This window comes from Ferruginibacter yonginensis (assembly GCF_042651465.1).
Classification (GTDB): domain Bacteria; phylum Bacteroidota; class Bacteroidia; order Chitinophagales; family Chitinophagaceae; genus Ferruginibacter; species Ferruginibacter yonginensis.
Map to the genome: position 1 here is coordinate 1 of NZ_JBHSCZ010000001.1, position 115,343 is coordinate 115,343.

102 protein-coding genes (1 of these 102 running past the window's edge) are annotated in these 115,343 nt (G+C 36.3%); 70 read left to right on the forward strand and 32 right to left on the reverse strand.

Translation table 11 applies throughout. From position 1 onward, the window contains the following. The 44 genes from ACFOWM_RS00005 to ACFOWM_RS00220 all read left to right on the forward strand — a co-directional run. The coding region (locus ACFOWM_RS00005; protein ID WP_379705225.1) for a T9SS type A sorting domain-containing protein at window positions 1-304 on the forward strand (304 nt) is incomplete at its 5' end. A 256-nt stretch (window positions 305-560) separates the two neighbouring features. After that, window positions 561-3,773, forward strand: coding sequence for a T9SS type A sorting domain-containing protein (locus tag ACFOWM_RS00010; RefSeq protein WP_379705228.1), 3,213 nt, complete (start codon window positions 561-563; stop codon window positions 3,771-3,773). 9 nt (window positions 3,774-3,782) lie between these two features. Beyond that, window positions 3,783-4,079, forward strand: coding sequence for a hypothetical protein (locus ACFOWM_RS00015; RefSeq protein ID WP_379705231.1), 297 nt, complete (start codon window positions 3,783-3,785; stop codon window positions 4,077-4,079). Between the two features lie 325 nt (window positions 4,080-4,404). After that, the gene (locus ACFOWM_RS00020; protein ID WP_379705233.1) at window positions 4,405-10,458 is read left to right on the forward strand and encodes a T9SS type A sorting domain-containing protein; all 6,054 of its coding nucleotides are present in this window, start codon (window positions 4,405-4,407) and stop codon (window positions 10,456-10,458) included. Window positions 10,459-12,548: 2,090 nt separating this feature from the next. Beyond that, window positions 12,549-15,665, forward strand: coding sequence for a beta strand repeat-containing protein (locus ACFOWM_RS00025; RefSeq protein WP_379705235.1), 3,117 nt, complete (start codon window positions 12,549-12,551; stop codon window positions 15,663-15,665). 227 nt (window positions 15,666-15,892) lie between these two features. Continuing rightward, a complete protein-coding gene (locus tag ACFOWM_RS00030) occupies window positions 15,893-16,105 on the forward strand; it encodes a hypothetical protein (protein ID WP_379705238.1) in 213 nt (70 codons plus the stop codon). A gap of 124 nt (window positions 16,106-16,229) precedes the next feature. Further along, complete coding sequence (locus tag ACFOWM_RS00035; RefSeq protein WP_379705241.1) at window positions 16,230-17,045, forward strand: polysaccharide biosynthesis/export family protein; 816 nt, start codon at window positions 16,230-16,232, stop codon at window positions 17,043-17,045. 5 nt (window positions 17,046-17,050) lie between these two features. Then, a complete protein-coding gene (locus ACFOWM_RS00040; RefSeq protein ID WP_379705244.1) occupies window positions 17,051-19,489 on the forward strand; it encodes a polysaccharide biosynthesis tyrosine autokinase in 2,439 nt (812 codons plus the stop codon). 235 nt (window positions 19,490-19,724) lie between these two features. Next, window positions 19,725-20,249: a transcription termination/antitermination protein NusG gene (nusG, locus tag ACFOWM_RS00045; RefSeq protein ID WP_379705247.1), complete on the forward strand. Its 525-nt coding sequence runs from the start codon at window positions 19,725-19,727 to the stop codon at window positions 20,247-20,249. 6 nt (window positions 20,250-20,255) lie between these two features. Next, window positions 20,256-21,224, forward strand: a complete 969-nt coding sequence (locus ACFOWM_RS00050; RefSeq protein WP_379705250.1) for a GDP-L-fucose synthase family protein — start codon at window positions 20,256-20,258, stop codon at window positions 21,222-21,224. Window positions 21,225-21,230: 6 nt separating this feature from the next. Then, window positions 21,231-23,021 (forward strand): asparagine synthase (glutamine-hydrolyzing), encoded by a 1,791-nt coding sequence (asnB, locus tag ACFOWM_RS00055; RefSeq protein ID WP_379705253.1) that lies wholly within the window; start codon window positions 21,231-21,233, stop codon window positions 23,019-23,021. Between the two features lie 58 nt (window positions 23,022-23,079). Further along, entirely contained in the window at window positions 23,080-24,201 is a 1,122-nt protein-coding gene (locus ACFOWM_RS00060; protein WP_379705256.1) for a glycosyltransferase family 4 protein, read from the forward strand. A gap of 170 nt (window positions 24,202-24,371) precedes the next feature. Then, window positions 24,372-24,605 (forward strand): hypothetical protein, encoded by a 234-nt coding sequence (locus tag ACFOWM_RS00065; protein ID WP_379705259.1) that lies wholly within the window; start codon window positions 24,372-24,374, stop codon window positions 24,603-24,605. Continuing rightward, complete coding sequence (locus tag ACFOWM_RS00070) at window positions 24,602-24,784, forward strand: hypothetical protein (RefSeq protein WP_379705262.1); 183 nt, start codon at window positions 24,602-24,604, stop codon at window positions 24,782-24,784. Before ACFOWM_RS00065 ends, ACFOWM_RS00070 begins: the two co-directional genes overlap by 4 nt. Before the next feature lie 117 nt (window positions 24,785-24,901). Then, window positions 24,902-25,774, forward strand: coding sequence for an ABC transporter permease (locus tag ACFOWM_RS00075; protein ID WP_379705265.1), 873 nt, complete (start codon window positions 24,902-24,904; stop codon window positions 25,772-25,774). A 264-nt stretch (window positions 25,775-26,038) separates the two neighbouring features. Next, a complete protein-coding gene (locus tag ACFOWM_RS00080; protein ID WP_379705268.1) occupies window positions 26,039-26,392 on the forward strand; it encodes a four helix bundle protein in 354 nt (117 codons plus the stop codon). 210 nt (window positions 26,393-26,602) lie between these two features. Further along, on the forward strand, window positions 26,603-27,184 hold the full coding sequence (locus ACFOWM_RS00085) for an acyltransferase (RefSeq protein ID WP_379705271.1): 582 nt from the start codon (window positions 26,603-26,605) through the stop codon (window positions 27,182-27,184). Window positions 27,185-27,354: 170 nt separating this feature from the next. Then, on the forward strand, window positions 27,355-28,656 hold the full coding sequence (locus ACFOWM_RS00090; protein WP_379705274.1) for an ABC transporter ATP-binding protein: 1,302 nt from the start codon (window positions 27,355-27,357) through the stop codon (window positions 28,654-28,656). Window positions 28,657-28,659: 3 nt separating this feature from the next. After that, window positions 28,660-29,412 (forward strand): class I SAM-dependent methyltransferase, encoded by a 753-nt coding sequence (locus ACFOWM_RS00095; RefSeq protein WP_379705277.1) that lies wholly within the window; start codon window positions 28,660-28,662, stop codon window positions 29,410-29,412. A gap of 4 nt (window positions 29,413-29,416) precedes the next feature. After that, window positions 29,417-30,478 carry a glycosyltransferase family 2 protein gene (locus ACFOWM_RS00100; protein ID WP_379705280.1) on the forward strand — a complete coding sequence of 354 codons (1,062 nt, stop codon included), beginning with the start codon at window positions 29,417-29,419 and terminating at the stop codon, window positions 30,476-30,478. Window positions 30,479-30,481: 3 nt separating this feature from the next. Beyond that, window positions 30,482-31,666: a glycosyltransferase family 4 protein gene (locus ACFOWM_RS00105; protein ID WP_379705283.1), complete on the forward strand. Its 1,185-nt coding sequence runs from the start codon at window positions 30,482-30,484 to the stop codon at window positions 31,664-31,666. Then, window positions 31,659-32,618, forward strand: coding sequence for a hypothetical protein (locus ACFOWM_RS00110; RefSeq protein ID WP_379705286.1), 960 nt, complete (start codon window positions 31,659-31,661; stop codon window positions 32,616-32,618). Before ACFOWM_RS00105 ends, ACFOWM_RS00110 begins: the two co-directional genes overlap by 8 nt. A gap of 50 nt (window positions 32,619-32,668) precedes the next feature. Beyond that, on the forward strand, window positions 32,669-33,265 hold the full coding sequence (locus ACFOWM_RS00115; protein WP_379708251.1) for an acyltransferase: 597 nt from the start codon (window positions 32,669-32,671) through the stop codon (window positions 33,263-33,265). Then, the gene (locus ACFOWM_RS00120; protein WP_379705289.1) at window positions 33,262-34,152 is read left to right on the forward strand and encodes an NAD-dependent epimerase/dehydratase family protein; all 891 of its coding nucleotides are present in this window, start codon (window positions 33,262-33,264) and stop codon (window positions 34,150-34,152) included. Before ACFOWM_RS00115 ends, ACFOWM_RS00120 begins: the two co-directional genes overlap by 4 nt. Continuing rightward, a complete protein-coding gene (locus tag ACFOWM_RS00125; protein ID WP_379705292.1) occupies window positions 34,131-35,300 on the forward strand; it encodes a glycosyltransferase in 1,170 nt (389 codons plus the stop codon). Before ACFOWM_RS00120 ends, ACFOWM_RS00125 begins: the two co-directional genes overlap by 22 nt. Before the next feature lie 30 nt (window positions 35,301-35,330). Then, window positions 35,331-36,284, forward strand: coding sequence for a glycosyltransferase family 2 protein (locus tag ACFOWM_RS00130; protein WP_379705295.1), 954 nt, complete (start codon window positions 35,331-35,333; stop codon window positions 36,282-36,284). Window positions 36,285-36,327: 43 nt separating this feature from the next. After that, on the forward strand, window positions 36,328-37,194 hold the full coding sequence (locus ACFOWM_RS00135; RefSeq protein ID WP_379705298.1) for a glycosyltransferase family 2 protein: 867 nt from the start codon (window positions 36,328-36,330) through the stop codon (window positions 37,192-37,194). Window positions 37,195-37,233: 39 nt separating this feature from the next. Continuing rightward, on the forward strand, window positions 37,234-38,181 hold the full coding sequence (locus ACFOWM_RS00140; RefSeq protein WP_379705301.1) for a glycosyltransferase family 2 protein: 948 nt from the start codon (window positions 37,234-37,236) through the stop codon (window positions 38,179-38,181). Beyond that, the gene (locus ACFOWM_RS00145) at window positions 38,178-39,044 is read left to right on the forward strand and encodes a glycosyltransferase (RefSeq protein WP_379705303.1); all 867 of its coding nucleotides are present in this window, start codon (window positions 38,178-38,180) and stop codon (window positions 39,042-39,044) included. Before ACFOWM_RS00140 ends, ACFOWM_RS00145 begins: the two co-directional genes overlap by 4 nt. 4 nt (window positions 39,045-39,048) lie before the next feature. Then, on the forward strand, window positions 39,049-40,185 hold the full coding sequence (locus tag ACFOWM_RS00150; protein WP_379705307.1) for a glycosyltransferase family 4 protein: 1,137 nt from the start codon (window positions 39,049-39,051) through the stop codon (window positions 40,183-40,185). Between the two features lie 3 nt (window positions 40,186-40,188). Then, entirely contained in the window at window positions 40,189-41,097 is a 909-nt protein-coding gene (locus ACFOWM_RS00155) for a glycosyltransferase family 2 protein (protein WP_379705310.1), read from the forward strand. Between the two features lie 90 nt (window positions 41,098-41,187). Then, window positions 41,188-42,504 carry a glycosyltransferase gene (locus ACFOWM_RS00160; RefSeq protein WP_379705313.1) on the forward strand — a complete coding sequence of 439 codons (1,317 nt, stop codon included), beginning with the start codon at window positions 41,188-41,190 and terminating at the stop codon, window positions 42,502-42,504. After that, window positions 42,501-43,541: a glycosyltransferase gene (locus ACFOWM_RS00165; RefSeq protein ID WP_379705316.1), complete on the forward strand. Its 1,041-nt coding sequence runs from the start codon at window positions 42,501-42,503 to the stop codon at window positions 43,539-43,541. Before ACFOWM_RS00160 ends, ACFOWM_RS00165 begins: the two co-directional genes overlap by 4 nt. Before the next feature lie 39 nt (window positions 43,542-43,580). Further along, on the forward strand, window positions 43,581-44,858 hold the full coding sequence (locus ACFOWM_RS00170; protein WP_379705319.1) for a hypothetical protein: 1,278 nt from the start codon (window positions 43,581-43,583) through the stop codon (window positions 44,856-44,858). Further along, entirely contained in the window at window positions 44,855-45,754 is a 900-nt protein-coding gene (locus ACFOWM_RS00175) for a hypothetical protein (protein ID WP_379705321.1), read from the forward strand. Before ACFOWM_RS00170 ends, ACFOWM_RS00175 begins: the two co-directional genes overlap by 4 nt. Window positions 45,755-45,785: 31 nt before the next feature. Beyond that, window positions 45,786-47,087: a hypothetical protein gene (locus tag ACFOWM_RS00180; RefSeq protein WP_379705324.1), complete on the forward strand. Its 1,302-nt coding sequence runs from the start codon at window positions 45,786-45,788 to the stop codon at window positions 47,085-47,087. Then, window positions 47,087-48,172, forward strand: coding sequence for an acyltransferase family protein (locus ACFOWM_RS00185; RefSeq protein ID WP_379705327.1), 1,086 nt, complete (start codon window positions 47,087-47,089; stop codon window positions 48,170-48,172). Before ACFOWM_RS00180 ends, ACFOWM_RS00185 begins: the two co-directional genes overlap by 1 nt. Before the next feature lie 15 nt (window positions 48,173-48,187). Continuing rightward, window positions 48,188-49,363, forward strand: coding sequence for a glycosyltransferase family 4 protein (locus ACFOWM_RS00190; RefSeq protein ID WP_379708253.1), 1,176 nt, complete (start codon window positions 48,188-48,190; stop codon window positions 49,361-49,363). 74 nt (window positions 49,364-49,437) lie between these two features. After that, entirely contained in the window at window positions 49,438-50,853 is a 1,416-nt protein-coding gene (locus ACFOWM_RS00195; RefSeq protein ID WP_379705330.1) for a hypothetical protein, read from the forward strand. Continuing rightward, a complete protein-coding gene (locus ACFOWM_RS00200) occupies window positions 50,850-51,971 on the forward strand; it encodes a glycosyltransferase (RefSeq protein WP_379705333.1) in 1,122 nt (373 codons plus the stop codon). The genes ACFOWM_RS00195 and ACFOWM_RS00200 overlap by 4 nt, the downstream gene beginning before the upstream one ends. Continuing rightward, complete coding sequence (locus ACFOWM_RS00205; RefSeq protein ID WP_379705336.1) at window positions 51,943-52,527, forward strand: exosortase/archaeosortase family protein; 585 nt, start codon at window positions 51,943-51,945, stop codon at window positions 52,525-52,527. Before ACFOWM_RS00200 ends, ACFOWM_RS00205 begins: the two co-directional genes overlap by 29 nt. After that, on the forward strand, window positions 52,514-53,062 hold the full coding sequence (locus tag ACFOWM_RS00210) for a WcaF family extracellular polysaccharide biosynthesis acetyltransferase (protein WP_379705339.1): 549 nt from the start codon (window positions 52,514-52,516) through the stop codon (window positions 53,060-53,062). Before ACFOWM_RS00205 ends, ACFOWM_RS00210 begins: the two co-directional genes overlap by 14 nt. 256 nt (window positions 53,063-53,318) lie before the next feature. Further along, window positions 53,319-54,077 (forward strand): glycosyltransferase family 2 protein, encoded by a 759-nt coding sequence (locus ACFOWM_RS00215; RefSeq protein WP_379705342.1) that lies wholly within the window; start codon window positions 53,319-53,321, stop codon window positions 54,075-54,077. Between the two features lie 12 nt (window positions 54,078-54,089). Continuing rightward, window positions 54,090-54,833 carry a tyrosine-protein phosphatase gene (locus ACFOWM_RS00220; protein WP_379705345.1) on the forward strand — a complete coding sequence of 248 codons (744 nt, stop codon included), beginning with the start codon at window positions 54,090-54,092 and terminating at the stop codon, window positions 54,831-54,833. An 88-nt stretch (window positions 54,834-54,921) separates the two neighbouring features. Here ACFOWM_RS00220 and ACFOWM_RS00225 read toward each other — a convergent pair whose 3' ends face one another. Further along, window positions 54,922-55,119 carry a hypothetical protein gene (locus ACFOWM_RS00225; protein ID WP_379705348.1) on the reverse strand — a complete coding sequence of 66 codons (198 nt, stop codon included), beginning with the start codon at window positions 55,117-55,119 and terminating at the stop codon, window positions 54,922-54,924. A 275-nt stretch (window positions 55,120-55,394) separates the two neighbouring features. Between ACFOWM_RS00225 and ACFOWM_RS00230 the strand changes: the two genes are divergently transcribed. The 3 genes from ACFOWM_RS00230 to ACFOWM_RS00240 are packed head-to-tail and all read left to right on the forward strand — an operon-like array spanning window position 55,395 to window position 58,554. After that, on the forward strand, window positions 55,395-57,218 hold the full coding sequence (locus tag ACFOWM_RS00230) for a hypothetical protein (RefSeq protein ID WP_379705351.1): 1,824 nt from the start codon (window positions 55,395-55,397) through the stop codon (window positions 57,216-57,218). 8 nt (window positions 57,219-57,226) lie between these two features. After that, entirely contained in the window at window positions 57,227-57,685 is a 459-nt protein-coding gene (locus ACFOWM_RS00235; RefSeq protein WP_379705354.1) for a DUF4268 domain-containing protein, read from the forward strand. Window positions 57,686-57,705: 20 nt separating this feature from the next. Further along, on the forward strand, window positions 57,706-58,554 hold the full coding sequence (locus ACFOWM_RS00240; RefSeq protein ID WP_379705357.1) for a dienelactone hydrolase family protein: 849 nt from the start codon (window positions 57,706-57,708) through the stop codon (window positions 58,552-58,554). 50 nt (window positions 58,555-58,604) lie between these two features. On the opposite strand, the gene ACFOWM_RS00245 is transcribed toward ACFOWM_RS00240, so the two are convergent. The 10 genes from ACFOWM_RS00245 to ACFOWM_RS00290 form a co-directional block, all read right to left on the reverse strand. Next, window positions 58,605-59,006, reverse strand: coding sequence for a hypothetical protein (locus ACFOWM_RS00245; RefSeq protein WP_379705360.1), 402 nt, complete (start codon window positions 59,004-59,006; stop codon window positions 58,605-58,607). Between the two features lie 326 nt (window positions 59,007-59,332). Then, window positions 59,333-59,926, reverse strand: coding sequence for a bifunctional phosphoribosyl-AMP cyclohydrolase/phosphoribosyl-ATP diphosphatase HisIE (gene hisIE / locus ACFOWM_RS00250; protein ID WP_379705363.1), 594 nt, complete (start codon window positions 59,924-59,926; stop codon window positions 59,333-59,335). Next, on the reverse strand, window positions 59,923-60,675 hold the full coding sequence (hisF, locus tag ACFOWM_RS00255; RefSeq protein WP_379705365.1) for an imidazole glycerol phosphate synthase subunit HisF: 753 nt from the start codon (window positions 60,673-60,675) through the stop codon (window positions 59,923-59,925). The genes hisIE and hisF overlap by 4 nt, the downstream gene beginning before the upstream one ends. Beyond that, the gene (gene hisA, locus ACFOWM_RS00260; RefSeq protein ID WP_379705368.1) at window positions 60,669-61,382 is read right to left on the reverse strand and encodes a 1-(5-phosphoribosyl)-5-[(5-phosphoribosylamino)methylideneamino]imidazole-4-carboxamide isomerase; all 714 of its coding nucleotides are present in this window, start codon (window positions 61,380-61,382) and stop codon (window positions 60,669-60,671) included. The genes hisF and hisA overlap by 7 nt, the downstream gene beginning before the upstream one ends. A 10-nt stretch (window positions 61,383-61,392) precedes the next feature. Next, window positions 61,393-61,968, reverse strand: a complete 576-nt coding sequence (gene hisH / locus ACFOWM_RS00265; protein WP_379705370.1) for an imidazole glycerol phosphate synthase subunit HisH — start codon at window positions 61,966-61,968, stop codon at window positions 61,393-61,395. After that, window positions 61,965-63,056 carry a bifunctional histidinol-phosphatase/imidazoleglycerol-phosphate dehydratase HisB gene (hisB, locus tag ACFOWM_RS00270; protein WP_379705373.1) on the reverse strand — a complete coding sequence of 364 codons (1,092 nt, stop codon included), beginning with the start codon at window positions 63,054-63,056 and terminating at the stop codon, window positions 61,965-61,967. Before hisB ends, hisH begins: the two co-directional genes overlap by 4 nt. Window positions 63,057-63,060: 4 nt before the next feature. Beyond that, window positions 63,061-64,095 carry a histidinol-phosphate transaminase gene (hisC, locus tag ACFOWM_RS00275; protein ID WP_379705376.1) on the reverse strand — a complete coding sequence of 345 codons (1,035 nt, stop codon included), beginning with the start codon at window positions 64,093-64,095 and terminating at the stop codon, window positions 63,061-63,063. Further along, window positions 64,095-65,378, reverse strand: a complete 1,284-nt coding sequence (gene hisD, locus ACFOWM_RS00280) for a histidinol dehydrogenase (protein ID WP_379705379.1) — start codon at window positions 65,376-65,378, stop codon at window positions 64,095-64,097. The genes hisC and hisD overlap by 1 nt, the downstream gene beginning before the upstream one ends. Window position 65,379: 1 nt before the next feature. After that, on the reverse strand, window positions 65,380-66,237 hold the full coding sequence (gene hisG / locus ACFOWM_RS00285; protein WP_379705381.1) for an ATP phosphoribosyltransferase: 858 nt from the start codon (window positions 66,235-66,237) through the stop codon (window positions 65,380-65,382). Window positions 66,238-66,448: 211 nt separating this feature from the next. After that, entirely contained in the window at window positions 66,449-67,207 is a 759-nt protein-coding gene (locus ACFOWM_RS00290) for an HNH endonuclease (protein WP_379705384.1), read from the reverse strand. Window positions 67,208-67,714: 507 nt separating this feature from the next. Here ACFOWM_RS00290 and prfB point away from each other — a divergent pair. From prfB to ACFOWM_RS00345, 11 genes are all read left to right on the forward strand, one after another. Continuing rightward, window positions 67,715-68,807, forward strand: a protein-coding gene (prfB, locus tag ACFOWM_RS00295) for a peptide chain release factor 2 (RefSeq protein ID WP_379705387.1) whose coding sequence is annotated in 2 segments (ribosomal slippage) — window positions 67,715-67,774 and window positions 67,776-68,807 — 1,092 coding nt in all. Because the reading frame shifts where the segments join, the coding sequence is not laid out codon by codon here. Window positions 68,808-68,845: 38 nt separating this feature from the next. Continuing rightward, entirely contained in the window at window positions 68,846-70,480 is a 1,635-nt protein-coding gene (pruA, locus tag ACFOWM_RS00300; protein WP_379705390.1) for an L-glutamate gamma-semialdehyde dehydrogenase, read from the forward strand. A gap of 63 nt (window positions 70,481-70,543) precedes the next feature. Continuing rightward, a complete protein-coding gene (locus ACFOWM_RS00305) occupies window positions 70,544-71,152 on the forward strand; it encodes a hypothetical protein (protein WP_379705393.1) in 609 nt (202 codons plus the stop codon). Window positions 71,153-71,185: 33 nt separating this feature from the next. Then, window positions 71,186-71,830 carry a hypothetical protein gene (locus ACFOWM_RS00310; protein WP_379705396.1) on the forward strand — a complete coding sequence of 215 codons (645 nt, stop codon included), beginning with the start codon at window positions 71,186-71,188 and terminating at the stop codon, window positions 71,828-71,830. Further along, window positions 71,823-72,131 carry a hypothetical protein gene (locus ACFOWM_RS00315; protein ID WP_379705399.1) on the forward strand — a complete coding sequence of 103 codons (309 nt, stop codon included), beginning with the start codon at window positions 71,823-71,825 and terminating at the stop codon, window positions 72,129-72,131. Before ACFOWM_RS00310 ends, ACFOWM_RS00315 begins: the two co-directional genes overlap by 8 nt. 185 nt (window positions 72,132-72,316) lie before the next feature. Next, on the forward strand, window positions 72,317-72,622 hold the full coding sequence (locus ACFOWM_RS00320) for a helix-turn-helix domain-containing protein (protein ID WP_379705402.1): 306 nt from the start codon (window positions 72,317-72,319) through the stop codon (window positions 72,620-72,622). Between the two features lie 3 nt (window positions 72,623-72,625). Next, a complete protein-coding gene (locus ACFOWM_RS00325; RefSeq protein WP_379705405.1) occupies window positions 72,626-73,930 on the forward strand; it encodes a type II toxin-antitoxin system HipA family toxin in 1,305 nt (434 codons plus the stop codon). A gap of 56 nt (window positions 73,931-73,986) precedes the next feature. Further along, window positions 73,987-74,496 carry a bifunctional pyr operon transcriptional regulator/uracil phosphoribosyltransferase PyrR gene (pyrR, locus tag ACFOWM_RS00330; RefSeq protein ID WP_379705408.1) on the forward strand — a complete coding sequence of 170 codons (510 nt, stop codon included), beginning with the start codon at window positions 73,987-73,989 and terminating at the stop codon, window positions 74,494-74,496. Between the two features lie 68 nt (window positions 74,497-74,564). Then, window positions 74,565-75,491 (forward strand): aspartate carbamoyltransferase catalytic subunit, encoded by a 927-nt coding sequence (locus ACFOWM_RS00335; RefSeq protein WP_379705411.1) that lies wholly within the window; start codon window positions 74,565-74,567, stop codon window positions 75,489-75,491. Between the two features lie 2 nt (window positions 75,492-75,493). Further along, entirely contained in the window at window positions 75,494-76,000 is a 507-nt protein-coding gene (coaD, locus tag ACFOWM_RS00340) for a pantetheine-phosphate adenylyltransferase (RefSeq protein ID WP_379705414.1), read from the forward strand. Next, complete coding sequence (locus ACFOWM_RS00345) at window positions 75,990-76,433, forward strand: hotdog fold thioesterase (protein ID WP_379705417.1); 444 nt, start codon at window positions 75,990-75,992, stop codon at window positions 76,431-76,433. The genes coaD and ACFOWM_RS00345 overlap by 11 nt, the downstream gene beginning before the upstream one ends. A gap of 3 nt (window positions 76,434-76,436) precedes the next feature. Here the strand turns inward: ACFOWM_RS00345 and ACFOWM_RS00350 are convergent, their stop codons facing one another. Then, entirely contained in the window at window positions 76,437-77,066 is a 630-nt protein-coding gene (locus ACFOWM_RS00350) for an NUDIX hydrolase (protein WP_379705420.1), read from the reverse strand. 86 nt (window positions 77,067-77,152) lie between these two features. Between ACFOWM_RS00350 and pyrE the strand changes: the two genes are divergently transcribed. Further along, the gene (gene pyrE, locus ACFOWM_RS00355) at window positions 77,153-77,785 is read left to right on the forward strand and encodes an orotate phosphoribosyltransferase (protein WP_379705423.1); all 633 of its coding nucleotides are present in this window, start codon (window positions 77,153-77,155) and stop codon (window positions 77,783-77,785) included. Window positions 77,786-77,829: 44 nt separating this feature from the next. Then, entirely contained in the window at window positions 77,830-78,192 is a 363-nt protein-coding gene (locus ACFOWM_RS00360) for a heavy-metal-associated domain-containing protein (protein ID WP_379705427.1), read from the forward strand. Between the two features lie 69 nt (window positions 78,193-78,261). Here ACFOWM_RS00360 and ACFOWM_RS00365 read toward each other — a convergent pair whose 3' ends face one another. Together ACFOWM_RS00365 and ACFOWM_RS00370 are read right to left on the reverse strand one after the other, a co-directional pair. Then, a complete protein-coding gene (locus tag ACFOWM_RS00365; protein ID WP_379705430.1) occupies window positions 78,262-78,789 on the reverse strand; it encodes a hypothetical protein in 528 nt (175 codons plus the stop codon). A 225-nt stretch (window positions 78,790-79,014) separates the two neighbouring features. Next, complete coding sequence (locus ACFOWM_RS00370; protein ID WP_379705433.1) at window positions 79,015-79,479, reverse strand: LEA type 2 family protein; 465 nt, start codon at window positions 79,477-79,479, stop codon at window positions 79,015-79,017. Between the two features lie 733 nt (window positions 79,480-80,212). Between ACFOWM_RS00370 and ACFOWM_RS00375 the strand changes: the two genes are divergently transcribed. From ACFOWM_RS00375 to ACFOWM_RS00390, 4 genes are all read left to right on the forward strand, one after another. Continuing rightward, window positions 80,213-86,008, forward strand: coding sequence for a PKD domain-containing protein (locus ACFOWM_RS00375; protein WP_379705434.1), 5,796 nt, complete (start codon window positions 80,213-80,215; stop codon window positions 86,006-86,008). Between the two features lie 61 nt (window positions 86,009-86,069). Beyond that, complete coding sequence (locus ACFOWM_RS00380) at window positions 86,070-87,104, forward strand: PorP/SprF family type IX secretion system membrane protein (protein ID WP_379705436.1); 1,035 nt, start codon at window positions 86,070-86,072, stop codon at window positions 87,102-87,104. Window positions 87,105-87,266: 162 nt separating this feature from the next. Next, window positions 87,267-87,728, forward strand: coding sequence for a hypothetical protein (locus ACFOWM_RS00385; protein ID WP_379705439.1), 462 nt, complete (start codon window positions 87,267-87,269; stop codon window positions 87,726-87,728). Continuing rightward, window positions 87,718-87,918, forward strand: a complete 201-nt coding sequence (locus tag ACFOWM_RS00390; RefSeq protein ID WP_379705442.1) for a helix-turn-helix transcriptional regulator — start codon at window positions 87,718-87,720, stop codon at window positions 87,916-87,918. Before ACFOWM_RS00385 ends, ACFOWM_RS00390 begins: the two co-directional genes overlap by 11 nt. A 95-nt stretch (window positions 87,919-88,013) precedes the next feature. Here ACFOWM_RS00390 and ACFOWM_RS00395 read toward each other — a convergent pair whose 3' ends face one another. The 9 genes from ACFOWM_RS00395 to ACFOWM_RS00435 all read right to left on the reverse strand — a co-directional run bounded on the left by ACFOWM_RS00395 (window position 88,014) and on the right by ACFOWM_RS00435 (window position 97,726). Further along, on the reverse strand, window positions 88,014-89,555 hold the full coding sequence (locus ACFOWM_RS00395; RefSeq protein WP_379705446.1) for a DUF4394 domain-containing protein: 1,542 nt from the start codon (window positions 89,553-89,555) through the stop codon (window positions 88,014-88,016). Between the two features lie 121 nt (window positions 89,556-89,676). After that, window positions 89,677-90,792 carry an FAD-binding domain-containing protein gene (locus ACFOWM_RS00400; RefSeq protein WP_379705449.1) on the reverse strand — a complete coding sequence of 372 codons (1,116 nt, stop codon included), beginning with the start codon at window positions 90,790-90,792 and terminating at the stop codon, window positions 89,677-89,679. After that, complete coding sequence (locus ACFOWM_RS00405) at window positions 90,789-91,091, reverse strand: TIGR03643 family protein (RefSeq protein WP_379705451.1); 303 nt, start codon at window positions 91,089-91,091, stop codon at window positions 90,789-90,791. Before ACFOWM_RS00405 ends, ACFOWM_RS00400 begins: the two co-directional genes overlap by 4 nt. Next, entirely contained in the window at window positions 91,066-91,557 is a 492-nt protein-coding gene (locus ACFOWM_RS00410; protein WP_379705454.1) for a flavin reductase family protein, read from the reverse strand. The genes ACFOWM_RS00405 and ACFOWM_RS00410 overlap by 26 nt, the downstream gene beginning before the upstream one ends. A 96-nt stretch (window positions 91,558-91,653) precedes the next feature. Continuing rightward, on the reverse strand, window positions 91,654-93,036 hold the full coding sequence (locus ACFOWM_RS00415) for a M56 family metallopeptidase (protein WP_379705457.1): 1,383 nt from the start codon (window positions 93,034-93,036) through the stop codon (window positions 91,654-91,656). Between the two features lie 7 nt (window positions 93,037-93,043). Beyond that, on the reverse strand, window positions 93,044-93,430 hold the full coding sequence (locus ACFOWM_RS00420) for a BlaI/MecI/CopY family transcriptional regulator (protein WP_379705460.1): 387 nt from the start codon (window positions 93,428-93,430) through the stop codon (window positions 93,044-93,046). Between the two features lie 96 nt (window positions 93,431-93,526). After that, window positions 93,527-94,507 carry an ABC transporter ATP-binding protein gene (locus tag ACFOWM_RS00425; protein WP_379705463.1) on the reverse strand — a complete coding sequence of 327 codons (981 nt, stop codon included), beginning with the start codon at window positions 94,505-94,507 and terminating at the stop codon, window positions 93,527-93,529. A gap of 91 nt (window positions 94,508-94,598) precedes the next feature. Next, a complete protein-coding gene (locus ACFOWM_RS00430; protein ID WP_379705466.1) occupies window positions 94,599-95,420 on the reverse strand; it encodes a hypothetical protein in 822 nt (273 codons plus the stop codon). A gap of 74 nt (window positions 95,421-95,494) precedes the next feature. Next, window positions 95,495-97,726 carry a sodium-translocating pyrophosphatase gene (locus ACFOWM_RS00435; RefSeq protein WP_379705469.1) on the reverse strand — a complete coding sequence of 744 codons (2,232 nt, stop codon included), beginning with the start codon at window positions 97,724-97,726 and terminating at the stop codon, window positions 95,495-95,497. A gap of 711 nt (window positions 97,727-98,437) precedes the next feature. On the opposite strand from ACFOWM_RS00435, the gene ACFOWM_RS00440 reads away from it, so the two are divergent. Then, the gene (locus ACFOWM_RS00440) at window positions 98,438-99,142 is read left to right on the forward strand and encodes a hypothetical protein (RefSeq protein ID WP_379705471.1); all 705 of its coding nucleotides are present in this window, start codon (window positions 98,438-98,440) and stop codon (window positions 99,140-99,142) included. Window positions 99,143-99,293: 151 nt separating this feature from the next. After that, the gene (locus ACFOWM_RS00445; protein WP_379705474.1) at window positions 99,294-99,887 is read left to right on the forward strand and encodes a hypothetical protein; all 594 of its coding nucleotides are present in this window, start codon (window positions 99,294-99,296) and stop codon (window positions 99,885-99,887) included. A 177-nt stretch (window positions 99,888-100,064) separates the two neighbouring features. Here the strand turns inward: ACFOWM_RS00445 and ACFOWM_RS00450 are convergent, their stop codons facing one another. Continuing rightward, window positions 100,065-100,835 (reverse strand): CDP-alcohol phosphatidyltransferase family protein, encoded by a 771-nt coding sequence (locus tag ACFOWM_RS00450; RefSeq protein WP_379705477.1) that lies wholly within the window; start codon window positions 100,833-100,835, stop codon window positions 100,065-100,067. Window positions 100,836-100,986: 151 nt separating this feature from the next. On the opposite strand from ACFOWM_RS00450, the gene ACFOWM_RS00455 reads away from it, so the two are divergent. Both ACFOWM_RS00455 and ACFOWM_RS00460 read left to right on the forward strand, forming a co-directional pair. Continuing rightward, on the forward strand, window positions 100,987-102,003 hold the full coding sequence (locus ACFOWM_RS00455; protein ID WP_379705480.1) for a proline iminopeptidase-family hydrolase: 1,017 nt from the start codon (window positions 100,987-100,989) through the stop codon (window positions 102,001-102,003). Between the two features lie 24 nt (window positions 102,004-102,027). After that, complete coding sequence (locus ACFOWM_RS00460) at window positions 102,028-102,951, forward strand: AraC family transcriptional regulator (RefSeq protein ID WP_379705483.1); 924 nt, start codon at window positions 102,028-102,030, stop codon at window positions 102,949-102,951. Here the strand turns inward: ACFOWM_RS00460 and ACFOWM_RS00465 are convergent. Beyond that, window positions 102,948-103,322, reverse strand: coding sequence for a DUF779 domain-containing protein (locus ACFOWM_RS00465; protein WP_379705485.1), 375 nt, complete (start codon window positions 103,320-103,322; stop codon window positions 102,948-102,950). The two genes, ACFOWM_RS00460 and ACFOWM_RS00465, sit on opposite strands and share 4 nt — an antisense overlap. 71 nt (window positions 103,323-103,393) lie before the next feature. Then, on the reverse strand, window positions 103,394-104,899 hold the full coding sequence (locus ACFOWM_RS00470; protein WP_379705489.1) for an aldehyde dehydrogenase family protein: 1,506 nt from the start codon (window positions 104,897-104,899) through the stop codon (window positions 103,394-103,396). A 374-nt stretch (window positions 104,900-105,273) separates the two neighbouring features. On the opposite strand from ACFOWM_RS00470, the gene ACFOWM_RS00475 reads away from it, so the two are divergent. Continuing rightward, a complete protein-coding gene (locus tag ACFOWM_RS00475; RefSeq protein ID WP_379705492.1) occupies window positions 105,274-107,418 on the forward strand; it encodes a carboxy terminal-processing peptidase in 2,145 nt (714 codons plus the stop codon). 66 nt (window positions 107,419-107,484) lie between these two features. On the opposite strand, the gene ACFOWM_RS00480 is transcribed toward ACFOWM_RS00475, so the two are convergent. The 6 genes from ACFOWM_RS00480 to ACFOWM_RS00505 form a co-directional block, all read right to left on the reverse strand. Next, a complete protein-coding gene (locus tag ACFOWM_RS00480; RefSeq protein WP_379705495.1) occupies window positions 107,485-107,973 on the reverse strand; it encodes a DinB family protein in 489 nt (162 codons plus the stop codon). Window positions 107,974-108,093: 120 nt separating this feature from the next. Beyond that, entirely contained in the window at window positions 108,094-109,758 is a 1,665-nt protein-coding gene (locus ACFOWM_RS00485) for a S8 family peptidase (protein ID WP_379705498.1), read from the reverse strand. Window positions 109,759-109,860: 102 nt separating this feature from the next. Continuing rightward, the gene (amaB, locus tag ACFOWM_RS00490; protein WP_379705501.1) at window positions 109,861-111,384 is read right to left on the reverse strand and encodes an L-piperidine-6-carboxylate dehydrogenase; all 1,524 of its coding nucleotides are present in this window, start codon (window positions 111,382-111,384) and stop codon (window positions 109,861-109,863) included. A 98-nt stretch (window positions 111,385-111,482) separates the two neighbouring features. Then, the gene (locus ACFOWM_RS00495; protein ID WP_379705505.1) at window positions 111,483-113,090 is read right to left on the reverse strand and encodes an OstA-like protein; all 1,608 of its coding nucleotides are present in this window, start codon (window positions 113,088-113,090) and stop codon (window positions 111,483-111,485) included. 57 nt (window positions 113,091-113,147) lie between these two features. Next, complete coding sequence (locus ACFOWM_RS00500; RefSeq protein ID WP_379705508.1) at window positions 113,148-114,173, reverse strand: MlaD family protein; 1,026 nt, start codon at window positions 114,171-114,173, stop codon at window positions 113,148-113,150. Window positions 114,174-114,255: 82 nt separating this feature from the next. Further along, window positions 114,256-115,239: an N-acetylmuramoyl-L-alanine amidase family protein gene (locus ACFOWM_RS00505; protein ID WP_379705510.1), complete on the reverse strand. Its 984-nt coding sequence runs from the start codon at window positions 115,237-115,239 to the stop codon at window positions 114,256-114,258. A 90-nt stretch (window positions 115,240-115,329) separates the two neighbouring features. Here ACFOWM_RS00505 and ACFOWM_RS00510 point away from each other — a divergent pair, with 90 nt between their 5' ends. Beyond that, window positions 115,330-115,343: the 5' portion of a putative LPS assembly protein LptD gene (locus ACFOWM_RS00510; RefSeq protein ID WP_379705513.1), read on the forward strand. 2,713 nt of this gene lie beyond the right edge of the window; 14 of the gene's 2,727 nt are visible here — the first part of the coding sequence; it begins with the start codon at window positions 115,330-115,332; its stop codon lies off the right edge, out of view.

The following is a 115,343-nucleotide window of genomic DNA, read 5'->3' on the forward strand; positions in this document are numbered from 1 at the left end:
CAATATCAACAGTGCTACTGTAAAGGTGGCGGCGGTGGTTACAGCAACAAAACAAGGCGTAAGTATATACCCTAACCCTGTTGTAGGTGACAACATCAATGTTCACTTTAACGGGCAACCATTAGGTGAATATCAAATAAGTATTTACAATGCGGTAGGGCAAATGTTACATCAACAAACTTTAAAAATAAATAACAACCAACAGCTCACAACCATCACTATACCTCATTTGGCTACTGGATCATACGAATTAAAATGGGTAGGGGCTGATGCTAAAATAAACACCGTACCATTTATGAAATAAATAAAATTCAATGTAGGTGTATGAAACGAATACTGTTTAGTGTTCGTTTTTTTTTTATGGGTTTTATCTTAAAAAAAATGTAATCAGCAAGTGACGCAAACTATTCTGTAAATGTATTATTACTTAATTAAGGTATTTACACAATATAACAAACAACATAGCGTTAGTATTAATACGATAGTGTGTAATCGTATTTTAACCTTCGTGAAAATGAAGGTGATTGTAGTGGTCTGTCAATTATTAAAAATAAAACTCCATGAGAAAAATTTTAATAATCGCCGCTCTAGTAAGTTTCCAACAAACAAATGTATGGGCACAGTTGCCTATTGCCTACTATGATTTTGAAAACAATAGTACCCGTACTACGATGGATCTTAATGCAGAATTAGCAGTGAATAGTGCAACGAGCATTACATCTCCCACAACAATTACACAAACAGCCGGTGCTGGTACTTACTATGGTGGTAGTGCCAATGGCAGTGCATCTAATATCAGCAATTTAATTACGTTGCTCACAGGTGACCCTGGTGCTGCGGCTGCAACATCTTACCAACAATTTGATGTAAATACCAGCGGCTTTCAACAAATTAGTCTTTCGTTTAGCTACAAGCAAGGGGGTATTGCCGCCTTATCAAACCCATTTGTTTCAGCAGGCTACAGTGTTGATGGTGGTAGTACATGGACGAGCTTGAACCTTGCATTAAGTTATAGCACCAGCTGGAATGTACTGAGCAATGCTGCATTGGGTAGCAACGCTAATAATACTACGGTCACTATTCGCATTTACCAATATGTGAGTGGGTTGGTATCACTCACCCCTAATTTTTCAATTGATAATATTATTGTTGGTGCAGGTGCAACGCATACAGGTAAAACATTTGTATCGCTTAGTGAAACGGCTATTTATACTGGGTTTACATCGGGCAGTACAGGTAGTATTTTTAATAGGGGTTCATTTAATGTATCAGGTGCAGGTGCTGCATTAACATTGGGTAGCAATATGGCTTTTGGTTCGGGTAGTACTTTAACAGTTGAAACAGGTACTTCACTCATCACCAATAACGGTTCAGTTGTTAATGCGGTAACTGGTGCAGGTAATGTAACATTACAAGCAGGTGCTTATTTGTATATCAGTAGTACAGCAGGTTTATCAACCACCGCAAGTACGGGCAATATACAAGTCACCGGTAGCCGTATTTTAGCAGCAGGCGCTCATTATGTATACAACAACCCTTTAAGTGCAGCACAGGCTACGGGTAATAACTTACCAGTTAGTATTAGCGGCAGTGTAATCATTAACAACAGCAATGGGGTAACGTTAACAAATGTTACCACTATAGCCAACGGTGGTTTGTTACATTTATTAGATGGCGCTTTTACCAATACCGTTGGTTTAACTATTGCGGCTGGTGCAACCATTAACAGGGCCAACGGAAGTTTAACGGCTTACCCAACATTTGGTAATGGCATGTATTTAACATACAGCGGTGCTAATGCCGTTAATACAGGTTTTGAGGCACCCAATGTAACGACGGCTTTGGCAGATGTAACCCTTCAAAAAACGAATGCTACTGATATAGTAACTGTAACCAATCCCATATGGATCAATGATAATCTTTACCTCAACAAGGGTGTATTGAGGGTGCAAAATACTACTGTAACCTTGCGTTCTACCGCCACAAATACTGCAAGGGTAGCGCCAATTGTAGCTACTGATGCTAGTATTGGTTATGTAGGAACAGGGCAGTTCGCTATTGAACGTTATTTGTTTGCCAAAAAAGCATGGCGTTTTATTGCCACACCTATACAGGCCGCTGATGCGACCACTATTTACGCAGCTTGGCAAGAAAATGGTTCGATGGCTTCCACCGGTTATGGTACCCAAATTACAGGTCCGGTTACAGCGATAGGGGTTGATCAAATTACGCCAAGGTCATCTATTAAATATTTTGATGGGGCTACTAATAATTTTATTGATGTATTAAATACTGGCAATCCAATTTATAACAGTCGTGGTTATTTTGTATTTGTAAGGGGTGATCGTAGTATCAATACAAGTGGCACTACAGGCGCTACTACATTGCGTTTGCAGGGTAAATTATTTACAGGTACACAATCTTACAGCATACCTGCTAACCAATTTTTATCAGTGGGTAATCCCTATGCATCGAGGCTCAACATCAAACAAGCTTTTGAAAATACGGGTAGTGGTGGTTTGGTCAATGCCTTTACAGTTTGGAACCCCAACAATGCTGGCTCATACAATGTAGGGGCATATGAAACTTATATTAGGGATATAAGTACTGGCAACTATTTGCTCAATGGTAGTGGTGCTATGAAAAATGATATTGAAAGCGGACAAGCATTTATGGTACAAGCCACTGGTAGCACGGGTAATTTTAGTGTAGCTGAAGTAGATAAAAATAGTGGCAGTGCATTGGTTAGTAAAGGCGTTATGGCCCGTACAGATGTTGTTGTACCAGCATTGGCTATTCAATTATTAACCAATGATGTTGCTGGCACAAGTTATATCGCCGATGGGGTATTGCTGAACTTTGATGCTGGTTTTAGCACAGCTATTGATGCAATGGATGTGCGTAAAATATTTAACAGTGCCGATAATATTGCTATTAAAAACGGTACTAACAATTTAGTAGTGGAGCGAAGGCCTCATATAACCGTAAACGACACTATACAATTAATGGTTTCGGGCTTAAGAGTAGCGCATTATCAACTTAACATTGCTCCAACTGCATTACCATATCCGGGTTTACAAGCAATATTAAAAGATAAGTTTACGGGTATTGATCACATTGTTAGTGTTACCAACATTACCGATATTGGGTTTGATGTAACCAGCAACCCACAAAGCTACGCAAGTGATCGTTTTATGATGGTGTTTAGGTTGTTACCACCCACTCAAATTACGAGCATAACGGCAGAGCGTTTTGGTAATGAAACAGTACAAGTGGTTTGGCAAACCATCAACGAAAATAATATGGATTATTATGAGCTACAACGCAGTACTGATAGCATCAACTTTACCAGTATTGGTTCCCAAATAGCATCTGCCAATAACATGGGTACACCTTATTATATCATTAACGATGCCACTGCCAGTAGGGGTGATAATTGGTACCGAGTGGTGGGACATTTATTAATAAGCAATACTATTAACAGCACAACAGTAAAAGTTGCAGCAGCAGCACCAATTGCCCAAAGTATGGGTGTGTACCCTAACCCGGTGGTAGGAGATAATATTCATGTACGTTTTAACAGACAAGCTATGGGTGATTATCAAATTAATATTTACAATGCTGTGGGGCAGCTTATTCACCATCAGGCACTCAGCATTAGCAACGTACAACAAGCCACTACTATAACAATTCCTCAACTAGCTAAAGGTAAATATGAGTTGATATTGGTTGGTAATGATGGTAAAAAGCAGAACGTCCAATTCATTAAATAGCGCTGCTTTTTGAACGCTCATTTCAGTCATGTATATGATGTTTTCGATACTGTAAAAGACGATTTCGCTACTGTAAATGATGTTTTCGGTAATGTAAATGATGTTTTCGATGCTGTAAATGATGCTTTCGATGCTGTAAATGATGCTTTCGATACTGTAAAAGACGATTTCGCTACTGTAAATGATGTTTTCGGTAATGTAAATGATGTTTTCGATGCTGTAAATGACGTTTTCGGTGCTCCAAATGATGATTTAAGTACTATAAACATTGATTTCTTAGCTGCAAATGATGTTTTCGGGGCTTAAATATTCATTACATATCGTATGTTACCATTGTTCTGCCTTGTGAAAATCCCTCCAATAACCACTGTTTCGCTATTTGCAATCAACTGCATTTCGGCTGTTGCAAACGTATACGTTAATAAATATGCTGTTTTTTGTGCATAATTAATGATTCCTTCATATGGTAAAAAGTAGTTGTACTAAGTAAAAAAGCTACATTTGTACACCCGATACCTATAAAAATTCAATTCCTTCTTAATCCTTTATTTGTTTTGATGTACTAACTGTAGGTTAAGCCTATGGAGCGTTGTATTGTTTTGGAGAACCGTTCAATTTAATTATTCATATTATGAAGGTATTTTTTACAAAAAAAACAAGTATTGTTTTAATTTTTGTGTTGGGTTTGTTGGGAAGTAGTTGGGGACAAGTGACAATAGCCTCACAAGATTTTGAGACTACACCTGCTACACCTACACTTACTTTTACTAACACTAATGGTGCAAATTCAACTGGAACAAATGGTGCAGGAAGACCGGCTAACTCTAGTTTGTTTGTGAGTGGCTCAAGAGGGTGGCAAGTGTTAAACGCAACTTCTACATTAACTTTTGCAAATCAATCTTTAGCTGGTTATACTAACTGTTTTGTTGATTTTAGATTAGCAGGTATGAATGCTAATACAACTGTAAATGGTATAGATGGGGCAGATTTAATTACAGTTTTTATTAGTGTAGATGGTGGAACTACATATTCAAGCGAACTAACAATTGGGGGTTCTGCAGCTAATCAATTTTGGGATTTTACTTCAACTGGAAGTACATCTATAACATATGATGGAAATAATACTCCAACTGCTGTAACTGTTACAACTGGAGCAACCGCAATTACTACCGCAACAATCAATATTCCAAATGTAAACTCTCAGGTAAGGGTAAGAATTTCTATGTTAAACAATTCTGCCGATGAACGTTGGGTAATTGACGATGTTAGAATTAGAGGTACAGTTGCCAATGCAGCACCCACAGCAAGTGCTGTTGCAATAACAGGTACAACTGTGGTTGGTCAAACTTTAACGGGTAGTTATACTTATGCAGATGCTGAAGGCAATACTGAGGGTACTTCAACATTTAAATGGTACAGGGCTAATGATGTAGCTGGTACTGGTGAGGTAGCTATTGCAGGTGCAACTGCTACTACCTATACACTTACAGGTGCTGATTTGAATAAATTTATACGTTTCAGTGTTGTACCTGTAGCTACTACTGGTACGCTCACAGGTGTTGAAACATTTAGTGGTAGGGTAGGTCCTGTAACCTCCAATAACAACAGTACCGCTACTATTACAGTAGCAAGTGGTTTTACTGCAACGCCCAATGTACCTTATATAAATTTTGTAGGTACGAATGTATTGCCTACTAGTCATGAGTTAGCCCGTTTTAGTTTAAATGATGTTGCTGGTGCTACAGATGACGGTTTGACAACCACTTTAACGGCATTGACCCTGAGTTTGAGCAACAGTGCACAAATTGAAAGGGTAGCTCTATATGATGATGCTAATACTGAAATTCAAGAAATAGCTGCTGCCGCTACCTTAAATTTTACCGGTCTAAATATTGTTGCACCATCTGGTAGTAATATTAATTTTAGCGTAAGGGTTACGTATAAAGCAGCTGTTACTGATAATGTACAAAACCAAGTGGTTATAACAAGTGCTACTGCAAATACTGCAGGTACTGTTTTTGCCGCAGCTGATGCTGGTGGTGCAGCATCATCTATTGCTGTTGATGATAATAGAATTGAAGTATTAGCAACTCAGTTAAGTTTTGTAACAAACACTTCCAACGTAAATGTGAATGTGGCAATGGCACCGTCTCCAAGTATAAGGGCTATTGATGCACAGTCAAATATCGATTTAGATTTTGTAAATGCCATCAGTGTAACACAATCTGGAAGTAGTTTTGCTGCAGGGGCCACTACAAGTGTAAATGCGGTTAGTGGTGTGGCTACATTTAGTAATTTGATATTTAATATTCCAGCTACTGGTGTTATAATCAATGGTACGGCCATTGGCTTAACTACAACCCCTAATAGCAACCCTTTTAATGTTAGTTTGGTAACGTTGGCTACTGATTTTTTTAGAAGTAATTCTAATAATACTGGCAATGGTGGGGCATGGTCAACGGCTAGTAATTGGCAATCCTCTAGTGATAATGTAACATGGATAACTGCTACTGCAACTCCAACCAGTACTGCTAATTCTATTACAATAAGAAGTGGTCATAATATTGATATAACAGCAACTGTAAACGCTGATCAATTAATAATAGAATCGGGTGCAAGTTTACGTTTTAGTGGAGGTAATTTTACTTTAGCTGATGGTACGGGTACAGATATGGTAGTTAATGGAACTTTTAACAGAACTACTGCTAATACATTTATTGTTTCTGGTACCATTACAGTTAATTCAGGTGCAACTTATATACATGCAACTAATGGTTCAAGTATACCCACAGCTACTTGGGATGTAGGTAGTAATTTGAACATTACTGGTATGACAACTACTGCGCCAACAGGTTTTGGTCAAGTTTTTGGAAATGTAAATTGGAATTGTAGTGGACAAACCAATTTTGCTATTATTGGCAATAATGGGGCTTTTAATCCAAAAGGTCTGATGACAGTATCTAATACTGGAACAAGAGTAATTGAATTAGAAAGTGATGGTTTAGGAAGTACTTACAACTTTGATGGCGGTTTAACTATCAATGGTGGAACTTTTGTAGTAAGTTATGGTAGTTCTGGATTTGCAGTGCAAGAAGCATTGTTAAATATAAATGGTAATTTAATCGTAAGTGGTACAGGTAAATTTGATATTGCTCAAGGTCCTGGTAATATAGCTACTTTTGGATATGGTGCTAGTGTAAAAATAACTGGCGATATAACAATTACAAGTTCAGCAACAGAGGCTATAACAGCAACTGCAACAAATAATTATGGATACATTTATTTTGATGGTGGAACTTTTAATCACAATTATGTTAGAACGAGTACTGTAGCATCAAGTTATGTTGATTATGAGGTATCAACTGGTAACACATTGGTACTACAAAATAATATGCAGTTGTTTTCTGCTTCTACAACGCTTTATGATAATCTTTTTGTTTACGGTACATTAAATACACTTACCAATGCGGTGGTACAATCATCGGGTACAGCTTCTAGATTTGCCGTGTTTAGTGGTGGTACTATCATCACTGCTAACACAGGTGGTTTGGTTGGAGCCGTTGCTGTTGGTGGTGCAAAAACGTACACAGCAGGTGCTAATTATGTATTTAATGGTAATACCACCACACCATTTCCTCCTACGGCATCAGCATTTGGTAGTCCGGCTAGTTTGGTATTTAATGCTTTGGTTACTTCTAACCGTGCAACTAGTATTACTGTTTCAGGTAATATCGATATATCTACTAATGCATCATTCACATTAAGCCCAACAAGTAATAATATTTCATTAGGAGGAATAATGACTATTGCTTCTGGAGGCACATTTGATAACAATGGTGAAAACCAAATCACTAATGGTGGCGGTAGTATCATTGTTAACGGAAGGTTTATAACAAGAGATGTACAAGGTTTTACTGGTACAAATACTGCTGTACCAACAGTACCCGTTACATTAAATGTTGGTAGTACTGTTGAATATGCGTTTAATGGTAACCAAGCTGTTACTACTAGATCTGATTATCAAAACATTGATATTACAAACGGAGGTAGTAAAACTACCAATAATGCTATTACGCCTATTGCTGGAACTGTGAAAGTGAATGCTGGTGCTACTTTAGATGTAGGTACCAATACCTTTGGGGGTGGAAGTACTAACTTAACATTGGTTACTACGGGTAAATTTATTAATGGGGGCAGTGGTGTTAAGCCCGATATAGGGGGAAACTATAATTTAGGTATTGGCAGTACTGTTGAATTTATGGGTACATCTGCTACACAAGTAAGGGTGGCCCCTTCATATTATAATATGATTGTTAGTGGCAGCAATGTTTCAACAAGTACTGCAACCGCTACATTGATGTTTCAATCAGGGGGAAGTTTTACTGTAACAAATACAGGTAATTTTAAAGTACGTAATACAGATGGTTTTAGTGGTAGTACTAATACCGCTGTAAACAGCAATAACAGTCCTTCGATTGTTTTAGCAACGGGTAGTACAATAGAGTACGTGGAAAATAGCAATCAAGCTATCACCAATGCCCTTCCATATCAAAATATTATATTGAGTGGTGCAGGTACTAAAACTGCACCGGCTGGCACTTTAACAGTGTTGGGTAATTTTACTAAAAATAATGCGGCTTCGGTATTCAATGCAAATGGTGGTACAGTGGCTTTTAATGGAACGGGTGCACAAGTATTTGCAAGTACCAATACACCATCAACCATTAAAACAGCTACAACCTTTTATGATGTAAATATTGGTAATACTGTAGGCGGTTTACGTATTGATGCTGATAGTATGAATATAGAAAATAGTCTTACCCTTGGTGCTGCTGCTAAACTTGATTTGGGTACCGGGTATGTTATTTTAAAATCAACGGCAGCTAAAACAGCCTTTGTAGCCCCTGTGTTAGGTGGTGCTACTATCAGTTACTCAGGTGTGGGTCGTTTTGAAATAGAGCGTTATTTATTCGCCAAAAAATCATGGCGTTCATTAGCAACACCTATTGATCCAACAGACCCTACTACGGTTACACAGGCTTGGAGGGAAAATGCAAGTGCATTGACTTCAACGGGGTATGGAACTCAAATATCTGGTCCGGCTACTTATGTTGGTACAGATCAAACTACTGTAAGGGGTTCATTAAAAAGTTTTGATATGAACTTGGGTGATTTTGTTGAAGTTACTAATATGGATGCAACACCTATTTACAATCGTTCGGGTTATTTTGTGTTTGTACGTGGCGATAGGGCTGTAAGTACTACAGGTACAACTGGTGCTACTACTTTACGTATGAAAGGTAAGTTATTAGTAGGTACGCAAACTTACACAGTGGCTGGCGATAAGTTTTTATCAGTTGGTAACCCATTTGCGGCACGTATTGATATGAAACAAGCGATTGCCAATACCAGAACCGGCGGTATGGTAGAAGCATTTACGGTGTGGAACCCTAATAGTCCGGGTAGCTATAATGTAGGTGCTTATCAGACTTATATTAAAGATTTGAGCACAGGCGATTATAAATTAAATGGCATTGGTGCGGTGAATAATTTTGTAGAAAGTGGACAGGCTGTATTTATACAAGCAATTGGTGCCACAGGAAGTTTTGCCATTGGTGAGGGTGATAAAGTAAGCGGCAGTAGTTTGGTAAGTAGGGGTGAAGTTGCATCAAGAACGGGTGTAACGGTACCTACTTTAGATATTGCTTTGAACACCAACGATGTAAACGGAAGCTCGTTTACTGCAGATGCTACCTTGGTGAACTTTGGCAATTTTAATGATGGTATAGATGTAATGGATGTTAAGAAAACATTCAATACCGCTGATAATATTGCTATTAAAGCCAATAATCAATATTTGGTAGCAGAACGTAAAACCATGCCGCAAGCCAATGATACCATCTTTTTACACATAGCCAGTTTACGTACCACTAATTATAGTTTTGAAATCAATCCTTCTTTATTAGGTGGTTTAGGATTAGAGGCTTTGTTGATTGATCGCTTCTTAGGTACTAGTACGCCTGTTAGTCTAACTGATGTAAGTACCATCAATTTTACCACCACAGCCGATGCCGCTAGTAAAGCTAATAATCGTTTTGCCATTGTATTTAAACCAGCAGCGGTATTGCCAGTAACTTTCACAACCATTACAGCAGAAAGGGATGGTGGAAGCAAACAAATAGCCGTTAAGTGGCATGTTTCAACAGAATTAAATATCAATCGTTATGAAGTAGAACGTAGTGCAACTGGTACTAACTTCATTACGCTAGGCAATACAAATCCTACTAATAATACAGGTAGTGCAGCCACTTATGTTTATCATGATGCGGCACCTTTGGCAGCTACTAATTATTATAGAGTAAAAGCGATTAGTAATAACGGTGCAGTGCAATACAGTGCGGTTGTGAAAGTAGCAGCTTTACCAATAGCTAATGGTTTTGTGGTGTACCCTAACCCAGTGGTAGGTAACACTATTAACTTACAAGCGAACCAAGTAACAAAGGGTGCTTATAGTGTACAATTGGTAAATGCAACCGGACAAATTGTTTACAAAGGGGCCATCAATATTAATAGCGATCAACAATCGACGAGTATTGCTTTGGACGCAGCAACAGCTCCGGGTAAATATACGTTGGTGTTGGTAGGTGCGGATGGGAAAGTGAGTGTGGGAGTAGTGGTGCGATAATTAGTATTTACATATTAATAAGGCGTTCATTTTAAATGAGCGCCTTTTTTTGTATAAGCTGATAGCGTACTATATTTTATGCTGTTGCATTGTAATGTTCTTTTTGCTTCTCCAAAAAGGAACCAAAAAAGGAGCCCCGTATTCGATGACGGCCCGAATACTGTTTGGTTCCTTGATGTGGCTATTGTGGTACTGTAAACTGGGCAGTGGAAAGTGCTTCATCGCTTTATGTTGGTTGTAGTATTTGTTATAGCGTACTATATTTTATGCTATTGCATTGTAATGTTCTTTTTTGCTTCTCCAAAAAAGAACCAAAAAAGGAGCCCCGTATTCGATTACATCCCGAATACGGGCTGGTTCCTTGATGTGGCTTTTGTGCTACTGTAAACTGAACAGCGTTTTTTAAATCATCGCTTTATGCTGGTTGATGTACTCTTTTTTGTTTGTATATGTTAGGAGTTTCTGTTTTGATAGCTTCCATTTTTTTATGCCGTTGCATTATGATGTTCTTTTTTGATTCTCCAAAAAAGCACCAAAAAAAGAGTCCCGTATTCGATGACGGCCCGAATACGGGTTGGTTCCTTGATGTGGCTTTTGTGCTACTGTAAACTGAACAGCGTTTTTTTATCAGCGCTATATGTTACTGGGCGTATTATTAACTCAATTGTATTGAATGGTTACTCGTATTATCTTGGGTACATCCATCTGACCTTATAAAAATAAGGCGTTAAAAAATTTGAAAAAGTGGAGCGTAAAAAAGAAAATGATAAGAAAAGTTTCAAAGGTTCATCAGGGCAATGGATGAATTGTTAACCGATGCTGCTACATAGCTTTTTTCTTTTTAGCGAAACGGTTCAAATTTTAGCCGTTTTTTATACAGTCTTGATTTTTTTTGTTACTTTTTTATATCAAGACAAAAAAGTAAATAAGCTGTTTTAGGAATGATAAAATGGTGTTATGTAATGATATAGTTTTAGGCATTTAATGAATATGGACGTCTTTTTTTGTATGACTTGATAGCTTACTTTATTATTTGCTATTGCATTATAATGTTCTTTTTTGCTTCTCCAAAAAAGGAGCCCTGTATTCGATGACGGCCCGAATACGGGTTGGTACCTTGATGGGGCTTATGTGCTACTGTAAACTGGGCAGTGGGAAGTGCTTCATCGTTTTATATTTGTTGTAGTATTTGTTATAGCGTACTATATTTTATGCTATTGCATTGTAATGTTCTTTTTTGCTTCTTCAAAAAAGTACCAAAAAAGGAGTCCCATATTCGATGACGGCCCGAATACGGGTTGGTTCCTTGATGTGGCTTTTGTGCTACTGTAAACTGGGCGTAGGTTTTTCAATCATCGCTTTATTTTAGTTGGGATTACTTTATTGATTGAATTTTTTGTTGGTTGTCGTTTTGATAGTTTACTTTATTATTTGCTGTTGCTTTAAGATGTTCTTTTTTGCTTCTCCAAATAAGTACCAAAAAAAGTACCCCGTATTCGATGACGGCCCGAATACGGGTTGATTCCTTGTTGGTGGTTTGTGCTATTGTAAACTGGGCAGTGGCAATTGCTTCATCACTTTATTTTAGTTGGGATTACTTTAGTGGTTGAATTTTTTGTGGTTGTTGTTTTGATAGCTTTTGTACAGCTTTCGTATAGCTGTTACATAACTGTTATAAAGCTGTTGGTACGGAGTAAGTGGGCTATGGTAAGCTTTTTGGAAAGCTTTTGCTGAACTTTTGAAAGAAAGTTGGGATATTTTTTTACATATATTAAAAAAATAATAACATAGTGTTGGTCTATATTTCAGTAGGTTTTAATGACATAAACATGTGAGACTTACTATTTTTTTAATTTTTTTGTAACTTATTAAAACAAGTTTTGCGATAATTACGTAATTTTACTAAACAAAACCAAATATCTAACAAGTACAAACCCTAATTTGTATTTCATTAATCTGTTTTGTTTTCCTCCAACCATCCTTCTTAAAGCTAGTATTTAAACTCAATCTCTCTTACTCATCACTTTTTTGAGTGCATTGCTTTGCATTGCCGTTTTATGTTTTGTATTTAATTTTTTAATTATATGTTTATGAGAAGAGTTTTACTAGTATTCACAATTCTTGTTTTTGTTTTACAAGCTAGCGCAGCAACACGTACTTGGAGAGGTAGAGGATATACGGGTGGGGGAGCAACAGGTGGAACTGATTTGAATGCTGCTGCAAACTGGAACGGTGGGACAGCATTGTTGACAACAGATGATTATGTAATCAATCTTAATAACAACAATACCAATACAGCATTAACGCTTTCAGCAAATTTTGTTTGTAATTCTTTAACAATAAATGCAAACTTGACCGATTTAACGAATGCTAGTGGTAACACTTTCTCTCTAACGCTTGGCTCATTTGATTTATCAATTGCAGGTAATTTTGCAGTTACAAACAGTGCTGCTGATGCAAACGATAATGGTTTAAGGCCATATGTGATGACATTCACTATACCGGCTAATAGGACAATAACAATAGGAGGTAATTTTTCTTTAAGTAATAGTGATATTTCTCTTTCTGATAATTCCATAACATTCGAAAATAATGGTACAGTTTCAGTTACAGGTACTACTACTCTTACCTCTAACAACACTGGTACGTCTAGCTTGAATGCTTTATTAGTTGGTAATGCTCCTGCCAATTTTGTTTTAAATGGTGCTGTTTCATTTGGAGGTGTTGGAACAAATGACGTAAATAATCGTAACAGATTTGGTTGTTTGGTAGCTGCCAATACGGGTAGTTTTACTTTTAGAAATAATGTGACTTTTGGAGCAAATTCTTCAGTTAATACAATTTTTACTGATGGAACTGTTGTTTTTGACGGTACTGCTAATCAAACACTTACTTATAATAACACAGCTGTATATATCAGATTGCCCAATGTAATTATCGGTTCAACCAACAATCCAACATTGGTTTTGGCAGGATCTGTAACCCCAGATAATATTCTTCAAAATCTTACTATTAATGGTAGTGCGACTTTGGATTTAAATTCTCGTCAATGGAATAGACATACGAATGGAGGTGCATTTAATTTAAAAAATACAGCTACTTTACTATTAGGAGCGAATACAAGTTCAAATGCTACAACAGTTGGTACAGCTACTTTAATCGCTGGCAGTAATTTTCCATCAGGTTTTACAACTTATACTTTAGATTCTACGAGTACGGTTCATTTTAATTTAGCAGGCGCTCAAACAGTACCCGGTACTACACAAGGTATTACCAGCTATGGTAACCTTACTTTAACCGGTAATACAAAAACACTGGGTGCTGATATTGCAATTTTCAGAAATTTGAATATTGCTGCCAATACAACATTTGCGTTAGGTAATTTCAATACCACTTTACGATCAAATAGTCAAACTACGGCTAATATAACATCAATACCAACTACAGCCAATATCACTTATGGTACTGGTAGGTTTAATATTGAGCGTTACTTGTTCGCTAAAAAATCATGGCGTTCGTTAGCTACACCTATTGACCCTACCGATGCTACTACAATAACCCAAGCTTGGAGAGAAAACGGTAGTGCATTAACTTCTACTGGTTTTGGTACACAAATAAGTGGCCCAGCAAGTTACATAGGCATGGATCAAACCACTGTAAGGGGATCTATGAAAAGTTTCAATATGGCACTAGGTGATTTTGTTGAAGTTACCAATACTGGTAATGCTATTTACAACGCATCAGGTTATTTTGTTTTTGTGAGGGGCGATAGGGCTGTAAATACAACAGGTACTACGGGTGCTACCACCCTTCGTATGAGTGGTAGAATCGTTAGAAATGATCAAGCTTACAATATTACCGCCAATAAGTTTATATCAATCGGTAACCCTTATGCATCAAGGGTAGATGTTCGTAACTTAACCTTTGGTGGAGGTGCGGTACAATCATTTTATGTGTGGAACCCTAACGCTCCAGGCAGTTATAATGTAGGAGGTTACCAAGTATATGTGAAAGAAATTGCTGGTACTAACTACCGTTTGAATGGTTTACCATTGGGTGCTATCAATAATTTTATAGAAAGTGGTCAGGCGGTATTTTTCCAAGCCAACGGATCAGCTGGTACAGTCACTTTTACGGAAGCTAGTAAAGCAAGTGGCAGTAGTTTGGTGAGCAGAATGGGTTCAATGGAACGTCCGGGTGCAACTACACCTAGTTTAGCCATTAATTTAAAAACTACTGATGTTGATGGTACTCAATTTGATGCTGATGGCATTGTGGTAGATTTTGATGCCAATTTTACAAATACTATTGATGAAAACGATGTACGTAAAGTGAGTAATACCGTTGATAACTTATCAATGCGTAGCAACGGTGTGTTATTAACGGCTGATAGAAGAGTTTTGTTGCGCAACAATGACACCATCTTCTTAAATATTGCAGGTTTACGTACTGCTAATTATAGTTTTTCTATTGACCCATCATTGATAGATGGGTTAGGTTTAGAAGCGTTTTTGGTAGATGCTTTTTTAGGTACGCAAACACCGGTTAGCTTAACTGATGTTACTACTATTAATTTTGCTACCACCACTGATGCTGCAAGTAAGGCTAATACTCGTTTTATGTTGGTATTTAAACCAGCAGCTGTATTGCCAGTAACTTTCACAACTATTACGGCGGTAAGAGACGCTATTAACAAGCAAGTAGCAGTACGTTGGAATGTTGCTACGGAAATTAACATCACTCGTTATGAGGTAGAACGTAGTGCTACCGGTACTGGTTTTGCTCCGATTGCTACTGTTAATCCTATCAGTAATAATGGCGTTGCGGTGAGCTACAGCATTAACGATGCAGCGGCATTAGCTACCACTAATTTCTACAGGGTAAAAGCAATTAGCAACAATGGTACGGTACAATACAGTGCGGTGGTAAAAGTAGCGGCTTTACCAACTGCTAGTGGTTTTGTGGTGTACCCTAACCCAGTAGTAGGCAACACTATTAACTTGCAAGCCAACCAAGTAACCAAGGGTGCGTACAACGTACAATTGGTAAACCAAGCTGGTCAAATTGTTTACAAAGGTTTATTGAACATCAATAGTGACAACCAATCAACTTCGTTAGTGTTGGATGCTGCTACTGCTGCAGGAGTGTATACGTTGGTGTTAGATAATGACCAACAAAAAGTATCACTACAAGTATTGGTTCGATAAATGATACATTTTTTAAAAAGGGCGAATTTCTTCATGTTCGCCCTTTTTTCATACCTGCGTATTTATTCTTTCAGCAGGCCTACCATCTTACACTATTTAATTGTAGCAATAAAACAGCACTATTTACGTTAACAATACATTGTTCACATTATCGTAATTGTGCTATTTTGTTTACATAGAATTCATAAACAAAGCTTATTTTTGACAATTATAATCATACATTACTGATGAAGTATATCAAATCATTTTTAGTTATCGTGTTGGTTGCATTACTGCCAATATTGGGTTGGGCACAGCCAGCGGATCCATGTACTGACCCTGCAGATCCTTGTCCGGTTGACAATGGCACTATTTTTTTTATAGCGATTGTTTTTTCATTGATTGCGTATAAAGTTTACCGTGTTCGTTTTAGTGCTTCATCAGCTGCGCCATTATCTTAATTAATACCCTTATGCAAATTAATAGGCTGTTATTTAGCTAATAGTTTTATTATATTTGTTTTTTAACTGCATCGTATTTTTTAAAGATATAAGGGTGGCGTTTTATAACGCCCAACGTCATACAATGATTTCATATTACATCCAATTATTGCATACATCCTATCGCTCTGCCAGCTTAATTTTAGGCTTTTTAGCTGTCATTTTTTTGGGTACTTCTTGTAGTACCACTAAGCCTTCTGCTTACTTTACCACTATACCAAAAGATACCACTATACAGCAATTTGTAACTAATAATTACGAATCAAAAATTGTTGCAGGCGATGTATTGTCTGTTTTGGTAAGTAGTTTGAGTACAGAGGAAGATGCGATATTTAATAAACCTATTACTGCTTTGGCTGCTGCTGGTAGTAACCCTACCACCGCAGGTTATTTGGTACAGCCTGATGGCAGTATTTTTTTACATCGTTTAGGGAAAATCACCGCTGCTGGTACAACACGTAAAGTATTGGCATTACAGATTGCAGAGCAGCTGCGCCCTTTTATGAAAGAACCCATTGTTCAAGTAAATTATGTAAACCATAAAGTAACCATTTTAGGTGAAGTTGGTAAAGCACAAGTGTTACAATTGCCAGAAGAGCAAATTTCAATTATTGATGCGTTGGTGTTAAGTGGCGATATTAATGCCAGTGGTAATAGAAAAGATGTGATGGTTATTAGAGAAGAAGGTAATACCAAAAGCGTAAAGCATTTGAATTTAGAAGATGCTGCTATTTTTACATCGCCTTGGTATTATGTAAAACCAAATGATATCGTTTTAGTGAGTGCAGATAATAGTAAGTTTCGAAAAGAAGAGAACCGACGCAATTTGCAAACCAATATCACTTTGGTAGCAACAGGTTTATCTTTATTAATTATCATCATTGATAGGGTTATTAAATAATTGTCATGAGCCAAAGTGAAGATTCATTTTTCAGTGATAAACCACAAACCAATCTATTAGCACAGATTGTACATCGTTATTTACCTTTTTGGCCTATGTTGGCCATTTTTATAACCGTAGCTGTTAGTATTTCTTATGTGTATTTGCGTTCGCAAAACAAAGTTTATGTAGCAGCTGCTAAGGTATTGCTGAAAGATCCTCAAAAAGGTACTGGTGATAGCAAAGTGTTAGATGCCTTAAATATTTTTAGCGAAAAAAAAATTGTAGAGAATGAGATTTTGGTATTGCGTTCTACCAGTATTGTACAAGAAGTAGTGAAGCAATTAGATTTGTATACCACTATTTACAATGAAGGCAAGGTTCAAACAGAAGAATTGTATGGCAGCAATGCACCTTTATATTTTGAGGCGGTGTATAAAGACAGTGCCATTAATGGTGGCGGTAAAATGTCGTTAGATATTGATTGGAAAAATAATCAATACACATTAGACAAAGCTACACATCGTTTTACTGATATTATTACAGTTGCTGGTACCGCATACAGGGTTAAGGTAAATGATGGTTATAATAAGGCTGCTATTGGTAAAAATTATTTTGTAATTTTTAATGATTTAGGTTCAGCTGCTGGCGGTATAATTGGCTCATTAAGGGCCGCACCCATTTCATTTTCATCAACTGTAATTGATGTTAGTTTAGAAACAGCCGTACCAGAAAAAGGTATTAAAATTCTGAACAAATTATTTGAAGTTTACAACATTGCTGGCGTTGCCGATAAAAACCAAATAGCTAACAGAACATTGCGGTTTATTGAAGATCGATTAGCTGAAGTAACGGCACAGTTAGATAGTGTAGAAAGAAGTGAAGAAGGCTTGCGTTCAAGAGAAGGAATTACTGATATTTCTGCACAAGGCACTCAATATGCCACCACACTGCAAGAGTTAGATCGTCAAAAAACAGCCAACGATTTACAGTTGGAAGTGTTGAATAATGTACAAAGCTACATCAACAGTAAAGGTAGAAAGCCTGGTACGGTGCCATCGCAACAAGTGGTTTCAGATGCAACCTTAACAAGTTTGTTGTCACAATTGTATAATGCTGAGTTTGATTTAGATAAGCTCCGTACCACTGCCGGTGAGCAAAGTGAGAGTGTACAATTAGCGGAGCAGCGCATTGTTCGTTTAAAAAATGACATTAAAGAAAACATCAATAATATAAGAACGACCTATCAAATAGAGCGTAATAATATTATGGCCAATATCAATTTAAACAATGGATTGTTGGCTCGATTACCCGGTAAAGAAAGGGCTTTATTAGCTATTAGTAGGCAACAAGCCATTAAGAACAATATTTATACTTTGTTGTTGAATAAACGTGAAGAAGCTGCTATTTCATCTGCATCTACCACTCCCGATTTAAGGGTTTTGGAAAATGGTTACTCATACGGACCTATAAGACCTATCCCTAAAAACTATTATTTAACAGGGTTATTGTGTGGCTTATTGGCATTTTTACTTTTTGTACAATTGAATGAACCGTTGAGTTCGAAAGTATTGTTTAGGGCAGAGATAGAAGATAAAACCAAAGTGCCTGTAATTGGTGAAATTATACAAACCAACGATAAAAATAATATTGCTATTACTGATGGTAAACGCACTGTTGTAGCTGAACAAATACGTTCGCTACGTACCAATTTGAATTATATAGGCTTGAATGAAACCAATAAAGTATTGTTGGTTACTTCCAGTATTTCGGGTGAGGGTAAAAGTTTTGTGGCAACTAACTTGGCATTGAGTTTTACCTTAACGGGTAAAAAAGTGGCTTTGTTAGAAATGGATTTGCGTAAGCCCAAATTGAGTAAAGCATTGGGTGTAAAACGTGACCCTGGTATTTCAAGTTATTTAATAGGTAAGAGCAGTTTAGATGAAATAATAAAACCTACCATGTACCAAAACTTGTTTTTGGTAACGGCTGGTCCTATTCCACCTAACCCCACTGAATTGATAGGTAAGCCAAGTTTTGGAGAGATGATGGAAGCTTTGAAAGAGCGTTTTGATTATGTAATTATTGACTCTGCACCTATTGCCCCTGTAACCGATTCTCAATTATTGAAACCTTATGTACATACAACCATTTTTGTGGTAAGGCATGATGTTACACCTTCGGTATTTTTAAAAATGATTGATGGGTTGAAGAGAGATGGCAAGTTTAATAATATGTGTGTGGTGTTTAATGGGGTAAAACCAAGGGGAACATCTTTCCTTAATTATGGTATGGGTGGTTATGGCAATGGTTATGGTTACGGTTACGGATACGGCTATGGTTATGGTTACGGATATGGTAGTGAAGCAAGCAGTTATTATATAGCCGATGGTGATTCGCCTGGTTTTAAAAACTTGTTTGGTTTTATGGGCTTTATAAAAAAGTTATTTAAAAAGCGTCGATAAAATCCCTGTTAAAAACAGTGATGTCACTTTTAATTTTGATACCCGTTGTATGAAAATTTATGACCATTTTTTGTTTGTTCTTCAGTACGGTTAAGTATAACATGTGACTGAGGAACAGCGAAGCTTTGTGCCAACTGTAAGCAACAACGTCTTTTAAACATTTCATTATACCAATGGTTTCACTTTTAAAAGTGCCCATTATTTTAATTTGAATGAACCCTAAAAATAAACAACCATGGAGGCATCTGGTAACTGGTATGTGGTGTACACTCGACCAAGATGGGAAAAAAAAGTTGCAGCCACTTTATTGCATGAAGGTATTGAACATTATTGTCCGCTTAACAAGGTAACCAAGCAGTGGAGTGATCGCAAAAAAATAGTGATGGAACCCTTGTTTAAAGGCTATGTATTTGTAAGGCCTGTGCAAGTAAATAAGTGGGATTTGAAAAAGATTGATGGCATCATCAATTTTGTGTATTGGGATAAAAAATTAGCTCAAATAAAAGAGCAAGAAATAGACACTATAAAACGTTTTTTACACCAGTTTAAAGAAGTAACTGTGGTAACTACCCATGCAGCATTGGCCGATGAAGTGTTGGTGAACCAAGGCTTGTTTATGGATTTAAAAGGTTTGGTGATCGAAACATTTGGCAACAAAGCCAAAGTAAAAATTGATAGCATGGGCGTTAGTTTAATTGCCACATTTGATATAAAAAATTTAACACCAATACGAAAAGCACCACCAAAGGGTGATCAATAAATCAATATGAAATACAACGATAGGATATATGTTGCAGGGCACAATGGATTGGTAGGAAGTGCATTGGTACGATTGTTACAAAAAGAAGGTTACCAAAACATTATTACCGCAAGTTCATCGGAACTTGATTTGAGAGATCAGCAAGCCGTAAGGGCATTTTTTGCCCAAGTACAACCGCAGTATGTATTTTTAGCAGCTGCAAAAGTGGGCGGCATTTTAGCCAACAAAACGTATGGTGGCGATTTTATTTATGATAATTTGGCGGTGCAAAATAATGTGATACATGAATCATATAAAAGCGGTGTCACAAAATTATTGTTTTTAGGAAGTAGTTGCATCTACCCAAAATTATCACCTCAACCCATTAAAGAAGCTTATTTAATGACGGGGCCTTTGGAGCCTACCAATTCACCCTATGCCATGGCTAAGTTGGCAGGTATTGAAATGTGTAAAGCATACAACTTGCAATATGGCTGTAAGTTTATTAGTGTGATGCCAACTAATTTGTATGGCCCGGGTGATAATTATGATTTAGCCAATGCGCATGTTTTACCTGCTTTAATACGCAAATTTCATGAGGCAACGGTCAACAAAGCGCCAAATGTTACTATTTGGGGAACGGGTACGCCACGTAGGGAGTTTTTGCATGTAGATGATATGGCTAGTGCTTGCTATTTTTTAATGCAGCATTATGATGATGCTCAAAATATTGTGAATGTTGGTTGTGGTGAAGATCATTCCATTAAAGATATGGCCTTGGCCATTAAATCAATCACTGCTTACGAAGGTGACTTACTATTTGATACCAGTAAGCCCGATGGTACTATGCAGAAATTGTTAGATGTACAAAAATTGCAACAATTAGGCTGGAGTTACGCCATTGATTTGTTGAGTGGGTTAAAAGCTACTTACAAAGATTTTAAAAATAACTACGATTATTACATTAACAAACAACATAAAAATACCGTACACTAATTAGGCATGTGTAGAATAGCCGGTATTTATAATAACAGTTGGACTAACGAGCAATTGCAAGCCAGCGTACAACAAATGTGCGATGTATTGCAACATGGTGGGCCTGATGATGGTGGTATATATAATGCCACCAATGCTGCATTGGTATTGGGTAATAGGCGTTTGGCTTTGCTTGATTTAACCAGTGCTGGTCACCAACCCATGCACTATCAACAACGGTACACCATCACTTACAATGGTGAGTTGTACAATTTTACCACATTAAAAAATGAATTGATTGGGCTAGGGCATACCTTTAGCAACCATACTGATACTGAAGTTATTTTAGCTGCATTTGCACAATGGCATACTGCCGCATTTGCTAAGTTTAATGGCATGTTCGCTTTTGCCTTGTGGGATGCCGTAACCCAAGAATTATTTTTGGTAAGAGATAAAATGGGTATTAAACCGCTCTACTACGCTCTTGAAAATGAAGCCTTGTATTTTGCATCGGAGGTAAGGGCTTTTGCATCTTTATCATTTTTACAAGCACCATTTACCAATGCCCCTATTTATCAGATGGCTTATGGTTTTATACCTGAACCTTTTACTACCAAAGCCGCTGTAAAAATGTTGCCCAAAGGTTGTTATTTAAAAATGGCCATTGCAAGTGGTACACATTCTATTCAAAATTATTATTTTCTGCCATTTGGTAATGGACTTACCCAAAGCGCTATTGCTGAACAAGAAATAAAAAATAGTGTAACAAACGCTGTTGCACGGCAACAAATTGCTGATGCACCATTAGGGGTATTTTTAAGCGGTGGTATTGATTCGTCTATTTTAGCTTTATTAGCTGCTAACAACCGTACGCAACCCTTACATACCTTATCTATTTATTTTGATGATGCTCAGTACTCCGAACAACCGTTTCAGCAACTGATTGCTGATACTATTAAGAGCGAACATCATCCTATATTATTAAAGGAAGCTGATTTTCATGCTTATTTTGAAACGGTACTACATGCAATGGATATGCCGAGCTGCGATGGTATCAATACTTGGTTCATTAGCAAGTTTGCAAAAGAGCAGGGTTTAAAAGCCGTGTTATCTGGTATTGGGGCCGATGAATTGTTTGGTGGTTATCCATCGTTTCATCGTATACAAAAAGCCATGCATTTGCAAAGTTTACCCGCTGGCGTATTAAAAAATGTAGGGAAGTTTGCAGGCCAAAAATACAATCGTATAGGTTACCTAAAAATCAAAGACATACGAGGGTTGTATTTGTTTTTGAGGGGGCATTTTGCGCCAGACGAAATAGCAGCGCATTTAGGTGCCTATGAGGCAGATGTATGGAAAGTGTTGGAACAATATAGTGTAATGCCTCAGTTAGAAAACATGGATTCAAAAAATGTGGCAAGTTGGCTAGAGTTGACTATTTACATGAAAAACCAATTGTTGAGAGATGCGGATGTGATGAGCATGGCCAATAGTATTGAAATTAGGGTGCCATTTTTAGATGATGCAGTGGTAAATACTGCTTTACAAATTGAAGCTTCTGTAAAATATGCTGGTACAAAACCTAAGCAAATATTAATTAATAGTTTTAATGATATACTACCAACTGCCATTTGGGATAGGCCTAAAATGGGTTTTAGTTTCCCTTTTCAGCAATGGTTACAAAACAGTCCGTTTATAAAAGAATTAGCACATCACCACAATAATGCTACTAAAAATGCGTATAATGCATTCAAGTCTGGTTCATTACATTGGAGCAAAGTGTTGTCGTTGTTACATATCAAAAAACATTTCAGTTAAAATATACCGTCAATTTTAAAAGATGGTATTTATTATTAATGAAAATGATTAGGTAACTATGCGAAACGAATTGTTGTTTTTAACCCTTAAAGTATTTTCTGCCACAGGTGGTATTGAAAAAGTATGCAGGGTAGCTGGCAAGGCTTTTTACGAATATGGCATTGAGCAATTGTGTTCGGTTCGCATATTTAGTATGCATGATGCTGATAGCGATGCCATTGACAATCATTATTTTCCAACAACGCATTTCAAAGGGTTTCAAGCTAATAAAATAGCATTTGTATTGGCTGCTATTAAAGCAGGTTGCAACAGCAACATAGTGGTGTTGAGTCATTTTAATTTGCTTTCAGTTGGTTGGCTTATTAAAAAATTATCGCCGCACACAAAAGTTTGTTTAATAGCGCATGGTATTGAGTTGTGGTATCCTTTGCCTAAGCATAAACGTAAAATGTTACAGGGAATAGATGGTATTTTTTCTGTGAGTCATTTTACCCAACAAACCATTATTCAACAACATGGTATCAATGCCCAAAAATGCAATGTATTGCATAATTGTTTGGATCCTTTTTTAGTAACATCCGACCAAGCTATTGATACAGATGGATTACGACAACGGTACGGTATTGCTGCAAATGATGCGGTAGTATTTACATTAACTCGGTTGAGTAAAGTAGATCGTTATAAGGGCTATGTTACGGTTATTGATGCCATGGTTACTTTAACGCATCACAACCAGTCGATCAAATATGTTATAGCTGGAAAATATACTAAGGATGAAAAGCAATTTTTAGATCAATACATTAATGATAGGGGCCTTAGCCAACATGTTATATTAACGGGGTACATACCCGATGACGCCTTGGCAGCTCATTTTAAAATGGCCGATGTATATACAATGCCGAGTGTAAAAGAGGGCTTTGGTATTGTATTTATTGAAGCTATGTTTTTTGGCTTGCCTGTTATTGCAGCTAATGTTGATGGCTCTGTAGATGCGTTGGCCAATGGTAGTTTAGGGCAACTTGTAACGCCTCATGCACCCCATTTGATAGCCACTGCCGTACAAAATGTACTGCATCATAAAGCTGCTTACCAACCTAACCATGCTTTGCTTATGAAAGCATTTAGTTACGAAACGTATAAAAGAAATTGGTACCAAATCTTGCAATCCAATAAAAATTAATTAAATTAGTAAATAGTTTAATTTATTTGTAATGCTTGGAGCACTGTTTAAAAATAAAGAGAAAAGAAAACGTTTTGCACATATTGGTGCCGGCGTAGTGATATTGATACATGCATATGAAAAGTATGAAGCTGGTCACCATTCCTATCAACTATTTTTAATAGCAGGTATTGTTTTTTTATGCATTGCTATTTTTTCATACCATTATTGAGCAAAAACTACCTTGGGTTGATGGTGTTTTTTTTGTTATTGAGGGTATTTTATCGTTGGTTGTTGCGTATGAATATTTTAGTGTGGGTAAAAAAGCCTTACCAATTACTTACTTACTGTTGAGTGTATTTCAGTTTTTTATGGCTTTTAAAAAAAGTAAACAAGGTATTACCCATCATAAATTAAATACATGAAAAACAGAAGGACCACCATTTTAGCTGTATTACTATTATTAGCTGTACTCAACTTTAGTAGACTTGCAAACAATGATTCCATTAGACCTATTCAATTTTTATCCATTTTTGTAATAGGTGCCTTAAGCGCCTTATTATTGAATGAATTTTTTGTATTGTTCAAAGCAAAGCGCTCCTAATAATTTTCTATTTAAATCGTTTCAATTGCTTATTACAAAACCGTCATTCGTTTTGTAGCACACCATTGGTATAGCTAATGGTTACTTTGCTTACAAGCATAATTATATTTATTTTACATGCATACTATTGAAAAAGATATCCCCGTTGTTACGCAATGGGATGAAGTGATTGTACCTTCCGCCTCCTTGTTTGATTTGCGGTTGAAGGAGGTTTGGCGTTACCGAGATTTATTACTCTTGTTTGTAAAAAGAGATTTTACTGCTCAATATAAACAAACCGTTTTAGGGCCACTTTGGCATTTTATACAACCTATTTTTACCACGGTTGTTTTTTTATTGGTGTTTCATAGTATCGCCAATATACCTACTGATGGTATTGAAGTGATCCCGTTTTATATGAGTGGTATTGCTATTTGGAATTATTTTTCGAGTTGCTTAACAGGTACCTCCAGTACGTTTGTAGCCAATGCTCATATTTTTGGTAAAGTGTATTTTCCTCGTATGGTTATTCCACTCAGTAATGTGATGAGTAATGTGGTAAAATTTGGTATTCAGTTTATTTTATTGTTGGCCGTAATGGTTTGGTTTGGATTTAAAACAGGTCATTTTTATATCAGTTTCACTTGGCTATTGTTACCTGTGTTGGTATTGATGATGGCTGGTATGGGACTAGGTTTGGGTATCATTATATCATCACTCACTACCAAGTACAGGGACTTTACCGTGTTGATTGGCTTTGCTGTTCAGTTGTTGATGTATGCTACGCCGGTGGTGTACCCATTATCATACCTTCAAAACAAAAGCTATCAATGGGTTATAGCAGCAAATCCATTAACACCTATTGTAGAAGCTTTTCGGTATGCGTTGTTTGGTAAAGGTAGTTTTGATGGTTTGCATTTAATGTATAGCGGTATTTTTATAATTGTTACATTGTTTATTGGAACCATGATTTTTAATAAAGTGGAGAGAGGATTTATGGATACGGTGTAGGATTGGGAATGAGGAATGATGAATGCAGAATGATGAATTATGAATGGTGAAAGATGAATGGTGAATGATGAATGATGAATTATGAATGGTGAAAGATGAATGGTGAATGATGAATGATGAATGCAGAATTATTAATTATGAATGTAGAATTATTAATTATAAATGGTGAATGATGAATGGTGATTGATATTCTTTGGTGGATTTTGAAGGATGCGTTTTAAATAATATATTAGAATTCATTTTTAATCAAAATAATGTACCGCCATGAAAAAGAATATGGTTCTTGAAAAAAGTTTTTCATTTTCCATTAACATCATCCACTTGTATAAATATTTGATTGAAGAACATAAAGAATACGTATTAGCAAAACAAGTGTTGCGAAGTGGTACATCTGTTGGTGCTAATATTCGTGAATCTCAAAATGCTGAAAGTAAAAAAGATTTTATTCATAAACTTGCCATCTCACAAAAAGAATGTGACGAGTCGATCTACTGGTTAGAACTGTTAGTTGCTACAAATTATATTTCTACAGAAAAGTTTAATACCTTATTTAATGAAGCTAGTCAATTGCATAAATTATTGAAGAGTATTATTTTGAGTGCGAAGAAGGGATTATGAATGATGAATGATGAATGATGAATGATGAATGATGAATGATGAATGATGAATGATGAATGATGAATGATGAATGCAATTTTTTATTAACTGAAAAAAGGTTACAACTACAAGTATAAAAAATTCATAATTATGCATTCATCATTCATAATTAAAGCAATATAAAAAATTCTTAATTATGCATTCATCATTCATCATTAATTAAAATAAAAAATGGGTTATAAAGCACACGAAACGGCAGTTATTGATGATGGGGCTGTAATAGGCGATAGTACTATAATTTGGCATTTTAGTCACGTTATGGGAGGAAGTGTAATTGGTAGTAATTGCTCGTTAGGACAAAACGTTGTGGTATTGCCGCAGGTGGTGATTGGTAATGGGGTTAAAATTCAAAACAATGTTTCCTTATATACTGGTGTTATTTGTGAAGATGAAGTGTTTGTTGGTCCGTCTGTAGTGTTTACCAATGTGATTAATCCACGTAGTGCTATTGTACGCAAACACGAATATAAAACTACCCTCGTACGCAAAGGAGCTAGCATTGGGGCCAACGCTACTATTGTTTGTGGTAATGAAATTGGTCGCTATGCTATGATAGGTGCCGGCGCTGTTATTACAAAACCTGTATTGCCTTATGCTTTGGTTGTAGGTAATCCGGCACAACAAATTGGTTGGGTGAGTGCTTACGGACATCGATTGCATTTTAATGAACATGGAGTGGCGGTTTGTGAGGAGAGTGGGGAAAGATATGCGTTGGTTAATGGGGAATGTAGGATGAGGAATGAGGAATTATGAATGATGAATTATGAATGGGGAATGATGAATGAGGAATAATGAATGATGAATGCAGAATTACGGTTTGGGGTAATGAGGAATGAGGAATGATGTATAATGAATGTTATATGAATAGTTCGTTTTTACTTTTACCTTTTAGTTATTAAGAATTTACACTTACAAAATAATACATGAGTACTGTTATACAGGTAGATAATATTTCAAAAATGTACCGCTTGGGTGAGGTGGGTACGGGTGCGTTGGCGCATGATGTAAACCGCTGGTGGCACAAAATTCGGGGTAAGGAAGATCCGTATTTAAAAATTGGTGAAACCAACGATCGTACAGCTAAAGGTAGCAGCGATTATGTATGGGCGTTGAAAGATATTAACTTTAATGTGCAGCAAGGCGAAGTGTTGGGTATTATTGGTCGTAATGGCGCTGGTAAAAGTACCTTGTTAAAAATATTGAGTAAAACCACCACACCTACTACCGGTACTATCAAAATAAAAGGTCGTATTGCAAGCTTACTAGAAGTGGGTACCGGCTTTCACCCTGAGTTGAGCGGCCGTGATAATATTTTTTTAAATGGCGCCATATTGGGCATGTCAAAAAATGAAATTCGTAGCAAGTTCGACGAAATTGTAGATTTTGCTGGGGTTGAACGTTACATTGATACACCTGTAAAGCGCTACAGTAGCGGTATGTACGTTCGTTTGGCTTTTGGGGTGGCTGCACATTTAGAACCCGAAATTTTGATTGTAGATGAAGTATTGGCCGTAGGCGATGCTGATTTCCAGAAAAAAGCCTTGGGCAAAATGAAGGAAGTGAGCCATCAATCGGGTAGAACGGTGTTGTTTGTGAGCCATAATATGGAAGCCATACAAAATTTATGTAAACGATCTATATTAATGGCGCAGGGCAGCATCGTTGAAGATGGTACTACTGCTAGTATTATCAATAGTTATTTATTAAAAAGCGATGGTGCCATTTCAAATTTTGAAGCTAGTACTGGTGTGTTTGATTTGAACCATAACGAGAGCAAAGTATATGATCGTGACTATGGTTTACTTGCTGCTCGTTTGTATGTAAATGGGGTTTCATCTATCCATTTTTATTCGGGAGCGTCTTGTTCAGTTGAAATTGATTTTGCAGTACCTAATGCCGTATCTGATTTGGTGATTGGTTTGGTAATTAAAGATAAGTTCAACAAACCCATCATGGCGGTTAATAACAAGCATTATGCTAAAAAATTATTTACACAACCAGTGAGTAAGGGTACTTTTCAAATAAACTTTCAGCAGTTGCCTGTTTACGGACAAGGTCGTTATCATTGCGATTTGTATTTGGGTACACAGGAGTATGATTACGACATTATTTACAATGCTTTTTATTTTGATTTAAATTCATCTGATCCATTATTATCGGGCTATTTACTCGATGATCAGTTGAATCAATTTTATTTTGACACGATTACATTTTCTGAAAAATAATATATGTATATCCACGAAACATCGGTACATAATACGCAAGCGGCTGAAGTAGTTGTTCCAATTATGATGCAACTTTTTCAACCACAATCTGTTTTAGATGTGGGCTGTGGTATTGGTACTTGGCTTAAAGTGTTTAAACACCATGGCGTTGATCATATCACCGGTATTGATGGTGATTATGTAAACCGTACACAGTTGTTTGAAAATATTACGACTGATACTTTTATTGCGGCTGATTTAACCCAACCCTTTGCAATTGGTAAGCAATTTGATCTGGCTATTTGCTTAGAAGTAGCTGAGCATTTACCGCCAGCAGCAGCGGCAGATTTTGTAAAGAGCATCTGTGCACATGCCGATACCGTTGTGTTTGGTGCGGCAGTACCCGGTCAGTGGGGACAACATCATTTAAACGAACAATGGCCAGCATATTGGATGTCGTTATTTGCTGCAGAAGGATTTGCTGCGTATGATTTGTTGCGTTCCTCCATATGGCACCACCCTCAAGTAGAGTGGTGGTACCAACAAAATATGTTGGTGTTTTCAAAAAAAGTATGGTCTGTGCCGGCGGTACCAGTAGCTTACGATGCTATTATTCACCCTGCGCATTTCAACCAAAAGCTACAGTATATTGCTCAATTAGCACAGCAACATCATGAAGCACAGCATGAGCTGGCTTTGTGGCAACAGGGTAAAAAAGGCGTTCGCCAACATTTTAAAAGTTTCAGCAAAGCCCTTGCTTCCAAATTTTTTAAATAACCAAATGGTACAATTCACTATAGTAATTGGATATCGCAATAGGGCCATTGATCGGGTACAACGGGCATTTGATGCTTTGGCAGCACAAACCTATACGCATTTTAAAGTGTTGTTGGTTGATTATGGTAGCGATGCTCCCCAAGCCACCGCTGTACAAACATTGCTTGCAAATTACCCTTTTGCTAATTATATATACAGTGATACCCGTGGTTGGTTTTGGAACCGGGCACATGCATTGAATACCGGTATTCAGCAAGCCGATGGCGATGTTGTATTGTTGTACGATATTGATTTATTGGTTGGTCCTGCATATTTAGCCGCTATAAGTCAGTTAAACTATACCCAACAATTTTATACGTTCAGTTGTTTTTATTTGCCTGAGCATTATGATGTAACCGCTGGTGATTGGGTTACCACTGGTGTTCATTACGAGCAAAATTATGTAGGACTTTGTGCTGTAGCCACTGCTGCGTTGCAAACTATACAAGGGTTTGATGAATATTATATGGTATGGGGTGCTGAGGATGATGATTTGTACCAACGTTTAACCCAACATGGGTTTTATAGAAATACGATGGGCGCTGCTGATTATTTAGTATTTCACCAATGGCATCCGGTTGAGTCGCCTCAAAAGCCGAGTTTATGGTACTTAACAATGGTGCAACATTTATATAATCATACAGCTGCTACCCGTACAGGGCCTTGGGGTGTAAAGGTACCTACTAGCGCAAGGATTTGTTTACCTGAATTACAAACAGCCACAGCAGCTGTTACTTATACGCCGCCTACTAATATATTTTTAACGTTCAATACATTTATTGCTGATTTTTTTGCGGCACCCAATGGGGTAGTACAAAAAGTAGTTTTTAACATATCAGGTTCTGCTACTGCCATGCCACAACGTAAGTGGTGGCAACGTAACACCATAACTTCTGCCCCAACAATCAATATGGTTGATGTGGTGCAGTTTGTGCAGTATTTTGTAGGGCTACATCGTACAGCATTGGCTGATTATTATGTGCAACAACAAGACGGTTCTTTAACTTTTATCTATCAAAAAAAATAGTAGATGTTGGTTGCAGCCTTGCTAAAATTATGGTGGCGTATACGTGGGTTGCGACAGCAAAAGGGAAGCCCTCATCAATTATTATTGGTGGCGGAGTTTGGCGAAAAAGGTGGTACCCGTACTTACTTATTTTCGCTGATACCATTTTTACAGCAGCAGGGGTATCATATTACTTTATTGGTAAGTGGCAATGGTATCGATGCTACTATGGCTGCTTGGCTTACCCAACAAGGTGTACCTTTGTTACATGCTCCTTTTGATTTTTGGTGTGTGCAATGGCATACTATACCCAAGGGTTTACATCGCCGGCATTTGTTGCGTTACCAAATAAAAGAGCTGCATTATTGGTGCGATTTAATTAGTACGCATCGCTTTGGTAGCCTATTGTTTAGTGTTGGCTACCCTGAGCAATATTTGTACAGTTTTTTACTACCACTCCCTATTACCTATGTATTGCATACGGCTACCCAACAGCCGCTTGATGGTATTAAATATAGGGTAGTGCAATATGGGTTGCGTAAGCAACAACAAATTATTACCGTATCACATGCAGCGCAACAACAGTTGTGGCAACATTGGTGCAAAGGGCAACCGCATAATGGTATACATGCAGTGTATAATAGTTATACACCTATACCATTATCGCCTGCTGTAGGTAAAGCCAAGCCTTTAATGGTGTTGACTATCGGCTCTTTGGAGCCTTATAAAAATCCACAGTTTTTTATAGCCGTTGCACAACAAGTGATGGCACAATTACCCGATGTACAGTTTGTTTGGGCTGGCGATGGTAGCTTAATGAACAGCAGTACCCAAGCCGTAGCCGGCAACAAAGGCATTCGTTTTATTGGTAATGTAGATGATGTGGTACATTGGTACCAACAAGCAACGGTGTATTTTCAACCAAGTTTATTGGAAAGTCATGGTATTGCAGTAGTTGGTGCCATGTGTCATGCTTTGCCATGTGTAGTAGCTAACCATGGTGGCTTACCTGAATCAGTGCTGCATCAAAAAACAGGCTATGTAGTACCTGTACAAGATACTGCTGCTGCCGTAGCCGCCTTGCTGCAATTGTTACAGCAACCTGCATTGTGTATGCAAATGGGTATGGCAGGGCAACAACGTTACCAACAATTATTTACTCCAATGCAATGGCAAGCTGCCATGCAATTATTGATACCACATGTTTAATACGCCCATTTTATTTATTGTATTTAACCGGTTGCATACTACGCAACAGGTATTTGAACGTATAAGAGCGGTACGTCCAAAATATTTATACATTGCAGCCGATGGGCCAAGACCAACCCATGCTGAAGATGCTGCAAAATGTACCGAAGTACGTGAGTGGTTGTTGGCTGCTATTGATTGGGAGGTAGAGTTACACACTTTATTTAGAACTGAAAATGTGGGTTGTGGTAAAGGTCCGGCTGGCGCTATTAGTTGGTTTTTTGAGCAGGTGGAGCAGGGTATTATTTTAGAAGATGATTGTTTGCCTTCTGCCTCTTTTTTTCCGTTTTGTGAAACTTTATTGGAGCGATATGCAACCAACAGTACCATACATTCCATAGCAGGTACTAATTTATTGCCACAGTTTAGCGCAACCGATGCTGATTATTTTTTTAGTTACCAATCGGGTATATGGGGTTGGGCTACATGGCGACGTAGTTGGTTATTGTATGATTATTATGCCACTGCCTGGGGCGATGTTACTGTGCAGGAAAAATTTAATAATTTTTTTACGCATGATAGAGAGCGTCAAGTTTATGTAAATGGTGTTAGTAAAGCATATCACGAAAGGAATGTTAGTTGGTGGGATTATCAATTTATATTTTCAAGAATCATAAATGGAAGCTATGGTATTATCCCCCAAAAAAACTTAATCAGCAATATTGGTTTTGGTGAAGAAGCTTCACACACATTTGACACTAATTCAGTGTTGGGTTTTTTACCTATTGATACCATTTCTTTTCCTATGGTTCATCCAAAAAGTATAGAAGTCTATCAACCTTATGATAATTTGTATCGTGATCAATTTTTTGCTGCATTACCAGATTTACAATCTCCCCAAATGTCATCTTCATTAATCACGAAATTGGTACAGCAAATAAAAAATAAAATAAAGCGTTTAATTAAAAAGTAAACGACTTTTTTAAAAAAAATATTATGGTTAAGCGTTTTATATGGTGGTTGATGCAACGTTATAAAGTGCATGAAATACTTGAGCAGCAGATAAATGCTACTAAAGTACTACGCTGCAACGAACAAGTAACTAATAATGGAGGTGTATTTCATTCTGAAGCTGTTGTTTACAATGGAAGTGGAGATATATCTAAAATTAAAATCAACAAGGGTACAAATGTTAGAGGTGAATTATTGGTTTTTAAATATGGAGGAAGCATATCAATAGGAGAGGATTGTTTTGTAGGAACGGGAAGTAAAATTTGGTCAGGAGAAAAAGTCATTATTGGCAATAATGTTTTGGTTTCTCACAATGTCAACATTATCGATACCAATAGCCATGAAATTGATGCACTTGAAAGAGCAGCTACATATAAGAAATTAATAATTGAAGGACATCCCACAGAAAAAGGTTCAATACAAACTGCACCTATAGTTATAGAAGATTATGCATGGATTAGTTTTAATGCCACTATTCTAAAAGGTGTTACTGTAGGAAAAGGTGCTATTGTAGCAGCAGGAAGTGTTGTTACAAAAGATGTACCTCCTTATGCTTTAGTAACTGGTAATCCTGCTAAAGTCATTAAAATGCTAAATGAACCAATATGAAAATTTTAGTAATCGGCTCAAAGGGTTTTATAGGCTCACATGTGCAACAGTATTTACATGTCCAAGGGTATGAAGTATGGGGTGCAGATGTTGTGGTAGATTATACGGCAGATCGTTATTTATTAATAGATGCTAGTAATGAGCAGTTCAAGGGTTTGTTTGGTGCACATCAGTTTGATGCTTGTATCAATTGTGGAGGCGCTGCAAGTGTAGCTGCCTCAGTAACACAACCCCAACGTGATTATTATTTGAATGTAAAGTTGGTGTTTGATGTTTTAGAAGCCATCAGAACTGAAAAACCTACTTGTAAATTTATACAGCTCAGCAGTGCAGCCGTTTACGGCAACCCTACCACGTTGCCAATAGCAGAAAATGCAGCAGCACAACCCATATCGCCCTATGGTTGGCATAAATACCAAAGTGAATTGTTGTGTAAGGAGTTTGCTCAACTTTACCAAGTGCCCACCATCGCATTGCGTATATTTTCAGCTTATGGTCCGGGTTTAAAAAAGCAATTATTATGGGATTGGTTTCAAAAAGCCCGTTTGCATGATACTGTTGCAGTATTTGGTAGTGGAGAAGAAAGCAGGGATTTTATTTATATCACCGATTTGGTAGCCGTTATAGCATTGGCCTTACAAAAGGCTGCTTTTGATGGCAGTACTGTAAATGTAGCCAATGGCACTGCATGGTATATTAAAGATGCGGCTGCGTTGTTTTTTGGTTATTTACAACAACCGTATCATTTTATGGGTACTACCCAAGCAGGTGATCCTATTAATTGGCAGGCTTCTATCCATACCATTCAACAATGGGGCTACCAACCACAAGTAAGCATACCACAAGGTTTTCAACAATACATCGCATGGGCAAAAGAATTTCGTTAGGTTTATTATTTACCGTTAATGAGGGTTGGATAGGTGGTACCTATTATATTTTAAACCTGATACATGCATTGGGTACATTGCCCGATGCGGAGCAGCCAAACCTTGTGATATTGAGCAATCGAACAGCTGATTACGAAGTGGCGCAGCAAACAGGGTATCGTTATTTGCAATACCGTAATCCTTATCAATACAAACGCAATTGGTTGGAAGCAGCGGTAAATAAGGGTTTACGTATGCTGTTAGGTAACGATGTAATTGACAAACGGTTGAGTGGTAAAGAAGTATCTGCTATTTTTCCGGCGGTTGATGATGCGGTGTTCGACCAAGTACCGCATAAAATATATTGGATGCCTGATTTTCAGCATTGTTATTATCCACAGTTTTTTGAAGCATGGGAGTTGGCACATCGCAATCAGTTTTTAGCCAAAGTAGGTGCTGGTAACAGCAGGTTAGTGTTGAGCAGTGCAGCAGCGGCGGCTGATTGGGCACAAACAGCTTTTCAAAAGCATTGTCCGGTTACCGTAATACCATTTGCAGTAACCCACCCACCAATAGATGGTTACGCAATTGAAACTTTGTTACAACAATTTGGTTTACCAGCTCAATATTTTATTGTATGCAATCAGTTTTGGCAACATAAAAATCATATGGTTGTATTGCAGGCCATACAGGCATTGCAACAGGCTGGGGTAACTTGCCATGTAGTGTTTACTGGTAAGCCCGATGATTATCGCAACCCTGGTTATTACAATCAATTACTTGCATTTATTGATGCAGCAGGTATTGCATCGCAGGTGCATTTATTGGGATTAATTGATAGGGGAGCACAACTGTGTTTAATGCAACATGCAGTAGCAGTAATACAACCTTCCTTATTTGAGGGATGGAGTACGGTGGTAGAAGATGCCAAGGCATTGGGTACAGCGGTTATAGCCTCTAACTTAGCGGTACATCAAGAGCAGTTGGGCAGTAATGGTACTTATTTTAATGCTACTGATGCTGAAGCGCTGGCTGAAATTATTGCTACTTATTTGCAGCAAGGCTCAAGCGTACCGCCTATTGATTATAGTTTACACATACAACAATTTGGTAAACGATTTTATAGCATGTTGCAACAAGTGGTTGCCGGCAATGAAGCTGGAGCATAGGCTTGTTTTTAATATTTTATTTGTATTTATATGCTGACCCATTACCCAACTATATCAATCATTACACCCTCTTATAACCAAGGGGCATATATAGAGCAAACCATTTTATCAATTATAAACCAAGGGTATCCTAACCTTGAGTATATTATTATTGATGGTGGCAGTACTGATGATACGGTACAAATCATTGAAAAATATGCTGCCCATATTACGTATTGGGTAAGTGAGCCAGATAAAGGGCAGAGTGATGCCATTAATAAAGGACTGGCCCATTGCACAGGTACTATTTTTAATTGGATTAATAGTGATGATTATTTGGAGCCGGGGGCATTGTTTGCTATTGCACATGCATTTATGCAACATCCGCAAGCATTGCAAGTAAGTGGTTATTGTCGCATTTTTGAAGAGGGTACCAATGCTACCATGCAATTGCACCGATGTATGTTATTTGCAGATACGGCTACCACCATTGTGGAGCAGCGTATCAATCAGCCTGGGGCATTTTATCAATTAGCGGTTGTAAAGGCATTGGGAGGCGTTAATACACAGTTGCACTATGTAATGGATTTGGCTTTGTGGTTGCGTTTTTTATGTGCTTATGGTCAAGAACGCATCGTGTTGATTGATGATACCATTGCTCATTTTAGGGTGCATCCTAACTCCAAAACAGCATCTTTTGAAGAGCGTTTCAGAAAAGAAAGTGCTGGCTTGTATCGGTCTATTTTATCTGATTTACAAGCAGCCCCTGCGTTGGTACAATACTTTGCAGTGAACGAACGCTATCAACCTGAACCATGGTCATATGCAGCCGTTCAAACAACTGAAATGGAACAAGCCATAGCAGCGTATTATATCTATCAATTTTATAAGGCTGGTGATTATGCTGCTACTAAAATAGCCATGCAGCGTTTAAGGCAACAAGGCAAGTTCCCTTTACATTGGAACCATTGCCGTATGCTATTAAAAGTATACACAGGTATTTAAAAGGCTGTTAAGTACAATTTTAAATTTTAATACAGGTTAAATAATGCAAACAACCACAGCATTGGTTTCGGTAATTATACCTTGTTACAACCAAGGGGCTTTTGTTATGGATGCTTTGGCATCGGTAGCGGCGCAAACCTATGTGCATTGGGAGGCTATTGTAGTAAACGATGGCTCCACCGATGCTGCAACGGTTGCCTTATTAGCGGAGTTACAGTTTCCACAAACGAGGGTGTTGCATACAAGTAATATGGGGTTGGCGCAGGCACGTAACAATGGTATTGCCGAAGCCAAGGGTACCTATATATTGCCTTTAGATGCTGATGATACCATTGCAAGCACCTATATAGAAAAGGCGGTTGCTCAATTTGAAAAGCACCCTACTACCATTTTAGTATATAGTAAAGCAGCATTTTTTGGTACTGAAACCGGTGAATGGTTGTTGCCAGATTTTTCAATGCAAACCATGTTGCAGCAGAATGTAATTTTTTGTTCGGCTATGTTCCGAAAATATGATTTTGAAAAAGTAGGAGGCTATGCCACTTATATGCGTTATGGTTGGGAAGATTGGGATTTGTGGTTGCGTATGCTGACCAATGGCGGTTTGGTGTATCGTATACCTGAGGTATTGTTTTATTACAGAAAACATGCTGTTTCAATGGTTGGTGATATTGCAGCAGATACAGCTAAGAGGGCATTTTTAGAGCAGCAATTAGTTATGCACCATGCGGCATTGTACCAACAGTATTATCCCGAGCCTATTACCATGTTACGGCGCTACCATCAACTGCAACAAGAAAAATTACAGTTTGAAAATGTGAAGCAACAGATATATAGCAGTATGAGTTATCAATTAGGTGCGGCACTGTTATGGCCTTTTAAGCAATTACAACGTTTGTTTAATAAATAACAACAACTTTATGTAGTATTTAGTACTTCATAACTATTTATGTTTATCACTGCCATTATACCCAACTACAATCATGCGCCTTATTTACAAGAGCGGCTAGAGAGTGTATTGCAACAAGATCGGCAGCCTGATGAGGTTATTATATTAGATGATTGCTCAACTGATAATAGTGTAGCCATAATTGAAGCATTTATAGCAGCACACCCAACAGTACAATTTGTACGCAATACAGTAAACAGCGGTAGCACATTTGCACAGTGGCAAAAAGGTATTGCAATAGCTAAAGGCGATTATATTTGGATGGCCGAATCTGATGATGTGGCTGCACCAGGTTTGTTAGCCGCTTTGGCTGATCGTATAATAACACAGCCCACTGCAGTGTTGGCTTATTGCCAAAGTGAGCGCATGAATAGCCTAGGTGTTATTACTGGTAGTTGGTTAGATTATACAGCAAGTTTACCAGATAGTTCGGTTTTTAATACCTCTTTTTTAATGGATGGTACTCGTTATTTGCAACAATTTTTAATACATCGTAATACTATTCCGAATGCTAGTGCAGTGTTGTTTTCCAAAAAAGCTTTTGAGCAAGTTGGCGGTGTCCCAAAGGGATTTACAACCAACGGCGATTGGTTGTTGTGGATACGTTTTGCTTTGGTTGGCGCCATTGCTTATGTAAATACACCCTATAATAAATTTAGGTATCACGATAGTAGTGTGATTGCAAAGGCGCATGCCGCTACCAGTAATGCTTATAAAGAACGTTATGATTATACCATGCGTATGCAACTTGTACCTTTTTTACAAGGACAAGCATTAGCCCCCATCAAAAAAATAAATAACTATTATATTGGGTTAGATATGGGCCAAAAGGGGTTGCATTGTTTACAACTTCGGCAATGGCTAAAAGGTTGGTATTGGGTAATAAAGGGAAGTGTGTATGGTGGATTTAAAACGGGGTTTATTAAAAAAGCCATCGGTATAATATGATCAGTGTAATTATTTGTTCTGTTGATGATGCTTTGTTGCAAGCCGTACGCCTTAATATAGCCCAAACCATTGGTGTGCCGCATGAAATATTGGTAGCGCATAACAAAGGGAGTGATGAAGGTATTTGTAGTGTATACAACAGGTTAGCTGCCACTGCACAATTTGCTTATGTATGTTTTATACATGAAGATGTGGTGTTGCATACTGCCGATTGGGGGCATATGTTGATGCAAGCTTTTGAAGATAATAAAGTAGGATTGGTAGGTATTTCAGGAACGGTGTACAAATCTGCCTATGCCGCTGTATGGTCGGCCTGTGATACGAGTTTATACCGTGTTACCGCCATACAACATTTTAAACAAAGTGGTAAGGTTGTACCAGCGCATTACAACCCACAACAAGAAAATTATAGTGCAGTAGCCGTTATTGATGGTGTATTAATGGCCACCACCAAAGTAATTTGGCAGCAACATCCATTTAATGAAGGGTTACTCAAAGGGTTTCATTGTTATGATATTGATTTTAGTTTACAAATTCACCAAGCTGGTTATCATATAAAAGTACTACAGCAAGTGTTGTTAGAACATTTTTCGGAAGGTAAGCTTAACGAGTCATGGTTGCTTGATAGTTTGGCGTTGCACAAGCGGTATGCTGGTTATTTGCCATTGGTTGTGGGTAATGTACCAAATGCCCTACAGCGGAAGAGTGACTACATGTCGTTGGTAGCTGTGCTCTCCATGTTGTTACAATACAAGGGTTATAAGGCCAAGGCATTGCGATATTATTTTTTATTGATTACACGATATTTTCAATACAACCGATTACAATTTACCAAGCAGGTTCTGCGGTATTTGGTAAAATAAAACGATGCAGGTATATCATTTTCATAATGGCGGTGGTGGGGGTGTGTTGGCTGTTATCAGTAATTTGATACAGTACCAACCCGAAGGAATGGTGTCCCAACACATCATCTATACCATTAATCAACAGCAGCATCCACAATTTGAAGTGCCTGTAATACCTGGTGTTGCATCTGTAACCGTATTTTATTACCAACCCCAATGGAACTTTTATTATACCTGTAAACAGTTAGCACAGTTAATACCAAGTGATGCCTTGTTGGTAGCACATGACTGGCTAGAGTTGGCGATGGTGGCTATGTTGGGTTTACCACACCCCGTAGTAATGATGGTACATGGTGATTATGCTTATTATTATGATTTAGCAGTAAAGCATCAAGCGCAGGTAAATGGTTATTTGTGTGTAGCTGCCCCTATTGAAAGTCGATTGAAAACATTGTTGCCTCAAAAAGCAGTACATCGTATTTGGTTTCCGGTACCAGACATTACCTTTTCGCCTCAGCCCTTTCATAATACCACTTTGCAATTATTGTTTGCAGGTAGGTGTACACCAGAAAAAGGCTATGATATATTGCCATTGATAGATGCTGCTTTACGAAAAGTTGGTATTGCTGTACAATGGTTCATTGCTGGCGAAGGCGCAGCAGCTGCAGCGGCACAGGGTATTTGGTTGACCGATGCCAATGTACAGTTTTTAGGAAAATTGCCTGCTGCTACATTGTATCGTTACATGCAACAAGTGCATGGTTTGGTGCTGCCATCATTAGCAGAGGGGTTACCCGTAGTATTGGTAGAAGCCATGAAGGCTGGTGCCATTGTATTGGTTAATGATTTACCTGGAGGTGTTGCTGAAGTAGTGCAAGCGCCTGAAAGAGGTTTTACTATTCCACAAAATGAAGTTAACGGTTATGTAGCAGCCATTCAGTATTTATTACAGCATCCTGAAAAAGCAGTTGCTATTCAGCAAGCAGCCCATACATATGTACAAACATATTTTGATGCACACCGCAATGCAGCAGCTATTATTGCGTTATTGCAAATGTATGCTCGTAGTACACAAATACGCATTCCTCAAAAATTATATGGCAGCAGGTTAGACCAGCCTTGGCTTCCTAATTTTATTGTACGATTGTTAAGAAAATAGTTCATGGAGTTACCTTTAGTTAGTGTGTTAATGACGGCCTATAATAGGGCAGCTTATATAGGAGCCGCTATAAAAAGTGTGCAAGCTAGTAGCTATACACATTGGGAGTTGATTATTACGGATGATTGTTCAACAGACGGAACGGTGGCGATATGTGAGCAGTTTGCTGCTGCTGATGCAAGAATAAAATTGTACCGAAATCCCCATAATTTGGGCGATTATGGTAATAGAAACCGGGCTGCTTCTTTAGCAACGGGTATATATTTAAAATACGTTGATGCTGATGATATGATTTATCCGCATACCATTGCAGCAATGGTACAGGCGATGGAACAACATCCTAGTGCAGCGTATGGTTTTAGTTATTTTGGTCCGCCCAACGATGCTATTCATTTTCCAAGGTTGTTTACACCACAGGTTGCATATCAAACCCATTTTTTAGTGCAATCATTTTTTTATGCTGGTCCGGGTGGTGCCATCATTCGTAAAGCAGCTTTTGATGCAGTAGGGGGTTTTAGTGGCAAACGTTATGTAGGCGATACTGAATTATGGCTGCGTTTATCAGCCCAATATGATTGTGTGCAGTTTTGGCCAGCCCTGCTTTGGTGGCGGCAACATGATGCGCAGGAAAATAAATATGAGCAGCAAGATTACCAAGCGTTGGTAAGTAGGCATTTGTTGGTGATGGATGCATTGTCGCAAGCCCAAGTACCGCTTGATGCCGCAGCAATAGCAAAGGCAAAGCGGAATTTTATTAGGATTTATTGCCATAAAATCATTCGTTTTATGTTAACGGGTAATTTTACGGCAGTAGGTATATTGCTCAAGGGCTATAAAGTAAGTGCGCTGCAACTAATTCAATCATTATTGCCCGTAAATAAATTACAACGTTTGATAGGAAAGGGGCAATAGTGAAATGTTTTTTACGTCATTATTAGTTTCTTAATAATTGATAATCATCTTTTTTAATTTTTTGTATCTGTTTCCAACCAATCTACTGCATTGAAAATTGTTCAAGTATTACAGCATTTTTTACCACAGCAAACTGCTGGTACAGAAGTGTATACCTATGCATTGAGTAAGGCTTTACTACAGCAAGGCCATGAAGTGACTGTAGTGATACCGGGTTATGGTGCCACTGCTACCACTCAATATGTGTATGAGGGTATTACGGTGATACAATATGCCGAACCATCTGTTGTAGATAGGGCATTGATTATGGGTGAAAGAGCACCTGATGGATTAACAAATTTTACAGCAGTTATTAAAAATGTATCACCTGATTTGGTGCATTTTCAAGCAGTTGGTGGCAGTAATGGTGTTGGTATATTGCATGTTACAGCCGTACACTCCATGGCAATACCTATTGTAACCACACTTCATTTAGCTGGGTACAGTTGTATCAGCAATAACTTATTGTTTAAAGATGCTGTTGTTTGCGATGGTATAATTGATGTATATAAGTGTAGTAGTTGTGCTTTACACCAAAAGGGATTGAGGGGTGCAAAATTATCAATGGTACATAGCTTAGGTACTTTAATGTTTAAAGCAGGCTTTAATAGCATTGGTTGGGGTAATAGTTTGGGTACTGCTTTGGCACACCCTTTTTTAATACAATCATTACAACACAGGTTATTACAACTTGCACAAATGAGTAGTAAGTTGGTGGTACTTACCAAATGGTACCAACAAGTTTTATTGCAAAATGGGGTAGCAGCATCCACACTAAAATTGATACAACAAGGGCTGCCAAGTAGTAGTAGCTTTACTGCAACACGTACGCATTCAACCACTTTACGGTTGGTATTTGTTGGTAGAATAGGTGCATCGAAAGGGTTACATCTTTTATTAAAAGCAATGCAAACGTTACCCGTTGGTGCTGTGTCGCTTTCGGTGTATGGGCCAGAAACGGAGCCAGATTATGTAGCCGAATGTAAGGAAATGGCACAGCATTTACCCGTTACATGGGGTGGTATCATCAACGCTGGTGCAATGGTAGCAACATTGCAAGCATACGATTGCTTGGTATTACCATCGGTGATTTGTGAAATGAGTCCGTTAGTAATTCAAGAAGCTTTTGCAGCAGGTATACCCGTTATTGCTTCCAACGTATATGGCAATGCCGAACAAATAACGGATGGCGTTAATGGGTGGCTGTTTGATTTTAATAGTGCCACATCTTTACAACAAAAAATACAATTACTGATACAAACACCTGCTTTACTGGAAACTGCTCGTACACAAATACCTGCCGTAACTCATTTTGAAACAGTTGCTCATCAGTACCAACAATTATATAAAAGCATATTGGCTTTATGAAGATATTAATAGTGATGGATCCGGGGATTTTGATACCGGTACAAGGGTATGGCGGTCACGAACGTTTGGTCGATATGTTTGCACAAGCCTATCAGCAAATGGGGCATGAGGTAGATTTGTTAATCACTAATGGCTCTACTGTACCGGGTTGTAGGGTGTATGGATATGGGAAAGTTGGTTTTCCGCCAACCAAAAAAGATGCACAAAAAGCGATATTTACCGCATGGCGGTTTTTATGGAAGCGTAGAAAGCAATATGATTTGATACATAATTTTGGTAGATTATTATACCTATTGCCCGTATTACCATTTAAGGTAAAAAAAATAATGACTTATGGTAGAGAAATTACTAGTGGTAATATACGCATGATACAGCGGTTACCGCATCGGCAATTGGTATTTACTGGTTGTAGCACCAATTTAATTGAAAGAGCAGGGGTTACAGGTAATTGGCATACAGTATACAATGCTATACAATTTAATAAGTACCAACTTGTACCCATTGTTGCAGTTGATGCTCCTTTAATGTTTTTAGGAAGAATTGAAAAGGTAAAGGGTTGTCATACGGCTATTGCTGTTGCAAAAGCAACGCAGCAACGATTGGTAATTGCCGGTAATGTATCGCCATTGGCAGATGAGCAAGCTTATTTTGACACTGAAATAGCGCCGCATATTGATGGTACACAAATTCAATATATTGGTGCCGTAAATGACGCACAAAAAAATGAATGGTTGGGTAAAGCCAAGGCTTTATTAATGCCTATTGAATGGAACGAACCATTTGGAATTGTAATGATAGAAGCGATGGCTTGTGGTACACCCGTCATTGCATTTGAGAAAGGCTCCGTAACGGAGGTGGTTGATGAAGGTATTACAGGTTTTAAAGTAGCGCATACTGAAGGTATGATTGCTGCTCTAGAACAATTATCGGAATTTGATAGAACAGCTTGTAGGCAACATGCAGCAGCACGTTTTGATGCTAAGGTAATTGCACAACAATATTTAAGTTTGCATGCATCAGCTACCCCAACAAATTAATAAGTCAGTTAACACCCAGTTTTTTTTTAGAAAACTTTCATGCAGCCTCAACAAACAACTGGTAACATTGTATTGGTAACATCGGGTCAACCGAGTGCCAACCCTCGATTGGTAAAAGAGGCTTTGTCATTGGCTGATGCTGGTTATCAAGTTACGGTATTGTACGTACCTATTTCACCTTGGGCCACGGCATTGGATGATGCTTTATTTGCAACGCATCGCAACATTGATTGGAAACAGGTAGGGCAAAATGCTGAAAATGCTCCGTGGCGGTATAAATGGCTTCGATTACAAAGTAAATGTTATGGGTGGTTGTTTCGTTTAATGGGCCCTCATTTTAGGTGGGCTAGTTATGGGCAAGCATTGTATGCAAAGGCATTGCTTAGTGCAGCTTTGCAAATAAAAGCTACACATTATCGTGGTCATAATTTAGGGGCATTGCCAGCGGTGGTAGCTGCGGCAAAGCGATATGGTGCTACGGCCTCATTTGATTTTGAAGATTACCATAGGGGTGAATCCGCTGAGGGAACGTTGGCACAACAACAAGTCGTTGCAATTGAACAGCAATTTGTACCAGCCTTATCATGGGCAACAGGTGCAAGTCCGTTAATTACTGAAGCCTATCAACAGTTGTTTCCTCAAGTGCCCATAACCACGGTACAAAATTGTTTTACAAAAGCATACGCTTTGCCAACTGTTACAACCATACCGCAAGTGCCTTTACAATTATTTTGGTTTTCGCAACATGTAGGCAAAGATAGGGGGTTGGAGACCGTTATTGCCGCTATGAATTTATTGCCAACACAGCCCATTGTATTGCATTTGTTGGGTAATGTAACACCGGCTTTAAAATTATATTTTAATGGATTATTGCGTACAACAAATAGCCATTTGCAGCAAATAATTTGGCATGCACCTGTTGCTGAAGCCGCTATTGTTTCATTGGCTAGTCAATGCCATATAGGGTTGGCTTGTGAAGTACCCCATATAGCCAATAGAACGGTTTGTTTAACCAATAAAATTTATATGTATTTATTAGCAGGTAATGCTATTGTATATTCACAAACCAAGGCACAACAGCAGTTTTGGGAACAGTATTCCGATACTGGTTGTACCTACGCACCTTACGATGCAGCTGGTTTGGCAGCTATTTTGGCTAACTATGCAACAGATGCGCATTTATTACAATTGCACCGAAAGAACTCTCATGCATTGGCACAAGAGCGTTTGCATTGGGAAGCGGAACAAACTTCTTTTTTGCAACTAGTCGCTGCATCTATTTCTTCACCTTCTACTTACGCTACTACATCAATATGAAGATTGCTATCACCGTTAATAAAACGGATGTTTGGTTTTGTAAAATATGCGTTGCAAGCATACGCTATTATTATCCTGATGTGCCTATTTATTTGATCAAAGATGAGTTGAATGGTGCTTTTTCAACCCAAGAAATTGAGCGGTATTGGCAGGTATCATTGATTCAATTTGAAGCTAAAAATTTTGGATGGGCAGCTGCTAAAATATTTTTTTTAACCGACGAACGATTTAAAGGCGAACAGTTTTTGGTAATTGATGCGGATATTGTGTTTACAGGAAAGTTGTTAGATGTATTGATGCCATTGGCTAACAAAGCTGATTTGGTTGTATCGCCTGAACCTACTGAAGATCCAACGGCAGATTGGGTAAAGAAAACTTATTTTGATATGGGAGTGGTGAACGCTACTTTTCCGCAATATCAATATCCGGGTTACTTTTTTAATACTGGTCAGTTGGTTGTTACAATTGGTTGTATGCCCAAGGCAGATATAAGTTACTTTTTTGATTTTGATGGTTATCCACATTGGAAACGTTTACAAGATTTTCCGTTGGTAGATCAATCGATGTTGAATGTATTGGTACCTATTTGGGAGCAGTCGCAACAATTAGTAGTTGATGCCACAACGCCATTTATGTTATGGAGTGAAGCTGCAGTAACCCAAACATTAACTTTAGCGGGGGTTAAAGAAGGCAAATCTCATCCGCAATTAATACATTGGGCAGGTGCCTTGCGTACACCGCAATTATCATTGATGACCAGAAGTGATATTTTACAATTTTTTGAGTCATATTATTATAGTCGTATTCCATTTGGAAGCATCACATCTTTACTACGTAAATGCCCAGTAGTTGTAAAAAATGGTTTACGTAGCTTGTATCGTACTATTAAAAAGTGATTTTTATTGATGACCACATAACTATATTTTTTTGAAAAAAGTTCTCATTATATATCCACATTTTCCTCCTTCAAATTTAGCAGGGGTGCATCGGCCAAGGTTGTTTGCACAACATTTACCATCATTTGGTTGGGAGCCAATTATACTCACTGTTGCTGAAAAGTTTTATGAGGAAGCGCCTGATTATAATTTGGTGAAATTATTACCTGCTCGTTTACGCATTGAAAAAGTAGCTGCAATGCCAGTCACCAAACCTAGGTTGGTAGGCGATATAGGTTTGAGGGGTTTTTTACCATTGTATAAAAAAGCGAAAGCCATCATTAAGGCAGAGGTCATTGATTTTATATACATTCCAATACCTTCTTTTTATGGGGCTTTATTAGGGAGAAGGTTGCATGCAACAACGGGTGTACCTTATGGCATTGACTATATTGACCCTTGGGTACATGTGTTTCCGGGTAGTAATAAGGTATTGAGTAGGCATTGGTTGAGTACCCAATTAGCCAAATTTTTAGAACCTATCGCAGTAAAAAAGGCATCATTAATAACAGGTGTAGCAGCAGGGTATTATAAACCTGTGCTTGAAAGAAACCCCCATTTAAAAACACAAGCTGTTGTAGGGGCTATGCCTTATGGTGGCGAAAAAGCTGATCATGCTATTGTACCAAGTTTGTCAATTACGCCATATTTATTTACAGCAGAACAAGGTATTTTTAAAATGATGTATGCAGGAGCCATGTTGCCTAAAGCCTATGAACCATTAGAAGCTATATTTAAGGCTATATCGGCTAATAAAGCAGCATTCAGCAACGTTCAGTTTCATTTTGTAGGCACAGGTAGTAGGGCGCTAGATGATCAGAGTTATACCATAAAACCATTGGCTGAAAAATATGGTTTGTATAATAGTATTGTATTTGAATACCCAAAGCGAATTCCTTATTTAGATGTATTGGTCCATTTAAATATTGCCAATGGTATTTTTATTTTGGGTAGTACAGAACCTCATTATACCCCTAGTAAAACCTACCAAGCTGTATTAAGTGAAAAGCCATTGTTTGCAGTATTGCACCAACAAAGTACGGCTGTTGCAATAGTGAGGCAATCAAATGCTGGAGTTGTTTTGGCTTTTGATGGTGCTGCAGGTGTTGGTACTATAACCGCTGATTTTATCACACATTTTATGGCTTACCAACAATTTGCTTCCACTTACAATATTGCACAAGTAGATATGCAGTTATTTGAACAATACAGTGCTAAAAACGTAACGGCTGCTTTGGCAAATTTGCTTGATAAAGTGGTGCCAACTGCTCAACCCTCATCTACTCAACATTGATGTTAGCCTCATCTAAACGATTAGGTGTTATTGATGGTTGGCGTGCCATAGCTTGCATGGGTGTGTTGTATATTCATGTAATGGGCCTGTTGCAGCAACCAACTTGTTTTATTGCTGGTATAGATGTTTTTAAAGTATTGAGTATATGGGGTAATGGTGTTCATTTGTTTTTTGTAATCAGTGGCTTTTGTTTTTATTGGGTAATGCATGGCAAGCAACAATGGGATATTGCTGCATTGATTGGATTTTGGAAAAAACGATTGTTACGTATTGCACCTGCATTTTATGTTGCTTGTATGGTTTATGCTTTGGTTTATTTTAAAACCATCAACAGTGCCGTATTGTTTAAACTAGCATGTAATTTTTTATTTATTCAACCATATGTACATGGTGCAGAAATTGCAGGTATTTTTTGGTCGTTATCAGTAGAGTGGTTTTTTTATATTGGGTTACCCTTTGTATTTATGGCCATCAAAAAGTGGGGATATCGAATAATGTTGGGGCCGTTGCTGCTGTTATTTATTTTGCTCAATTTGGCTCATTATAAAGGGTTGCTCTATAACAATGATTTTGCATGGTACTACACCATCATGGGTAATTTTGGTCATTTTGTTTGGGGTATCATCATTGGACGATTGTACCAAACATCTAAAGCGACCACATGGCCTTTTAAAAGTTGGGTCGGTTTTATAGTAGGGTTGGTAATTGCTTACATGGGTAAAGTGTTTTATTATAGTGCATGGGTTACCAAAATGGGAACATTTGGATTTTTGTTTGAAACTATTGGTCCTCTATTGATGACATTTGGCTTTGCTTACATGATTTTGGTATCATTACAACATCCCACTATTGGAAAAATAATTGGTAACAAATATTTGGCATTTGTTGGTAAAATTTCATTTAGTTTTTATTTGTGGCATGCACTGTTACTCGATGTTTGTTTTGGTGTATTTCAACAATATTTACCTAATGGTCCGTTACAATTGGTAAGTTTATATATACTTACAACATTGGTGATCATACCCATTAGTTATTTGAGTTATTGGTTGTTAGAATCATTTTATTTTAGGTTACAAAAATCATAAACGCTTTATATTTTGATGGCTCGATTAGCTATTATAACCACTCATCCTATACAATACAATGCTCCGTTGTTTCAATTATTATCGCAACAACAAGGCTTGGTTGTAAAAGTATTTTATACTTGGGGTGCACAGGCTGCTACAGCAAAGTACGACCCTGGTTTCGGCAGTACCATAGCGTGGGATATACCTTTATTAAGTGGATATGAATATGAATTTGTTGAAAACGTAGCTACTAACCCTGGTTCTCATCATTTTAAAGGAATTGATAATCCTTCATTAATAAAGTTGGTGATGCATTGGCAACCAACTGCTGTATTGGTGTATGGTTGGAGTTTTAAGAGTCACTTACAATTGATGCGTTATTGTAAAGGAAAAGTACCTGTATTGTTTAGGGGTGATTCAACTTTACTTGATGAAACAGCAGGCATCTCCATCAAAAAAATAGTGCGCAGGTTTTTTTTGAAATGGGTGTATAGGTATGTAGATAAAGCACTGTATGTTGGTACGCATAATAAAGCTTATTTTTTAAAACATGGTTTACAGCCACAGCAATTGGTATATGCGCCACATGCAATAGATAATGATCGTTTTATGCATGAAGATGCGGCATTGCAAGCCACAGTAGCCGATTATAAGAATCGTTTACAGCTTGCAGCAACTGATATTGTACTTTTGTTTAGCGGAAAATTGCAACAGAAAAAAGATCCTTTTTTTATGGCTACTTTAGCTGCCCAACTGCCCAATCGTAGGTTAAAGTTTTTGATTGTTGGAGATGGTGCACTTGCTGCTGCATTGCAAGCCCACACTTGCAATGATGATCGTTTTCGGTTTTTGCCATTTCAAAACCAGGCTATTATGCCTGCTATTTATCGTTTGGCTCATTTGTTTGTATTACCTTCCAAAGGGCCGGGTGAAACTTGGGGTTTAGCTATCAATGAAGCATTGGCTTGTGGGGTTCCTGTAGTAGCATCGCAACTATGTGGTGGTGCTATTGATTTAATTACTGAAAACAATGGTTTGTTGATAGATGTGCAGCATGCAACTGCAGCAATTGCTGCAACCAAAGCATTGGTTAACAAAATGCTAGAAGGTACTATTCATTTTGATGCGGCTACAATACAACATAGTTTGAATAACAAACATCATTATCAGCATATTGTTACAGCCATTTTAAAAACGGTGAAGCCATAACATATCAGTATTTTTGTGCTGCTTGCTAATTGGTAAAATAGTTTGAGCAGTATTTAAAAGAGTGTAATATATTCATGCAAACAAAGGTTTATTTTGATGATGGTGCTAAAAGTTTCTTGATCATATTTTTATTGAGTCAACTTTTTTTTACCAATGGGATTTTGCTTTTTGGAGGCATGTTGGTTTTTTATATGTTGATGGTACGTTTACAGCAACCGTTTAAACCATCCGTATTTACCATTATTTTAATATACCATTTTATACAAATATCAGCTGGGGTATGGCAAAGTAATTATTTAGGAAAAGATATTAATTACCGCAGCGATAGTACCATGACGGCCACTATTGCTAGTTATGCAGGTTTAATATTTTTATTTGGACCTATTATTTATTATCAAAATAAAATTCCTGCTCTTAACCTCCAAAAGCTCACCAAACATGCTGATAGGCTCTCCATTGATAAAACATTTAATGTTTACTTAGCTACTTTTTTTGGTATGGGTGCATTACAAGGTATTGCCTTTGCTGTGCCTGCTTTAACGCAAATTATACTTTCATTAACCAATTTAAAATGGTTTATGTTTTTATTGTTTGCTTTTCAAAGCATCATAAAAAATAGGCGCCGAAAAGAGCTGTATTTTTTTATTGGGTTGGAGTTTGCATTGGGGTTTTTCAGTTATTTTTCTGAGTTTAAAACTATTATATTTTTTGTTGCTTTTTTGGCACTTACTTTTTTAACGGTAGTAAGGTTGAATAAATTATTGATTGCTGTGGTGGCCATGGTATTTTTGGTATTTGGTGGTATTTTCTGGACGAGTATTAAAGATGAGTACCGTAGTTTTTTAAACAAAGGAAGTAAGTCGCAAACCGTGCAGGTTGAAAAAGGGGAGGCGTTAGATAAATTATTGGAATTATCTGATAAAAGAGCCGAAACAGGTTTTACCCAATCAACTGTTAACTTTTTAGATCGTTTACAATACACTTACCATTTTGCCAAAACCATCGATCGGGTGCCTAGGGTTATTCCTTACCAAGATGGTACCAATTGGGGAAATACATTACTATTTGTAGTAACACCCAGGGCTTTAAATGCTGATAAAGGAGTTTATGATGCATCAGTAAAAGCATCAAAATATACTGGTATTCAATATGCTGGTTTGCGTAAAGGGGTATCCGTTAGTTTAGGTTATTTTGCTGATGGGTATATTGATTTTGGCATTTTTGGCATGTACATCCCGTTGCTGATTTTAGGCTTTATTTATGGTATCATCTACTTTTATTTTATAAAAAATGCCTCTACTAATTTTATATTTAACTACTCCATTGTAGGCGCTATGTTTATGGGGTTATTTGCATTTGAGTCAGATAATATTTTTGTAATCGGACAGATATATGTGAACCTAGTGGTGTTTTATTTGTTGAAAGTGTTTGTTTTCCCTAAACTGTTGGCTTATATACAAATGCCATTAAAGCCATTGGTTACGTCGTGAAAATATTCATTACTATACCATGGTTTACACCAGCATTTAAAGCTGGGGGCCCCATACAATCTATTGCCAATATGGTAGTAGGGTATGCGCCTGCTAACATTCGCTATTATGTATTTTGTAGCAATAAAGATTTAGACGGCACAGCTTTAACAGGTATTACCACCGATTGTTGGATTGATTTTAATGACCATACTAAAGTTTGGTATAGCAGTGTAACATCAAACACTAGTAACCAACTTCATGCGGAAGTATCAACAATAGCACCTGATGTATTATTTGTAATAGGCTTGTTTGATTGGTATTATAATATTGTGCCGTTGTTGTTTTGCAAAGTACCGCTCAAAATTTTATCGGTAAGGGGTATGTTGCATGAGGGTGCTTTAACACAGAAGCGATTTAAAAAGCAGGTATTCATAAAGGCGTTACAGTGGTGGGGCATTCAAAAAAAAGTAAAATTTCATGCAACCGATGCTGTAGAAGCACAGTTTATTAAAAATATTTTTGGTCTTACCGCCCAAGTTAATATTGCTGCTAATTATCCGCAACTATTGGCTGCCCAACCATTAGCGGTAACCAAACAACCTGGTACTTTGGTATTGTGTAGCATGGCACTGATAAGTGCAATGAAAAATCATTTATTAGTATTGCAAGCATTGCAACAATGTACCAGTGCTATTGATTATCATATTTATGGTCCCGTTAAAGATGCTGCCTATTGGCAACAATGCCAGCAAGTTATTTTACAAATGCCTGCTCACATTAATGTAATGTACCATGGTGCTATCGCAAGTGACGCCGTTGCAGCAGCCGTTGCAGCATCGCAGGTATTTATTTTGCCTAGTAAAAGTGAAAATTATGGTCATGCCATCATTGAAGCTTTGCAAATAGGTAGGCCAGTAATCACAAGTGAACACACACCTTGGCAGCATTTAGCGAATGCTAAGGCTGGCGAAAATGTACCCTTAACGGTAGATGCTATTACAGCAGCAATTGAAAAATTTGCCAATATGGATGCTACCACTTTTCAAGAGTATGTAGAAGGTGCGGCTGATTATGCTGCTTATGCAATTCAACAACATCAATTAGATAATGCCTACCAACGATTATTTAAAGCATAATCTTCAAAAAAAGATTACACGTTTCACCCTCATTTTTTTGTTGGTGTTGGCTGTATGTTATTTTGGTATGCGCTGGCTTACTGGTGCCACGGTAGAGGGTGGGTATTATAATGAGTTTTTAGCTACTTATTTTAACGTAACAAGTTGGTTAAGGGCTTCTATTTTAAACAGTACAAGGGCTTTGTTTCATTTATTTGGTGTTGCTACTATACAGGTAGATGATTATGTGGTAAAAACGGTAACAGGTAGGGGTATTAAATTGGTATATGGTTGCTTGGCCATTGGTATTATGAGTTTTTGGGTAGCATTTACAGCAGCTGTACCTGCAAAATGGTCGATGAAATTGCGTTGGATGTTAGGCGGTTTATTATTGATTTGGTGTTTGAATGTTTTACGTATATCAATGGTATTGTGGGCTAATTATGCTCACTGGCATTTTCCATTTGGGTGGGATCATCATACATGGTTTAATATTATCACTTATATTGCCGTTTTATTAATGGTTTATTTTTTTGATAAGCAATCACATTTTTTAGCAACAGATGAAGCAGGTTGATTTAAGTACGTTTAACAATCAATGGTACCAACCGGGTAGCCCTATCAAACGGCTGCTTTGGTATTTTATCAATGTGGTGTTTTTTAAATCGAGCTGTTTTCCTTTTTATGCCCTTAAAACATTTTTATTACGTTTATTTGGTGCAACCGTAGGTAAAGGGGTTTGTATAAAACCTTGTGTAAATATTAAGTATCCTTGGTTGTTAACTATTGGCGATTATGTATGGATTGGCGAACAAGTATGGATTGATAATTTAGCCAAAGTAACCATTGGTAACCACGTATGTATTTCACAAAATGCATTGTTGTTATGTGGTAATCATGATTATACTAGTACACAATTTGATTTAATTGTAAAGCCCATTGTAATTGAAGATGGTGCTTGGATAGGTGCCCAAAGTACCGTTTGTGGTGGTGCACATTGTGCAACACATACTGTGGTAGCTTTAGGGGCTGTTTTAGTTGGCGATACTACTCCTTACGCCATTTATAAAGGCAATCCTGCCGTAAAAGTGAAAGACCGGGTAATAGTTTAGGTCACTTTTTTATGTCCCCCTTTTTTAGATTAAACTTTGTAGTAACTTCACTACAGCAAAAGTAATGAAAGTTCTTTATACTATTATTTGTTGTAACTATATGAATATTAAGTAGTTAATAAATATTTTTTTGTGGGTGCTTTTTATTTTCATATTAATAAATAATAAACAAGTTATTTAAACGTTGGTACTATGACATTATACAATTATTTTTGGGCACTCCATAACCCTTAATGAAGATTAAATGTATTTAACCATGCGGATCTCATTAATAACAGTAACATACAACTCAGCTAAATATTTACAACACTGTATAGAGTCAGTGTTAGGACAAACTTATCCGGATATTGAGCATATTATTATTGATGGGAAATCGCAAGATGGTACGGTTGAAATCATAAAACAATACGAGTCAAAAATTGCCCATTGGATTTCTGAGCCTGATAGGGGTATGTATGATGCCATTAATAAGGGTATTGCATTGGCTACTGGAGAGGTAGTGGGTATATTAAATAGTGATGATATGTTGGCATCGCCAGATGCTATTGCTCATATAGTTTCCACATTTAAAGAACAACAAGTAGATAGTTTGTATGCCGACTTAGTATATGTAGAGCAAGAAGATACCAATAAAGTGGTAAGGGTATGGAAAGGCAAAAAATACAGGCGTTCGCTTTTTAATATTGGTTGGATGCCTGGTCATCCTACCTTTTACATAAAAAAATCATTGATTGCTCAGTATGGTGGTTATGAAAATCATTACTATACAGCAGCCGATTATGAGTTTATGGCTCGTTACTTATACCAACACAAAGTATCATCTTATTATTTACCATCATTAATTGTAAAAATGAGGGTAGGTGGTGCAAGTAATAAAAATTTTAATCATCGTTTAAGGGCTAATAGAAGAGATTATTTAGCGATGAAAAGAAACAACATACCGATGCCTTTTTTGGTATCTATTATGAAACCATTGATTAAATTACATCAATACAATTACGCAGCTTTTCTTTAACAACCCACTATAATGTTATCATTTTTCAGAAAAAATGAAATACCAAACAATAACAGTTATTTTCCTATTGAATATGATATGCATGCTCATATTTTACCAGGGTTAGATGATGGATCTCCTGATGAACAAACTTCTATTACATTAATAAAAGGCTTAATGGCATTGGGTTTAAAAGGTTCTATTGCAACACCACACATCATCAGTGATTTGTATAAAAATGATGCTAATACCATAGGGAAAGCATTTACTACATTGCAACAGGCATTGCAGGTGGCGCAAATTGATTATCATTTGAGGGCAGCTGCTGAGTATATGATTGACGATGCTTTTATGGGGCAGTTACAACAAAAAATTCCTTTGCTTACTGTTTATGAAAATTGGGTATTAACGGAGTTTTCGTATTCTGAAAAGCCTATCAACATTGAGCATATTTGTTTTAGTATGATTACGGAAGGGTATCAACCTATTTTAGCACATCCTGAACGTTATGTATATTTTCATAACGATTTTAAAACCTATGATCATTTGCATGATATGGGCTTTTTATTACAAGTAAATTTATTATCACTCACTGGCTATTATGGCAAAAATGTGGCGAAAGCCGCTATGTATATTATTAAACACCAATTACACAGATTGGTTGGTACTGATTTGCACCATAATCGGCATTTAGAAGCTTTGAGTAATGCTGATAACAAGGCTTTATTTGAAAAAGTATTTCATCGTAAATTAATGAATGAAGTGTTGCAATTTTAAGTTTGCCTAAAACAGGGTGGGGAGATGGGTGATAGCAGTATCATACCACTAACCCATGCTCTCTGTAAATCATCCCTCTCTTCATGGTTTAATTAAACCATTTTCTCATCGAAGTCATGGTACGTCGTGATCTTCTCACATGCCACATATCAATAGCACCAAATTGGCGTTGATTGTTTGCATTTTTAATAGCATGTACTGCTAAAGTTTCCTTTGTTTCTTTTGTTAAATTGTCCATTTGTTCTTGTGTCAAGGGTGCTAATACACCTAGTGTGTTTTGTTTCATCTTTTTTTATTTTCGTTATATAATTTCCTTTAAAGTAAGGCTGTGCTTGCTTTCTGATAAGGAATGTTGCAAAAGGGAGTAGTATAGATTCAATTATTTGATCGTAGTATCGAATTTGCGCCGCAAAGATACAGCAGCTTAAACTATTGGCATGATAATATATTGTTAAAAGGACGTATTGCTTTACAAGAGGTAAAACACCCTTATTTGTGGAAAAATAAGCATTTGTAATCGCTATTAATGAAGTATCTTAACTACACTATTCAATATTGTTCATGGTGAAACGTTATCTTTTTTTATGGTGTAGTTGTATGGCATTGTTGCTTTGTAACGCCCTGTATGCACAGGTTACACCTAAAAATGATACTTTTTTTCTACTCAAAAAGAAAGGCTTATTAAAAAAATTAGGTAAAAGCATTTACAGGGATAATTTGCCTGAAGCACCCATTAAATCCGTAAATCCATTTATAGCTTATAATGGAAAAGTAATTAGGAGCATTCAAATAGCACCTACTGGTTTTAATAAAATTATGAAAGATAGTAGCGTAGGTGTAAGTAAAACTTTTGCAGCAAAAATGGCTGATGCTTTTCATAAGAACACTTTACCAACCGTGATTCGAAAAAATTTATTTTTTAAAGAAGGTGATAAAGTATTACCACTTTTATTTTCTGATAACGAACGTTACTTAAGGGATTTAACTTTTATAAAAGATGCATTGATTGTAGTGCAGGCAGATAGTTGCAGTAATTATGTTGATGTTTTTATTGTAACAAAAGATGTATTTTCTATTGGCGGTTCACTTAATATTAGCGGACCAACTAAAGGCAATGCTATTGTACGAGAAGATAATTTATTTGGTACCGGTAATAAGTTGGAGTATGCTAGTTTGTATGATAAAGATCGGCAAAGGCAGTATGGTTTAGGATTAGCTTATACACAACGTAACATTAACCATAGTTTTATTAATTGGAGTACAGGCTTTACCACTTTTGGTGCTGCTTTTAATAGCGGACGAAAAGAAGAACAATCATTTTATACAAGTTTTGAAAAACCATTGGTGAGCCGTTATGATGCATGGACAGCTGCTGCAGTATTTTCATATAAAACAACCGATAATAATTACTTACCCGATTCGCTTTATCAAAACAATTTTAAGTACAAATTACTTGTTACCGATGTGTGGGCTGGGTATAATATTGGCCATAAAAATCGCAAAGAAAAAGATTCTGAAAAGCGACTTCGGCATTTCGTGGCAGTGAGTACATTCTATAATAAATTTTATGAAGTACCTGCTGTATTTAAATCGCAGTATAATTATAGTTATGCAGATATAAATGGGGCTTTATTGTCATATAGCTTATACAAGCAAAACTTTTACAGAACCAATTTTATTTATGGTTTTGGTAGAAATGAAGATGTGCCTGAAGGCTTAAATGCTACTATTATTGGAGGGTATACCAACAAACAAGGCTTTAAAAGAGGGTATTATGGTATTGAGTTTGATGGTACACACTATGCACCAAATGGCTGCTTTACTGCCTACACTTTTAAAGCAGGTAGTTTTGTTAACCGCAAACAATTTGAAGATGCTGATATTGTTATTGGCATTAATAAGTTTACCCAACTGTATACTTTGAGCAAACAATGGCGTAACCGGAATTTTTTCTCCATTAACTATACACAACAATTTAATACTTTTTTAAATGCACCACTGGTATTAGCTAGTACTTATGGTTTACCTTATTTCCGCAATAATATTGATGCTGCAAGCAGACGTACAACAGTAAAATTTGAATCCGTATTTTATAATTTACAAAGTATTGCTGGTTTTAGGATAGCGCCTTTTATATTTACTGATGTGAGTTTGTTACAGCCGCAACAACAGGCATTTAAATATACCAAAGGTTATACTGCCATTGGTGGTGGTTTTAGAACTCGAAATGAAAATCTTACTTTTGGAACTGTTGAAGTAAAAGGATTTTATTTTCCGAGAATATATGAGGGTTTAAAAGGCTTTAAATTTGAAATAGGTACTAATATCCGTTTTAAATATAATAGCAGCTTTATTCGTAAGCCAGCATTTATTGCTCCCAATTAGCGTATTACATGTATACAAAAGAACAAGCATCTGCCATACGGCAAAAATTTTGGACAAAATTTGGACAGTATATGTCACCCGTACCACCTGCAGGTTTTGAAAAAGTAAACTGGGTTAATTACAAAACCGGTATTAAAGGAATATTTTTTAAAGCCGATGTTGACCAAAATACGGCTAAAGTATTTATTGAAATTAATGTAAAAGATATGATGTTGCAACATCAATATTTTGAAATTTTTGATAACTTTGCAAATCAGTTTGAAAAAATAGTAGGTGAGGGTTGGTATTGGCGTAAGCAATATCAAAAAGAAACAGGGGAGACTGTGAGTATTATTTCAATTGAACTCAAGCATGTGACCGTTTTTGATGAGCAATATTGGCCCTCTATCATCAGTTTTTTTAAACAACATTTAATGGCATTGGATCGTTTTTGGAACGATTTTAAGCCAGCGTTTGAAACCATTTAAAAAACAATAAATATATAACCATGATTAAAAATGTAACATTTGCTAGTGCATGTGCAGCAATGATGTTGTTCATTACTTCTTGCAATAGCAATGAAAGTTCAAAAGCAACTACGCCAACTGAAGCTGCACCTAAAGCAGTAACCATTAAAACAGAAAATGTTGATTACACTGGCGATGGTGTAACCATGAAGGGTTTTATCGCTTACAATGAAGCTGATACCAATTTAAAACCTGCGGTATTAATTGTACCAGAGTGGTGGGGAATTGGCGATTACACACGTGGCAGGGCTAAACAATTAGCGGAGTTAGGTTATGTAGCATTTGCGATTGATATGTATGGTGAAGGTAAAACGGCTGAAACACCTGATGAAGCAGGAAAATTGGCAACGCCTTTTTATGCACCTACTCCATTAGCACAAAACAGGTTTGATGCTGCTTTAGCAAAATTAAAAACCGTAAAAGGTGTTGATACCACTAAAATAGCTGCTATTGGTTATTGCTTTGGTGGTGCAATGGTATTAAACATGGCTCGTTTAGGCGAACCACTAAAAGGTGTAGTAAGCTTCCACGGTAACTTAGTGGGTACTGCACCAGCTGTAAAAGGTTTAATTAAAGCTGATGTATTGGTTTGTCATGGTAATGCCGATCAATTTGTACCAGCAACCGAAGTAGCTACTTTTAAAACGCAAATGGATTCTATTGGAGCTAGTTACACATTTAAAGGTTACGATAGTGCTACACATGCATTTACAAACCCAATGGCTACTGAAAAAGGTAAAAAATATGGTATTCCTATTGCTTATAATGCAGCTGCTGATACCGCATCTTTCAACGAAATGAAAGCATTTTTTGAAAAGATTTTCAAATAATATTTACTGCATTGATATAAAAAAAGCGTCCAACTTGTTGGACGCTTTTTTTATAAACTTTTTTTGGTGATGCTGGTTCGTGATGATAAAGTGGATGTTTCTATTTCTTTATTTTCTTCCACAGTTGCCATGCCTTTATCTTTTAAAGTGGGTACTACTTTATTTACCATTTTTATAAAAGCAGCTGTTTTAAATTTATTCAGTTCTTTCAAACGAAAGGCCATATAATATTCACCTTCTCTGCCTATAGGGCCAATATTATCATAGCTTATCTTTTTAATTTTATGTTGCTTTTTAAATTGAGCAATTGCCTTAAGCAAAGGTTGTTCATTTGGTACGCCACAGCATTCGCTGCTAAACATAACTACAACACGATAAGTATTACTTGTTTGCTGTGCTTTTAATTGAGTACTAAAGGTAGCTACGAGCATAAGGAGGAGAAGTTTTTTCATTTTTTTTGGAATGATGAATTATGAATGATGAATTATGAATTATGAATGTTGAATTATTGATGAGGAATTATGAATGTTGAATGATGAAAGTTGAATGATGAAAGTTGAATGATGAATGTTGAATGATGCATTTTTTTAATGGAGGGTTTAAAATTCATAGTGTTATTTTAATTTATGAATGAAACGCCTTGTTTTGTTTGAATGTACAATATATAAAACCAATATTCAAGCCAATTTTTAATGATGGTTGTTCAATTAACATTTTTACTAATTTTTTCATCTTTACACATTTGTAATTCCTTACTCATAATTTGTCATTCATCATTCTACCCCTTCATCCTTTCTTTTAACACGGCTTCAATATCTATTAACGTAAGCTTTTTCGCTTTCAATAAAATTAAAAAATGGTATAATAAATCGGCGGCTTCGTTTTTAAATAAGTTTTCATCATTGTCTTTTGCTTCAATTACCAATTCAACTGCTTCTTCTCCTACTTTTTGGGCTACTTTGTTTATGCCTCTTTTAAATAATTTGTTGGTGTATGAATTTGCATCATCACTGTCTATTCGTTGTGCAATGGTTGTTTCTAATTGGTACAAAAATCCTTGTGGTGTTTGCTCACCAAAACAACTATAAGTGCCGGTATGACAAGTGGGGCCTACAGGTGTAGCTTTTATTAACAAGGTATCATTATCACAATCGATACTGATGTTGTTTACTTTTAAAAAATTTCCAGATGTTTCGCCTTTTGTCCAGAGTTTATTTTTACTTCTACTAAAAAATGTAACAATATTTTCTGCTACTGTTTTTTGGAAAGCCGTTTCGTTCATATAGCCCAACATCAATACTTGTAAGGTAGCAACATCTTGTACAATTACAGGTATTAAGCCGTTGACTGATTTATTAAAATCGATGTTCATCGTATTGCTATTTGTTGTGTTTTTAAATAATTTTTTAAATCGGGTATAGCAATTTCAGCAAAGTGAAAAATACTAGCGGCCAAAGCTCCTGTTGCCTTAGTATGTTCAAAAACGGTTTTAAAATGTTGCATATTACCGGCACCACCAGAAGCGATTACGGGAATGTTTACTGCTTCGCTAATTGCTTTGGTAATATCTATAGCAAAGCCATTTTTAGTACCATCGTTGTTCATAGAAGTTAACAATATTTCGCCTGCGCCCAGTGCTGCTGCTTGTTTTGCCCAATCAACAGCTTTTAGTGAGGTAGGTATTTTTCCACCACTTACAAAAACCATCCATTCACCATCAACATATTTTGTATCGATGGCAACTACTACACATTGGCTACCAAATCTGTTTGCAATATAAGTAATTAAACTAGGTGTTTTAACTGCTGATGAATTGATGCTTACTTTATCGGCTCCTGCTTTAATGATTGTAACTGCATCATCAACACTATTAATGCCTCCACCAACAGTAAAAGGTATGTTGATGTGTTGGGCAATATTGGTAACGAGTTCGGCAAGGGTTTTGCGTTTTTCTATAGTGGCGGTGATATCTAAAAAAACCAATTCATCTGCACCTTCGGCAACATATTTTTGTGCCAACTCTATTGGGTCGCCAGCATCTTTGATATCTATAAAATTGATGCCTTTAACGGTTCTACCATCTTTAATATCTAAACAAGGTATAATTCTTTTTTTTAGCATAATGCTTGTAATTCTTTTAAAGTGATGTTGTTTTCGTAAATGGCTTTTCCGATTATTGCACCATTGCAGCCCAGTGTTTGCAGTAGTTTTACATCATTAATGTTTGCAACACCACCGCTAGCAATTAATTTAATATTGGTGCTGTTGATGATTTCTTTGTACAATTCATTTGAAGTGCCTTGTAACATTCCATCTTTACTAATATCAGTACAAATGCAGTAAGCAACGCCTTTTTGTTGGTAGTTTTTAATAAAGTCGACCACATCAATACTTGTGCTTTGTTGCCAACCATGTGTTGCAATTTTTCTATTTAAGCAATCAGCGCCAAGTATAATTTTTTCTGAGCCGAAGGTTAGCAACCATTCTTCAAAAAGTACAGGATTATTGGCAGCAATACTACCTCCAGTAATTTGTTGTGCACCGTTTTCAAAAGCTATGGTAATATCTTGGTTAGATTGTATACCACCACCGAAATCAATTTTGAGTGAAGTGTTGTTGGCAATATTGTATAATACTTTATGGTTAATGATGTGCTTGGCTTTAGCACCATCTAAATCAACCAAATGCAGGTATTGAATGCCATTGGCTTCAAATGCTTTGGCTACTTCTAGCGGATCTTCATTGTATATTTTTTGTGTACTGTAATCGCCTTTTGTAAGGCGTACACATTTACCGTTGATGATATCTATTGCAGGTATAATTCGCATGTATATTGTTTTATAACGCTAAAAAGTTTTTTAAAATAATGGCACCAGCATCAGCTGATTTTTCTGGATGAAACTGGGTGGCATAAAAATTATTTTTTTGTAACGCTGCACTAAATGGTACGATGTAGTCGCAAACAGCCGTGGTATTTTCGCATAAAGCTGCGTAATAACTGTGTACAAAATAGTAATCATGTATCGTATTATTGGGAATAATGCTGCTGGTTACATTACTGATGTTATTCCAGCCCATGTGTGGTACTAAGGCGGCGTTGGTAAATTTTACCACACTGCTATTGAAAATTCCCATGCATGTTGTATTGCCTTCTTCAGAAAAATTACACATTAATTGCAGGCCCAAGCAAATACCCAAAACGGGTTGTTGTAAGTTTTTAATTACTTCATCTAACCCTTTATCTACTAAATACTGCATGGCACTGTGGGCTTCACCCACACCCGGAAAAATAACTTTGTCGGCTTGTTGAATGGAGGCCACATCATCTGTAACGATGCATTTGTAGCCCAATCTGTTTACTGCGTTAGATACAGAAGTGATATTACCTGCATTGTATTTTATTATCGCTATCATAAACTACCTTTTGTACTCGGAATAGAAAAATTGTTGGTTTTACTTACAGCCATTTTAATAGCTTTTGCAAAGGCTTTAAAAATAGCTTCAATTTTATGGTGTTCGTTATCGCCTGTTGCTTGTATGTTGAGGTTGCATTTAGCATTGTCGCTGAACGATTTAAAAAAGTGCATAAACATTTCGGTAGGCATTTCTCCAATTTTTTCTCTGGTGAAAGTAGCATCCCATACGAGCCATGGTCTACCACCAAAATCAATCGCCACTTGTGCCAAGCAATCATCCATTGGTAACAAAAAACCGTAGCGTTCAATACCTTTTTTGTTGCCTAAAACTTGTAAAAATGCTTCACCTAAAGTAATGGCTACATCTTCAATAGTGTGGTGTTCATCAATGTGTAAATCGCCTTGCACCAACACGGTTAGGTCTATATTACCATGTTTGGCAATTTGCTCAAGCATGTGATCAAAAAAACCTAGTCCGGTATTAAGTGTTGATTTGCCTGCACCATCTACATTTACTGAAACAGTAATTTTAGTTTCGTTGGTATTGCGTTGTACCGTTGCTGTACGTGGGGTGGCTGATAAAAATGTGTAGATATCGCTCCATTTTTTAGAACGTAGGGCCACATTGGTAACAACATCATTACCCATATAAATAGCTTTACAGCCAAGGTTTTGCGCTAGTTGTACATCAGTAATTCTATCACCAATTACAAAAGAGTTGCTAAGGTCGTAATTACCTTTTATGTAGTGTGTAAGTAGGGCTGTACCTGGCTTACGAGTAGGTGCATTGTCAGCAGGGAATGATTTATCAATTAGCACTTCGCTGAAAATGATACCCTCATTAGCGAAAGCTTCCATCATTTTATTATGTGCTGGCCAAAATGTTGCTTCAGGAAAAGAGGCAGTGCCTAAGCCATCTTGATTAGTAACCATCACCAATTCATAAGATAATTCTTTGGCTATTTTAGCAAGGTATTGAAATACCTCTGGGTAAAAAGTAAGTTTTTCCAAACTATCTAATTGATAATCTATGGGTGGTTCAATTACCAAAGTGCCATCTCTATCAATAAATAAAACTTTTTTCATCTGTTTAGTTTTGTGTGTTATTTAATTGTTGCAAAGCTTTCATTAATGCATCATTTTCATTGGGTGCCCCCACCGTAATTCTAATACAATTGTTTACCACACTTTTTCTATTACGTGTAATCACTTGTTGTGCAACCAATTTTTCGTAAGTAGCATTAGCATCATCAAACGCTACTAAAATAAAATTAGCAGCTGATGGGTAAATTTTTTTTACAATCGGTAATGTGCCTAATGCAACAATTAATTTTTCTTTCTCGTTTAAAATAGTTTGTATTTCAACATTTGTTTGTTGATTATTTTGTAATGCTACTAATGCCGCCTCTTGGTTTAAAGCGCTGATGTTGTAGGGTGGTTTTACTTTATTATAATAGCTTATTATATCACTGCTGCCATAAGCAATACCAACTCTTGCCGCTGCTAAACCTCGGGCTTTGCTGAAAGTTTGCGATACAATAAGGTTTGGATATTGTTGTATTAAATTAATAAATGATGGGGCATCACTAAAATCAATATAAGCTTCATCAACCACTACCATTGCATTAAAGTGTTGCAATAATTTTTCGATGTTATTAATGTTGTTACCTGTTGGGTTATTAGGGGAGCAAACAAATATTAACTTAATAGCAGCATCATCTTTTAAAGGTAACACTACGTCCCAATTAATTTGAAATGCAGCATTGAGTGGTATTTTCACTAACTCAATATTATTGATGGCTGCCGATACATCATACATGCCATAAGTAGGTGTAAAAGTGAGTGCTTTATCTTTACCCGGCTCACAAAAAATGCGGAATGATAAATCAATGACTTCATCGCTACCATTGCCTAAAAATATTTCATTGGGTTGTACATTTTTTATAGCGGCCAATGCAGCTTTTAATGCTTTTTGGTGTGGATCAGGATAGCGATTGAGTGTACCAAATGGATTTTCATTGGCATCTAAAAAAATACCTTCTGTACCAGTAAATTCATCACGAGCACTTGAATAGGCTTGTAAATTTTTAATGTTGTTTCGTATAAGTTGATTGATGTTGATCATTATAAAGTGTTTAATCTTATTGTTACTGCATTTTTATGTGCAGCTAGTTGTTCTGCTGCTGCCATGGTAGCCACTGCTGGTCCAAGTAGTTGTAACCCTTCTTTACTAATTTTTTGAAACGTAATTTTTTTTACGAAGCTATCAAGCGATACGCCACTGTAATTTTTTGCGTAGCCATTGGTTGGTAAGGTATGGTTGGTACCGCTGGCATAGTCGCCCATGCTTTCGCAACTATAATTACCAATAAATACGGAGCCTGCATTGATGATATGGCTTATATAATTTTCAGCATTATCAACTGCTATAATTAAATGTTCAGGTGCGTAACGGTTGCTAAAATCAATACAATCATTAATGTTTTCTAACAAAATTACTTTGCTATTTTTTAGTGCTTGTTCAGCAATGGCTTTACGTGGTAATGTTGCTAATTGTTTTTCAATGGCAGCTAATGTTTGGTTCACTAATGAATTACTGTTGCTTAATAATATTACTTGGCTATCTGCACCATGCTCCGCTTGCGACAATAAATCAGCCGCAACAAAGTTAGCATTGGCAGTATCATCAGCTATTACTAACACTTCACTTGGTCCGGCAGGCATATCAATAGCCACACCATATTGCAACGCTTTTTGTTTGGCAGCCGTAACATATTGGTTACCGGGTCCAAATATTTTATCAACTTTTGGAAGGGTTGTAGTGCCCAAACATAAGCCAGCAATGGCTTGTATGCCACCCACCGCAAATATTTTTGTAATACCTACTAGTTGTGCGGTGTATAAAATGGCAGGGTGAATATTACCTTCTTTATCAGGAGGTGAACATAAAATAATTTCTTTACAACCAGCTATGGTAGCAGGTATACCCAACATTAGTACCGTTGAAAATAGGGGAGCAGAACCACCCGGAATATAAATGCCAACATTTTCAATAGCACTATTTGCTCTCCAACAAGTTACGCCTGGCATGGTTTCAACATATTCAATAGCTGTTTGTTGAGCTGTATGAAACGTTTCAATATTTTTTTTAGCCGTAGCAATGGCTGTTTTTAATTCATCACTAACGAGGTTGGCTGCTTCAGCAATGGTTTTAGCACTTACTTGAAAATTATCAATAGTTACTTTATCAAAATTTGCAGTGTATTGTTGAATAGCTGCATCACCATTTTGTAGCACATCATTAAACACATTATCTACTATTTTAGATAAATCTGCTGTTGCCACTTGTGGCCTTGAAATAAGGCTGCTCCATTGTGCTTGTGTAGGTTTATTATAAGTTGTTATCATATTATGCAATCATTTTTTCGATAGGAATTACTAAAATACCTTGTGCCCCCAATGCTTTTAATTGGTCAATTACCGTCCAAAATTCATCTTCTTTTACTACAGAGTGTATACTACTCCAACCAGTTTCGGCAAGGGGTAAAATGGTGGGTGATTTCATGCCAGGTAACATATCGCTTATGGCTTTTATAGCTGTATTGGGTGCATTGAGTAGTATATATTTATTAGTGTTTGCCGCATTTACAGATTTTATTCTGAATAACAGTTTATCTAATATTTGTTGTTGTACCTCAGGTAAATTTTTGTTAGCAATTAACACGGCACTACTATTTTTTACTACCGCTACTTCTTTTAAACCGTTCATTAAAAGGGTACTACCAGTGCTTACAATATCGAAAATACCATCAGCTAAACCAATGCCTGGTGCAATTTCAACGCTACCACCAATGGCTTCAATTTCAACTTCAATTTGTTGTTCATCAAAAAATTGTTGTAATATTTTAGGATAGCTTGTTGCTATTTTCTTTTTGTTGAAGTAGGTAATATCAGTATACACTTCATCTTTAGGAATGGCTAATGACATTTTGCAACCTGCAAAGCCAAGGTTTTCAATTACGGCAACATTTTTATCTTTTTCCCACACTTCATTTTCACCCAATATTCCAATATGTGCAACGCCTTGCTCCACATATTGCGGAATATCATCATCTCTTAAAAACAACACTTCAATAGGGAAGTTTGCTGCGGCAGTTTTTAATTTTCTGTCGCCATTTGATAATTTAATACCACATTCTTTCAATAACTCTAATGATTTTTCACTGAGTCGGCCACTTTTCTGTACTGCAATTTTTAATATACTCATGCTTTTTTGTTTGTGCCTGAGTAAAGCGGAGTAGGTATAAAACAAAACCCCGTCTGTTACTCAGACGGGGTTTTAATATTTGACATTTACATACATCAATACTACCTAGCCTGAGGGCAATTATGCATATGATGATGATGTAAATTTAAGATGCTCATTTCTTTTGTTTGTAAAGCAAAAGTAGAAGTGAAAACATTAACTACCAAATAAATTATTTAGCAGCCTTGATATCGCCCCAATTTTCGCCTCTTTTAATACGATATAGTTGTGTATCAGTAATGTTAAACTGTTGTGCTAATACTTTTACCGCAACTTTTTCTTTCAGTAATTTTTTAATTTGACTTACTTTTTCAGCCGTTAATTTGGTAGCAGTATTATTTTCTCTGCGTTTTAGTTTACGTTCTTTTTTCTCTTTAATAACTACAGGGCTGTGTTGTTGATGGGCTATATTTTCTTCGATAGTCATCCATTTTAAATTATCAGCCTTGTTGTTTTGTTTGTTATGGTCTAAATGCGCTACTACTACCTGTTTTGCAGTAGGCTTTTTAAGAAAATGTGCAGCTACTAAACGGTGAATTAAAATTTGATAGTTTACTGTACGTTCTTTAAAGTTGGCTTTGTATTTATTACTTATTTTTTGTTTTAAAGCGGCTAAAGCATCTGTAGCTTCTTTAATAGTTTTTTTAGGCTCTTTTGCTGCTTCCATGCTGCTTATTTTTTTGGCTAGTTTGGCAGCTTGTTTTTCTAAAGCATCTAATTGTTGTTGCGTTTTTTCATCTCTTGGTGTAAACAATTTTAAACGTAAAATTTTGTAACCATTTACGTTTGAACCATTGATAATGTTACCATCAGAAATTTGGTTGAAAGTGCGTACTCTACCTAGGTTTGAAACTTCAATACGACTTTTGTTCGTGTAGTTAACATCGAATTTTACTACTTTCCATTGCTCACCCGATAAATTTTTTGCCATGTTTTTTGCTATAAATTGAATAATTATGTTAGGCATTCATAGAGCAGGAGTTTTTTTTAAATAGATGAAATCAACAATTTAAATGCTACATCATTCTATTTTATTGAACATTTATAATGTTCAATAAAATAAAGTTAACAAAAATTAACATTGTTTTAATAAATATTCATTTTTTTTCAAAAAACTATATTTTCTTCAAAGGCTTATGGTAGTGGCATTGTAGCTAATTTTCACAAATATTATTTCCACCTTATGTATTGCCGAAGTGGTGTTTTTCATCGTTTTAATAGTTTTAAAAGTTGGGGGCAGTGGGCATTTTAGCAGTAATGCGCCTTTGTTGCGGCTATACGTTACAAGTACGGCACATTGCTTTTGCACAAGCCTTCACCGGGCTTTACACTGCTATCCGCCTGCTTTTCATCAGTTGCACTTATATCAACATTAAACAGTTGCTACTTGAATTTTTTAATATGACAACTGCTCTTATTATTTCCTTAATTTTGCGGCATGACAATAGAGCAAATTAAAGATATGAAAGACCGTGGGTTGGTCTTGAGGAGGTTTCTTTGACGTCGAGAACCGAGAATCAAAAGTTTTAAACGACCGTCAACTTTCTTTATCGCCTGGTTTTTGGGATGATAATGACAGGGCCACTGCCATATTAAAAGACATCAAACTCAATGAGTATTGGATTAATATGTACCATGCAGTTATTACGGCTATTGATGATTTCACCATTTTATTTGAATTTTGGAAAGAAGGCGAAGCATCCGAAGAGGAAGTTCGGCAAGCCTATGATGTGGCTATACAAGCCATTGAAGATGCTGAATTTAAAAGTACCTTAAACGACCCTGCTGATGCTTTAACTGCTGTAATGCAAATTAATAGCGGCGCTGGCGGTACCGAAAGTCAAGATTGGGCCGAAATACTAGCTCGTATGTACCGCATGTATGGCGAAAAGCAAGGGTGGACGGTTACCGAACTCGATTGGCAATGGGGCGATGGTGCCGGCATCAAAACATGTACACTTCAGTTTGATGGTAATTTTCCATTTGGCTTTTTAAAGGCTGAAAGTGGCGTACACCGATTGGTGCGTATATCGCCTTTTGATAGTAATGCAAGGCGACATACATCGTTTGCCAGTGTGTTTGTATATCCTTTGGTAGATGATACTATTACCATTGAAATTAACCCTGCCGATGTGAAAATGGAAACATCACGAAGTGGGGGTGCCGGCGGTCAAAATGTAAATAAGGTAGAAACCAAGGTACAACTCACCCACATACCAACAGGCATTGTGGTTGTTTGTCAGCAAGATAGGAGCCAGTTAGGCAACCGAGAATTGGCTATGCAAATGCTCAAAAGTAGGTTGTACGAAATTGAGTTACAGAAACGCAATGAATTAAAAGATGCTACCAATAGTAAGAAAAAGAAAATTGAATGGGGTAGCCAAATTCGCTCTTATGTATTTCACCCTTATAAAATGATTAAAGACCATCGTACAGATTATGAAGTAGGTAACGTAGGCCCTGTAATGGATGGTGCGTTAGATGGTTTTATAAAAGCCTATTTAATGAGCGATAAAGAAACCACTAGTTAGCAATTAAACCCTAATTTTAAATTACTAAAATATAAAGTATGCAATACGGCGATTTTTACTATCCATTACCATTTAACGAGCCTGTGCTTCAATATGGTAAAGGATCAAAAGAAAAGTTGGCATTAAAAGCCGCTTTAAAAGAATTGAAAAAACAAAAAGTTGATGTGCCTATGTACATTGGCGGCGAAGAAGTTCGTACGGGTAAAACCCTCGATATTCGTCCACCACATGAACACAAACATTTGCTTGGTAAGTTTCATACAGGCGATGCTAGTCATGTAAAAAAAGCCATTGCAGCTGCCTTAAAAGCAAGAGAGCAATGGGCCAATATGAGTTGGGAAAACAGGGCCAACATCTTTTTAAAAGCGGCTGATTTATTGGCTACTAAATACCGTCCTTACATTAATGGTACTACTATGTTAGGACAAAGTAAAAATGCCTACCAAGCAGAAATTGATAGCGCCTGTGAATTGATTGATTTTTTACGATTTAACGTACACTTTTTAAGTGAAATTTATAGGCAACAACCCATTAGTGGACCGGGTATGTACAACCGTGTAGAGTACCGTCCGTTAGAAGGTTTTGTATTTGCATTAACCCCTTTCAACTTTACGGCTATTGGTGGTAACCTACCTACAAGTGCTGCTATGTGTGGTAATGTAGTAGTTTGGAAATGTGCCAACACCCAAGTATACAGTGCACAAATGTTTATGAAAGTATTGAAAGAAGCAGGCTTGCCTGATGGGGTTATTAACTTAGTTTATATTGATGGCCCAACTATTGGTGATGTTATTTTTAAACATCCTGATTTTGCTGGTTTACATTTTACAGGTAGTACTGGTGTGTTTAATAAGATGTGGGAAACCATCGGAAAAAATATACCAACTTATAAAACATACCCACGTATTGTTGGAGAAACGGGTGGTAAAGATTTTGTGATTGCACATCGTTCTGCTAATGTTGATGAGGTTGTTACGGCTTTAGCAAGAGGTGCATTTGAATACCAAGGGCAAAAATGTTCTGCTGCTTCTAGGGCATACATTCCATCAAACATGGCGGCTGAGGTAAAACAAAAATTGGTGGCTATGATAAAAACCATGAAAATGGGTACGGTAGAAAATTTTACCAATTTTATTAATGCTGTAATTGATGAAAAGAGTTTTGATAAATTAGAATCATACATAAAAGCGGCTAAGAAAAAAGACAGTGGCGCTAAAATATGGGTAGGTGGTAAATGCGATAAATCACAAGGTTATTTTATTGAGCCTACGGTTATTGAAGCAACCGATCCTTATTATGTAACCATGTGTGAAGAGTTGTTTGGTCCGGTGTTAACTATTTTTGTTTATGATGAAAACAAGTATGAAGAAACCTTGAAACTGGTGGATAGTACTTCATCATACGCCTTAACAGGTGCGGTGTTGGCGCAAGATAGGTATGCCGTAGAAGTAGCTGTAAACCGTTTGCGCAACAGTGCAGGCAATTTTTATATTAACGATAAGCCTACTGGTGCCGTGGTTGGTCAACAACCATTTGGTGGTGCTAGGGCCAGTGGCACTAACGATAAAGCAGGTTCGCAGTTGAACTTATATCGTTGGTTAAGTGCACGTACCATTAAAGAAACTTTTGTACCGCCGGTTGATTACCGATATACATTTATGGAAGAAGCATAAAACCTTTTATAACCCTATAAAGTTTTAGTTTTATAGGGTTATTTTTTTATTTTAACTGTGACTATGAGATTTTTTTTTGCATTTTTATCATTATTTGTTTCCGTAGCTGTTGATGCTCAAGAGGGTTATTGTATAACATTTAATAAAACAGATATCCCCACTGGTGTTTATTACAGTCCAAGTGTAAAATTTGTTTACAATGATTCATTTTCATTTTTGTATTATTACAATTTAAATAACGATTACTTGAAGGACTCTACATTGTATTCTAGTAAATTAATTCATCATGCAGTTTTTACTAATAAACACAAAATGAAAATATACTATGAGAGTACTACTATTGGACTCCCAATTATTATTAGTGATACTATTATCCCGAGTGCATGGAAGAAAATAAATGGAACAAGGAATATTTTAGGTTACGAATGTTTTGGTGTTAAATCTAAAAATAAGAATATTGAAATTTGGTATGCTGAAAAACTTGGAAATGGAGTAGGCTTTATGTTTAAAAATTATAATCTTGGTCAACCTATGGAGATGTTTGATTATAAAAATGGTATTCACTACATAGCAACCAAGATAGAAAGGGGAGTGTTTGGTTTTAAATTGCCTGAAGAAAAAATTGTTACAACCAAGCAGTTTCGAAAGTTAAGGTTTAAATCTCCTTTTTGAATTGATTATCAATAGACTTCTTATTGTACATATATGAAAACATTTTTTGTAATTATATTTTTGATTATTTCATTAAGTGTAAAGTCGCAGCAAGGTTATGCCATAACTTTTAAAAGAGCTGAGTTGACAACTAATATTATCAGTAAGAATAAATTTAAATTTGTCTACAATGATTCATTTGCATTTCAATATTACTACCAAGGAAATGATCCATTAAAAAAGCAACATCTTTATTCAAAAAAGTTGATACATCACTCCATTTTTATAAACAGGACTTCTTTTTTAACTTATAATGAAGTTGATGCCAATATAAAATTATTAATAGTTGATACCATAAAACCATCAACGTGGATGCCTACAACTACTACAAAAAACATTTTGGGCTATACTTGTAAAGGTGCTTTGCAAGTGTCGCCCACAAATGACAGTACGCTCATTTGGTATACTGATGCACTTGGTACGGGAGTAGGTTTTTTATGTTTACATTTTAATTTAGGTCAACCACTTGAAGTATATGACCAAAGAACCAATCGTTATTTTTTAGCAACTACTATTGAGAAAGGCAATTACCAATTTAATTTACCCAAAGCACCAATATACAGCGTTGCAGCATACCAACAACTAACCCAGCAACTGCTTAACAAACCTTCAACTTTATCAATCAGATTTTATGATTAGTAGCTACCTACAACAACTCACTCAATTACTCAACCAAATACCTAGGCGCTACACTACAGACAATTTGAAGGAAATGTATGGCTTAATTGATGCCTACGATACCATTTTACTTGAGTTAGAAGCTGATACTACTTATGAAACATTGGTGGCTGATTATTTTGATACACTAGATACCATTAGAGCTGCTACCAAAAAATCTACTGATAACAAAGCATCTAAAAAGCAAAAAGATGATTATTTTGATGCCGCTGCTACAACTTTCAAAAATAGTGTTACTGATTTAATGGCTATTGTGCAGTAACTACGTCATATTTTACATCATTATACCTGTTATTACATTTAATGTTGGTTATTTTAAACAATTAATAAATATAAATTTGTTGGTTTTATTCATCATTATGATATTATTTATTATTTAATGATGGAAATATTAATCATTTAATATAATTTATTTTTATTTTGTAACTTTATACCAAATTAATTGGTATGGATATCAGTACAACTAGTGATACGGCACTTATGCAGCAAATTGGTTTGTTTGTGCAACAAGTACGCATACAACAACAACAAACACAGGCAACTATAGCGCAAGCGGCAGGGGTAAATAGGTCAACCCTTGTTAAGCTTGAAAATGGTGGTGGTGCTAATTTGTTGAGCTTTATTCAAATATTACGGGCCCTACATCAACTTCATGTATTATCAAATTTCACACAAACGGAGCCGATAATTAGTCCGATCGCAATGGCCAAATTACAACTAAAGCAACGTAAAAGAGTACGTACAACATCTTAGTAAATGAATACAGCCGCACAAATAAAAATATTTAATCAATTAGCAGGAGCTGTATTGTTTGATGAAGCCAAAGGCTTGGGATTTGTGGAATTTGAACCTTCTTTTTTACAAAAGGGTTTGGATATTGCACCGCTGAAAATGCCGATAGCCAAAGCTCGACAAACCATTTTTTCTTTTCCTGAGTTAGCTCAAAATAGTACATTTAAAGGCATGCCCGGCTTGTTGGCGGATGTGCTGCCTGATAAATATGGCAATGCTTTAATTAATACTTGGTTGGCTAAAAATGGTAGACCAACAGGCAGTCTAAACCCGGTTGAAACCCTTTGTTTTATAGGTAAACGGGGTATGGGTGCTTTAGAATTTTTGCCTGTTACGCCTAAAACACCCAACAACAGTACGGTATTGCATATTGATATGTTGGTACAAATTGCCCAGCATATTTTGGCTGATCGGCAACATTTTAATGAATCGTTGGGTGTACATTATGAAAAAGCCCTTAGTGAAATTTTAAAAATAGGTACCAGTGCTGGCGGTGCTAGGGCCAAAGCTATTATTGCTTATAACCCTTTAACCAAAGAGGTGAAGAGCGGACAAACCAACGCTCCTGAAGGGTTTAGTCATTGGTTAATAAAGTTTGATGGTGTTACTGATGCTCAATTTGGTGCAAGTGCTGGTTACGGCAGGGTTGAAATGGCGTATTATAAAATGGCGTTAGATGCTGGTATTGATATGATGCCTAGTATGTTGTTAGAAGAAAATGATCGGGCACATTTTATGACCCGTCGTTTTGATAGACCCACCGCTAATACCAAACTGCATGTACAAACATTTTGTGCCATGCAACACTACGATTTTAATGAGGTAGGTATGTATAGTTATGAGCAATTGTTTGAAACCATGCGTACGCTACAACTGCCTTACCCGCAGCAGGAGCAACTGTTTAGGCGTATGGTGTTTAATGCCATTGCACGTAACTGCGATGATCATACCAAAAATGTGGCATTTGTAATGAACCAACAGGGGGAGTGGGCATTATCGCCAGCTTATGATATTTGTCATGCTTACCGCCCCGGTAGTGCTTGGGTAAGTCAACAATCCATGAGTATTAATGGCAAACGTGATGGGTTTACGAACCACGATTTTTTGACGGTTGCACAAAATATGAATATAAAAAAGGCACCTGCCATTATACAACAAATAACCAATGTGGTGCAACAATGGAACGATTATGCTGATGAACAAAAAGTACCTGCAACTTTGAGAGATGCTATTAAAAGCAGTTTACTTTATAAATGTTTATTATTTTAGTTACTTTGTACACAAACCAATTTGTATCAATAATATTGCTATAGCAAAATAACAACATGCAATTATTACTAACGGCACCACAGCTACAATTAATTATAAAAAGGTTGGCGCAAGAGCTTATCGAAAACGATGAACCCTTGGCAAATACCATTTTTATAGGGTTGCAGCCGAGGGGTATTTATATTAGCGAAAAAATTGTGGAGCAGGTGCAATTGTTGTGTCCAACACAACCAATTCAATACGGCGTATTGGATATTACATTTTATAGAGATGATGTACGTACTGCTATACATATGCCTAATACAACAAATATTCCTTTTAACATTGAAGGCAAAAAAGTGATTTTGATTGATGATGTTTTGTATACGGGGCGTACCATTAGAGCCGCTTTAGATGCTTTGCAAGATTTTGGTAGGCCACAAAAAGTAGCTTTGTGTGTATTGGTAAACAGGCGTTTTGATAGAGAATTACCTATACAACCAGATTATTGCGGTAAAGTAATTGATGGTGCATTTGAACAAAAAGTGAAAGTGGTAAAAGAAACAGGCGAAGTGGTTATTTATTAAAATTAGCCCACTCATTTATTTTTTGAATTCTTGATAATTTATATTTTTTACTTTAGCTTCGCTGCTTAATGCAACTATCCACTAAACATTTAATAGGCATTAAAGAACTTTCTAAGGAAGATATTTCCCTCATTTTAACCACCGCCACTCAATTTAAAGAAGTATTACAACGTCCTGTAAAAAAAGTACCATCGCTCAGAGATGTTACCATTGTAAACTTGTTTTATGAAAATAGCACCCGTACCAGAATTTCATTTGAGTTAGCACAAAAAAGGCTAGGGGCAGATACTATTAACTTCAGTGCATCGGCATCATCTGTTTCAAAAGGAGAAACCTTGTTAGATACCGTACATAATATTTTGAGCATGAAGGTGGATATGGTGGTCATGCGCCATCAAGCTAGTGGCGCTGCCCACTTTTTATCACAACATTTGCCTAATACAGCTATTGTAAATGCTGGTGATGGCACCAATGAGCACCCCACACAAGCTTTGTTAGATGCCTTTTCCATACAAGAAAAACTAGGTACGTTGCAAGGTAAAAAAATTGTGCTGGTGGGTGATATTATGCACAGCAGGGTAGCTTTGAGTAATATTTATTTATTAAAAAAAATGGGTGCTGATGTTATGGTGGCTGGTCCGCCTACTCTCATACCAAAATATATTGAGCAAGCATTGGGCGTACAAGTTTGTTATAATTTACAAGAAGCCCTCCAATGGTGCGATGTAGCCAATGTGTTGCGTATACAATTAGAGCGACAAAAAAAGGTACTTTTTTCAACCTTACGTGAGTATAATTTAAGTTACGGTGTTACACAAAAAGTGTTGAATAGTCTTCAAAAAGAAATTGTGATTATGCACCCTGGCCCCATTAATAGGGGTGTTGAAATAAACAGTGATGTTGCTGATGGGCCATATTCTATCATATTAAATCAAGTAGAAAACGGCGTAGCGGTACGTATGGCTGCGTTGTATCTATTAGCATCGCCTCAATAATTATGAAATCAAAAAAAGCACCTATGCGTATTTGTTTATTTCCGGGCACATTTGATCCGGTAACTTTGGGGCATACAGATATTATTAATAGGGCATTGCCGTTATTTGACAAAGTAGTGATAGGCATTGGTAGAAACATCAATAAAGTGCCTATGTATAGTGAGGAGCAACGTTTACAATGGTTAAGAGAAATTTATGCAGATAATAATAAAGTAGAGGCCATAGTGTATGAAGGATTAACGGTTGATTGTTGTAAAGAAATTGGTGCCGATTTTATTTTACGTGGTATACGTTATGTTAATGATTTTGAGTATGAAAAAGCCATTGCAGATATGAATCGCAGTTTGGCTGTAAATATTGAAACGGTGTTTTTAACCTGTTTGCCTCAATTTACCTCAGTAGCATCAACCTTGGTGAGAGATGTATTGCGTAATGGCGGTGATGTAGCTAATTTTTTACCTAAAGCGGTAAACAAAACAATTAAAAAGAATATCAAACGTGGCAAGTAATTCTATTTGGTTTAATAAAGATTTACAGTTGGCCGATCTTCATATTACAGGTAATACACTTGGCACCCATTTAGATATGCAATGGGAAGAAGTAGGCCCTGATTATTTAAAAATGAGTATGCCAGTTGATGAGCGTACCAAGCAACCTTATGGTTTGTTGCATGGTGGAGCTAGTTGTGCATTGGCCGAAACGGTGGGGAGTGTTGCTTCATATTTGGTATTAGACCCCTCTAAATACATTTGTGTAGGTTTAGAAATTAATGCCAATCATTTACGCAGCGTACGAGAGGGCCGGGTGGTTGCTACCGCCACAAAAGTACATTTAGGAGCCACTACGCATGTTTGGGATATTAAAATACACGATGCTCAAGGAAAATTGGCTTGCATTAGCAGATTAACGGTGGCAATATTAGCCAATAAAAGAGGCATATAGTTTTTAAGGCGTATCAAAAAATACCGACATAATTTCTTTAATATTTTTATAGGTATTAGCCATGGGTTGTTTGATGTTTTTAGTGGCTATCCATTTCACTTCACTGATATCTTCTTCAGTTTGTGGGGTTGTTTTTTGGTGTGATGTTGTGGTAAAATAATACCAATGACTTATTTTAACAATCGTTTGGTTACGTTCTTCATAAATATGATAGGTTTCACCAATTTTTCGTTTTAATTGAAGGTTTTTTACGCCGGTTTCTTCTTCTACTTCTCTAGCTGCTGCTATGGTTAGGCTTTCGCCGCTTTCAACTTTCCCTTTCGGTAAATCCCATTTGTTACGCCTATAAATAAACAATACTTCTTTGCTTTCGTTAAGTACAATACCACCTGCGGCTTCAATAGTGGTAAATGCTTTAAAAAATTGTTGTTGTAGCTGCGGCACATCATCTGCTATTATAATAATGGCAGTAGTAGTATTGTTTTTTATATCATCATAATAAGATAATCCGTCAATTGTTGCTACATTTTTTATAACCTTTACTGATTTTTTTTCAGACAAAGTTTTCAATTCATCCGTCAATTTATTGGTTAAGTAGATGGGTTTATCATCAACAAAAATTTTAATCAGCATTGGTATAATTTTGAAATGTAAAATTAATTGATTGATGGTACAATCTTTAATGAACACATTATCTTTGTTTAAATAATGATACATATATGACATCTGCTGCTGAAGCTATTGCTGAAAAATTGTTGCAAATAAATGCTGTAAAACTGAATATTGAGTACCCTTACACTTGGGCTAGTGGCTGGAAAAGTCCAATTTATTGTGATAACAGGCGTGCCTTGGGTTACCCTTACGTAAGAGATTTTATTAAAAGTGAATTGTGTGCAGTTATTTTTGAGCAATTTGCTGGTGCTGAAGCCATAGCAGGTGTTGCAACTGCTGGTATTTCATGGGGAGCAATGGCTGCTGATCAACTAAAATTACCTTTTATGTATGTTCGTCCGAAGCCAAAAGAGCATGGCATGGGCAATCAAATTGAGGGAATGTATGAAAAAGGACAAACAGTTGTAGTAGTGGAAGACCTTATTTCAACCGGAAAAAGCAGCTTAGAAGTATGTAAAGTATTGCAAAAAGAGGGGTTGATTATAGAAGGAATGGTATCTATTTTTAACTATGGTTTTCCTCAAGCAAGCGAAGCTTTTGCTGAAGCAGGCATTAAATTATATTCATTAAGCAATTACGAATCGTTGATTGCCCATGCTCAAGCCAAGGGTACTTTAACCGATGAGCAATTAAAATCATTGTTAAATTGGAGAGAGCAACCAGCTACTTGGGGTAAATAAAGTAGTTTTAACGCACATTAATTAATTACTTAAATACAGAAATTATGAAATTGATTGGAATGGCATTCTTAGCAATATTTGCGTTTAAAATGAATGTACAAGCGCAGACAAAAGTGAATGATAAAGCCATCATAAGTACACCAACGGTCATAAATGATGCTTGTAAAGACAGGGTAGAGAAAGCACTTTTTAAACAATATGGTATTATTTCGTACAAGGTAGATGTAAAAAAACGAACCACCACAGTTGCCTGGATAACCGATAGAACGGATATAGAACAAATAAAAACCATGATTGCAAACGCAGGTTTTGATGCTGGAGATGTAGCTGCCGACCCAGATGTTTACAAAAAATTACCTCCAATTTGTAAGCCTGCTCCTGTTACAGCAACGCCTCCCAAACCATAATATAATAGCTAATAAAAAGTGCTTACATGTAAAATTGTAAGCACTTTTTATTTTATTTATTTATTCGAATTATTCATCAGAAGGAAATGTTTGAGTGTTACCTTGTGCTAGCGCAACGTGGTTTCCAAAATTTGTTAAAGACCCAAATTTTTCAATCACCCAATTTGTTGGGGCAAATATCATGGTGTTGTAACCATCTGTCCTAACCAACCAACCCCATACTCCATTACTAGGAAACATTGCATCATAACCTGCTTGGGTTTTTGGATACACTGAATTCCAATTTGTACCACTTACAATATATTCTACACCGCCACATGGAACATCGTAAAAAACATCGTATACAAAATTATAACTAGTTATTGTAGGCGAAATACTTAATGGGCTCAAGTTTGGATAATATCTCAAATTATAATTATAAGTTTGGCATTCACCACCTCCACCACCAACTGGCGGCCTTGCTTCAGATAGCTTGTTTTTGTAGGTGTAAGCTTGGCTACTTTCGGTAACAAAATTTTCATTTTTTTCTTTTTTGCAAGAAAATAGGATAGTTGAAAGACAAAAAAATACGGCTGTTAAATTAAAAATTCGTTTCATAAGTATGTTTATTACATGAATGTTGAAATAATACATAGTTCAACGCTATGTCCTACCTTACATAATTTGAACGCTGTTGTCGGAATTAATTGACGTTTGTAAATATTATCCTAAACGGACAACATACTTCGTATTCTTTAAACAGTTTGATTTCGTAATTTTTGTATAACGGGTATAAAGGGAGAAGTACGTATTAATAATTACAAGTCTAATTTAATAATTTTTTTAATTAAACACTGAAAAATTTTGCTTTGATGTATAATCTACCGGAAAACTTTTATATATACCTGCCTTTCCCACTTTTACAGTACCTACCAATCTGATGGCTACTTCTTTGTTAAAAAGGCTTGTGATGCCATTTTTTAAAAGGTTTTTTAAGTCTAAATCAACTTTGAGCGGTATGGTAAAATTGTCTCTTTTTGGGATAGCAATTTGAATATCTTGACTCGAGTGACCTAAAAATGTACTGTCTACATAAATATCAAGGTCGGTTCTATTGAGCTGTAAACCAAAATTATTAGGGTTGTAATACACCAAATTTACCTTGAGTGCAGCACCTGCAAATGACAATTGGTCAACAGTAAGCCCATTATATTCCTTAAAAACCAACTCCTTTGGTTGCTGACAAGATGACGAAAACAAAACCATTATCAACATTACAACGATGGTAGAAGTGAAGCCTTTTTTCATTACATCATAAATTTAATTCAATTTACAAAAATAAGGTGAGGGGAGCAATTCTTATTTTTACTTTCATTTAAAATTCAACTAAATAAATGAGTAAATAAACAATATCTTACATTTTACTTTATATAATTTTATAGCTAATTTTTGTAGTTGTAAAAATATTATATAAATATTTGTTTTACAATATATAAATTATGTTTATATATTATTTCAATTAAATTATTTGTACCAAATATTCGTAAAAAAAATATAATTATAAGCTGTTATTATTAAAATGGTAAAATAATAATTAAATTAATAATAAATAATTGATTTACAATAATATATAATGTATATATGAATAATTAATTTATTAAAATTTATGTATTTAGTATTTTTATATTATTACTATTGGTTAATTTTCGAAATTTGGGCTAAAAATTGAAAATGAATGCTACATATGCCTATTGATATTTTATGAAATTTTAAAAGATTTTTACCCTATAACATGCACACTTTATCAGGTGAAAAAATGTCATTTTTCGTTTTTATAAATTGTTATTCAAAAAATAGGATTTTAAATTTTTGACAATTTGACGTGAATTTTTGAATTTTTATTCGGGGATAGTTTTAAGCCTGTTTTTAAAGAATATGATCTTTTTAATATTTTTTTATTGGCTGAGGAAACTTTTTAGTAAATTCGAAAGTCTAATTACAACTGCACTGCTTACTAATTTTATAAAGTCTACTGTTTCTGATGAGAAAAAATTTACTACTCGTTTTAATATTGTCTTTTTTAGGCATTCATAGTTTTGCACAAAATTTTTCAAATAAGGGTAAGGAGTTTTGGTTGGCATACAGCTACCATGTTGGTATGGTAAATAATACCGGGGGGGCGCCATCGATGACTTTAAATATTACTTCAGATGTTACTACTACCTACACGGTTGAAATTTTTGGTGGTCCGGTTATTTCAACAGGAACGATCATTGCCAACGGAGTAAATAATGTAACGATCCCCAATACCTATTTTATAAATGGCGACGGAACTTTTAATAATAAAGCCATTCATATTACAGCTGTTAGTCCGATTGTAGTATACTCATTCATAACAAGGGCTCAGGCAAGTGCAGCAACATTGTGTTTACCAACAAACGTTTTGGGTAAACAATATTATGCAATGAGTTATACGCAGGTTTCTAATGAAGCAAATTCCGCTTCTTATATTACTATTGTAGGGGTAGAAGATAATACAAGTGTAGAGATTATACCTACGGCACCAACACAGGGCGGTTGGGCAATTGGCAGTGTAAATACTATTAACTTAAATAGGGGGCAGGTTTATCAAGTATTGGGTACAACAACCGGTAATAATGGTGTTGACTTATCTGGAACATCTATAAGGTCAATCGCATCTGGAACAAGTGGTTGTAAAAGAATAGCTGTTTTTTCGGGAAGTGGTAAATTATCATTAGGTTGTAATGGAGGCAGTGCTGATAATTTGTACCAACAATTATACCCTGTAGCATCATGGGGTAAAAGCTTCTTAACCGCTCCAAGTTTTGGTCGCACCAATAATTTTTATAGAATTTTACGTTCTAGTCCTACAGCTAATGTTTTTTTAAATGGCGTTTTAATACCATCAGCATCTTTTACAAATGGTTATTATCAATTTAATAATACATTATTCAACAAAATAACGGCTGATTTGCCCATTTCAGTTACGCAATATTTTACTTCTCAGGGTTGTTTGGGTAACGTTTCGCCGTATGATCCTGATATGATTGTTTTAAACCCTGTTGAGCAAAATATTAATAAGGTAACTTTAGTAAGTTCAAATTTATTGGCAGCAAATACTGCTCATCAGCATCATCTTCATATTATTATGAAGAATCAAGGTACTGCTATTTCATCATTCAGGTTTGATAATGCACCTATTCCTGCAACAGCTACTTGGTTGCCTCATCCTAATGATCCTACGTATTCATATCTATATCTTTCAAATGTTACGGAAACGAGCCACTCACTAGCATCTGACTCGGGCTTTAATGCTTTGGCATACGGCTACAGCAATGCAGAAACGTATGGTTACTCCGCAGGTACCAATGTGAAAGATTTGTATCAGCAAATTGGGGTTTCTACACAATATGGTATTGAAACTTCGCCTTCTGTATGTACCGGCGCTCCTTTTAAATTTAAAATATCTTTACCCTATGAACCACTGCAACTCGATTGGAATTTTAATGGGCAACAAACCAATACTTCGCAAGTAGGTGTAGCAGGACAACCTTTGGCAAACGACTCCGTTACTGTTGTTAATGGAAGAACTATTTATTGGTATTCGCTACCTACATTTTATACTTATAATACGGTAGGTGTTTTTCCTGTAAATATTACCGCAACTACAAGTGGAACTGATGGGTGTGGTTCATTACAAGAAATTAATTTTGATTTAGAGGTATCTAATCCGCCAGTAGCAGGGTTTACATTTAACCAACCTGGTTGTATAGCTGAAACAGTACAGTTTCAAGATGCGACTGCAACTGTAAAACCAAATTATAAATGGTATTGGGATTTTGGTGACCCTGCTAGTGGGGCGGCAAATTTTTCTAATTTACAAAATCCAACGCATGTGTTTGCCACAACAGGGCCACATATTGTACGTTTTGCAAGTATTACTACACCTGGCTGCTTGAGTGATACTTTATCGCAAACTGTGAATGTGCCTGCAAACCTAACAGCAAGCATTTCTGGCGGCAGTACAATTTGTCAAAATGCAACTGGTCCTAATATTGTTTTTAGTGGTACAGGTGGTATACCTCCTTATACTTTTACTTATACAATTAATGGCGGTGCTGCACAAACCATTTCTACCATAGGTAGTGCAACAACCGTTACTTTAGCTGCACCAACAAGTACACCGGGTAGTTTTGTGTACACACTAACCAATGTTCAAAATACCGGTTCGAGTATTTGTTCATTTCCTGTTTCTGGGGCAAGTACAACTGTTGTAGTAAATCCATTACCAACAGCCACCATAACGGGTACAACAGCAGTTTGTCAAAATACTACTGCACCAAACATTACTTTTACTGGTGCAAATGGTACAGCACCTTATACTTTTACGTACACAATTAACGGTGGTGCCAACCAAACAGTTAGTACCGTATCAGGTAATAGTGTAACTGTGGCAGCACCAACAAATACGGTTGGTACTTTTACTTATGCATTAGTTTCAGTAAAAGATGCATCTGTAACACAATGTACGCAAACCGCTACAGGCAATGCAGTGGTACAAGTGCAAGCGGTATCAACAGCCACTATTACTGGTAACGCAACGGTTTGTCAAAATGCTACAGCACCAATTGTAACCTTTACTGCAACCAATGGTAACGCACCATTTACCTTTACTTATAATATCAATGGCGGTGCTACTCAAACTATAACTACAGGTGCTACTTCAAATGTTGCAACACTTTCAGTACCAATGACAACCAGTGGTACTTTTGTATACAATCTATTAAGTGTATCAAATACGGGTCCTACAACATGTGTAACACCTATTACAGGTAGTAATATCACTGTACGTATCAATCCTGTACCAACGGCTGCTATTACTGGTAATGCAACAGTATGTCAAAATGCAACAGCACCCCTTGTTACATTTACAGCGGCAAATGGCACAGCCCCTTACACCTTTACTTACAATATTAACGGAGGTGCTAATCAAACTATTACAACTACTAGTGGCAATAGTGTTAGTGTAAATGCGCCAACCAATGTTGCTGGTACTTATGCTTATAATTTAATAAGTGTTGTAGATGCATCATCTACTTTATGTACCCAAACTCAGGCTGGTACTGCTACCATTATTGTAAACCCATTACCTACGGCTACTATTGCTGGTTCAACAGAAGTTTGCTTAAACGCAGTAGCTCCAAATGTTACTTTTACAGCTGCTGGTGGTGTTGCTCCGTATACTTTCACTTATAATATTAATGGCGGTGCCAATCAAACAGTTACCACCACCACGGGTAATAGCGTAACGGTGGCAGTACCTACAAGTGTTGCTGGTACCTTTAATTATAATTTGGTAAGTGTTAGAGAGTCAAGTACTACCAACTGTATACAAACCCAAACGGGGGTAGCTGTGGTAATCATCAACCCAAAACCAACAGCAAGTTTTACAATAAGTACGCCATTTTGTACTAATAAAGATGTAACATTCACCCCATCATCAAGCATCAGCACAGGTAATATTGTTCAATGGGTATGGGATTATGGTGATGGTAATGGAACAGTAATACGAACTGATAATAATCCTTTTGTGGTGAATTATGCTACTGCAGGTATTAAAGTGGTTACTTTTAAAACGATTTCTGATAAGGGTTGTGAAAGTGCGTTGTTTACACAATCCATTACAATAAATAATACTCCTATTGCTGGTTTTATTGATCCTGAAGTTTGTTTGCAAGATGCTACAGCACAATTCACCGATACCAGTTCAGTAGTAGGGGGTAGTATAGTATTTTGGGAATGGAATTTTGGTGATGTGGGTTCTCCAACTAACGTAGTAACGGGTAGTACACCGGCTGCACAAAATCCTACGCATACATACACCACAACCGGCCCTAAAACGGTAACATTAATTGTAACCACCAATACAGGATGTAAGGCAACAAAATCGCAAACATTTACTGTTAATGGAAGTGTTCCTGTGGCTGGTTTTACTGTTTTAAATAGTGCTAACTTATGTTCAAATACAGCTGTACAAATACAAGACAATAGTGTTGTGAATGTAGGTAGTACCGTAAAAGTGCAGATAATTTGGGATAATGTGGCTGCACCAACTGTAATAGAAACGGATGATGTACCTACACCAAATGAAATATACAGCCATAATTATCCTGCTTTGCAAACAGATCAAACTTATACTATTAGGTATTTGGCTTATTCTGGTGCAACATGTGTTGATGATTTTGTGCAAACCATTACGGTGCATGCTACACCACTTGTAAGCTTTGGTGCAATACCTGATGTATGTTTAAATAATGGAACTGTTCAATTAACACAAGCTACTGTAAGTGGAACCGTAAGTGGCCCTCCAGGCGGTAGTTATAGTGGAGTGGGCGTATCACCATCAGGTGTATTTAACCCAATAACAGCTGGGGTAGGGACACATACTATTACATACACTTATACATCAAGTTTTGGCTGTACAGATGTTAAAACGAGTCAGGTAAAAGTATTAGAAGCACCCGTTGCTAATTTTGCACCTGTATTACCTACCTGTCAAAATGGAGCAATTACATTTAATCAATCGTCAACCTCAAATGCAGGCACTATTACTCAATGGATCTACAACTGGGGTGATGGTTCACCCATACAAACATTTACTGATGGTAATCCTAAAACACATACCTATACAACCGCTGGTAGTGTAACAGCTACCTTAACAGTAGTTACAGGCGATGGTTGTAATAGTTTACCAAAACCAGTTACGTTTACAGTGAACCCACAACCACAACCAAATTTCACTTTTACCAACAATGCTTGTTTGCCACAAGCTAATATTCAATTCACTAATACCACTCCTAATTTGAGTGATTGGACGTACAGTTGGAACTTTAATGTACCATCAACCTCACCAAATGAAATGAGTACAGCCATAAATCCATCACATATTTATACAAATGTTGGTCCATTTGATGTGCAATTAGTAGCAACATCAGGTTTAACGGGTTGTTCTAATACGGTTATTAAATCGGTTAATACTATAAAACCTGCACCAGTTGCTTCATTTGCATTTAGTGTACCGAGTATTTGTGAAGCACAAACTGTAACGTTAATAGATCAAAGTTTGCCAACAGCAGGTAGTTTAAGCAATTGGCAATGGAGTTACGGCGATAATACAAATGTTACAACAGGGCAAACACAACCACCTCATTTATACAGTACGGCAGGTACATATAACGTAAAATTAACCGTAACCAATAGTTTTGGTTGTGTTGATGATACCATCAGAACATACAGGGTATATCCTTATCCTACTGTAAATGCAGGGGCAGATGGGTTTGTTTTAGAAGGAGGTGTGTATACTTTGCAAGGTGTAGCTACAGGTAATAATTTAACGTATTTGTGGACGGGTACACCTGCGCCTGCTAACATTAATAACAATACTTTATTACAGCCTTTGGCACAACCAATAAATGATATTACTTATAGGTTAACGGTAACTGCCGAAGGAGGTTGTAGTAGGTTTGATGAAGTATTTATTAAAGTTTTAAAATTTCCTCAAATACCTAATACTTTCACACCAAATAATGATGGTGTGCATGATACTTGGGAAATAAAGTATTTGTTCACTTACCCTCAAAATAGGGTGCAAGTTTTTACAAGAACTGGTCAATTGGTATTTGAATCAAGAGGTTATAATAGGCCATGGGATGGTACCAAAAATGGACAAGCATTACCATTTGATACGTACTACTATATTATTGAACCGGGTAATGGTAGAAAACCGATAACAGGTTATGTTACTATTGTTAAGTAGAAGTTTACCTATGTGACTTTATGCTTACATTTATCAAAATTGCTTAAAAGCAACATGAATTATGAAGAAGTTGTTTGTTTTTATATTATTATTAGTATATGTTTCAAGTGAGGTAAATGCACAAGCAAAACCTGCTTATTCGCAATATATTTTAAATAACTATATACTAAATCCGGCATTAGCAGGTATTGAAAATTATACTGATATCAAAATTAGTAATAGAAACCAATGGACGGGCATAGGAGGGGCACCCAATACTACTTATGTAAGTGTACAAGGTCCTCTAGGTAAATCAGATTATAGAACCAATGCCACTTCATTTGCAGTGCCCGGTGAAAACCCAAGAGGAAAACAATTTTGGCAAGATTATACTGCTCCTGATCCACACCACGGAATAGGCTTTTATGCAGTTACTGATAAAGCAGGTTATATTAACCGCTGGACAGTTTCTGCAACCTACGCCTATCATAAACCAATTGGTGTAAGAACAACATTGGCAGCTGGTTTTAATCTTGGTATGTCGGGTATTAATTTAGATGCCACCAAGGCTACTTTCCCTAATGGTGATACACAAGATCCGGCAATTGGCGTAGCTACTGGTGAGTTACGAAAAGTAAAACCAGAAATAGGTGCTGGTTTGTGGCTGTATTCAGCCAAATATTTTGCAGGTATATCTGTTTTAAATATTGTACCAGCAAAGGCAAAGTTTACTACCAATAACAAGTATGGTACTTACTACACACCCAATTATTTTGCAACTGTAGGATATAGATTTACTGCAGGTGAAAATTTTACAGTAGTACCATCAGTTAGTTTGCAATATTGGCAACCCCAATTACTAGGGGTGCATACCAATGCCAAATTACAATATAGAGATCAAGCATGGGTGGGTGCTAGCTACCGCTATTCTGATTTTATTGCTGGTTATTCTGCAATGGCTGGGTATAATTTTTCAAATACGGTTAATGTTAGCTATAGTTACGAAGTGGCTACCAACACTCGTTTGCGTACATATACTGGCAATACGCATGAGTTTGTTATAGGTTTTACATTAGGTAATAAATACAGTGATGCTTGTCCGAGAAATATTTTTTAGCAACTAACTTTTCTCATAATATTATTAAAAAAGACTTTACTCCTTTAGTAAGGTCTTTTTTAATCCCTAATATTTGTTTAAATTGACTTAAATATTTTACTTTTAGTAAAGTTTATTTTACATATTGTAAATAATTTATTACTTTTAATAAAATTTATATTTATGATATTGTTTCCACATCGTTACAAAAAAATAGGTTGGTTAATAGCGGTTCCATCATTTATAATGGGCCTCATAATAATTTTTACTGATTATGAATCGCCATTGCTCAATGGTACAATGGTATCTATTTTTCCAACATTATCAAGTAGTGGTTATTTCTCCAATGTATCTGTCAATTTCACTAACACCATTATAGGTGCTGCCTTTTTAATTGGATGCATGTTAGTAGCATTTTCGAAAGAAAAAATTGAAGATGAATTTATTGCTAAAATGAGGCTCTCATCTTTAATATGGGCCGTATTTATTAATTACATTTTGTTACTCGTTGGTTTTATTATAGTTTATGATATTGCATTTATTAATGTGATGTTGTATAATATGTATACGGTGCTCATCATCTTTATAATTAGATTTCATTACTTGCTCTTTAAAAATGCTCATATATTAAAATATGCAGAATAAAATAAAAATTGAAAGGGCAATTTTAAATATTACGCAGCAAGAGCTTGCCACTAAAATTGCAGTGAGTAGACAAACCATTAATGCAATGGAGTTAAATAAATATGTACCCTCAACAGTGTTGGCTCTTAAAATAGCAAAGTTGTTTAATAAAAGGGTAGAGGATATATTTTTTTTAGAAGAAACAGATTAGTACAATCACAATAACTACATAACCTTAGAATTTCTATGAAATTAAAAAGCCGATTGCTTGTCAATCGGCTTTTTAAGTATATGATTGATTGATTATTAAAAACCTAATCCTACAGCCATACCTGTAACAGCGTTAGGGTAATCAACCCCAGCTGTTGCTGCACCAGTTGCTAAATTGATTGTGTACACTTTTGTAGCAGTACCTACCGTGTGTATTGCAAATGCACTGTTACTTCTACCACCAATATCAAAACCATTATTTGCACCTACAGTAATACCTAATGGACCAACAGGAACTAAAGTTCCATTATTAGGTGGATTTTGTATATACAATGTTGTGGCATCTGCAACATATAAAACTGTGCTAGTAGTACCAGCAAAATTATTTGTATACGCTGCACTTGTAACCATTGGAGTACCTGGGTTTAACGATAAATCTGTAGCTGCTATGGAACCATCGTTAGGGTTTAAACGTAAGTTTGCACCATTGTTTGCAACAAAACGAATTCTATCAACAGTAGGGTTAAAATCAAAACCAGCAGCAGTAATACCTGCACCAATATTAAAGCCAGCACCAATACCAGTAGCAGCACCAGTTGCTAAATTGAAAGTGTATAATTTAGCAGCACCAGCAGCAGTAGCAGCAATTCCGTATAATTGACCATTAACCGGACGGAAATCAATGCCTAAGATTGACTCACCAGCACCTAATCCTGTAATGGTTCTTGTAACCGCACTATTAGCTACTAAAGGATTAAACACTTGTAAGCCACCCATAGCTGTTGTAGCATAGGCAACGGGTAATGTTGGTATTGCAATATCAATTATACCATCAGCCATATTTGCTAAAAAAGTTGCATTGGCATTTGCTAAATCAATAGTATAAAGTTTTGTTACACCACCTACAACAAATGTTGCTAAGGCTACAGAATTATCTGCATTAATATCAAAACCAGCTTTATCTTGAAAGTTTACCGGAATGGTACCTACTTCTGTAAGTGTACCATTATTAGGTGGGTTTTGCTTGTATAATTTTTTAGTTGTAGCATCTATATCATATAATTCGGTAGCAGTAGCTGTTGCATTGTTATTGGTATATGCAATTGAATTAATAGCAGGGTTACTACCACCATTTATTACACCATCAACAGCAGCAGTTGCGCCTGTTTCAGGATTTAAACGTAAATTTTGACCACTATTGGTTACTAATCTAATTCTATCAACTGTAGGATTAAAATCTATATTAGCAATTGTTCCTACTAATGCAGGTGTAAAAGCGTTGATATTAGGCGCAGTAGCTGCACCACTGTTTAAATCAATAAAATAAATTCTGCTTGAACTACCTAATGCATATAATTGACCAGTTGATGGTCTAAAATCAATGCTCAATAAACGTTCACCAGCTTGTAAACCCGTTACATTTAATGTTGTACCAGCAGTTTCAGCTGTTTGTGCATTGTACATTACAACTTTATTGTCGTTTGTTAAGGCATAAAACACTTGGTTTGGTCTGGCAGCTGGGGTTGGAGTTGGTGTAACCACTGCATCATTTTTATCACATCCCACTAAAGCCGTACCTGCAATTACTAAACCTAATGATACTCGTATTAGGTTTTTTGAAAATTTGTTTGATAGCATAATATAGTTTTTAATATTTTAGTTGATTTACGAATTTTTAACAAAGTTGGTTTTCGTAAAACATAAAAATTAAAAGCTAATTATATATGTAATGTTTATTTCAACAGGGCTTTAAGTATTACTATTTAATTTGTTTTGAAACTATTTTCCAATATTGAAAAAATGAGTTGAAGTTGCCTTTTGCAGCTGGGTTTAACCAATCTCTAATTTCGCAAATGCCTTTGTAATGCTTAAAAGCAGGGTGTTCTTTATAAAAAATTTGATGTAGTGCGCCTTCATATTGTTGTACAATGTCATTAAATGAACCTACGTACACCTGAATACCATCAATATTTTTTGATAAACCAATAACAAAATCTATAACCTTTTTATTTACAGGATGTTTCTTGAAATGGTCAGGCTCTAACAACAAAACCCTGTTCATTTTTTCATGTTCGTGCCAAAAAGGGTCGAGGTTATAGCTATTGTATACACATGTTGGCAACGAAGTATCTATTTTTAAATTGGTATTTTCTGGTAATTCAGTAATAAATTCAGGTAGGGTAGTTGCTTTTAAAATATCAGGTATGGGCATTGTTGCAATAGTATCATAATCATGTGCCATGAACGACCGTACTTGACGACTATTGGTAAACTTGCTAATGTTTTCTTGATTACAGTAATATTTTTTGGATGATGCTGCACCGCAGGTCCACTGCCAACTTAAATGGTTACTAGCAACATCGCCATCTAATAAATAGTAATACAACCAATTTGCAGGAACTAACCAATGGCTTTTAGCAATATTACATGCAATACTGGCAACATACATACGTACATGATTGTGCATATAGCCTTGTGCATACAATTGTTCAATGTAATAATCTATTGCTTCAATACCTGTTTTATGGTGAATGAGGGCAGCTGAAATTTGATTGTTTTGAACGTCTGGCTGCGGTTGTTTTAAATCATGCAAAATTCCATTACCATGGTGTTGCCACAAGGCTTGCCAATAATCTCTCCAAGCAAGTTCTTGTAAAAATTTTTCAATTTGATAAGTTTTATACCCCTTCGCCAAAATTTTATCTTTTACATATTTGGTACTAATAACACCTCTTGATATGTAAGGCGATAAATAGGTAACATCACCGTCAATATAGTTTCTTGTTTTGCCGTATTTAATCGGATCAATCGCATCAATTCTTGCTTCTATGCTTTCCAAATCTGTAGGAAAATCATACGCTACTGGTACACTCATCGTCTTTTACTGATTTTATTTAAAGTTATATTTCGTTGTAAAGCACATTTAAAACGGGTAATATCGGCACTGCGTTTCGATAAATGTTTTTGACTTACCCCACTGTTCACTCTCTTACGCCAAAGGTTAAAACTGCTGCGTTTTAGGTTTTTCCGCATCAATGCAATAACATCACTTTCGGCTAAACCAAATTGAAATAAAATAGCTTCAAAAGGAGTTCTATCTTCCCAAGCCATTTCAATAATTCTATCAATATCAACAATTGATAATTCTTTAGATTCTGATGATGCCTTTTTCATTTAGTATAGAGGTAGTTAATGCGTTACCGTTGTTTAAATTTTTATATGCTATTACATCACAAACAAATAAATGATGGTCGCCGCCTTCCATATCATTTACAACTTGTAAATGCATTACAGCTAATGCTTCTTTTAAAATGGAAAATCCTTCCCATTCATCTATTAATTGTCGCTTTTGTAACCTGCTTATTTTATCAATGTTTTTACCCGATTGCTTTCCCAATACATTCACCAATAAATACTGAGAAGGTGCCAATAGTTGTAAAACAAAATGTTTATCAAGCTCAACATTGGCAAGGGTTTGAGTGCCTTCGTACAAAGCCACCATTATGCGTTTGGGTTGCATACTTACGGCACTTACATAGGTGCAAATATGCATATTGGGTTTTGTACCATTGCTACTTACAGCGTACACTGGTAAATCAACCCTATTCCATGGTCGTTTTGAGGTGAGTTTTAATGACATGTACCACAAATATCTAACTTAATAAAATGATATGCGTTGGTGCGTACTTACTAAATAAGAAATTAAATTTACTCGTAAAAAATGGAAATGTTATTTTTACTGAAACGCAGTTACGGTTGTTTTTATAGTATCTAGCTTAACTTTCATTACACTATCAGGTGCAGTTTCAAACACAGTAACAATATTTTTGTATTGCCAAACTCCTTGTACCAATGTTAATTGATACACTTGTTTCACCTTACCTTTTGGTGTTTCAATGTCATAAATAAACAACTTTGAACTATCTGGTGTTTCATTTAATGCAACAGGTATAAAATTTTCATTAGCATTAGTTAATGCAACCATTTCAGCATTTTTACTGATGGCTTTTTTTATGCTTGTTTGCGTTTGTTTACTTGCTAATGTATTGGTTGTAGGTGATGTTGGTAGTGTTACAGCTCTTTTATATTCAGCACTATTATTATTCACCAATTCTGGGTTGTTTATTGGAGATGGCGCAACCCACAAATTTTCAATTAAAGTTTCTTTTTCAAAAAATTGAACCACACTCAAACTGCACAATACTGTAAAAGCTAATACGGGTAGTACATACAGCCTACGTTTTGGTGCTGCATTTACATAACGACTGTTATTAAAAAACTGAATTCTTTGTAATAATTGTTGCGAATGTTGTACAGCTTTTAATTGAAAACTAGGTGTGGCTGTTTGGTAAGTTGCAATTTTTAAAAGTGTTTGTGCATAATCAACAGCATCGTATTTAAAATGAATTACCTGCGTATCGCATTGTAACTCTCTCTCTAGCTTTATTTTATTAATAAGAAATTGTACAAATGGGTTAAAACAAAATAAGGTTTCAACAACAATCAACATCCAATTAAAAATATAATCGTTGTTTTTTATATGGGTGAGCTCATGTACAATAATTGATTCAACCTCTTGTGTTGATAATTGATTGAGTAACGCAATAGGTAAAACGATCACTGGTTTTAAAAAACCATAAGTAATAGGTGTGATGATGTGGTTTGATAGCCATACTTGTACCTTCGGAAGTATACCTAACTCTAAACTTTTTAATTGCGTAAACAATCTTATTGCTACCGGTGGTTTAGTTAATTGCTGATGTACATTTTGTTGAAACTGCCGCCACTTTACACTTATTTGCACCATTTTAAAGAGCACTACAATACAATATAAACTTACCAACCAAGGGGCACTTTGTTGAACCCATGTTTGTGCTTGATGGCTAATGCCTAATGTTTCCAAAGAAATTTCAGTAAAAGCTTGTTGCGTATACAAACAATAAAAAGTGAGTGCTGTACTCAACAATTGAATAATTATTAAACTGTACAACAATTGGGTATTTTGATGTGCATGCTTGTTTTTTACGATGGTTTGAAATAAAACATACAGCAATACCAAAGCGGCAGCTTGTACCATGCTTAATAATAACGCCATTAAAAAAGAATAAAAAAAGCCCATCGCTATTTTATTTTGCTGCTTTTAAGGTGGCAATAAATGCTTCTATTTTATTAAGTTCTTCTGTGGTGGTGGTGTGTCCGCCCAAGGCCTGCATCACTAAATCGGCTGGTGAACCTGCAAACACATTATTAATGAGCTTGTTTACCAATTGTGTTTGTGTTTGTTCTTTATTAACCGCTGGTATGTAAATATGTGTTTTACTATCAGTATTTCGTGTAACCAAACCTTTCTCATGCATAATTTGCATCAATTTTAAAGTAGTGGTATAGCCAGCTTCTTTCGATTGGGTAAGCACTTCATGCACGGCACGTACGGTTGCGGCACCTTTATCCCATAGTACACTTAATATCTCTAATTCGCTCTCTGTAGGCTTTATTTGCTTTGTTGGTTGCATAATACGATGTATTTCGTATGCAATTGTACGATTATTTTCGTTTTACCACAAGTTTTTTCTGCTAAAAAATATTAAAATTGGTTGAGTGGCTATTTCTTATAATGCACCATTATTAATGGCAGCTACTTTTACGTTTTCACCTAATATAAAGTTGCCTTGCGTTGTAAAACATTGCATGGTTAGGCCATTAATACTTACAGTTACTATATAATAATGGCCATAAAATTGAACAGTTTTTACAAATGCGTTGGCTGCTGTATCCGTTGCTTTTTGAATGGCTATTTTTTCTGGCCGAATCAATAAATCCTTCTTTTGTAAATGTAGCCCAAGGGTTGCGGCAATTAATGCAGCAGCTTCGTTTTCATAATAATTATACGCACCTAGCAATGCCGCAGCATATTCGTTATTGGGGTTGTTGTACAAATGGGTAGGATGATCAATTTGTACCAAACTGCCTTTTTGCAACACCACCACTTTATCAGCCCAAGGTAAAATATCAGCAGGGTCGTGTGAGGTAATAATGGTAGTGATGTTGTATTGCTTACACACATCAGTAACCACTTGTTTTAATATATTGGTATGAATTAAATCGAGGTTGCTATAAGGTTCATCAAGTAACAACAATGTAGGTTTACTTACCAATAACCTTGCTAATGCAATACGCTGTTTTTCGCCACCCGATAATTGGTACGAATTGCGTTTTAATAAATGATCAATGCGACAAATTTTAAAAAGGGTAGCAGCTTCATCATCGCTCATTTCATTGGCATAAGCCAACAGTTCTTCCATTTTGTAATTGTTACGCAGCTCATAGTGTTGCGATAAATAGGCCATACCTTTTTCGCCGGGTATCAGCTGCCAGTCGGGCCCACGAACAATGTTGTTTTGAAAAATAATGCTGCCTGATTGTGGCTGTAACAATCCTCCAATCATTTTTAATAAGGTTGATTTGCCCGAACCTGTTTCGCCAATAATTGCCACATGTTCCATGGCTTGTTGTGTAAAGGAGATATTTTTTACAGCAAAACTTGCATCATAAGGTATTGAACAAACATCCGTAACTGCTAAAAATGACATGCTTCAAATTTACACCAATCAAAATGAAACTGACACAAAAAAGCGTACACAAAAGTGCGTACGCTTTGTATAAATAAAATTGATGTTGGTATTAATCTTTCAACCTAACATCAAAAAACTTCCATAAGTTTTCACCTTCGCCGCCTTCAAAAACGTTGATTAAAGTCATTTTTGTAGGAATAGGTTCAAATATCAGTGAAATGTATTTTGTTTTATTAGGAGCCACATCTATTTGATAAGGTAAACTTAAGTCGCTCCCTATTAATTTGTACTTGGTACTTCTGTTTTCGTCAGTAATGTAAAAAGCAGTTTTATGACCGGGTTCGTGAAAAGTGCCCACAATATTTTTTGAAGTGGTGTTATCTACTTTAAATGTAATTACTGTACTTTTTTCGGTACGTTTAATTTCACTTATTTTAATGTAACTGTATGATTGTCCACCCACCACTAAATTAGTACCACTGTAATAAAACTTGGTAGTACTATTATATAAATAGCCAACACCTATTGATTTACTGGTTTCGTTAAATGGTACACTGTTGTTTGACCAAAGGCATGATAATGCCGCTTCTTTATCGTCATATATCATATTGTATACAGACTGCCCTTTACCTGTTACACTGCTTTCATAACTGAGGGTTAAAGTACCAAAGTTTTCTTGCGATTGAAAACTCACACTGCGTTTTTGTCCATTAAAACGTGGGTCGCTGAGGTAGGAAATGTATTTTGATTTTGCCTCATCATACAAATAAATTTCAGCACTGCTGCTGCCAGATATAACCACTTTTACATCCCAAATTAAATCGTATTCATCATATATTTTTCCCGACCAAGTGCCAATTAAATTATTTTTTTGGGCAGATGTGTTGAAGCAAATCAAACAGCTGATCAACATCAATTGTAAAAATTTCATACAGTTTAATTTTGTTTGGTAAATAAAAAAAGCCTCCGAAATTTCGGAGGCTAAATATAATACAATAGTTGTTATTAAAACTTTGCTGTAGTTGTTTTTATAGCAGCTTTTAAAGCAGCTGTATGCGTAGCGGCAGCTTTTTTGTTTAACAACTCAATTTTTTCATTACGGTTACCTTCAATTTTATCATGATGTATTTTTGCAAGGGTAGGTGCTACTACCAAACTTACAATACTCATCAATTTAATTAAGATGTTCATTGAAGGGCCTGAAGTATCTTTAAATGGATCACCAACAGTATCACCTGTAACAGAAGCCTTGTGTGGTTCTGATTTTTTGTAATACATTTCACCATTAATTTCAACCCCTTTTTCAAACGATTTTTTAGCATTATCCCAAGCACCACCGGCGTTGTTTTGGAACATACCCATTAACACACCACTCACCGTAGCACCTGCTAAAAAGCCACCCAAAACTTCTGGTCCAAATACAAAACCAATAATCAATGGTGTAATCAATGCAATAGCACCTGGTAACATCATTTTTTTAAGTGAAGCTTCTGTAGAAATAGCCACACATTTATCATACTCTGGTTTGCCCGTACCTTCCATAATACCAGGTATTGAGCGGAACTGACGGCGAACTTCTTCTACCATTGCCATCGCAGCTTCACCCACAGCACGTATCGCTAATGATGAAAATATAAACGGAATCATAGCACCAACAAATAAACCAGCCAATACATCAGCTCTGTAAATATCAATACCATCAATACCTGCAATACCTACAAACGCTGCAAACAAAGCCAAAGCCGTTAAAGCAGCAGATGCGATAGCAAAACCTTTACCAGTAGCAGCAGTAGTATTACCAACCGCATCTAAAATATCGGTTTTTTCACGAACATCAGCTGGCAATTCACTCATTTCAGCAATACCACCTGCGTTATCAGCAATAGGTCCAAAAGCATCAATCGCTAATTGCATAGCCGTAGTAGCCATCATACCAGCAGCTGCAATAGCCACACCGTATAAACCTGCACAAACGTATGAACCATAAATACCTGCTGCTAATACAATAATAGGTAACAACGTACTTTCCATACCTACTGCTAAACCACCAATAATGTTAGTAGCATGGCCTGTAGCACTTTGGCGAATAATACTCAAAACTGGGCGTTTACCCATAGCAGTATAATATTCTGTAATAATACTCATTAATGTACCTACTGCTAAACCAACTAAAATAGCACCAAAAATGCCATTAGGGGTAAAGGTAAAACCTCTCAATTCCATGCTAGCAGGCATTAACCACATTACTAAAAAGTAAGAAGCAACCGCCGTTAAAACAATTGAACCCCAGTTACCCATATTTAAAGCAGCTTGTACTTTGTTGGTACTTAAACCAGCACTGTCGCTCACTTTTACAAATAAAGTACCTATAATAGAGAATATGATACCCATTGAAGCAATCAACATCGGTAATAAAATAGGAGCAAAGCCACCAAAATTATCAGCAGAAGTAGTTTCACGACCTAATACCATCGTAGCCAATACAGTTGCAACGTATGAACCAAATAAATCGGCACCCATACCAGCAACGTCACCTACGTTATCACCCACGTTATCAGCAATGGTAGCTGGGTTACGAGGGTCATCTTCAGGTATACCTGCTTCTACTTTACCTACTAAATCAGCACCAACATCGGCAGCTTTGGTGTAAATACCACCACCCACACGAGCAAATAATGCAATTGATTCAGCACCTAAAGAAAAACCAGTTAAAATTTCAATAGTTTTTTCCATTTCGTGGCTATCAACACCAGCACCTGGAGCAAAAATCATTTTTAAAACTATATATAAACCACCTAAACCTAAAACGGCTAAACCAGCAACACCCATACCCATTACTGAACCGCCAGTAAATGATACTTTTAATGCTTGGCTCAAGCTAGTACGAGCTGCTTGTGCAGTACGTACATTGGCTTTGGTAGCTACCCTCATACCAATAAAACCAGCGAAGGCACTAAAAAAGGCACCTAAAATAAAGGCAATGGCAATACTCCAATGACTGTTTTCATTGCTATAACCCATTACACCTAATAATAAAGCGGCCACTATTACAAAATAGGCCAACACTTTGTACTCAGCTTTTAAAAAAGCCATAGCACCTTCAGCAATATAATTGCTAATTTCTTTCATACGTGGCGTACCTGCATCTTGCTTTGATACCCAGTTAAATTTTACAAGTGTGTACAACAAGCCCACTATGCCCATTGCAGGAACTACGTAAACTAAATTTTCTATCATAATAATGCTAGTTTTTTGGTCGGCAAAAATAGGGAAAAATAGCAGAGAAAGTTGAAAAGGTGAGCAAAACTTAGGTAATTAGGTATAGTTGAAATAAATATTTTTACACCAACTCACTTCCCTACGCCAATAATAATCATTTTCAAAATTGTACAAATAAAAAAATGGTTTAACTATTTTTACAATTGAATTTTTTTAGTTACAGCTTTTTTGCAATTATTACTAATGGAACATACAAACATTTAGAAAATACAAATTCTATATATCACAATATGTATGGGGTTTTTTATAATGCCTACTTCAACCTCCACACAGCCACTCCAATCTTACACAATCCACATTATAAAGTACACAATTCAAAATTAAAAGTACACAGAGCCAAACTCATCTTACACAACGCTTCAATAATCTTACACAATTCAAAAATAAAAGTACACAGAGCTATACTTATTTTACACACTGCTGCAATAAAAGTACACAGAGCCAATATCATTTTACACACAGCAGTAATAATCTTACACACTTCGGTAAACGCATGCATAGTAGTAACTATTTATGTGCTTTATAAATAAATCTACAGTTCACAAATAATTTTTTGCTCTTTAAATATTAAAACCACTTTTCACAAATACATTAAAGTTGGTTTTAAAATCAGTTACAATTTCTATTTAGTTTTAATATATTAATTAATATTCTAAAATCGTATCTACTATGGCTTCTACATCTGAGGTTTCCTTCGGTGCACGTATAGCAAATGCCGAAGCACTATCTACCAACTTAAAAAGTTTCACCAATTACGAAGCACCCACACCAGAAACTTCCATTGCAAGTTTCGATGCTTTCATTGCTACTATGAAAACAGAGAATAGCAACGTTGCTACTAAAAAACTAGCCTACTCACAGGCGGTTGATGTTCGGCAAAAACATTTCATTAAAGAACCAACATCCGTCGAAAAAATCCTAAGCCCAATAGTGGCGGCGGTTCGTGCAAAAATGGGTAAGTCATCAAAAGAGTTGGCAGATATTTCAGCCCTCATGACCAAAATTAGAGGCGAAAAAACCACCAAACCAAAAGAGGGCGACACACAAGAAAAAATCAGCCAGTCAGAACGTTCTTATGGTTCCATGACACAAAATTTTGCTAACATCGTTACCACATTACAAAGTTTAGGCGCTAATTACACAGTGGTAAACGCCAACCTAAAAATTCCGGCATTGCTTGCTAAAGTCGCCGATATTACAGCTGCTAATAATGCCGTTACTACCACCTTTAGTGCATTAAAATCTGCCATCGATACACGGGCTAACCAATACATAATACTTTCTGAAAGGTCACAACGTATTAAAGAAGCCGTAAAAAGTCAATATGGTGTAAGCGCTACGGAGTATAAGCTCATAAAAGGGTTACGAGTGTAAAATATCTAAAAATAGTATCATTAAAATTAAAGGTCCTTTTAATGATACTGCTAATAATTAGTAGTGCAAATTGACCATTAATTTTGATAACAGTAAATAATTAAAAAACGGTCAATTTAAAATATTAATTTAAATAACTTCATTATAATATATGAAACCTTTTATCACCCTTTTTTCAGCAATAATATTAATTTTAACCTCATGTGATCCTGACGAAAAGGAAATTTTTACTTTAGAAAAAGTAAGAATTGATGCAACCCTAAATAATACAAACGCCATTATAAATTTAGGTGACACTATAAAAATAAAGGCGGTGTTGCCAGATATTATAAATGCAAGCTCAGGCAATGTTAACTTAACAACACTTCAAAAAGCGCAATTTTATATGTATCTTAATAAAGTGGACACAATAAATAACGTAGGTCTTTTAATGCAACCACCTACTTATTGGGTAGTAAAAGGGCAAATAAGTTCGACAAACTATTTTGATTTTGAATTTACCAAAAGCCTTAAACCTTATGAAGTTGAAATATATTTTAAGCCCCCATCAAAAGGTATTTTCTATTTGAATGTAGTTTCACAGGCAGGCCAATTTGAAGCAAATAATGGTTACAGTGCTCGGTTATACGTTAACTTCAATGTACCTAATAAGCATATTGAGTTAGCTGCACCATTTTTTGGCCAAGCATGGGCAAATGATGCACAAACAAGGGAGTTTGGTACCTATGTGTTTAGGGTAAATTAATTAAACGTAACAAAATAGGCATACAAAAGTCACTATAAATTATTTTAAAAAAGCAAGGCAATATTGCAAGGTACCCAAAGCCAACTAAGCAAAAAAGCCTTGCTTTTTATATGCAAGGCTTTCAATATAATACCACTATTGTTTGTTGCAATTTTGTAGAAATTAAACACAGCAACCCTACACCAACACCCACTTTCTTACCCCAATAATAATCAACATCAAACTCGTATAAGCAATAAAAAACGGGATAATATAATTTTGCCAATGCATGGTTAGCATCACCGCCATTATCAATAATTGAAAGCCCAAACCGTATAACGATAGTAAGGTCATAAACCAATTAGGAAACTGCTTTACTTTGTACGCTTCTTTATCAAAAAAATGTATCGTTTTATCAAAATAGCCATACGCAAAATTGTAGGCTTTGTATAATATGTTCACCGCAGTTTGGCTTTCTTGCGGAAAAGCCTTTGGTACTTTGTATTCAAATATTTTGCTCGTAGTATCGCCACCTACGGTACTGTTGCGGAGTATTACATAATAATAATTGTATAAAGTGCCTTGTAATTGTATGGCAATAAAAGCCAATAAAGTTAAAGCCAACGAACTGCTCGATACGTAGCAAATGGTTAATAAAAACAGCAGGTTTAAAATAATATCAAACACACTATCTAAATACCTACCAGCGTACGAAGGGGTTTGTTTTACCCTTGCCAATTCACCATCGGCTGCATCAATAATAGATTTTAAAATGATGAACACCGCAGCAAAAAAATAATAATCTTGCAGTATACAAAAAATGGCTACCAAGCCCGAAAGGCCAAATAGTAACGTTACATGTATGGGTGTAAATCGAGTATGTTTAAGTTGGTTTGCAAATAACGTTGCAAGGGGGCGTCCATAATCAGAAAAATCTAAAAACCGATTCGCCGCAGACAATTTCGCCATTAAAAAGAACACATAAAATAAAACCGATAATATATTCGGGTGGTAAATATATAACTTAAATATGGTAGCATGTAAATTTTTTAAATGGTTGTCCTTGCTTTTTATGCTTTTAAAAATTAATTGTCGTAAATTTTGAGTTCAAACAAAACACATGCAAAAATTATTACCACTAGTTTTTGGGTTGTTGGTAGGGGCAGTTGTATCCTGCACACAACCAGTTGCCAACAACAACCTTTCACTTAGCGATTATTTTAAAACAACAGATACGGCTGCAGTACAAACAGGCGGCGTTAAAATGATAACCATACAAACACCCAAAGGGCCGTTTAAAGTATGGACCAAACGCTTTGGTAACAACCCCAAAATAAAAGTATTGTTATTGCATGGCGGCCCAGGCGGTACGCATGAGGCTTTTGAAAGTTTCGAAAGCTTTTTACCGCAAGAAGGTATTGAGTTTATTTATTACGATCAACTCGGTAGTAAACGCAGCGATCAACCTGCCGACACTAGCTTGTGGACCACCGAACGTTTTGTAGAAGAGGTAGAGCAAGTGCGGCAAGCCCTACAGTTAGATAGTACCAATTTTTATTTACTCGGCCACAGTTGGGGCGGCATTTTAGCTATGGAGTATGCACTAAAATACCAACAACACCTAAAGGGTATGGTTATTAGTAACATGATGAGCAGCTGCCCAGCCTACGCTGCATACAATAAAAATGTATTGCAAAAACAAATGGACCCAAAAGTGGTTGATAGTATTCTCACCTTCGAAAAAAACAACCAAACCAGTAATCCGCTATACATGGAGCTGTTAACGAAACATTATTACAATGACCATGTGTGTAGAACCAACCCTTTACCAGAGCCTGTGGCACGTATGTTTGCTAACCTCAACGGCACAGTGTACACACTCATGCAAGGTCCATCAGAATTTGGCGTAAGTGGTCGTTTGGTAAATTGGGATCGTACGGCCGATTTACCAAAAATAAAAGTACCCACCTTGGTTATTAGAGGTATGTACGATACTATGGACCCTGATTTTATGGAGATGATGAGTAAAAAACTAGCCAATGGTTCGTTAGTAACTTGTACCAACGGCAGCCATTGCAGCATGTGGGATGACCAAACCAATTATTTTAAAGGATTGATAGCCTTCTTAAAAAAGTAATACCGTAAAGTAAAATTGGCAAAGATGTTAAAACACAAACTCAAAAATATGCCCGATGTGTTGAACGAAAAATCGTTGAAAACATTGGTAGAAAATAGGCAAATATTCAGTTTGAATAATTGCGAAATGAATGTGTTTGAAACCCACCAACAAGCTTATTTAGTGCCACTAAAGTTTAACGACTTTGTAATTACCAGCATGTTGAGGGGTAAAAAAGTAATGCATTTGTTTGATGAGCCAGGGTTTGATTACCTGCCCGGTGAAACGGTGATTGTACCATCTAACGTGGCCATGAAAATTGATTTTCCGGAAGCAACGGCCAAAAATCCTACACAATGTTTGGCATTGGCCATTGATCAAAACAGAATAGATGAAACCATTGCCCATCTTAATAACAAGTACAACCACCATCACCCCTGGAAGTTAGATCATAACCGTTATTTCTTTTATAATAATGAAGATTTAGCCAATACCATTACCAAGCTTTTGGCTATATGCACCAGTGCCAAACCCGATAAAGATATTTTTGCAGACCTAGCCCTACAAGAGCTCATCATTAGAATTATACAATCACAAAACTTACAAGCCCTTCAGCAAGATGAAGTGGCTAAAACATCAACTAACAGTAACTTCTCAGCCATTGTAGCTTACATTAAAAATAACCTCTTCAAAAAAATAAATTTAAAAACACTCACCAGTGAAGCTTGTATGAGTTCGCCTAGTTTATACCGATTGTTTAAAAAAGAAATTGGTATGAGTCCTATTGAATTTATAATGGTTGAAAAAGTACAAGTAGCAAAAAAACTTTTACAAAACCCATACATACACATTAATGAAGTGTGCTACCAAGCCGGGTTTGATGATTGTAATTATTTTATACGCATGTTTAAAAAGCTTGAAGGCGTTACGCCAAAACAATACCAAATGCTTTTGGTTCACAAGGCTTAATCTTCTTTATATTGAAGGGGTGCTAGGTTGGGCAATTCATCATCAGTAAATACCCTCGATTTTGTAATAAAACGTATGCCCATCGGTATTTCAAGCGAAAAGCTTGAACCCCTGCCGGGTGTAACATCAATATGTAAATGCGTAAATTGCCAGTATTCAAATTGATCTTTATTCATCCAAAATTCACAATCTTCAATACTACCCAAACACACATCACTATAGCCAATTTTAAAATCGCCTTTTTCAAAACACATGGGTTGCGAACCATCGCAACAGCCACCGCTTTGGTGAAACATTAAATCGCCAAACCGTTGTTTTAACTGTGCTATTACTGCTTTTGCTTCATCGCTAGCTGATACCCTCGCTACCATAATTTAAAATTTATAAAGCCCCGTAAGTGTGTAACCTACGAGGCTTATGGTTCAACATTGAAATTACTATTTTAAAAGAAACCTAATTTGTTTTTATCGTAACTAATAAGCATGTTTTTAGTTTGGCGATAATGGCCTAACATCATTTTATGGGTTTCTCTACCAAAGCCCGATTTTTTGTAGCCACCAAACGGTGCATGTGCTGGGTAAGCATGGTAACAATTCACCCAAACCCTACCTGCTTGTATTGCCCTTGGTGCTTGGTATAATTGGTGGGCATCCCTCGTCCACACACCTGCGCCTAAACCATACAACGTATCGTTGGCGATGGCAATAGCCTCATCATAATCTTTAAAAGTGGTGATACAACAAACGGGGCCAAAAATTTCTTCTTGAAAAATACGCATGTTGTTTTTGCCTTTAAATAAGGTGGGTTGTATGTAATAGCCTGTTGCAATTTCGCCTTCAAACTGTTGCTTATCGCCACCAATCAATAATTCAGCACCTTCTTCTTTTCCTATTTTTATGTACGATAATATTTTTTCATATTGATCATTACTAGCCTGTGCACCAATCATTACACTACCATCCATTGGGTGGCCAGCTTTTATGTTTTTAACCCTAGCTATAAGTTTTTCAATAAACTTATCTGCAATACTTTCTTGTACTAAAATTCTACTAGGGCAGGTACAAATTTCACCTTGGTTTAAAGCAAACATGGTTGCACCTTCTAAACATTTGTCTAAAAAGGCATCATCAGCATCCATTACTGATTCAAAAAATATGTTGGGCGATTTACCACCTAACTCCATAGTTACCGGTACTAAGTTTTCAGATGCGTATTGCATGATAAGCCTACCCGTAGTGGTTTCACCCGTAAACGCCACTTTTGCCACCCTTGGCGATGTTGCCAATGGTTTACCAGCTTCTGGTCCAAAACCAGTAACAATATTTAAAACACCAGCCGGTACAATATCTTGTATCAATTCCATCAACACCATTATTGAGGTAGGTGTTTGCTCAGCTGGTTTTACAATGGTACAACAACCAGCCGCTAGGGCAGGGGCAATTTTCCAAGTAGCCATTAATAAAGGGAAGTTCCAAGGGATAATTTGTGCTACCACTCCTAATGGTTCGTGTAATGAAATGCTTACGGTAGTTGCATCATGTTCAGCAATAGCGCCTTCTTCAGCCCTTAATACACCAGCAAAATACCTAAAATGGTCAACAACCAATGGCAAATCTGCCGCCCTAGTTTCTCTAATAGGTTTACCATTATCAATACATTCAACTTGTGCCAAATATTCTAAATTGGCTTCAATGGTATCAGCAATTTTTAATAAAATGTTGCTGCGGTAGGTAGCTGCAGAAGTACTCCAAGTTTTAAAAGCAGCATGGGCTGCATCTAAAGCCAGTTCTACATCTTCTTTACCAGAACGGGCTGCTTTGGTAAAAACTTTTCCATCAATAGGTGATACATTGTCAAAGTATTCACCCTTTACTGGCGGTACAAACTTACCTCCAATAAAATTGTCGTAATGCGGTTTAAATGTCGGTCGCTGTGTTACTGTACTCATAATAATGAATGTTTTTGTAAAACAAAGTTTCTTTATTGTACACTAAAAGTATAGCAGCATTCATGCAAACAATAGCATCATTTATTCAAAACAGGGGTATTGTTTAAAAAGATGTTGTACCATCGAAATATGGGTTATCAAAGTTTTTTACCATTAAAAATCAATAGGCATCATTTATGTAATTGATTTTAATTATCAACCGCAATAGTGTATTTTTAAATTGAAATATTTTAAAGTGTACAAATGAGCTTTTGTTAGGTAAAAAAACGTTCATCCCGTTTAACAAAACATTAGTACCATTTAACGGAACGTTTTGAAAGCGTATTTCAGTTTTACATTAATTTTATAGCATGCAAAAAATTGCAACATTTATTATGAGTAAGAAATTTTTACCGATCATGTTTGTGCTAATGGGGGCCGGCTTATTTGTTGGGCTGAAGTCTATGGGCAAATCTGAAAATAACGACGAAAATCCAAAGTTACGCTACGCAAAAATTTTACGAAATGTAGGCATATTGTTAGAAGAAGGTCATTATAGTCCTCGTAAAATTGACGATGCGTTCAGCAAAACGGTTCTCAAACGATTTATTGAGGATTTAGATGGCGAAAAAAATATTTTTTTACAATCAGATATTGATGCGTTTAAAAAATATGAAACTAAAATTGATGACGAAATTCATGGTGCAGAAATTGAATCGTTTTTCGATATTAATAATGTGTATTTAAAAAGACAAGCAGAAGTAGCTACTTTGTACACCACCATATTGGCGAAACCGTTTGATTTTACCATCAATGAAACCATTGAGTCGAAGCCAGAAAAAATGAATTTTCCTACAACGGAAGCAGAGCGTACTGATATGTGGCGTAAGCGTTTTAAATATTTAGCATTGGTGAAGTACACTGATTTGTTAGATGAAAGAACGAAAAACAAAGACAAAAAAGATTTTAAAGTAAAAGCAGATTCAACCCTTGAACGTGAATCAAGAGATTTTGTTCGCAAACAAATGGAACGTTATTTTACTACCAAAAAAACAAGGGAAACGGTTGATCAAAATTTTAGTGATTTTGTAAATGCTATTGTGGGTACAATGGATCCTCACACAGATTATTTTGCACCGGTTGATTTAAGAAGTTTTAATGAATCAATGAAAGGTAGTTTTTATGGTATTGGTGCACAATTAAAAGAAGAAGATGGTAAAATAAAAATAACAAGTTTGGTAAGTGGTATGCCTGCATGGCGTAGTGGCGAATTAAAGGAGAATGATGAAATAATAAAAATTGCACAAGGTGCCAACCCTCCTGTTGATGTTACAGGTTATTCAGTAGAAGATGCTGTGAAATTAATTAGAGGCGAACAAAAAGGTTCAGAAGTACGATTAACCGTAAAGAAAATTGATGGTAGCATTAAAGTAGTTTCATTATTGAGAGATGTAATTAATTTAGATGAAACCTTTGCCAAATCAGCAATTGTAAATGGTGCTCATAAAATAGGTTACATTTATTTGCCTGAGTTTTACGCTGATTTTAGTGACCCTAAAGGTCGCCGTTGTGCAGCAGATGTTGCTAAAGAAATTGCCAAACTAAAAGCCGAAAACGTAGAAGGCATTGTATTAGATTTAAGAGGTAATGGCGGCGGTTCATTGTATGATGTTGTGCAAATGGCAGGTTTATTTATAGAAGATGGCCCCATTGTACAAGTTAAAAGTAGGGATGAAAAACCATCTATTTTACGAGATAGAGATAAGTCTGTTTTATGGGATGGCCCATTAGCTGTTATGATTGATGAGGGTAGTGCATCAGCATCAGAAATATTTGCAGCTGCTATACAAGATTATAAAAGGGGTATTATTATAGGTAGTACCAGTAGTTATGGTAAGGGTACCGTACAACGTACTATACCGTTAAACCCTGAAAGTGAAAACACTTTGTTGAGCAACAATAAAGCTGAAGATTTGGGTTCATTAAAATTAACCTTACAAAAGTTTTACCGTATTAACGGCGGCGCTACCCAATTAAAAGGTGTAACACCAGATGTAGTGTTACCGGATCGTTTTGATTATTTAAAAATTAGAGAAAAAGATAATCCTTATGCATTACAGTGGGATGAAATTGCAAAAGCTGATTTTACACCATGGATGAGTACATCAAACATAAGTAGTGTTGTATCAAGTGCCAATGCAGAAACAGCTAGCAGCAATAATTTTAATAAAATAAAAGCCAATGTAGCAGTGCTAGCAGCCAATGCCGATAAGCCTTACAGCTTAAACATTAAGCAGTATGAGGCTGATCAACAAAAGTTGAAAGCTATTTATAAAAACTTAGAAGAGGCTTATAAATTAGCGAAACCAAATGATGTATTAAATTTAAGTGCTGATTCGGTTGAAATTAATGCATCAAAACAAAAAGTAGATCGTAACAAACAATTTATAAAACGAATTGGTGAAGATATTTATATTGATGAAACTGTAAAAATCATCAATAAAATGATTGTGAATGATAAAGTGGCGAAGCAACAATAACAAAATACATTTAATACATAAAAGCCGTTTCAACAATTGAAACGGCTTTTTTATAAAGTGTTATTGTTAAACGCCATAGCGTTCTTTAGCGATATTAATGTGGTGGTACACATGGCCTACACATATTATTCCGAGTAAGCCTGCGCTACCTTCAAGACTGTTAAACCAGCCTTTTTGCTGTAGCATAGTATCGTTTAATGATCTAAATAACAATTCCGTACTTTTTCTTACAACATACATTTCTTCCACCAAATCATTCCAACTTCTGCTATTGGCTTGTGAAGCAGTTGCATACAAATTTTCATCGTAACCTGGCAAGTCTACCGTTTCACCACGAGCAATGCATAAAGCCCTGTAAGTAAATATGCGTTCGGTATCAATAATATGTTGTAGCAACTCTTTTAAAGTCCATTTTTCAGGTGCATATGCATAGGTTGATTTTGTTTCATCAATACTATTCAAAAAAGCAGCTAAAATAGTAGTTTGTTGTTGTAGTGCGGTATTAACGCTAGTTTCAGCCACCAATGCAGTGTACTTATCGAAATAATTTGCCATAGTTGTCTAAATATTTTTATCAAATGTACAAGTAAAATTTGCTTGTCAAAAAACGATGGCCTTATAAATAAAAAAAGCGCTGGCTTTATATACCAGCGCTTAACATACTTAAAAATTATATTAACCCTTCGTTGTTTTTTTGATTTTAGTTGGAGGCAACACTACTTTTTTAGTTGTTTTAATAGTGCCTGCATATTTTAAAGCTTCATAAGCGTTTACAAAACCACCTGTTTTAGATAAGTCGCTCAACGAAACTTTTTCTTTTGTTTCAGGGTTGTTTACTTTTTCTTTTGGAGCCACAACTGATTTTTCAATAGCTTCTTTTAATTGTACCGCTGTTAAGTTAGGGTAGTACTGCAATAATAATGCTGCAACACCAGCTACTACAGGGCAAGCCATTGATGTGCCGCTAGCATCACCATAGGTATTACCACCTGGTATGGTTGAGTGAATGTTTACTCCTGGTGCAAAAACATCAACTTCTTTTTTACCATAGTTACTAAATGAAGCGGTTAAACCACCATTTTTTAAATCGCCTGCAGCACCAACGGTAATTACGTTGTTGGCTCTTCCTTTACCATCAGCAAAAACCGGGTTCGGAAAATTATAAGTTGTATCAACATTTTTTGAGTCGTTACCAGCAGCATGTACTAACAATACATTTTTACTAGCAGCGTATTTAAAAGCTTCATCAACCCACTCTTTGTTTGGCGAAAAATCTTTACCAAAACTCATGCTGATGATTTGTGCTCCGTTATCAACTGCATATCTAATAGCGTTCGCAATATCTTTATCATGCTCATCACCATCTGGTACGGCACGTATTGCCATAATGCTCACATTATCTGCCACACCATCAACCCCTTTATTATTGTTACGAACAGCTGCTATAATACCAGCACAGTGTGTACCATGAAAAGGTGTGTTGGCCATAATATCATTGTTACCATAAAAACGGTCGTTGATATTGGTTTCATCATCTTGCACAATATTTTTTCTGTAGGCTTCAGGTGCATTTGTAGCGCTTTCACCTTTACGAACTTCTCCATTTAACTCTTCAATGAGTTGTTCGTTTGTAATATCAGTTGTGTTATTTGCTTTTGAAATATTGGTTAAAATACCTTTTGCAGCTTTTGCATTGGCATCAGTAGGGTTGTAGCCTTCAAAGTCTTTAACCGTATACTCTTGCTTGTTTAAATCTTTTTTAATGATAGAGTCACCAGCTATAATTCGCTTTAGCATGGTTTGTAACACAGCTATTTGTTTAGGATCAACATCTGCTACAACTTTTTCTTTGGCTCTTGTATAATCAGCGAATTCTTTTTTATCAGCCGCCGTTACAGCATCAGCAGCGGTTTTACCTTCCCACTTTGCTTTTAAACTATGGTATACCCTAGCAGCTTCATAACTGTCTTCTTTTACGTTTCTACCATCTTTACCACCAATAAAGTTCCAGCCATGTACATCATCAATGTAACCATTTTTATCATCATCAATACCGTTGCCTGGTATTTCTTTAGGGTTGGTCCATAAAATGGGTTTTAAATCTTCGTGAGTAGTATCAATACCACTGTCAATTACAGCAACCACTACACGTTTGCTTTTTAATTTTTTTAGTTTAGCTAAATCGTATGCTTTTTGAATACTGATACCGTTATAGCCTGTGGTTGCAGGGTCTAACAAATGCCAATTTTGAGGCACTGTTTCTTTCGTAGTTTTTTGGGCATAAGTACTACCTGCGCCTAAAAGGATGGCAGCTACCGTAAGTGATAATAATTTATTCATTGTTGTGTGTTATTGTTATTTATTTAAAACGAATGTATGATGAACCTATCAGCTAACATTACCATTTATACTTTTTATAAAAAATTTGTAAGATGATGTTTGTTACAAATCAAATTTAATGCCTTGTGCCAACGGCAATTTATCAGTATAGTTAATGGTATTGGTTTGCCTACGCATGTACACTTTCCAAGCATCGCTACCACTTTCTCTACCGCCACCTGTTTCTTTTTCGCCACCAAATGCACCGCCTATTTCAGCACCAGATGTACCAATGTTTACATTAGCAATACCACAATCGCTACCTGCGGCAGATAAAAACTGCTCAGCTTCTCTTAAATTATTGGTGATTATAGATGATGATAACCCTTGTGGTACACCGTTTTGAAGGGCAATGGCTTCATCCATCGTTTTATATTTCATGATGTATAAAATAGGTGCAAAGGTTTCGTGTTGTACAATTTCAAAACTGTTTTTTGCCTCGGCAACACAAGGTTTTACATAGCAACCACTTTGGTAATTTTTACCTTTTAAAACACCACCTTCAACAATAAAATTACCACCTTCGGCCTTGCATTTTTCAATGGCATCAACATAATTTTTTACAGCATCGGTATCAATCAACGGGCCCACATGATTTTTTTCGTTGAGTGGGTTGCCAATTTTAAGCTGGCTATAAGCATTAATTAAATGCTCTTTAAACTTATTGTAAATTTTTTCGTGTATAATTAAACGACGGGTGGTTGTGCAACGTTGGCCTGCAGTACCTACTGCACCAAATACGGCTGCTGTAATAGCAATATTAATATCGGCTTCAGCACTTATAATAATGGCATTGTTGCCGCCTAACTCTAACAAACTTCTACCCAAACGTTCACCTACTGTTGCCGCTACAGCTTTTCCCATACGAGTACTACCTGTGGCGCTTACTAAAGGCACTCTTGTATCGGCACTCATCCATTCACCTACATTACGGCCACCACTTATTAGGCCACAAACACCTTCAGGAACATTATTTCTTTTAAAAACGCTTTGTATAATATTTTGACAAGCTACACCACATAAAGGTGTTTTTTCACTCGGTTTCCAAATGGTAACATCGCCACAAACCCAAGCCAGCATACTGTTCCAGCTCCATACAGCAACCGGAAAGTTAAAGGCGCTGATGATGCCCACAATACCCAATGGGTGGTACTGTTCATACATTCTATGACCGGGGCGTTCACTGTGCATGGTTAGGCCGTGTAGCTGACGTGATAAGCCCACCGCAAAATCGCAGATATCAATCATTTCTTGTACTTCACCCAAACCTTCTTGCAAACTTTTACCCATTTCGTAGCTCACCAAGGTACCTAATGCTGTTTTGTATTGGCGTAACTCCATCCCAATTTGGCGAACAATTTCACCTCTTTTTGGGGCAGGCCAAGTACGCCATTCAGCAAAGGCCGATTGTGCTTTTTCAACTACTGCATCGTAAGCAGCTCTATCTGCTGCAGCAACGGTGCCAATTAAAGTACCATCAACAGGGGAGAAAGATGATAATTTTTCGCCTTTGGTTTTAAGCCATTGTAAACCTGTTGATACGCCTTTATTATGGGCGTTGATGTTGAGTGTCTTTAAAAAATCCATGTGTAAAAATTTGTGTTGCAAGGTAAGTATCTAAAAGCAATTTTAAATCAACCAAAGGGTTTCTAAAATTTTAGATAAGCATATGAATAAAACGTTATTTATTCGAATAATGATAATTTGGTTTTGGGGCGACGAGCATCTTGCCAATTAAAGTTTTTTAAATACTTTTTATCAGCTGGTATTTGTTTAATGGGGTAAAGCACACCATTCACTTCGTTCACAAATTTTATTTTTTGTACGGCTTGCTTAGCAAAATAAACATCTACCAAATCACCACTGCTTAAATTCATACCAATATAGGCACTATCATTATCTTGAGGGTAAAAAATAGTTTCAGCAGGTGAGCCTTTAATACGGGTATAATCAATTTCTCCCTTAATAAAATATGCATTTAAAGTACGACCACCAGCTTGGTTGTAAATGGCTGGGTTTTGTTGATTGATGACGATGCTGTTATTGAAAACATACAAACGTTTAGGTTGTTGATTTTCGGTGAAAAGGTACATGGTATCGCCGCTTACTTGGCTTTTGTCTTTCCAAAATACGGGACTTTTAAACATTCTAAAAACAGAGTCTTCGGTAGAGTAGTACATACTATCACTCACGGCTTGGGCAGAGTCATTATAAATACGAACATTTTTATAACCTAAAACATAGCGTATACTGTCTTGCGGTGTTTTGGTATAAATTTGTTTGTTGCTGATGGTATCAACCTTGGTGTACATTTTTTTTGAAATACTATCATTTTTTCGAAGGCCAGAAAAAAGGGTATCAGCAGCAATGTAGGTACTGTCTTTTTCTTTTGCGATAACCACCACAGGTTTTTGCGTTGCTAAAAACGAATTTTCTTTTTTATTTACTTCAATTTTATTGGCAATAACAATGGAGTGATTGGTACTATCTACATATTTTGCCCTACCTTCTAAAACATATACCCCTGTTTTTTCATCTAAATACATGTTATCAGCAATGGTGGATGAAGTGCTATCGCTGATTAAAGTACGATCATAAAAACGGGCTTCACCCGTTTGCAAATTATACGTACCATTTTTTGATTTGATGGTTTTGCCTTCACTCGTTTTAATAAGGGTAGGCGCAATAAGGGTGGCTGTTTTAAAAGCCGTATTGTACATTAAGCTATCGGAAGCTATGTTGTATTTGGGGTCCGTTAAACGAACGGCTTTTTTAAAATACACATCTTTTGTATCTGAATAATACACGGCATCGCTACTGGTTAAAACAGAAGTGCCGTTGATTACTTTACCACCATTTTTATAAGTAGCAATACCACTTTCGAGGTTGTACTCTAAATCATTGGTAACTAAAGTGCCTTTACCATCAGTAAGTTTTACGTTGTTTTTAAGGTAAGCAACTCTTTCTTTGCCGAGGTAACGTAAATAATTTGCGTAAGTATTTACTGTATCAGCATCGTTAATGTGAACGTTACCAAACACTTCGGCAATTTGTGTACGTGAATTAATGACAATACTATCGCCAGATAAAATGGTGTTGCCTTGTTTTACTTTAGCATTACCGGCAAGGGTTCGTAATGAGGTGCTATCATCTAACGTAATAAAACGTGAACTGTTACCACTAATGATGATAATGCGTTTACTACTATCAATAGGTACGGTAGTTTGTGCAATAGTAGTTATTGAACAACATATGAATAGCCATAATAAAACACCACGTAACAGTTGCTTCATGCTTTTGTTTTGATACTGCAATTTGTATAATTAAATACAAATGCTTTCACAAAATTGTTATGGTTTTACTTTTTCAACATAATAAGGGCTGTTCAACGTATCAGGCAAAGGTGTTTGTAATACGCTGCCGCTTTGTTTTTTGCCAAAAACTGAAATACTTACGTAACGTTTTGGGTTTACACGAATATCATCTAACAACAAATTGAGCTTGTTACCTGTTGATGCTAAGTTTTTATACAAAGTGGGGTCGTTTATTAAGCGACCTAGCGTACCATCGTTGCTATTGAATTTGCTCATCATCCCTTTTAAATTGTTGATGGCAACATCTAATGTGTCTAAGGTTTTCTTCAAATTTAAATCGGCAAACTTGGTGGTGGTTTTATCGAGGTTGCTGATAACACTGGTAATTTTTTCATTGTTCGCTGCAAAATTGCCTGTGATAGCACTTACATTGTTCAGCGATTTTGCTAATGCACCTGTTTGTGTATTTAGCAAACTATTTAACGATGCGGTAGAAGATACCATAGCTTCTGTTACTTTATTTAAATTGGCTATGGTGGCAGCAATATTATTTTTTGCGTTGGGGTCGAGTATGCTATTGAAATTACCTAATAGTGTATCAACACTTGAAACGGCTTTACGTACTTCGTATAAAACAGGGTCTACTTTTTTTAGTACCTCATCAAACACACCGCCACTGGTTTCCGTTAAAATGGTTTCTTTATCTTTTAAAAATTCTTTGGCATCGCCCAATTTAATTTCGATACTTGGTGTACCAATCGGGTTTGATTTTATAACGGCTACAGAGTTTTTGGGGATATTGATATCTTTCGTAATGGTCATATCCACTATAATCTCCCTCATATTTTTATCGGTACTAATTTTATATACGGTACCTACTTGTAAACCATTTATAACTATGGGGTTAGAAGTTTGTAAACCTTGAACATTGCTGTATTTACCGGTAATAGTGGTATCGTTACTCCACAATTTTTTTCCTTTGAGGAAATTAAATCCCAATATTAATAAGGCCAAAGCGATGATAGTAATAAAGCCTACTTTAGTTTCGTTTGTAATTTTCACTTTTATAGTTGTTTTTGATAAACAATGGAAGTAATTCGTAAAATGTTCCTATTACTATTCCAAATTATTAGCCAAATTATTATTATGGTTTATTGTTAGTGCCTGTACCACTGCCTACAGACTTGGTGCTTTCTAATTGATTTTTGTATCGAATAACAGCTCTGGTAATGGCTTCTGCTAATTCTTGCTGTCCTTCTTCGCTGTTTAAATAGCGTTCATCTTCAGGGTTATTGATGTAGCCTGTTTCCACTAAAATAGCTGGCATTTTTGTAGCAGATAGTACCCATATACCCACTTGACGTTGTTTTACACCCAAAGCTTTTCTACCTGTTGCAGCAATTTCATCATTAACGTAAGTAGCAATACGGTCGCTTTTTTCTTGGTAAAGTTTAGCGTAAATCTGTGCTAATTGTCGGCCCTCAGGTGAATTAAAGTTAAAACTATTGTACACACTATCTTCAGTTGCGGTTTCCATAATAACATCTTCTGCATCACCATTTTTCATAATGGCATTGAGTTTATCGCCGGTTTTTGGGGCAGCGAATATATAAACCGAAGTACCATTGGCTTGTAAAGGCATTTTAAAATATTCGTAAACAGGCTCAACAGCTTCATATGGGGTTGATATTTTTTTGCGTCTTTTGCCTTTGCCTTTGTAAGTGATTTTGTAACGAGTTACTGTACGGGTACCAGTTTGGCGCCTGCCCGTTTTAAGCGGACCGCTATCAGCATGTATACATAAAAACAAATCGCCTTTGGCTTCGTTGGCAATGTTGGCTTTTACCCTCACATTATCAAACACATCAGTAGTACGGGTGGGTACCACTTTTACATCGGGTAACTGCTTTTTTAATTCAGCCACTACTTTTTTTGAAATAGCCAATGTAACATCTTTTTCTTTTGAGCGTAACGAATTTTCATATACGGCAACAGCTCCAGCATCTTCGCCACCGTGGCCAGCATCCACTACAATGGTTCTTAATTTTTTAGCTTGTGCAGCACTTTTGTTTGAAACGGCGCCTATTAAAAAAAAGCAGCAGAGTAGTAAGCATCCCTTTCTTATCATATTCAACAATGTTTTAAAATAGTTTTTGTTATAATTTTTATAAACAATTTGCCATAAAATTTTAATAGCTACTTTTGCGCTTTCTTATTTATGAACAACAGTAA

Bases quoted from the DNA above. Each gene is read 5' to 3' on its own strand.
- ACFOWM_RS00010 (WP_379705228.1), top strand. From the start codon at position 561: ATGAGAAAAATTTTAATAATCGCCGCTCTAGTAAGTTTCCAACAAACA.
- ACFOWM_RS00020 (WP_379705233.1), top strand. From the start codon at position 4,405: ATGAAGGTATTTTTTACAAAAAAAACAAGTATTGTTTTAATTTTTGTG.
- ACFOWM_RS00025 (WP_379705235.1), top strand. From the start codon at position 12,549: ATGAGAAGAGTTTTACTAGTATTCACAATTCTTGTTTTTGTTTTACAA.
- ACFOWM_RS00030 (WP_379705238.1), top strand. From the start codon at position 15,893: ATGAAGTATATCAAATCATTTTTAGTTATCGTGTTGGTTGCATTACTG.
- ACFOWM_RS00035 (WP_379705241.1), top strand. From the start codon at position 16,230: ATGATTTCATATTACATCCAATTATTGCATACATCCTATCGCTCTGCC.
- ACFOWM_RS00040 (WP_379705244.1), top strand. From the start codon at position 17,051: ATGAGCCAAAGTGAAGATTCATTTTTCAGTGATAAACCACAAACCAAT.
- nusG (WP_379705247.1), top strand. From the start codon at position 19,725: ATGGAGGCATCTGGTAACTGGTATGTGGTGTACACTCGACCAAGATGG.
- ACFOWM_RS00050 (WP_379705250.1), top strand. From the start codon at position 20,256: ATGAAATACAACGATAGGATATATGTTGCAGGGCACAATGGATTGGTA.
- asnB (WP_379705253.1), top strand. From the start codon at position 21,231: ATGTGTAGAATAGCCGGTATTTATAATAACAGTTGGACTAACGAGCAA.
- ACFOWM_RS00060 (WP_379705256.1), top strand. From the start codon at position 23,080: ATGCGAAACGAATTGTTGTTTTTAACCCTTAAAGTATTTTCTGCCACA.
- ACFOWM_RS00070 (WP_379705262.1), top strand. From the start codon at position 24,602: ATGAAAAACAGAAGGACCACCATTTTAGCTGTATTACTATTATTAGCT.
- ACFOWM_RS00075 (WP_379705265.1), top strand. From the start codon at position 24,902: ATGCATACTATTGAAAAAGATATCCCCGTTGTTACGCAATGGGATGAA.
- ACFOWM_RS00080 (WP_379705268.1), top strand. From the start codon at position 26,039: ATGAAAAAGAATATGGTTCTTGAAAAAAGTTTTTCATTTTCCATTAAC.
- ACFOWM_RS00085 (WP_379705271.1), top strand. From the start codon at position 26,603: ATGGGTTATAAAGCACACGAAACGGCAGTTATTGATGATGGGGCTGTA.
- ACFOWM_RS00090 (WP_379705274.1), top strand. From the start codon at position 27,355: ATGAGTACTGTTATACAGGTAGATAATATTTCAAAAATGTACCGCTTG.
- ACFOWM_RS00095 (WP_379705277.1), top strand. From the start codon at position 28,660: ATGTATATCCACGAAACATCGGTACATAATACGCAAGCGGCTGAAGTA.
- ACFOWM_RS00100 (WP_379705280.1), top strand. From the start codon at position 29,417: ATGGTACAATTCACTATAGTAATTGGATATCGCAATAGGGCCATTGAT.
- ACFOWM_RS00105 (WP_379705283.1), top strand. From the start codon at position 30,482: ATGTTGGTTGCAGCCTTGCTAAAATTATGGTGGCGTATACGTGGGTTG.
- ACFOWM_RS00110 (WP_379705286.1), top strand. From the start codon at position 31,659: ATGTTTAATACGCCCATTTTATTTATTGTATTTAACCGGTTGCATACT.
- ACFOWM_RS00115 (WP_379708251.1), top strand. From the start codon at position 32,669: ATGCAACGTTATAAAGTGCATGAAATACTTGAGCAGCAGATAAATGCT.
- ACFOWM_RS00120 (WP_379705289.1), top strand. From the start codon at position 33,262: ATGAAAATTTTAGTAATCGGCTCAAAGGGTTTTATAGGCTCACATGTG.
- ACFOWM_RS00125 (WP_379705292.1), top strand. From the start codon at position 34,131: ATGGGCAAAAGAATTTCGTTAGGTTTATTATTTACCGTTAATGAGGGT.
- ACFOWM_RS00130 (WP_379705295.1), top strand. From the start codon at position 35,331: ATGCTGACCCATTACCCAACTATATCAATCATTACACCCTCTTATAAC.
- ACFOWM_RS00135 (WP_379705298.1), top strand. From the start codon at position 36,328: ATGCAAACAACCACAGCATTGGTTTCGGTAATTATACCTTGTTACAAC.
- ACFOWM_RS00140 (WP_379705301.1), top strand. From the start codon at position 37,234: ATGTTTATCACTGCCATTATACCCAACTACAATCATGCGCCTTATTTA.
- ACFOWM_RS00145 (WP_379705303.1), top strand. From the start codon at position 38,178: ATGATCAGTGTAATTATTTGTTCTGTTGATGATGCTTTGTTGCAAGCC.
- ACFOWM_RS00150 (WP_379705307.1), top strand. From the start codon at position 39,049: ATGCAGGTATATCATTTTCATAATGGCGGTGGTGGGGGTGTGTTGGCT.
- ACFOWM_RS00155 (WP_379705310.1), top strand. From the start codon at position 40,189: ATGGAGTTACCTTTAGTTAGTGTGTTAATGACGGCCTATAATAGGGCA.
- ACFOWM_RS00165 (WP_379705316.1), top strand. From the start codon at position 42,501: ATGAAGATATTAATAGTGATGGATCCGGGGATTTTGATACCGGTACAA.
- ACFOWM_RS00170 (WP_379705319.1), top strand. From the start codon at position 43,581: ATGCAGCCTCAACAAACAACTGGTAACATTGTATTGGTAACATCGGGT.
- ACFOWM_RS00175 (WP_379705321.1), top strand. From the start codon at position 44,855: ATGAAGATTGCTATCACCGTTAATAAAACGGATGTTTGGTTTTGTAAA.
- ACFOWM_RS00185 (WP_379705327.1), top strand. From the start codon at position 47,087: ATGTTAGCCTCATCTAAACGATTAGGTGTTATTGATGGTTGGCGTGCC.
- ACFOWM_RS00190 (WP_379708253.1), top strand. From the start codon at position 48,188: ATGGCTCGATTAGCTATTATAACCACTCATCCTATACAATACAATGCT.
- ACFOWM_RS00195 (WP_379705330.1), top strand. From the start codon at position 49,438: ATGCAAACAAAGGTTTATTTTGATGATGGTGCTAAAAGTTTCTTGATC.
- ACFOWM_RS00205 (WP_379705336.1), top strand. From the start codon at position 51,943: ATGCCTACCAACGATTATTTAAAGCATAATCTTCAAAAAAAGATTACA.
- ACFOWM_RS00210 (WP_379705339.1), top strand. From the start codon at position 52,514: ATGAAGCAGGTTGATTTAAGTACGTTTAACAATCAATGGTACCAACCG.
- ACFOWM_RS00215 (WP_379705342.1), top strand. From the start codon at position 53,319: ATGCGGATCTCATTAATAACAGTAACATACAACTCAGCTAAATATTTA.
- ACFOWM_RS00220 (WP_379705345.1), top strand. From the start codon at position 54,090: ATGTTATCATTTTTCAGAAAAAATGAAATACCAAACAATAACAGTTAT.
- ACFOWM_RS00225 (WP_379705348.1), bottom strand. From the start codon at position 55,119: ATGAAACAAAACACACTAGGTGTATTAGCACCCTTGACACAAGAACAA.
- ACFOWM_RS00230 (WP_379705351.1), top strand. From the start codon at position 55,395: ATGGTGAAACGTTATCTTTTTTTATGGTGTAGTTGTATGGCATTGTTG.
- ACFOWM_RS00235 (WP_379705354.1), top strand. From the start codon at position 57,227: ATGTATACAAAAGAACAAGCATCTGCCATACGGCAAAAATTTTGGACA.
- ACFOWM_RS00240 (WP_379705357.1), top strand. From the start codon at position 57,706: ATGATTAAAAATGTAACATTTGCTAGTGCATGTGCAGCAATGATGTTG.
- ACFOWM_RS00245 (WP_379705360.1), bottom strand. From the start codon at position 59,006: ATGAAAAAACTTCTCCTCCTTATGCTCGTAGCTACCTTTAGTACTCAA.
- hisIE (WP_379705363.1), bottom strand. From the start codon at position 59,926: ATGAACATCGATTTTAATAAATCAGTCAACGGCTTAATACCTGTAATT.
- hisF (WP_379705365.1), bottom strand. From the start codon at position 60,675: ATGCTAAAAAAAAGAATTATACCTTGTTTAGATATTAAAGATGGTAGA.
- hisA (WP_379705368.1), bottom strand. From the start codon at position 61,382: ATGCGAATTATACCTGCAATAGATATCATCAACGGTAAATGTGTACGC.
- hisH (WP_379705370.1), bottom strand. From the start codon at position 61,968: ATGATAGCGATAATAAAATACAATGCAGGTAATATCACTTCTGTATCT.
- hisB (WP_379705373.1), bottom strand. From the start codon at position 63,056: ATGAAAAAAGTTTTATTTATTGATAGAGATGGCACTTTGGTAATTGAA.
- hisC (WP_379705376.1), bottom strand. From the start codon at position 64,095: ATGATCAACATCAATCAACTTATACGAAACAACATTAAAAATTTACAA.
- hisD (WP_379705379.1), bottom strand. From the start codon at position 65,378: ATGATAACAACTTATAATAAACCTACACAAGCACAATGGAGCAGCCTT.
- hisG (WP_379705381.1), bottom strand. From the start codon at position 66,237: ATGAGTATATTAAAAATTGCAGTACAGAAAAGTGGCCGACTCAGTGAA.
- ACFOWM_RS00290 (WP_379705384.1), bottom strand. From the start codon at position 67,207: ATGGCAAAAAATTTATCGGGTGAGCAATGGAAAGTAGTAAAATTCGAT.
- pruA (WP_379705390.1), top strand. From the start codon at position 68,846: ATGCAATACGGCGATTTTTACTATCCATTACCATTTAACGAGCCTGTG.
- ACFOWM_RS00305 (WP_379705393.1), top strand. From the start codon at position 70,544: ATGAGATTTTTTTTTGCATTTTTATCATTATTTGTTTCCGTAGCTGTT.
- ACFOWM_RS00310 (WP_379705396.1), top strand. From the start codon at position 71,186: ATGAAAACATTTTTTGTAATTATATTTTTGATTATTTCATTAAGTGTA.
- ACFOWM_RS00315 (WP_379705399.1), top strand. From the start codon at position 71,823: ATGATTAGTAGCTACCTACAACAACTCACTCAATTACTCAACCAAATA.
- ACFOWM_RS00320 (WP_379705402.1), top strand. From the start codon at position 72,317: ATGGATATCAGTACAACTAGTGATACGGCACTTATGCAGCAAATTGGT.
- ACFOWM_RS00325 (WP_379705405.1), top strand. From the start codon at position 72,626: ATGAATACAGCCGCACAAATAAAAATATTTAATCAATTAGCAGGAGCT.
- pyrR (WP_379705408.1), top strand. From the start codon at position 73,987: ATGCAATTATTACTAACGGCACCACAGCTACAATTAATTATAAAAAGG.
- ACFOWM_RS00335 (WP_379705411.1), top strand. From the start codon at position 74,565: ATGCAACTATCCACTAAACATTTAATAGGCATTAAAGAACTTTCTAAG.
- coaD (WP_379705414.1), top strand. From the start codon at position 75,494: ATGAAATCAAAAAAAGCACCTATGCGTATTTGTTTATTTCCGGGCACA.
- ACFOWM_RS00350 (WP_379705420.1), bottom strand. From the start codon at position 77,066: ATGCTGATTAAAATTTTTGTTGATGATAAACCCATCTACTTAACCAAT.
- pyrE (WP_379705423.1), top strand. From the start codon at position 77,153: ATGACATCTGCTGCTGAAGCTATTGCTGAAAAATTGTTGCAAATAAAT.
- ACFOWM_RS00360 (WP_379705427.1), top strand. From the start codon at position 77,830: ATGAAATTGATTGGAATGGCATTCTTAGCAATATTTGCGTTTAAAATG.
- ACFOWM_RS00365 (WP_379705430.1), bottom strand. From the start codon at position 78,789: ATGAAACGAATTTTTAATTTAACAGCCGTATTTTTTTGTCTTTCAACT.
- ACFOWM_RS00370 (WP_379705433.1), bottom strand. From the start codon at position 79,479: ATGAAAAAAGGCTTCACTTCTACCATCGTTGTAATGTTGATAATGGTT.
- ACFOWM_RS00375 (WP_379705434.1), top strand. From the start codon at position 80,213: ATGAGAAAAAATTTACTACTCGTTTTAATATTGTCTTTTTTAGGCATT.
- ACFOWM_RS00380 (WP_379705436.1), top strand. From the start codon at position 86,070: ATGAAGAAGTTGTTTGTTTTTATATTATTATTAGTATATGTTTCAAGT.
- ACFOWM_RS00385 (WP_379705439.1), top strand. From the start codon at position 87,267: ATGATATTGTTTCCACATCGTTACAAAAAAATAGGTTGGTTAATAGCG.
- ACFOWM_RS00390 (WP_379705442.1), top strand. From the start codon at position 87,718: ATGCAGAATAAAATAAAAATTGAAAGGGCAATTTTAAATATTACGCAG.
- ACFOWM_RS00395 (WP_379705446.1), bottom strand. From the start codon at position 89,555: ATGCTATCAAACAAATTTTCAAAAAACCTAATACGAGTATCATTAGGT.
- ACFOWM_RS00400 (WP_379705449.1), bottom strand. From the start codon at position 90,792: ATGAGTGTACCAGTAGCGTATGATTTTCCTACAGATTTGGAAAGCATA.
- ACFOWM_RS00405 (WP_379705451.1), bottom strand. From the start codon at position 91,091: ATGAAAAAGGCATCATCAGAATCTAAAGAATTATCAATTGTTGATATT.
- ACFOWM_RS00410 (WP_379705454.1), bottom strand. From the start codon at position 91,557: ATGTCATTAAAACTCACCTCAAAACGACCATGGAATAGGGTTGATTTA.
- ACFOWM_RS00415 (WP_379705457.1), bottom strand. From the start codon at position 93,036: ATGGGCTTTTTTTATTCTTTTTTAATGGCGTTATTATTAAGCATGGTA.
- ACFOWM_RS00420 (WP_379705460.1), bottom strand. From the start codon at position 93,430: ATGCAACCAACAAAGCAAATAAAGCCTACAGAGAGCGAATTAGAGATA.
- ACFOWM_RS00425 (WP_379705463.1), bottom strand. From the start codon at position 94,507: ATGTCATTTTTAGCAGTTACGGATGTTTGTTCAATACCTTATGATGCA.
- ACFOWM_RS00430 (WP_379705466.1), bottom strand. From the start codon at position 95,420: ATGAAATTTTTACAATTGATGTTGATCAGCTGTTTGATTTGCTTCAAC.
- ACFOWM_RS00435 (WP_379705469.1), bottom strand. From the start codon at position 97,726: ATGATAGAAAATTTAGTTTACGTAGTTCCTGCAATGGGCATAGTGGGC.
- ACFOWM_RS00440 (WP_379705471.1), top strand. From the start codon at position 98,438: ATGGCTTCTACATCTGAGGTTTCCTTCGGTGCACGTATAGCAAATGCC.
- ACFOWM_RS00445 (WP_379705474.1), top strand. From the start codon at position 99,294: ATGAAACCTTTTATCACCCTTTTTTCAGCAATAATATTAATTTTAACC.
- ACFOWM_RS00450 (WP_379705477.1), bottom strand. From the start codon at position 100,835: ATGGCGAAATTGTCTGCGGCGAATCGGTTTTTAGATTTTTCTGATTAT.
- ACFOWM_RS00455 (WP_379705480.1), top strand. From the start codon at position 100,987: ATGCAAAAATTATTACCACTAGTTTTTGGGTTGTTGGTAGGGGCAGTT.
- ACFOWM_RS00460 (WP_379705483.1), top strand. From the start codon at position 102,028: ATGTTAAAACACAAACTCAAAAATATGCCCGATGTGTTGAACGAAAAA.
- ACFOWM_RS00465 (WP_379705485.1), bottom strand. From the start codon at position 103,322: ATGGTAGCGAGGGTATCAGCTAGCGATGAAGCAAAAGCAGTAATAGCA.
- ACFOWM_RS00470 (WP_379705489.1), bottom strand. From the start codon at position 104,899: ATGAGTACAGTAACACAGCGACCGACATTTAAACCGCATTACGACAAT.
- ACFOWM_RS00475 (WP_379705492.1), top strand. From the start codon at position 105,274: ATGAGTAAGAAATTTTTACCGATCATGTTTGTGCTAATGGGGGCCGGC.
- ACFOWM_RS00480 (WP_379705495.1), bottom strand. From the start codon at position 107,973: ATGGCAAATTATTTCGATAAGTACACTGCATTGGTGGCTGAAACTAGC.
- ACFOWM_RS00485 (WP_379705498.1), bottom strand. From the start codon at position 109,758: ATGAATAAATTATTATCACTTACGGTAGCTGCCATCCTTTTAGGCGCA.
- amaB (WP_379705501.1), bottom strand. From the start codon at position 111,384: ATGGATTTTTTAAAGACACTCAACATCAACGCCCATAATAAAGGCGTA.
- ACFOWM_RS00495 (WP_379705505.1), bottom strand. From the start codon at position 113,090: ATGAAGCAACTGTTACGTGGTGTTTTATTATGGCTATTCATATGTTGT.
- ACFOWM_RS00505 (WP_379705510.1), bottom strand. From the start codon at position 115,239: ATGATAAGAAAGGGATGCTTACTACTCTGCTGCTTTTTTTTAATAGGC.